This window comes from Escherichia sp. AM3 (genome assembly GCF_032029835.1).
Lineage (GTDB): Bacteria > Pseudomonadota > Gammaproteobacteria > Enterobacterales > Enterobacteriaceae > Escherichia > Escherichia coli.
The window spans coordinates 1-112,777 of record NZ_JAVUPQ010000006.1 but is presented as its reverse complement, the minus strand read 5'-3'; the positions used below and the strand labels follow the sequence as shown (position 1 = coordinate 112,777).

The 112,777-nt window shown below is 50.6% G+C and carries 121 protein-coding genes, 3 tRNA genes and 2 pseudogenes (1 of these 126 cut by a window edge); 77 read left to right on the top strand and 49 right to left on the bottom strand.

From position 1 onward, the window contains the following. The 9 genes from fliN to fliF all read right to left on the bottom strand — a co-directional run. Window positions 1–273, bottom strand: partial view of a flagellar motor switch protein FliN gene (gene fliN / locus RTW80_RS05015; protein ID WP_001282098.1) — the 5' portion only. 141 nt of this gene lie to the left of the window's left edge; 273 of the gene's 414 nt are visible here — the first part of the coding sequence; it begins with the start codon at window positions 271–273; its stop codon lies beyond the left edge, outside the window. Then, window positions 270–1,274 carry a flagellar motor switch protein FliM gene (gene fliM / locus RTW80_RS05010; RefSeq protein ID WP_063119343.1) on the bottom strand — a complete coding sequence of 335 codons (1,005 nt, stop codon included), beginning with the start codon at window positions 1,272–1,274 and terminating at the stop codon, window positions 270–272. The genes fliN and fliM overlap by 4 nt, the downstream gene beginning before the upstream one ends. Before the next feature lie 4 nt (window positions 1,275–1,278). After that, a complete protein-coding gene (gene fliL, locus RTW80_RS05005; RefSeq protein WP_000133108.1) occupies window positions 1,279–1,743 on the bottom strand; it encodes a flagellar basal body-associated protein FliL in 465 nt (154 codons plus the stop codon). A gap of 104 nt (window positions 1,744–1,847) precedes the next feature. Then, window positions 1,848–2,975, bottom strand: coding sequence for a flagellar hook-length control protein FliK (locus RTW80_RS05000; protein ID WP_000620129.1), 1,128 nt, complete (start codon window positions 2,973–2,975; stop codon window positions 1,848–1,850). Next, the gene (fliJ, locus tag RTW80_RS04995; protein ID WP_000807584.1) at window positions 2,972–3,415 is read right to left on the bottom strand and encodes a flagellar export protein FliJ; all 444 of its coding nucleotides are present in this window, start codon (window positions 3,413–3,415) and stop codon (window positions 2,972–2,974) included. The genes RTW80_RS05000 and fliJ overlap by 4 nt, the downstream gene beginning before the upstream one ends. Before the next feature lie 18 nt (window positions 3,416–3,433). Then, the gene (gene fliI, locus RTW80_RS04990) at window positions 3,434–4,807 is read right to left on the bottom strand and encodes a flagellar protein export ATPase FliI (RefSeq protein WP_032247651.1); all 1,374 of its coding nucleotides are present in this window, start codon (window positions 4,805–4,807) and stop codon (window positions 3,434–3,436) included. Beyond that, on the bottom strand, window positions 4,807–5,493 hold the full coding sequence (fliH, locus tag RTW80_RS04985) for a flagellar assembly protein FliH (RefSeq protein WP_001282658.1): 687 nt from the start codon (window positions 5,491–5,493) through the stop codon (window positions 4,807–4,809). Before fliH ends, fliI begins: the two co-directional genes overlap by 1 nt. Beyond that, window positions 5,486–6,481, bottom strand: a complete 996-nt coding sequence (fliG, locus tag RTW80_RS04980) for a flagellar motor switch protein FliG (protein ID WP_000067950.1) — start codon at window positions 6,479–6,481, stop codon at window positions 5,486–5,488. Before fliG ends, fliH begins: the two co-directional genes overlap by 8 nt. Next, entirely contained in the window at window positions 6,474–8,132 is a 1,659-nt protein-coding gene (gene fliF / locus RTW80_RS04975) for a flagellar basal-body MS-ring/collar protein FliF (protein WP_000994427.1), read from the bottom strand. Before fliF ends, fliG begins: the two co-directional genes overlap by 8 nt. Window positions 8,133–8,346: 214 nt before the next feature. Here fliF and fliE point away from each other — a divergent pair, with 214 nt between their 5' ends. The 4 genes from fliE (at window position 8,347) to RTW80_RS04955 (ending at window position 10,864) form a co-directional block, all read left to right on the top strand. Beyond that, the gene (gene fliE / locus RTW80_RS04970; RefSeq protein WP_001274295.1) at window positions 8,347–8,661 is read left to right on the top strand and encodes a flagellar hook-basal body complex protein FliE; all 315 of its coding nucleotides are present in this window, start codon (window positions 8,347–8,349) and stop codon (window positions 8,659–8,661) included. 343 nt (window positions 8,662–9,004) lie between these two features. After that, entirely contained in the window at window positions 9,005–9,337 is a 333-nt protein-coding gene (gene emrE, locus RTW80_RS04965; protein ID WP_001070440.1) for a multidrug efflux SMR transporter EmrE, read from the top strand. Between the two features lie 168 nt (window positions 9,338–9,505). After that, a complete protein-coding gene (gene ybcL / locus RTW80_RS04960) occupies window positions 9,506–10,057 on the top strand; it encodes a Raf kinase inhibitor-like protein YbcL (protein ID WP_001310919.1) in 552 nt (183 codons plus the stop codon). A gap of 9 nt (window positions 10,058–10,066) precedes the next feature. After that, the gene (locus tag RTW80_RS04955) at window positions 10,067–10,864 is read left to right on the top strand and encodes a helix-turn-helix transcriptional regulator (RefSeq protein WP_000879825.1); all 798 of its coding nucleotides are present in this window, start codon (window positions 10,067–10,069) and stop codon (window positions 10,862–10,864) included. A gap of 156 nt (window positions 10,865–11,020) precedes the next feature. On the opposite strand, the gene tnpA is transcribed toward RTW80_RS04955, so the two are convergent. Beyond that, window positions 11,021–11,545, bottom strand: a complete 525-nt coding sequence (gene tnpA / locus RTW80_RS04950) for an IS200/IS605 family transposase (RefSeq protein WP_001347174.1) — start codon at window positions 11,543–11,545, stop codon at window positions 11,021–11,023. Window positions 11,546–11,567: 22 nt separating this feature from the next. Between tnpA and RTW80_RS04945 the strand changes: the two are divergent. Beyond that, window positions 11,568–11,858: pseudogene (locus tag RTW80_RS04945) on the top strand (helix-turn-helix domain-containing protein); the annotation flags it as partial. Here the strand turns inward: RTW80_RS04945 and RTW80_RS04940 are convergent. From RTW80_RS04940 to yedE, 3 genes and pseudogenes are all read right to left on the bottom strand, one after another. Next, window positions 11,851–12,276 (bottom strand): annotated as a pseudogene (locus tag RTW80_RS04940) (SOS response-associated peptidase family protein); the annotation flags it as partial. The pseudogenes RTW80_RS04945 and RTW80_RS04940 overlap by 8 nt on opposite strands. A 108-nt stretch (window positions 12,277–12,384) precedes the next feature. Then, the gene (gene yedF, locus RTW80_RS04935) at window positions 12,385–12,618 is read right to left on the bottom strand and encodes a sulfurtransferase-like selenium metabolism protein YedF (protein WP_000790504.1); all 234 of its coding nucleotides are present in this window, start codon (window positions 12,616–12,618) and stop codon (window positions 12,385–12,387) included. Continuing rightward, window positions 12,615–13,820 carry a selenium metabolism membrane protein YedE/FdhT gene (gene yedE, locus RTW80_RS04930; RefSeq protein ID WP_000118890.1) on the bottom strand — a complete coding sequence of 402 codons (1,206 nt, stop codon included), beginning with the start codon at window positions 13,818–13,820 and terminating at the stop codon, window positions 12,615–12,617. Before yedE ends, yedF begins: the two co-directional genes overlap by 4 nt. 186 nt (window positions 13,821–14,006) lie before the next feature. Between yedE and yedD the strand changes: the two genes are divergently transcribed. Further along, entirely contained in the window at window positions 14,007–14,420 is a 414-nt protein-coding gene (gene yedD / locus RTW80_RS04925) for a lipoprotein YedD (RefSeq protein WP_001295642.1), read from the top strand. 33 nt (window positions 14,421–14,453) lie between these two features. On the opposite strand, the gene amyA is transcribed toward yedD, so the two are convergent. The 4 genes from amyA to fliD all read right to left on the bottom strand — a co-directional run bounded on the left by amyA (window position 14,454) and on the right by fliD (window position 18,225). Beyond that, on the bottom strand, window positions 14,454–15,941 hold the full coding sequence (amyA, locus tag RTW80_RS04920; protein ID WP_001245699.1) for an alpha-amylase: 1,488 nt from the start codon (window positions 15,939–15,941) through the stop codon (window positions 14,454–14,456). 77 nt (window positions 15,942–16,018) lie between these two features. Continuing rightward, entirely contained in the window at window positions 16,019–16,384 is a 366-nt protein-coding gene (gene fliT, locus RTW80_RS04915) for a flagella biosynthesis regulatory protein FliT (protein ID WP_032247646.1), read from the bottom strand. Next, window positions 16,384–16,794: a flagellar export chaperone FliS gene (fliS, locus tag RTW80_RS04910; protein WP_063119342.1), complete on the bottom strand. Its 411-nt coding sequence runs from the start codon at window positions 16,792–16,794 to the stop codon at window positions 16,384–16,386. The genes fliT and fliS overlap by 1 nt, the downstream gene beginning before the upstream one ends. Window positions 16,795–16,809: 15 nt before the next feature. After that, a complete protein-coding gene (gene fliD, locus RTW80_RS04905) occupies window positions 16,810–18,225 on the bottom strand; it encodes a flagellar filament capping protein FliD (RefSeq protein ID WP_000146830.1) in 1,416 nt (471 codons plus the stop codon). Window positions 18,226–18,472: 247 nt separating this feature from the next. On the opposite strand from fliD, the gene RTW80_RS04900 reads away from it, so the two are divergent. From RTW80_RS04900 to sdiA, 8 genes are all read left to right on the top strand, one after another. Beyond that, window positions 18,473–19,522, top strand: coding sequence for a FliC/FljB family flagellin (locus tag RTW80_RS04900; protein WP_033548498.1), 1,050 nt, complete (start codon window positions 18,473–18,475; stop codon window positions 19,520–19,522). 163 nt (window positions 19,523–19,685) lie between these two features. Next, window positions 19,686–20,405 (top strand): RNA polymerase sigma factor FliA, encoded by a 720-nt coding sequence (gene fliA, locus RTW80_RS04895; protein ID WP_001087467.1) that lies wholly within the window; start codon window positions 19,686–19,688, stop codon window positions 20,403–20,405. Between the two features lie 45 nt (window positions 20,406–20,450). Further along, window positions 20,451–21,002 carry a flagella biosynthesis regulatory protein FliZ gene (gene fliZ, locus RTW80_RS04890; protein WP_001741889.1) on the top strand — a complete coding sequence of 184 codons (552 nt, stop codon included), beginning with the start codon at window positions 20,451–20,453 and terminating at the stop codon, window positions 21,000–21,002. 87 nt (window positions 21,003–21,089) lie between these two features. After that, window positions 21,090–21,890, top strand: a complete 801-nt coding sequence (gene tcyJ / locus RTW80_RS04885) for a cystine ABC transporter substrate-binding protein (protein ID WP_012135898.1) — start codon at window positions 21,090–21,092, stop codon at window positions 21,888–21,890. A gap of 104 nt (window positions 21,891–21,994) precedes the next feature. Next, on the top strand, window positions 21,995–22,981 hold the full coding sequence (dcyD, locus tag RTW80_RS04880) for a D-cysteine desulfhydrase (protein ID WP_001565616.1): 987 nt from the start codon (window positions 21,995–21,997) through the stop codon (window positions 22,979–22,981). A gap of 14 nt (window positions 22,982–22,995) precedes the next feature. Beyond that, window positions 22,996–23,664, top strand: coding sequence for a cystine ABC transporter permease (gene tcyL, locus RTW80_RS04875; RefSeq protein WP_001158220.1), 669 nt, complete (start codon window positions 22,996–22,998; stop codon window positions 23,662–23,664). Further along, window positions 23,661–24,413: an L-cystine ABC transporter ATP-binding protein TcyN gene (gene tcyN / locus RTW80_RS04870; RefSeq protein WP_032247644.1), complete on the top strand. Its 753-nt coding sequence runs from the start codon at window positions 23,661–23,663 to the stop codon at window positions 24,411–24,413. The genes tcyL and tcyN overlap by 4 nt, the downstream gene beginning before the upstream one ends. 229 nt (window positions 24,414–24,642) lie before the next feature. Further along, window positions 24,643–25,365: a transcriptional regulator SdiA gene (gene sdiA, locus RTW80_RS04865; protein ID WP_001154273.1), complete on the top strand. Its 723-nt coding sequence runs from the start codon at window positions 24,643–24,645 to the stop codon at window positions 25,363–25,365. A gap of 67 nt (window positions 25,366–25,432) precedes the next feature. Here the strand turns inward: sdiA and yecF are convergent, their stop codons facing one another. The 3 genes from yecF to RTW80_RS04850 are packed head-to-tail and all read right to left on the bottom strand — an operon-like array spanning window position 25,433 to window position 25,974. Further along, complete coding sequence (gene yecF, locus RTW80_RS04860; RefSeq protein ID WP_000106473.1) at window positions 25,433–25,657, bottom strand: DUF2594 family protein YecF; 225 nt, start codon at window positions 25,655–25,657, stop codon at window positions 25,433–25,435. After that, window positions 25,644–25,820: a protein YecU gene (gene yecU / locus RTW80_RS04855; RefSeq protein WP_000590344.1), complete on the bottom strand. Its 177-nt coding sequence runs from the start codon at window positions 25,818–25,820 to the stop codon at window positions 25,644–25,646. The genes yecF and yecU overlap by 14 nt, the downstream gene beginning before the upstream one ends. A gap of 37 nt (window positions 25,821–25,857) precedes the next feature. Further along, entirely contained in the window at window positions 25,858–25,974 is a 117-nt protein-coding gene (locus tag RTW80_RS04850) for a hypothetical protein (protein ID WP_001302039.1), read from the bottom strand. Window positions 25,975–26,115: 141 nt separating this feature from the next. Between RTW80_RS04850 and uvrY the strand changes: the two genes are divergently transcribed. From uvrY to yecA, 7 genes are all read left to right on the top strand, one after another. Further along, a complete protein-coding gene (gene uvrY / locus RTW80_RS04845) occupies window positions 26,116–26,772 on the top strand; it encodes a UvrY/SirA/GacA family response regulator transcription factor (protein WP_000611328.1) in 657 nt (218 codons plus the stop codon). Then, window positions 26,769–28,601 carry an excinuclease ABC subunit UvrC gene (uvrC, locus tag RTW80_RS04840; protein ID WP_001283421.1) on the top strand — a complete coding sequence of 611 codons (1,833 nt, stop codon included), beginning with the start codon at window positions 26,769–26,771 and terminating at the stop codon, window positions 28,599–28,601. The genes uvrY and uvrC overlap by 4 nt, the downstream gene beginning before the upstream one ends. Before the next feature lie 56 nt (window positions 28,602–28,657). Next, complete coding sequence (pgsA, locus tag RTW80_RS04835) at window positions 28,658–29,206, top strand: CDP-diacylglycerol--glycerol-3-phosphate 3-phosphatidyltransferase (protein ID WP_001160187.1); 549 nt, start codon at window positions 28,658–28,660, stop codon at window positions 29,204–29,206. A gap of 151 nt (window positions 29,207–29,357) precedes the next feature. Continuing rightward, a tRNA-Gly gene (locus tag RTW80_RS04830) sits at window positions 29,358–29,433 on the top strand. A 54-nt stretch (window positions 29,434–29,487) separates the two neighbouring features. Beyond that, window positions 29,488–29,561: transfer RNA gene (locus RTW80_RS04825), tRNA-Cys, on the top strand. A 12-nt stretch (window positions 29,562–29,573) separates the two neighbouring features. Further along, window positions 29,574–29,660, top strand: a tRNA-Leu gene (locus tag RTW80_RS04820). Window positions 29,661–29,855: 195 nt separating this feature from the next. Further along, window positions 29,856–30,521, top strand: coding sequence for a UPF0149 family protein YecA (gene yecA, locus RTW80_RS04815; protein WP_000847902.1), 666 nt, complete (start codon window positions 29,856–29,858; stop codon window positions 30,519–30,521). A gap of 61 nt (window positions 30,522–30,582) precedes the next feature. Here yecA and tyrP read toward each other — a convergent pair whose 3' ends face one another. After that, window positions 30,583–31,794, bottom strand: coding sequence for a tyrosine transporter TyrP (gene tyrP, locus RTW80_RS04810; RefSeq protein ID WP_000797573.1), 1,212 nt, complete (start codon window positions 31,792–31,794; stop codon window positions 30,583–30,585). 190 nt (window positions 31,795–31,984) lie between these two features. Between tyrP and RTW80_RS04805 the strand changes: the two genes are divergently transcribed. Next, window positions 31,985–32,224 carry a YecH family metal-binding protein gene (locus tag RTW80_RS04805; protein ID WP_032247642.1) on the top strand — a complete coding sequence of 80 codons (240 nt, stop codon included), beginning with the start codon at window positions 31,985–31,987 and terminating at the stop codon, window positions 32,222–32,224. Between the two features lie 37 nt (window positions 32,225–32,261). Here RTW80_RS04805 and ftnA read toward each other — a convergent pair whose 3' ends face one another. Together ftnA and RTW80_RS04795 are read right to left on the bottom strand one after the other, a co-directional pair. Next, window positions 32,262–32,759 (bottom strand): non-heme ferritin, encoded by a 498-nt coding sequence (ftnA, locus tag RTW80_RS04800; protein ID WP_000917208.1) that lies wholly within the window; start codon window positions 32,757–32,759, stop codon window positions 32,262–32,264. Between the two features lie 170 nt (window positions 32,760–32,929). Then, the gene (locus tag RTW80_RS04795) at window positions 32,930–33,253 is read right to left on the bottom strand and encodes a YecR-like lipofamily protein (RefSeq protein ID WP_001237869.1); all 324 of its coding nucleotides are present in this window, start codon (window positions 33,251–33,253) and stop codon (window positions 32,930–32,932) included. A gap of 262 nt (window positions 33,254–33,515) precedes the next feature. Here RTW80_RS04795 and azuC point away from each other — a divergent pair, with 262 nt between their 5' ends. Together azuC and yecJ are read left to right on the top strand one after the other, a co-directional pair. After that, window positions 33,516–33,602, top strand: a complete 87-nt coding sequence (gene azuC / locus RTW80_RS04790) for a stress response protein AzuC (protein ID WP_010723106.1) — start codon at window positions 33,516–33,518, stop codon at window positions 33,600–33,602. Between the two features lie 114 nt (window positions 33,603–33,716). Continuing rightward, a complete protein-coding gene (gene yecJ, locus RTW80_RS04785) occupies window positions 33,717–33,968 on the top strand; it encodes a DUF2766 family protein YecJ (protein ID WP_000082127.1) in 252 nt (83 codons plus the stop codon). Between the two features lie 78 nt (window positions 33,969–34,046). Here the strand turns inward: yecJ and RTW80_RS04780 are convergent, their stop codons facing one another. Further along, window positions 34,047–34,550: a non-heme ferritin-like protein gene (locus tag RTW80_RS04780; protein ID WP_000179469.1), complete on the bottom strand. Its 504-nt coding sequence runs from the start codon at window positions 34,548–34,550 to the stop codon at window positions 34,047–34,049. A gap of 796 nt (window positions 34,551–35,346) precedes the next feature. On the opposite strand from RTW80_RS04780, the gene araF reads away from it, so the two are divergent. The 5 genes from araF to otsA all read left to right on the top strand — a co-directional run bounded on the left by araF (window position 35,347) and on the right by otsA (window position 41,287). Next, window positions 35,347–36,336 carry an arabinose ABC transporter substrate-binding protein AraF gene (gene araF, locus RTW80_RS04775; protein ID WP_000548675.1) on the top strand — a complete coding sequence of 330 codons (990 nt, stop codon included), beginning with the start codon at window positions 35,347–35,349 and terminating at the stop codon, window positions 36,334–36,336. Window positions 36,337–36,405: 69 nt separating this feature from the next. Next, complete coding sequence (gene araG / locus RTW80_RS04770) at window positions 36,406–37,920, top strand: arabinose ABC transporter ATP-binding protein AraG (RefSeq protein ID WP_001187819.1); 1,515 nt, start codon at window positions 36,406–36,408, stop codon at window positions 37,918–37,920. Between the two features lie 14 nt (window positions 37,921–37,934). Further along, window positions 37,935–38,921, top strand: coding sequence for an arabinose ABC transporter permease AraH (araH, locus tag RTW80_RS04765; protein WP_000100205.1), 987 nt, complete (start codon window positions 37,935–37,937; stop codon window positions 38,919–38,921). Window positions 38,922–39,087: 166 nt separating this feature from the next. Beyond that, window positions 39,088–39,888, top strand: a complete 801-nt coding sequence (gene otsB, locus RTW80_RS04760; protein WP_001295645.1) for a trehalose-phosphatase — start codon at window positions 39,088–39,090, stop codon at window positions 39,886–39,888. Beyond that, window positions 39,863–41,287, top strand: a complete 1,425-nt coding sequence (otsA, locus tag RTW80_RS04755) for an alpha,alpha-trehalose-phosphate synthase (RefSeq protein WP_001295646.1) — start codon at window positions 39,863–39,865, stop codon at window positions 41,285–41,287. Before otsB ends, otsA begins: the two co-directional genes overlap by 26 nt. Window positions 41,288–41,293: 6 nt before the next feature. Here the strand turns inward: otsA and uspC are convergent, their stop codons facing one another. Beyond that, window positions 41,294–41,722 carry a universal stress protein UspC gene (uspC, locus tag RTW80_RS04750; protein ID WP_000122426.1) on the bottom strand — a complete coding sequence of 143 codons (429 nt, stop codon included), beginning with the start codon at window positions 41,720–41,722 and terminating at the stop codon, window positions 41,294–41,296. A gap of 779 nt (window positions 41,723–42,501) precedes the next feature. Between uspC and flhD the strand changes: the two genes are divergently transcribed. The 15 genes from flhD to flhe all read left to right on the top strand — a co-directional run bounded on the left by flhD (window position 42,502) and on the right by flhe (window position 58,119). After that, window positions 42,502–42,852 (top strand): flagellar transcriptional regulator FlhD, encoded by a 351-nt coding sequence (gene flhD / locus RTW80_RS04745; protein WP_001295647.1) that lies wholly within the window; start codon window positions 42,502–42,504, stop codon window positions 42,850–42,852. 2 nt (window positions 42,853–42,854) lie between these two features. Next, a complete protein-coding gene (gene flhC, locus RTW80_RS04740; RefSeq protein ID WP_032247641.1) occupies window positions 42,855–43,433 on the top strand; it encodes a flagellar transcriptional regulator FlhC in 579 nt (192 codons plus the stop codon). A gap of 126 nt (window positions 43,434–43,559) precedes the next feature. Further along, window positions 43,560–44,447: a flagellar motor stator protein MotA gene (gene motA / locus RTW80_RS04735; RefSeq protein ID WP_032247640.1), complete on the top strand. Its 888-nt coding sequence runs from the start codon at window positions 43,560–43,562 to the stop codon at window positions 44,445–44,447. Beyond that, window positions 44,444–45,370: a flagellar motor protein MotB gene (gene motB / locus RTW80_RS04730; protein ID WP_000795630.1), complete on the top strand. Its 927-nt coding sequence runs from the start codon at window positions 44,444–44,446 to the stop codon at window positions 45,368–45,370. Before motA ends, motB begins: the two co-directional genes overlap by 4 nt. Before the next feature lie 4 nt (window positions 45,371–45,374). Beyond that, entirely contained in the window at window positions 45,375–47,339 is a 1,965-nt protein-coding gene (cheA, locus tag RTW80_RS04725) for a chemotaxis protein CheA (protein WP_001300654.1), read from the top strand. A gap of 20 nt (window positions 47,340–47,359) precedes the next feature. After that, on the top strand, window positions 47,360–47,863 hold the full coding sequence (gene cheW, locus RTW80_RS04720; RefSeq protein ID WP_000147302.1) for a chemotaxis protein CheW: 504 nt from the start codon (window positions 47,360–47,362) through the stop codon (window positions 47,861–47,863). Between the two features lie 144 nt (window positions 47,864–48,007). Beyond that, complete coding sequence (gene tar / locus RTW80_RS04715; protein WP_001297437.1) at window positions 48,008–49,669, top strand: methyl-accepting chemotaxis protein II; 1,662 nt, start codon at window positions 48,008–48,010, stop codon at window positions 49,667–49,669. Window positions 49,670–49,714: 45 nt separating this feature from the next. Further along, on the top strand, window positions 49,715–51,316 hold the full coding sequence (gene tap, locus RTW80_RS04710) for a methyl-accepting chemotaxis protein IV (protein ID WP_063119339.1): 1,602 nt from the start codon (window positions 49,715–49,717) through the stop codon (window positions 51,314–51,316). An 18-nt stretch (window positions 51,317–51,334) separates the two neighbouring features. After that, window positions 51,335–52,195 (top strand): protein-glutamate O-methyltransferase CheR, encoded by an 861-nt coding sequence (gene cheR, locus RTW80_RS04705; RefSeq protein WP_000204337.1) that lies wholly within the window; start codon window positions 51,335–51,337, stop codon window positions 52,193–52,195. 2 nt (window positions 52,196–52,197) lie between these two features. Then, the gene (cheB, locus tag RTW80_RS04700) at window positions 52,198–53,247 is read left to right on the top strand and encodes a protein-glutamate methylesterase/protein glutamine deamidase (protein WP_000036371.1); all 1,050 of its coding nucleotides are present in this window, start codon (window positions 52,198–52,200) and stop codon (window positions 53,245–53,247) included. Between the two features lie 14 nt (window positions 53,248–53,261). Further along, window positions 53,262–53,651 (top strand): chemotaxis response regulator CheY, encoded by a 390-nt coding sequence (gene cheY, locus RTW80_RS04695; RefSeq protein ID WP_000763867.1) that lies wholly within the window; start codon window positions 53,262–53,264, stop codon window positions 53,649–53,651. A gap of 10 nt (window positions 53,652–53,661) precedes the next feature. Then, the gene (cheZ, locus tag RTW80_RS04690; protein WP_000983609.1) at window positions 53,662–54,306 is read left to right on the top strand and encodes a protein phosphatase CheZ; all 645 of its coding nucleotides are present in this window, start codon (window positions 53,662–53,664) and stop codon (window positions 54,304–54,306) included. A 201-nt stretch (window positions 54,307–54,507) separates the two neighbouring features. After that, entirely contained in the window at window positions 54,508–55,656 is a 1,149-nt protein-coding gene (flhB, locus tag RTW80_RS04685) for a flagellar biosynthesis protein FlhB (protein WP_001278936.1), read from the top strand. Further along, window positions 55,649–57,727 (top strand): flagellar biosynthesis protein FlhA, encoded by a 2,079-nt coding sequence (gene flhA, locus RTW80_RS04680; protein WP_000066978.1) that lies wholly within the window; start codon window positions 55,649–55,651, stop codon window positions 57,725–57,727. Before flhB ends, flhA begins: the two co-directional genes overlap by 8 nt. After that, complete coding sequence (gene flhe, locus RTW80_RS04675; RefSeq protein WP_001259583.1) at window positions 57,727–58,119, top strand: flagellar protein FlhE; 393 nt, start codon at window positions 57,727–57,729, stop codon at window positions 58,117–58,119. The genes flhA and flhe overlap by 1 nt, the downstream gene beginning before the upstream one ends. A gap of 119 nt (window positions 58,120–58,238) precedes the next feature. On the opposite strand, the gene RTW80_RS04670 is transcribed toward flhe, so the two are convergent. Beyond that, window positions 58,239–58,727, bottom strand: a complete 489-nt coding sequence (locus RTW80_RS04670) for a lysozyme inhibitor LprI family protein (protein WP_001300831.1) — start codon at window positions 58,725–58,727, stop codon at window positions 58,239–58,241. A gap of 90 nt (window positions 58,728–58,817) precedes the next feature. Between RTW80_RS04670 and yecV the strand changes: the two genes are divergently transcribed. Then, window positions 58,818–58,862 (top strand): protein YecV, encoded by a 45-nt coding sequence (yecV, locus tag RTW80_RS04665; protein ID WP_211180499.1) that lies wholly within the window; start codon window positions 58,818–58,820, stop codon window positions 58,860–58,862. Window positions 58,863–58,903: 41 nt separating this feature from the next. Here yecV and argS read toward each other — a convergent pair whose 3' ends face one another. Further along, window positions 58,904–60,637, bottom strand: coding sequence for an arginine--tRNA ligase (gene argS, locus RTW80_RS04660; RefSeq protein ID WP_032247637.1), 1,734 nt, complete (start codon window positions 60,635–60,637; stop codon window positions 58,904–58,906). Window positions 60,638–60,852: 215 nt separating this feature from the next. On the opposite strand from argS, the gene RTW80_RS04655 reads away from it, so the two are divergent. From RTW80_RS04655 to torZ, 4 genes are all read left to right on the top strand, one after another. Beyond that, window positions 60,853–61,419, top strand: a complete 567-nt coding sequence (locus tag RTW80_RS04655; RefSeq protein WP_001295504.1) for a VOC family protein — start codon at window positions 60,853–60,855, stop codon at window positions 61,417–61,419. Between the two features lie 13 nt (window positions 61,420–61,432). Then, the gene (cutC, locus tag RTW80_RS04650) at window positions 61,433–62,179 is read left to right on the top strand and encodes a copper homeostasis protein CutC (RefSeq protein WP_312718532.1); all 747 of its coding nucleotides are present in this window, start codon (window positions 61,433–61,435) and stop codon (window positions 62,177–62,179) included. A 387-nt stretch (window positions 62,180–62,566) separates the two neighbouring features. Beyond that, a complete protein-coding gene (locus RTW80_RS04645) occupies window positions 62,567–63,667 on the top strand; it encodes a NapC/NirT family cytochrome c (protein ID WP_001214316.1) in 1,101 nt (366 codons plus the stop codon). A gap of 24 nt (window positions 63,668–63,691) precedes the next feature. Next, window positions 63,692–66,121 (top strand): trimethylamine N-oxide reductase TorZ, encoded by a 2,430-nt coding sequence (torZ, locus tag RTW80_RS04640; protein WP_032247554.1) that lies wholly within the window; start codon window positions 63,692–63,694, stop codon window positions 66,119–66,121. 164 nt (window positions 66,122–66,285) lie between these two features. Here the strand turns inward: torZ and cmoB are convergent, their stop codons facing one another. The 5 genes from cmoB to RTW80_RS04615 are packed head-to-tail and all read right to left on the bottom strand — an operon-like array spanning window position 66,286 to window position 69,867. Then, window positions 66,286–67,257, bottom strand: coding sequence for a tRNA 5-methoxyuridine(34)/uridine 5-oxyacetic acid(34) synthase CmoB (gene cmoB, locus RTW80_RS04635; RefSeq protein ID WP_000564726.1), 972 nt, complete (start codon window positions 67,255–67,257; stop codon window positions 66,286–66,288). Next, the gene (gene cmoA / locus RTW80_RS04630; protein ID WP_000019588.1) at window positions 67,254–67,997 is read right to left on the bottom strand and encodes a carboxy-S-adenosyl-L-methionine synthase CmoA; all 744 of its coding nucleotides are present in this window, start codon (window positions 67,995–67,997) and stop codon (window positions 67,254–67,256) included. Before cmoA ends, cmoB begins: the two co-directional genes overlap by 4 nt. Before the next feature lie 40 nt (window positions 67,998–68,037). After that, window positions 68,038–68,433, bottom strand: a complete 396-nt coding sequence (locus RTW80_RS04625) for an MAPEG family protein (RefSeq protein ID WP_000252980.1) — start codon at window positions 68,431–68,433, stop codon at window positions 68,038–68,040. 52 nt (window positions 68,434–68,485) lie between these two features. After that, complete coding sequence (locus RTW80_RS04620; protein ID WP_063119335.1) at window positions 68,486–69,304, bottom strand: DUF72 domain-containing protein; 819 nt, start codon at window positions 69,302–69,304, stop codon at window positions 68,486–68,488. After that, window positions 69,301–69,867, bottom strand: a complete 567-nt coding sequence (locus tag RTW80_RS04615; protein ID WP_000891621.1) for a hydrolase — start codon at window positions 69,865–69,867, stop codon at window positions 69,301–69,303. Before RTW80_RS04615 ends, RTW80_RS04620 begins: the two co-directional genes overlap by 4 nt. Window positions 69,868–70,176: 309 nt before the next feature. Between RTW80_RS04615 and aspS the strand changes: the two genes are divergently transcribed. The 4 genes from aspS (at window position 70,177) to ruvC (ending at window position 73,844) form a co-directional block, all read left to right on the top strand. Then, window positions 70,177–71,949, top strand: coding sequence for an aspartate--tRNA ligase (aspS, locus tag RTW80_RS04610; protein WP_001258678.1), 1,773 nt, complete (start codon window positions 70,177–70,179; stop codon window positions 71,947–71,949). Between the two features lie 117 nt (window positions 71,950–72,066). Then, window positions 72,067–72,519, top strand: a complete 453-nt coding sequence (nudB, locus tag RTW80_RS04605) for a dihydroneopterin triphosphate diphosphatase (RefSeq protein ID WP_001300367.1) — start codon at window positions 72,067–72,069, stop codon at window positions 72,517–72,519. A 28-nt stretch (window positions 72,520–72,547) separates the two neighbouring features. Further along, complete coding sequence (locus RTW80_RS04600) at window positions 72,548–73,288, top strand: YebC/PmpR family DNA-binding transcriptional regulator (protein ID WP_000907234.1); 741 nt, start codon at window positions 72,548–72,550, stop codon at window positions 73,286–73,288. Window positions 73,289–73,322: 34 nt separating this feature from the next. Further along, window positions 73,323–73,844 (top strand): crossover junction endodeoxyribonuclease RuvC, encoded by a 522-nt coding sequence (ruvC, locus tag RTW80_RS04595; RefSeq protein ID WP_001295503.1) that lies wholly within the window; start codon window positions 73,323–73,325, stop codon window positions 73,842–73,844. Between the two features lies 1 nt (window position 73,845). Here the strand turns inward: ruvC and RTW80_RS04590 are convergent, their stop codons facing one another. Further along, window positions 73,846–74,448 carry a YebB family permuted papain-like enzyme gene (locus RTW80_RS04590; RefSeq protein WP_063119334.1) on the bottom strand — a complete coding sequence of 201 codons (603 nt, stop codon included), beginning with the start codon at window positions 74,446–74,448 and terminating at the stop codon, window positions 73,846–73,848. A gap of 70 nt (window positions 74,449–74,518) precedes the next feature. Between RTW80_RS04590 and yobI the strand changes: the two genes are divergently transcribed. From yobI to ruvB, 3 genes are all read left to right on the top strand, one after another. Continuing rightward, complete coding sequence (gene yobI / locus RTW80_RS04585; protein ID WP_072094247.1) at window positions 74,519–74,584, top strand: stress response small protein YobI; 66 nt, start codon at window positions 74,519–74,521, stop codon at window positions 74,582–74,584. Window positions 74,585–74,722: 138 nt separating this feature from the next. Beyond that, the gene (gene ruvA, locus RTW80_RS04580) at window positions 74,723–75,334 is read left to right on the top strand and encodes a Holliday junction branch migration protein RuvA (RefSeq protein ID WP_000580327.1); all 612 of its coding nucleotides are present in this window, start codon (window positions 74,723–74,725) and stop codon (window positions 75,332–75,334) included. Window positions 75,335–75,342: 8 nt separating this feature from the next. After that, complete coding sequence (gene ruvB, locus RTW80_RS04575; RefSeq protein ID WP_000568519.1) at window positions 75,343–76,353, top strand: Holliday junction branch migration DNA helicase RuvB; 1,011 nt, start codon at window positions 75,343–75,345, stop codon at window positions 76,351–76,353. Between the two features lie 340 nt (window positions 76,354–76,693). On the opposite strand, the gene znuB is transcribed toward ruvB, so the two are convergent. Both znuB and znuC read right to left on the bottom strand, forming a co-directional pair. Then, a complete protein-coding gene (znuB, locus tag RTW80_RS04570; protein WP_000571480.1) occupies window positions 76,694–77,479 on the bottom strand; it encodes a zinc ABC transporter permease subunit ZnuB in 786 nt (261 codons plus the stop codon). Further along, the gene (gene znuC, locus RTW80_RS04565; RefSeq protein WP_000202990.1) at window positions 77,476–78,231 is read right to left on the bottom strand and encodes a zinc ABC transporter ATP-binding protein ZnuC; all 756 of its coding nucleotides are present in this window, start codon (window positions 78,229–78,231) and stop codon (window positions 77,476–77,478) included. Before znuC ends, znuB begins: the two co-directional genes overlap by 4 nt. A 78-nt stretch (window positions 78,232–78,309) precedes the next feature. Between znuC and znuA the strand changes: the two genes are divergently transcribed. The 3 genes from znuA (at window position 78,310) to lpxM (ending at window position 81,671) form a co-directional block, all read left to right on the top strand. Beyond that, window positions 78,310–79,242: a zinc ABC transporter substrate-binding protein ZnuA gene (gene znuA / locus RTW80_RS04560; RefSeq protein ID WP_001300644.1), complete on the top strand. Its 933-nt coding sequence runs from the start codon at window positions 78,310–78,312 to the stop codon at window positions 79,240–79,242. Between the two features lie 15 nt (window positions 79,243–79,257). Next, window positions 79,258–80,580 (top strand): murein DD-endopeptidase MepM, encoded by a 1,323-nt coding sequence (gene mepM, locus RTW80_RS04555; protein ID WP_001184045.1) that lies wholly within the window; start codon window positions 79,258–79,260, stop codon window positions 80,578–80,580. 119 nt (window positions 80,581–80,699) lie between these two features. Then, window positions 80,700–81,671, top strand: a complete 972-nt coding sequence (lpxM, locus tag RTW80_RS04550) for a lauroyl-Kdo(2)-lipid IV(A) myristoyltransferase (RefSeq protein WP_224465798.1) — start codon at window positions 80,700–80,702, stop codon at window positions 81,669–81,671. 130 nt (window positions 81,672–81,801) lie between these two features. Here the strand turns inward: lpxM and pyk are convergent, their stop codons facing one another. Together pyk and hexR are read right to left on the bottom strand one after the other, a co-directional pair. After that, window positions 81,802–83,244, bottom strand: coding sequence for a pyruvate kinase (gene pyk / locus RTW80_RS04545; protein ID WP_032247552.1), 1,443 nt, complete (start codon window positions 83,242–83,244; stop codon window positions 81,802–81,804). Between the two features lie 127 nt (window positions 83,245–83,371). After that, a complete protein-coding gene (gene hexR / locus RTW80_RS04540) occupies window positions 83,372–84,241 on the bottom strand; it encodes a DNA-binding transcriptional regulator HexR (protein ID WP_001056706.1) in 870 nt (289 codons plus the stop codon). Between the two features lie 337 nt (window positions 84,242–84,578). On the opposite strand from hexR, the gene zwf reads away from it, so the two are divergent. From zwf to kdgA, 3 genes are all read left to right on the top strand, one after another. After that, window positions 84,579–86,054, top strand: coding sequence for a glucose-6-phosphate dehydrogenase (gene zwf, locus RTW80_RS04535; protein WP_000301727.1), 1,476 nt, complete (start codon window positions 84,579–84,581; stop codon window positions 86,052–86,054). A 234-nt stretch (window positions 86,055–86,288) separates the two neighbouring features. Then, window positions 86,289–88,100, top strand: a complete 1,812-nt coding sequence (edd, locus tag RTW80_RS04530; RefSeq protein WP_001069486.1) for a phosphogluconate dehydratase — start codon at window positions 86,289–86,291, stop codon at window positions 88,098–88,100. 36 nt (window positions 88,101–88,136) lie between these two features. Beyond that, entirely contained in the window at window positions 88,137–88,778 is a 642-nt protein-coding gene (gene kdgA / locus RTW80_RS04525; RefSeq protein WP_000800512.1) for a bifunctional 4-hydroxy-2-oxoglutarate aldolase/2-dehydro-3-deoxy-phosphogluconate aldolase, read from the top strand. A 55-nt stretch (window positions 88,779–88,833) separates the two neighbouring features. Here kdgA and purT read toward each other — a convergent pair whose 3' ends face one another. Further along, a complete protein-coding gene (gene purT / locus RTW80_RS04520; RefSeq protein ID WP_032247551.1) occupies window positions 88,834–90,012 on the bottom strand; it encodes a formate-dependent phosphoribosylglycinamide formyltransferase in 1,179 nt (392 codons plus the stop codon). 133 nt (window positions 90,013–90,145) lie between these two features. On the opposite strand from purT, the gene yebG reads away from it, so the two are divergent. The 4 genes from yebG to ptrB all read left to right on the top strand — a co-directional run bounded on the left by yebG (window position 90,146) and on the right by ptrB (window position 94,114). Then, window positions 90,146–90,436 carry a DNA damage-inducible protein YebG gene (gene yebG / locus RTW80_RS04515; protein WP_000257738.1) on the top strand — a complete coding sequence of 97 codons (291 nt, stop codon included), beginning with the start codon at window positions 90,146–90,148 and terminating at the stop codon, window positions 90,434–90,436. A 66-nt stretch (window positions 90,437–90,502) separates the two neighbouring features. Further along, on the top strand, window positions 90,503–90,859 hold the full coding sequence (gene yebF, locus RTW80_RS04510; RefSeq protein WP_057109851.1) for a protein YebF: 357 nt from the start codon (window positions 90,503–90,505) through the stop codon (window positions 90,857–90,859). Window positions 90,860–91,185: 326 nt separating this feature from the next. Then, a complete protein-coding gene (locus tag RTW80_RS04505) occupies window positions 91,186–91,845 on the top strand; it encodes a tellurite resistance TerB family protein (protein WP_000024746.1) in 660 nt (219 codons plus the stop codon). Between the two features lie 208 nt (window positions 91,846–92,053). Next, on the top strand, window positions 92,054–94,114 hold the full coding sequence (gene ptrB / locus RTW80_RS04500; RefSeq protein WP_032247549.1) for an oligopeptidase B: 2,061 nt from the start codon (window positions 92,054–92,056) through the stop codon (window positions 94,112–94,114). On the opposite strand, the gene exoX is transcribed toward ptrB, so the two are convergent. The 3 genes from exoX to holE all read right to left on the bottom strand — a co-directional run bounded on the left by exoX (window position 94,111) and on the right by holE (window position 95,785). Further along, window positions 94,111–94,773, bottom strand: a complete 663-nt coding sequence (gene exoX / locus RTW80_RS04495) for an exodeoxyribonuclease X (protein WP_000944256.1) — start codon at window positions 94,771–94,773, stop codon at window positions 94,111–94,113. The genes ptrB and exoX overlap by 4 nt on opposite strands. Window positions 94,774–94,796: 23 nt before the next feature. Further along, entirely contained in the window at window positions 94,797–95,453 is a 657-nt protein-coding gene (gene yobB, locus RTW80_RS04490; RefSeq protein ID WP_000011660.1) for a carbon-nitrogen hydrolase family protein YobB, read from the bottom strand. A 101-nt stretch (window positions 95,454–95,554) separates the two neighbouring features. Then, a complete protein-coding gene (holE, locus tag RTW80_RS04485) occupies window positions 95,555–95,785 on the bottom strand; it encodes a DNA polymerase III subunit theta (protein ID WP_000916763.1) in 231 nt (76 codons plus the stop codon). A gap of 138 nt (window positions 95,786–95,923) precedes the next feature. Between holE and yobA the strand changes: the two genes are divergently transcribed. The 4 genes from yobA to pphA all read left to right on the top strand — a co-directional run bounded on the left by yobA (window position 95,924) and on the right by pphA (window position 98,580). Next, on the top strand, window positions 95,924–96,298 hold the full coding sequence (gene yobA / locus RTW80_RS04480; protein ID WP_000255065.1) for a CopC domain-containing protein YobA: 375 nt from the start codon (window positions 95,924–95,926) through the stop codon (window positions 96,296–96,298). Window positions 96,299–96,301: 3 nt separating this feature from the next. Continuing rightward, window positions 96,302–97,174 (top strand): copper homeostasis membrane protein CopD, encoded by an 873-nt coding sequence (gene copD / locus RTW80_RS04475; RefSeq protein ID WP_063119331.1) that lies wholly within the window; start codon window positions 96,302–96,304, stop codon window positions 97,172–97,174. Between the two features lie 12 nt (window positions 97,175–97,186). Next, the gene (locus RTW80_RS04470; protein ID WP_000976472.1) at window positions 97,187–97,528 is read left to right on the top strand and encodes a YebY family protein; all 342 of its coding nucleotides are present in this window, start codon (window positions 97,187–97,189) and stop codon (window positions 97,526–97,528) included. Between the two features lie 395 nt (window positions 97,529–97,923). Beyond that, window positions 97,924–98,580, top strand: a complete 657-nt coding sequence (gene pphA, locus RTW80_RS04465; protein WP_000812733.1) for a protein-serine/threonine phosphatase — start codon at window positions 97,924–97,926, stop codon at window positions 98,578–98,580. Here pphA and RTW80_RS04460 read toward each other — a convergent pair whose 3' ends face one another. The 5 genes from RTW80_RS04460 to yebS form a co-directional block, all read right to left on the bottom strand. Continuing rightward, window positions 98,581–98,772 (bottom strand): YebW family protein, encoded by a 192-nt coding sequence (locus RTW80_RS04460; protein WP_001338167.1) that lies wholly within the window; start codon window positions 98,770–98,772, stop codon window positions 98,581–98,583. A 104-nt stretch (window positions 98,773–98,876) separates the two neighbouring features. Next, window positions 98,877–99,113: a YebV family protein gene (locus tag RTW80_RS04455; RefSeq protein WP_001338166.1), complete on the bottom strand. Its 237-nt coding sequence runs from the start codon at window positions 99,111–99,113 to the stop codon at window positions 98,877–98,879. A 117-nt stretch (window positions 99,114–99,230) separates the two neighbouring features. Continuing rightward, the gene (rsmF, locus tag RTW80_RS04450) at window positions 99,231–100,670 is read right to left on the bottom strand and encodes a 16S rRNA (cytosine(1407)-C(5))-methyltransferase RsmF (RefSeq protein ID WP_001338165.1); all 1,440 of its coding nucleotides are present in this window, start codon (window positions 100,668–100,670) and stop codon (window positions 99,231–99,233) included. Between the two features lie 79 nt (window positions 100,671–100,749). After that, window positions 100,750–103,383, bottom strand: coding sequence for a lipid-binding membrane homeostasis protein YebT (yebT, locus tag RTW80_RS04445; protein ID WP_001297532.1), 2,634 nt, complete (start codon window positions 103,381–103,383; stop codon window positions 100,750–100,752). Beyond that, the gene (yebS, locus tag RTW80_RS04440; protein WP_001741872.1) at window positions 103,352–104,635 is read right to left on the bottom strand and encodes a membrane integrity lipid transport subunit YebS; all 1,284 of its coding nucleotides are present in this window, start codon (window positions 104,633–104,635) and stop codon (window positions 103,352–103,354) included. The genes yebT and yebS overlap by 32 nt, the downstream gene beginning before the upstream one ends. A 129-nt stretch (window positions 104,636–104,764) precedes the next feature. On the opposite strand from yebS, the gene msrC reads away from it, so the two are divergent. From msrC to htpX, 4 genes are all read left to right on the top strand, one after another. Continuing rightward, window positions 104,765–105,262: an L-methionine (R)-S-oxide reductase gene (gene msrC / locus RTW80_RS04435; protein ID WP_053294868.1), complete on the top strand. Its 498-nt coding sequence runs from the start codon at window positions 104,765–104,767 to the stop codon at window positions 105,260–105,262. A gap of 96 nt (window positions 105,263–105,358) precedes the next feature. Next, window positions 105,359–106,057 carry an RNA chaperone ProQ gene (gene proQ / locus RTW80_RS04430; RefSeq protein ID WP_000431370.1) on the top strand — a complete coding sequence of 233 codons (699 nt, stop codon included), beginning with the start codon at window positions 105,359–105,361 and terminating at the stop codon, window positions 106,055–106,057. Window positions 106,058–106,076: 19 nt separating this feature from the next. Next, entirely contained in the window at window positions 106,077–108,125 is a 2,049-nt protein-coding gene (prc, locus tag RTW80_RS04425; RefSeq protein WP_001055778.1) for a carboxy terminal-processing peptidase, read from the top strand. Between the two features lie 191 nt (window positions 108,126–108,316). Beyond that, window positions 108,317–109,198, top strand: a complete 882-nt coding sequence (htpX, locus tag RTW80_RS04420) for a protease HtpX (protein WP_000984517.1) — start codon at window positions 108,317–108,319, stop codon at window positions 109,196–109,198. Between the two features lie 45 nt (window positions 109,199–109,243). On the opposite strand, the gene RTW80_RS04415 is transcribed toward htpX, so the two are convergent. After that, window positions 109,244–110,617 (bottom strand): MFS transporter, encoded by a 1,374-nt coding sequence (locus tag RTW80_RS04415; protein WP_001127216.1) that lies wholly within the window; start codon window positions 110,615–110,617, stop codon window positions 109,244–109,246. Window positions 110,618–110,793: 176 nt separating this feature from the next. Between RTW80_RS04415 and kdgR the strand changes: the two genes are divergently transcribed. Beyond that, window positions 110,794–111,585 (top strand): DNA-binding transcriptional regulator KdgR, encoded by a 792-nt coding sequence (gene kdgR, locus RTW80_RS04410; protein ID WP_001262182.1) that lies wholly within the window; start codon window positions 110,794–110,796, stop codon window positions 111,583–111,585. A 142-nt stretch (window positions 111,586–111,727) separates the two neighbouring features. On the opposite strand, the gene RTW80_RS04405 is transcribed toward kdgR, so the two are convergent. Continuing rightward, window positions 111,728–111,967 (bottom strand): YobH family protein, encoded by a 240-nt coding sequence (locus RTW80_RS04405; protein WP_001211011.1) that lies wholly within the window; start codon window positions 111,965–111,967, stop codon window positions 111,728–111,730. A 158-nt stretch (window positions 111,968–112,125) separates the two neighbouring features. On the opposite strand from RTW80_RS04405, the gene mgrB reads away from it, so the two are divergent. Together mgrB and RTW80_RS04395 are read left to right on the top strand one after the other, a co-directional pair. Beyond that, entirely contained in the window at window positions 112,126–112,269 is a 144-nt protein-coding gene (mgrB, locus tag RTW80_RS04400; RefSeq protein WP_000714550.1) for a PhoP/PhoQ regulator MgrB, read from the top strand. Window positions 112,270–112,343: 74 nt separating this feature from the next. Further along, on the top strand, window positions 112,344–112,631 hold the full coding sequence (locus RTW80_RS04395; protein ID WP_001006866.1) for a YebO family protein: 288 nt from the start codon (window positions 112,344–112,346) through the stop codon (window positions 112,629–112,631). An 84-nt stretch (window positions 112,632–112,715) separates the two neighbouring features. Here the strand turns inward: RTW80_RS04395 and RTW80_RS31255 are convergent. Next, on the bottom strand, window positions 112,716–112,777 hold a 62-nt coding region (locus RTW80_RS31255), incomplete at its 5' end, for an IS1 family transposase (RefSeq protein ID WP_071528444.1).

Genomic DNA, 112,777 nt, shown 5'->3' with positions numbered 1-112,777 from the left:
ACCGTCCAGCGCCACGACGGACCCTTGCGTCAGACGCAACAGCTCTTTGATGGTCATCCGCGTACGGCCCAGCTCGACGGTCAGCTTGACCGGAATATCCATTATCAGGTCGATATCCTGCAACGTTCCGCTGACATCACCACCGCCAAATTGCTGGAACACCGCGTCGGCAGCGCTTTTGCTGCTGGTTGATTTTTGTTCGCTCAACGCTTCAGCCCACAGATCGTCCATTGCGCCGTTGTTGTCATCGGCCGGATTATTCATGTCACTCATTTGGGCTGTTCCTCGTTCAGAGAATTTAAAATCGGGTTAATCAAATGTTCTATCCGTAACGCATACTGACCGTTGAGAGTGCCGTACTGACTGGTCAGCACCGGGACGCCGTCAACATGGGCGATGATGCGATCGGGTTTTTCTATCGGCAGGACGTCGCCGGGTTTCAGTTTTAAAATCTGCGACAGGCGTAGCGAGATATCGGCAAAGTTGGCGACCAGCTCCAGCTGTGAATGCTGCACCTGGCGCACCAGGTTATCGCGCCAGTTCTGATCTTCATTACGCGAGTTTTCCAGCGGCGGGTTAACCAACAATTCCCGTAGCGGCTCGATCATGCTGAATGGCAGACAGATATTAAATTCGCCGGTCAGGTTGCCAATCTCCACATGGAACGGCGTGTTAACCACAATGTCGTTCGGCGAGGTGGTGATATTGGTAAATTTCACCTGCATTTCCGAACGCACGTACTCAACTTCCAGCGGATTAATCGCCTTCCAGGCGTCGCTATAGCCTTCAAGCGCCAGCTTTAACATGCGGTTGATGACGCGCTGTTCGGTATGGGTAAACTCGCGACCTTCCACTTTGGTCGGGAAGCGTCCATCGCCGCCAAACAGGTTATCCACGGCGATAAACACCAGACTCGGTGAAAACACCACCAGCCCTGAGCCGCGCAGCGGTTTCAGATGGATAAGGTTCAGGTTGGTCGGCACCGGCAGGTTGCGGGCAAATTCATGGTACGGCTGAATGCGGATGGCCCCGACGGTTATATCTGGGCTACGGCGCAGCAGGTTGAACAGCCCCATACGAAAATGGCGGGCAAAGCGCTCATTAATGATTTCCAGCGCCTGCAAACGTTCGCGCACAACCCGTCGTTGGGTATTCGGATCGTACGGACGAATGTCACTTTCGCCGCTAACACTGGCTGTCGGTTCGTCTTTGACTTCGCTGTCACCATTCAACAGCGCATCAATTTCAGCTTGAGAAAGAATACTATCGCCCATGTCGTTATCGCAGAATAAAAGCGGTATACAGCACGTCGGTGACATCCTGTTTCGGTTGCCCGGCAACAAGCGGGGTGGAAAGCGTGGTTTTAATCTCGGTAATCAGGTTTTTCTTGCCTTCTTCTGTCGCCAGTACGGCAGCATCCTGACGCGAAAACAGTAACAGCAAACGGCTACGGACTTCCGGCAAATACTCACTCAGCCGCGAGCGTGTAGCTTCATCTTTCAGGCGCAGGGTTATGCCGATATACAGCACGCGATCCGCATCGCCCAGATTGACCGTAAAGGTATCCAGCGCATAGAAGACCGGGGAGGGCACGACGCGTTGCTGCGCTTTGTCGTCAGCGGCAACCTGATGCGAATGCCAGTAGCTGTAACCTGCGCTGGCACAGGCCGCGAGGGTAATGAATACCAGAATCGGGATCCAAAGCGATCGCTTGCTTTTCTTGCTTATCGCGTAATCAGTCATGTGTTGCGGTCTTCCTGTGTCGCTACTGCTTATCGGCTAATTATCCTGCGTCTTGAGCGCAACAAAGCGGGGAAAAGACGCGGATTACGGTGCTACCTCTGACGTTAGGCGAAAATATCAACGCCGCTGTTGCCTGTTACGCGCCCTTGTAAAGAGACGGGAACCGGAAGCGTATCGTCTTCTTCCCCCGCCAGAGGTTCATGGTTTACTGTGCGTTGGCTTTGCTGTTGTTGGGAAGCGGCCTGCTGCTGACCACTAAAGCTTTCGCCACTGATGTTGCTTTGCCCTAACTGAATGCCACTTTCGGCCAGCTGCGTACGCAGTACCGGCAGCGCTGCTTCCAGGGCGGCGCGTACATGCTGATGCGGTGAAACCATCTGGATTTGCGCCTGGTTATCATCCACTTTGAGGGAGATTTGCACCTCACCTAAATCCTGCGGGTGCAGACGCAACTCTGCACTTTGTTGCCCCTGGCGGGTGAACAGCGAAATATGCTGGCTTAATGATTGTTGCCATTCGTGAGAACCCAGCGGTGCACTCAAAACAGGCGCGGCGACGGTGGGCAGTGGCTGTGTCTGGTGTGGAGTGATTAGCGGGCTGGCGGCAGCGGTCACCGGCGAAGGCGTGCTGATGATTTCCGCTTTACTCTGGGCTTCTGCTATCAGCGGTGTTAATGGCTGAGCTGGCGTGCCGGGGGCGTCATCAGGCTGTGCTGTTGTGAGTTGCGCAGAAGTCAGTTTTGTGAAGAGCGTTGGTTTCTCTGTCGGTAATACGGTTGACGGTGCATCAGTCACTTTGGGCGTATTGTCAAAACCCGGCAACATCGCAAAAAGGGCACTCAGGCTGGCGGTGACGTCTTCATTCAGATCATCCGCTTTTTCGTCTTTTGCCGTATTGTTGTCAGCCGCCGCAGCCAACGTTATCGTCTGAGCGGTGTTTAACGGTGTTGATGTGGATTGTTCGTCGTTGATGACAGGCGGTGTTTCATCCACAGGGATCAGTAAATCCGCTTGTTGCGCGTCGGAAACAATATCGCTGACCAGCGGCTCGCCTTTTGTCGTGGGCTTATCTGTTGCCACCAGCAACTGGGGAGTCGCTTTGTCGGTTGTTGCCTCGCCTGTTAATGCTTCGCTCAACAACGCGAGAAAATCTTGTGCAGCATCGCTGGCTTTGCCGCCAGACAATGTGGTGGTGTCAACGTCGGCGGTAATCAAGGGCGCTAAGCGAATCATTCAGGTTTCCTCATGGCGGCGCGCTGGGCGAACTCATCCATCTTTTTCTGATCGAGGCGGTTTTCTGCAAGCAGTGCCGCCGTGGATTGCCGTTCCTGCAGTGTCTGCCAGGCCTGCAAACGTTGTTTCTTTTCTCGCCAGCTGTTCAGGGCAATGTCAACTTTCTGCGTCCACTGATTAAGTTGCTGGCGATGCTGAGTAATGGCTTTTTCCAGCGTCTGGATAAACTGCTGATAGTTGATCCAGCGGTTGCTGGTCATCCCGGCACTCATATCGCTATTGAGGTTATTGCGATATTCATTCTGATAATCGATCAGCATTTTGAGCTGTTCTTCCGCCTGCTGACATCCGCGACGCATTTCACCCAGCAGGCGAGCGGCATCCTCTACCTCTTTTTCTGCCAGATCTTTCAGGGTCGCCAGCGCACCATGTTCCGCCATCTGCCGTTATCTCCTGGGTTATGACACTGTCGGGAAAATACGCTCCAGCCCCTGGAGAGACGCTTCCCAGTCCGCGCGTTCAAAAATGCCTTGTTGCAAATAGCCCTCCAGCTGCGGCCACAGGGCGATGGCTTTATCGAGCATCGGATCGCTGCCTTTGGCATACGCGCCGACGCTAACCAGATCGCGGTTACGCTGAAAACTCGACAACAGCTGTTTGAAGGTGCGCACTCGCGCGTAATGTTGCTCACTGATCAACGCCGTCATTGCGCGACTGATCGACGCTTCAATATCGATAGCCGGATAGTGCCCGGCTTCCGCCAGTCGGCGAGACAGCACAATGTGGCCGTCGAGGATGGCCCGCGCGGAGTCGGCAATGGGGTCCTGCTGGTCATCGCCTTCGGTGAGCACGGTATAAAACGCGGTAATCGAGCCGCCGCCGCTAATGCCATTTCCGGCACGCTCGACCAGTGCCGGTAATTTGGCAAACACCGACGGTGGATAACCTTTAGTGGCAGGTGGTTCGCCAATCGCCAGCGCAATCTCACGCTGGGCCATCGCGTAGCGGGTGAGGGAGTCCATAATCAGCAATACATGCTGACCACGATCGCGAAAATCTTCGGCAATTCGCGTGGCATAGGCGGCACCTTGCATTCGCAGAAGCGGAGAAACATCCGCCGGAGCGGCAATCACCACGGAGCGTGCACGCCCTTCGGCACCGAGGATATTCTCAATAAAATCTTTTACTTCGCGTCCGCGTTCACCAATCAAACCCACGACAATGACATCGGCGCGGGTGTAACGGGCCATCATCCCCAGCAGCACACTTTTACCAACGCCGGACCCGGCAAACAGCCCCATACGCTGCCCGCACCCGACGGTAAGCAGGGCATTGATTGGGCGCACGCCGGTGTCCAGCACATGTTCAATCGGTGTACGTTGCAATGGGTTAAATGGCGGGGTAATCAGCGCACCGGTTTCCGTCGTATCGGGGGAGGGGAGGCCATCGAGCGGTTTACCGCTGCCGTCCAGAACGCGACCTAATAACGCCGGACCGAGCGGCAACTGCTTGCCGCTTTGCAGCCCTTCAGCCGAAATGTTTTTGGCATAAACACGCGCGCCGGGCAGGACACCTTCCACTTCCTCCAGCGGCATTAAAAACAGCCGTTGACCGTTAAAGCCAACGACTTCGCTTTCTACTTCGTGCGTTTCGCTGCCGTTCTGGCGCTCAATCACACAGGTTGCGCCGAGCGGCAATTGTAATCCGGTGGCTTCCAGCACCAGCCCGGTAGCGCGAGTTAATCGCCCGTAGCGACGTACCGCAGGCAACTGCGCCATTTTAGCTTCGAAGTTATCCAGCGTGGTTAGCCAGCGAGTCAGGCGCGTGGTCATTACACCACTCCTGGTGCTGCCAGACGGCAGAGTTCTTGCCAGCGAGTGGCGACACTGGCGTCGAGATCGCCTTCATCGGCGGAGACTTTACAGCCGCCAGGATGGAGGGTGGGATCGCCCCGCAAGCGCCAGCCATGCAAACTTAAAGTTGCGCCGAGCATATCATCCACACGTTGCAGATCATCCGGGTGCACGCGCAGCTGCGGTTTGCCGCTGAACAACGGTTCTTGCTGCAACAACAGTTGGATCTGTTTGATCAGTGCCGAGTTATCCACCGTTGGCGTCTGACCGATCACCTGACGTGCTGCCTCCAGCGCCATCTGCATCAGGCGCGAAGCAATCACACTATCAAGCGCATCAAGGGTAGTTTGAAATTCGCTGACCAGTTGCTGCATCCGGGCATGAATTGGCGCTTGTTGAGCCTTCGCCTCTGCCAGACCTTGTTCCAGCCCCTGGGCCAGTCCTTCCTGATAGCCCTGTTCGTGACCTTGCTGGCGACCTTCGGCAATCCCCGCCTGATAACCCTGCTCGTGGGCCTGCATTTGCAGTTGCGCCAGTTGCTGCTCAAGGCTGGGTTCGGCCTCTTCAATGATGGTTTCTTCCGGCTCGACTATTGGCACAAACTCTGCCGGTGGTGGCGCAAGATCGTCCGGCATCCAGGTTTTCCACGGCAGATTATCAGACATAGGTATCCTCGCCGCTGCCAATCACCATCTCGCCGGTTTCGGCAAGACGGCGCACAATCAGCAGAATCGCTTTCTGTTCGTTTTCCACCTGCGACAGACGCACCGGACCACGGTTGGCGAGATCGTCGCGCAGAATATCGGCGGCACGTTGCGACATATTGCGCAGGAATTTCTCGCGCAGTGGCTGCTCGGCCCCTTTCAGCGCGATCAGCAACGATTCGGAATCCACTTCCTGCAACAGACGCTGAATGCTGCGATCGTCGACATCCACCAGATTCTCGAACAGGAACATCTCGTCGATAATTTTTTGCGCCAGTTCGCCGTCGAATTCACGCACGGCGGTAATAACGGCTTCTTCCTGCTGAGTTTTCATCAGGTTGATAATTTCGGCTGCCGTTCTCACGCCGCCCATTTTGCTGCGCTTGAGATTCTGACCGTCGAGCAAGCCATTCAGTACTTCGGTCAGTTCCGCCAGCGCGGCTGGCTGCACGCCGCCAAAGGTGGCGATACGCAACATCACGTCGTGGCGCAGACGTTCATCGAACAACGCCAGAATATCGGCGGCCTGGGCGCGCTTCAGATGCACCAGAATGGTGGCGATAATTTGCGGATGCTCATCGCGAATCAGATCGGCGGCACTCTGCGGCTCCATAAAGTTGAGCGTTTCAATACCGCTGGCGGTATCGCGAGTTTCGAGAATATCTTCCAGCAGGCTGGCGGCACGTTCCTCACCCAGAGCTTTGACCAATACCGAACGCAGATAATCGTTGGCGTTGATATTCAGTGCGGCAAACTGTTCAGCTTCTTGCTCAAACTCCGCCAGCACATCGGTTAGCTGCTTGTTGGAGATCTGCGTGACGTTCGCCATTGCAGCGCTCAGGGTTTGCACTTCGCGCTGGGAGAGGTGCTTGAACACCTCTGCCGCCCGGTCTTCGCCAATGGTCATCAGCAGGATGACGCTTTTATCGGTGCCTGTCAGGTTACTCATGATCGTTATTTATCCACTGGCGAATGACCAGCGCCACCACGCGCGGATCGTTATCAGACATTTCACGGATACGCTGGCTCATGACTTCTGCCCCCAGACGTTGGTTAGCGCGTCGTTGTTGGAGTTGTTCGTCTTTGCTCAGGCGGACTTCCACCGCATCTTCCACTTCCTCACGGGCCTGCGCCTGTTGCTGTACAGCTTTCATCGCCTCGGCGCGACGTGTTAACTGCGGGCGTACCGCTTTCCGCCACAGCAGCCACGCCACCAGCAGTACCAGCAACCAGCGACCGGCAGCCAGCAACTGATCGATAAACGCTTGCTGTTGCCAGAACGGCAGTTCTCCGCCGCTTTCGTCACTGCTATTGAACGGCGAGTTAACGACATTGAGCGAGTCGCCGCGTTTTTCAGAAAAGCCCATCGCCTCGCGGGTCAGATCTTCAATTTGCTTCATCTGTTCGTTGCTGAGAGGCAATGGTTTACCGTCTGGCAAGGTTTTGTAATTCACCACTACCGCGACTGACAGACGTTGCACATCGCCCACGTTCATTTTGGTATGACGAATGGTGCGATCGACTTCGTAGTTACTGGTTTCATTCCGCTGTGTGCTACGCGGCCCGCTATTGCTGGTGGTGCTCGCCTGCTGCTGGCGGTTATTTTGATTTGCCGGAGGCGTGCTGATTGGCGCGTTATTCGCAGGTGCCGGTTGATTCGACAACGCCCCCGGTACGCCGCCCGGATAACCGGAACCGCTTTGCTCGCTCTCATTAAGCTGGCGTGAACGAAGCGCCGCATGAGATTCATCACCGTTAGGGCGATACTGTTCTTCCGTTTGTTCTTTACTGGCGAAGTCCAGCTGCGCCGTGACCTGGGCGTGAATATTACCGTTACCAACAATAGGCGACAGGATTGCTTCAATACGCCGCTGAATACGGCCTTCGACATCGCTGGCATATTTCAACTGAGCATCATTAAGATCGCGCCCGCTGGTATTGGACTGGGTTAACAGATGTCCGCCCTGATCCACCAGCGTGACGTTTCCCGGCGGCAGACCAGCAACGGCGCTGGAAACCAGATGCACAATGGCGCTAATTTGCCCTTCATCGAGTGCGCGGCCGGGTAACAGATTTACCGTCACCGATGCAGAAGGGGATTTTTGTTCACGGACGAATAAAGACGGTTTCGGCATTGCCAGATGTACGCGCGCCCCTTTTACCGGGCCGATAGTTTCGATGGTACGAGAAAGCTCGCCTTCCAGCGCCCGCTGATAATTCACCTGTTCGCTGAACTGGCTGATACCAAACTTTTCCTGATCGAGTAGTTCGAAACCGACCGCGCCGCCTTTGGGCAAACCTTGTTGCGCCAGGCGCAGACGCAGCTCGTGAACTTTATCTGCCGGAACTTCAATAGCGCCGCTGGCTTCGCTGAAGCGGTAAGGAATATTCATTTGCGTCAGTTGGCTGACAATTGCGCCACCATCCTGATCGGAAAGATTGCTGAATAATGTGCGGTAGTCGGGGGCTTTCGCCCACAGGATCAGTGCGACCATGACCGCCACTGCCGCGGAACCGGCAACAATCAATGGAATTTTCGGATTCGCACGCAGGCGATTAAGCCACTCAAGAGATTTTGTCTGGGCTGCAGTCGCATTCATCGCGCACCTCGTGGCTGATTATGGACGGCGTTATTGGCAAAGTGGAACAAGACTCACTCCCGGGTCAGCAAACTCGAAAAATTGACGCTGCCATTATTTGTGCTTTCGTTTTTTTCTATCCGCCAATAAACCCGTTTTTTTGTTGCTATTTAGCGCCTTTGTCTTATTGACTTACTGGTAGGCTTTGCTACCAGAAATTATCCAGGAGACGAAAATGTCAGCGATACAGGGGATTGAAGGGGTTATCAGCCAGTTACAGGCTACGGCGATGAGTGCGCGTGCGCAGGATTCACTGCCGCAACCGACCATTAGTTTTGCCGGGCAGCTGCACGCCGCGCTCGATCGCATTAGCGATACACAAACAGCTGCCCGCACGCAGGCAGAAAAATTCACCCTCGGTGAACCCGGCGTGGCGTTAAACGATGTGATGACCGATATGCAAAAAGCCTCAGTTTCTATGCAAATGGGGATTCAGGTGCGTAATAAGCTGGTGGCGGCGTATCAGGAAGTGATGTCCATGCAGGTGTAGGTTTTGTAACCTGTTGACTATGCTTGTTTATTATATCCGATCCCACAGCGTGGGGCATGGATGGGGCAAACTCACTCAATTTCTGGTTTAAAATGGATACCTGATCCTGAAAGTTTTCTGCCATCCACGATCCGTAAACGCGATAACATGTTTTGTCTTCGCTTTGCTCCCAGGAAGAGTGAACTCATTCGTTAGCCTGGGGTTCCTTCTGATCATTATTGTTCCTGCCTTTATCTCTTGCCACGCCAGAGCCCCCTGGATACACATACACTAGGATGAAAACGGTGAGTTGTGTTCAAACTGTAGTACAATTCTCTCCAGTATGAACAGGAAAGAATATGCTATGAACCCTTATATTTATCTTGGTGGCGCAATACTTGCAGAGGTCATTGGTACAACCTTAATGAAGTTTTCAGAGGGGTTTACACGGTTATGGCCCTCTGTTGGCACAATTATTTGCTATTGTGCATCATTCTGGTTATTAGCTCAGACGCTGGCTTATATACCTACAGGGATTGCTTATGCTATCTGGTCAGGCGTCGGTATCGTTCTGATTAGTTTGCTTTCCTGGGGATTTTTTGGTCAACGACTGGACCTGCCAGCTATCATAGGCATGATGTTGATTTGTGCCGGTGTGTTAGTCATTAACTTGTTGTCACGAAGTGCACCGCATTAAAAAATAATTATCCTTGAGATAACAGGAATCTGATTTGTGCATATTATGGCTAATGTTCGGGGCACCTTTATAATTATGATTGCATTTGCGCGATCATTGCGCCTTTATGCATAATGAGATCAAGGCACATCAAATAAAATAACGATAGGTCACAACAATGAGGTTTTTATGAAAAAACTTATCGTTTCAAGTGTATTGGCATTCATAACATTTTCTGCGCAGGCCGCAGCATTTCAGGTCACTAGTAATGAAATAAAAACAGGAGAGCAACTTACAACGTCTCATGTATTTTCTGGATTTGGGTGTGAAGGTGGTAATACATCGCCCTCATTAACCTGGTCTGGTGCTCCTGAAGGCACCAAAAGCTTTGCCGTAACTGTGTATGATCCAGATGCTCCTACAGGCAGTGGATGGTGGCACTGGACTGTTGCTAATATTCCAGCAACTGTAACATATTTGCCTGCTGATGCAGGAAGACGTGATGGTACAAAACTTCCGACTGGTGCTGTTCAAGGCCGAAATGATTTTGGTTATGCAGGATTTGGTGGAGCATGTCCTCCCAAAGGAGATAAACCCCATCATTACCAGTTTAAAGTATGGGCTCTAAAAACTGATAAAATTCCTGTGGATTCTAATTCCAGCGGAGCGTTAGTTGGTTATATGCTTAATGCCAATAAAATTGCAACCGCTGAGATAACACCAGTTTATGAGATAAAGTAGGGTAAGAGTATGCTGGCAAAAGATAAGACTAACCTAAAGATTGAAGAAATACGGATGCATAAACATCATGAGATTCACAGGGTTAAGCCTCTTATGCCAGCTTTATGTCGTATCCGTCAGGGAAAAAAAGTTATCAATTGGGAGACGCATAGTCTAACTGTTGATAATAATCAGATAATATTATTTCCCTGTGGATATGAATTTTATATTGCGAATTATCCAGAAGCAGGTCTTTATCTTGCAGAAATGCTTTATTATCCCATTGATCTAATTGAAAAGTTTCAAAAATTTTATGCGATAACTGATCAAATTCGTAACACGACAGGTTTCTGCTTACCTCAGAACCCCGAGTTAATATATTGTTGGGAGCAACTAAAAACATCTATTTCCCGAGGCTTCTCAACGCAAATTCAGGAACACTTAGCAATGGGCGTTCTACTTTCATTAGGAGCACATCATGTTAATTGTTTACTTTTATCAGATAGTAAACAATCATTAATAAGTCGTTGTTATAACCTAATGCTATCCGAACCTGGAACAAAATGGACAGCAAACAAGGTAGCGAGATATCTCTACATTTCTGTTTCCACATTGCATCGCCGTCTGGCAAGCGAGGGAGTAAGTTTTCAAAGTATATTGGACGACGTGAGGTTAAATAATGCGTTGTCTGCTATACAAACGACAGTAAAACCCATCAGCGAGATTGCCAGGGAAAATGGTTACAAGTGTCCTTCTCGTTTTACTGAAAGGTTCCATAATCGTTTTAAGATAACACCAAGAGAGCTAAGAAAAGCGTCCAGAGAGTAAAAGTATTTTATGAAGGAGCAACAGCATCGATTTTTATTTTGGAAAATAAATACGGCATACTCAACCTATTGGAGTCTGAACAATCCGGTGACTTCTGCGCTAATCGGGGACGTTTCTAAGCACATATAATTGATACTATCTTCCTCCATCACAATTTCAGAAATGCACGTGTGATTTTTTTGCATCCGGCGTTTGGACTATGTGGAGCTCAAGAGTGGGAAAGTTACAAGAGGTTGAGGGGATAATTAAAGGGATGCTTATGACATTAGATATCCGGTTAGGTACGGATATCGTTGTTATTAAATCTAGTTGATACGTTAAGATGCAGCTACTGACAAAATAGCCAGGACTCCACAAAACGCCTTTGTCGTAATACCTGACTGCAATATCTGGTCGATCTCGTCGCAGTAACCTACTCGATACGCCTTTGAGGCTGTTTACCAGACTGGATATCGCCAGTTTGGGAGGATAGTTAATTAACAAATGGACGTGATCTGGTCCGCCATCCATTTCAACCCGTTCAGCTTCAAAATCAGCACATACATTTGAAAAGTAAGTGCGTAGTTTTTCTGTCGCGTCATGGTCAAAAATCTGACGTCGGTATTTAGTAACGAAGACTAGGTGAACATGCTTCAGGAAAACACAATGCCTTCCGCGTCGGATATCGGTTTCTTTTTTCATAGGCCAAAGTATGATTTGGCCCATGAAACGACTACAGGCATTCAAATTCCGGTTAAGACCAGGTGGTCAACAGGAGCGTGAAATGAGGCGCTTCGCAGGCGCATGTCGTTTCGTTTTCAATCGTGCTCTGGCGCTTCAGAATGAGAATCATGAGGCCGGTAATAAATACATCCCTTACGGGAAAATGGCTTCCTGGTTGGTTGAGTGGAAAAATGCCACTGAAACGCAATGGCTTAAAGATTCGCCCTCACAGCCATTGCAACAGTCACTGAAAGACCCTGAGCGGGCTTACAAAAACTTCTTCCGGCTTCGTCACCACGCTCAAACGGTGTGCTACCTATCGCGGCTATAAAAACAGCTTGTCCATCAGCACGATAGATAAAATAAGGCTGCTTTTTGTCGCCTTCTTTTTTCCACTCAAACCAGCCATCGGCAAAACAGATTGCCCGACCATGTTGCCAGAGCGGTTTAAACATGTGACTGGTTGCGGCAGTTTCTACGCGGGCGTTAATCAGCGGCGGTTTATCCCACCATCCGGGAGCATATCCCCAGAAAACCGGATCCAGATGAAGGTGTTCATCACGTTCACTGAGCAGAAGGACTTTGGTTCCCGGCGCGACGTTGTATCTGCCAATAGGTTCGGGATCGTAGGGAATATCGCGTTCAATATCTTCCGCGAGAAGCGCAAGGTAATCTTCACGCGTTTGGGATTGGGCAAAGCGTCCACACATAGAAACCTCCTGAGGTCACACTGAAAAGAATAGGAGAGGGGGCGGGTTAAATCTATGTGATAGAGAGGCAACGATATTCCCGCTGTGGGCCACAGCGGGAATGAGGGATTACTTCTGAATTAAATAACGAATGGTCGGCCCGTCTTGCTGAATATCCAGCACCGTATAGCCGTGATTACGCGCATCCAGTGGAATATTATTGATCGACTGCGGACAGTCGCTCACCACTTCCAGGATCTCCCCTTTTTTTAACTGCGGCATCGCCTCAAGGGTTGCGACTGCCGGATAAGGGCAGGGTTCACCCACCATATCAAGACGGTAATCAGGAACGATATTTTTCATGCGATCTCCTTAGCAGTCTGCGGTGCCGCACGGCGGAAGAAGCGTTTTTCCCAGCCAATAATCAACATTAGAGCAGCAAACAACAGCAAATATGTCACCAGCAGGCCGCCCATCGGGCCAAAGGTTTTCAGCAGGTTGATTTTGTCCCAGTCGGTGGCCAGCGCCGGAGCGAAATCATCCCAGTAGTACGCCAGAATCGTTGAGCCGATCACGTTGCCCAGACCGACCCACCAGTAGTGCACCTGGCCTTCTACCGCGCGGTACATCCAGCCGGTTTCGCAGCCGCCTGCCAGCACGATGCCAAAACCAAACAGTAAACCACCAATTACCGCGTTTGGTCCCGCCCACATGATTTTGGGTTCAACGCCTAACTGTACGTAACTGAAGATCCCGATGGCACTTACCGCCATACCGATAATGATTGCTTTCGCCATATGGGTACGTCCGGTGATCCACATGTCGCGGAACGCCGAAGTAAAGCAGATTTGCGCACGTTCAATCAGTAAACCAAAGCCGACGCCAAACAGCATTGCCAGCCCCAGTTTGGGCTGGTTCATCGCCGTCAGCAGCGCCCAGCCCAGCAGGCCGAAAAAGACCAGCATCCCGAGACGAAAACGACGCCGCGCCTGATCCGGTTTTTGCGTCAACGGTGAGGCAGCAGAAACTTTCTGCATTTTCACGGGAATACGGAAGATGGGCAGAAGGGTAAAGCGCGCGCCAAACCATGAACCAATGGCAGTGGCGATGGCAAAGAACCAGGCGTGCAGCGAGAACTGTGGAATTCCGGTAAAGAACGCCGCCAGGTTACAGCCCATTGCCAGACGTGCGCCAAAACCGGCGATAATACCGCCAATGATGGCCTGCATAATGCGGATACGGCTGCGCGGCATGCGCAGTTTGACATTGTTGGCCCACAGCGCTGCGGCAAAACAGCCGCCAAACATACCGAGGATCATCATTCCGTCGATGCGGGTTAATGGCGATCCTTCCAGATGGATAATTTTAAAATAACCCCACTCTTCAGCATGGACGCCGAACAACTGCAGGAGCTGACCGCCCCAACGGGTAAATTCACCTGTGACAGCCCAAAAGGTGCCAGTGATGCCAAAATAGTAAGTGGAGAGAATACCCGCCGCGATGACCGCGGGGATGGGCGCCCAGAATTTAATCAACCAGGCGTGTTTGAATTGCTGCCATGACATGAATGTAGCCTCTGAACTCAGAAGGTTTGAAACAAGAGTCGCGAATCATACACCATGCAAATTTATTTTCGGGGTAATAATTCACAAAAATAATGGTTAGATCAAATTTCTCTCTGAACCTGGAAAGGCTGGCGACATCAGGGCTTTAATGCCACAATCCTCTTTTCTTCTCATGCAGGACGAATGATGAAAAAACTCGCAATTGCAGGTGCGCTCATGTTGCTGGCGGGCTGTGCCGAAGTCGAAAACTATAACAATGTCGTGAAAACCCCCGCGCCGGACTGGCTGGCGGGCTACTGGCAGACCAAAGGGCCGCAACGTGCGTTGGTCAGTCCGGAAGCGATAGGCAGCCTCATTGTCACTAAAGAGGGCGATACCTTGGATTGCCGTCAGTGGCAGCGGGTGATTGCCGTGCCGGGTAAGTTGACATTGATGTCTGATGATCTCACTAACGTTACCGTAAAACGTGAGCTGTACGAGGTTGAGCGTGACGGTAACACCATTGAGTACGATGGTATGACGATGGAGCGTGTGGATCGCCCGACGGCAGAGTGTGCCGCCGCGCTGGATAAAGCGCCGTTACCGACGCCACTGCCGTAATGAAATCTCCCCGGCTTGCCGCCGGGGATGGATTTAAATCACCTCTTCGATAACCCACACGCTGACGCTGCCGCCGTTGCAAAAGAAGGTCGCTTCGCCGTTTTCGTCTGTCACTACGCTCTCTTGCCGGTTCCCCAGAAAATCACGCCAGGTTTTATTGCCGTAATTCTCTCCCAGATGAATGGTTTTTTCGCCATCATCTCCGTTCGACATGACCACCACGCAGCCGGGATATTCGTCGGTGCCACTGCGGCTAAAGGCAATGCAGTTCGGATGGTCGAAAAATAACGTCTGTACACCGTGGGCGAAACGCTGACGGGCGAGAATTAACTCATCAAGCTGTTCGATTATTGGCATATCTATCGGATAGGTTTGCCCGTCACCACCGACATCTTCGTAATGTGCACCGTAGAGGTCCGGATAGAACACCGAAGGAACGCCATTTTCCCGCAACAAAATTAAGGCATACGCCAGCGGTTTAAACCACGGTTCGACGGGGGCTTCGAGGGCTTGCAACGGTTGGGTGTCGTGGTTGGCAACGAGGGTTACGGCGTGAAAAGGATCGGCTTCCACCAGCGTCCCAGTGAAGATCTGCGTCATGTCGTAGTCGCGACCCATGCGCGATGCTTCATGGAATTTCATCTGCAGCGGCGCATCAAACAGCATGGTTTTGCCTTCCACCTGATCAATATACGTTTGCAGTTTATCGACTTCATGCGACCAGTATTCAGCCACAATAAACAACGGCTTTGGCGCAACTTCCTGTACGTGTTCGATCCACTCTTTATAAAACCATGCCGGAATATGTTTGACCGCATCAAGACGAAAGCCGTCGCATTGCGTTTGTTCCATCACCCAGCGCGCCCAGTATTTAATCTCTTCCGTCACGGCATGATTGCGAAAATCGATATTCTCCCCCATCAGATAATCGAAATTACCGAGTTCATCATCAACCTGATCGTTCCAGCCTTCTCCGGTATAGTCGTTAACAATTTTAAAAATGCCATCTTCATCAGGGTTTTCGATATGGTCGATACCGCTAAAACATTTGAAATCCCAGATAAACTGCGAGTATTGCCCGGCACGAGCGGGGAAGGTGTAACGCGTCCAGCCTTCACACTCAATGATTTCTTCGTCAATTTGCGTACGGTCATCAGCATTTACACGCTGCACGCGAATAGCTTCTTTTTCATCCGCGCCCATTTTGTGGTTGACTACCACGTCCAGCAGCACCGCAATGTCATTACGTTTCAGGGCGTCAATGGCGGCCAGCAGTTGTGCTTTATCACCATATTTAGTAGGGATGCTGCCTTTCTGATCAAACTCACCTAGATCAAATAAATCATAGGAGTCGTAGCCGACCGAATAGCCGCCCGATGCGCCTTTATAGGCGGGCGGCAACCAGACCATATTGATACCAATATCATTAAAACCGTCTGCGCGCTCGGCCAGTTCAGGCCAGAGCTTACCGCCTTCCGGGTAATACCAGTGAAAACATTGTAACAGCGTGGGATTACGCATTCTTCGACTCCATTCAAGGGGAATATTAGAAGCGTAGCCGTAATCGGATTATTCGCGAGCCATCGGCTCATTAAGATTCAAAAGAGGTTATCCTGCGGAGCCAGCACAAAGCCGCCCTGATCGCCATAGGCACTTAACACCGATTTTTGCACCGATGACTGACCGACCAGTTTCGCCAGTTCATCCATCCGAATCTGTAATAACTGTTTTACCTTGCTTTCGTTGTCGAGAATCAGGCGCAGCATCGGGCGGAGCTGCTCCTGCATCGTAGTGGACGGGGCAACCTCTTCAGTCAGGTGTGCGATCTCCTGCACCGCATTCACATACGCCATTTCGCTGGCGATGAGTTCGTCCCATTGTTCTTCCGTTGCCAGGCGTAACATGAGCTGGCTTTTTTCGACGAGTTGTTGCCAGGCGAAATACAAATGCGGTGTATTGTTCATCAGACTGGGTCCTGAATCAAAGAAGGGGAGAGTAAAGACTCTTTCCAGGCATCGGCAATATTGCGCATTAATGCTTCCACTTCTTCGACTGCGGAGACATCGTTACGTAAATTGGCTTGCAGCAAGCGCCTGACCATATAGCTATAAAGAGCAATCAAGTTTTGGGTTAATTCGTCTTTGCTCTCTTCATCAAGACTCACCCGCAGTCCGTTCTCAATGATGTTGATCGCTTTTGATAAAGAGACGCCTTTGCCTTGCTGATTGTTGTCTTGCATAAACAGGCGCGCTCTAACCAGTACGCTCAGCACTCCATCAAATAGCATGGTGACCAGCTGCTGTTGGCTGGCGCTCATTACGGCGCTTTCGACGCCAATTTGTGCATAGGCCTGGGTGCCTTTTGCCGCGTACATAGTCTCTCCTGAAGATTATTTCGAGTTGCTATTTGAGGTGTCGAACTGCTGTGTCAGATAGCTACTAGTGGAGTTCAGCGAGTTCATTAACACATCTAATTGGGTGAACTGGGCTTTATAGCGCGTCATTAAGGTATCGATACGTTCACTGGCTGCGTTGTACTGGTCGGTCAAATTATTCAGCGTTTTGCTGACGCCATCTTTTGCTGCCTGGATTATCCCGGTGGAAGAGAGCCAACTGGTCAGGTTGTTACTAATGCCGGTGGTTACCCCAGTACTTTTGCCGTCACCTATAAACATTTCACCGATACCAGCGGCATCATTTTTTAGCGCCGTTTGCAGTTTGTCGGTCGCGATTTCCAGCTTGCCGGTACTGGCATCGCTGGTAATGCCAATCTGTGCCAGCGTTTTATAGTTTGAACTGCTGTGAGTATTGGCGAGCAAGGTTTTAAGCTGAGTCTGGATGGTACGCAGTGTGGAGTCACCGAGTAATGCGCCATTACTGGAGTCCTGACTTTCAGCTCCGGCATCGACAGCGGTGTATTTGGTTAAGCTGCTGAATGTATCCTGCAATGTGTTATAGGCATCCACCCACGCTTTAACCGCATTTTCAGCTTTGGATGTGTCTTTACTGATGGTCAGTGTCTGATTACCGGTGGTGACGTCATTCAGGTTGAGGGTGATATCTTCCAGTGAGTCGCTGATAGTGTTACTGCTGTTTTCAATCTCAACGTTATTGACTGTCAGTTTGGCGTTTTGCGCGGTGACGCTTTCAATCATGCCATTGCTGCTATCACCCGGCGTTCCGTTGTAACCCATAAAACTTTCCAGGGCGCTGTCGCCGCTGACGCTAAGTTTCATAGCGTTATTGCTGCCCGTATCGTTAGCGGTGATGGACAGACGATATTCGCCGTTTCCCACATTGATGATACTGGCGCTGACACCAGCTTTGGCGTTGTTAATGGCATCGCGAATGCCGGAAAGTGACGAGTTACCCGCGCTGATATCAATCGTGACCGGATCTTTACCGCCGCCTTGTTGGATGGTCAGTACGCTATCGCTGGTGGCGATGGCGGCTTTACTGTCTTTTTGACTATTTTTTGTTGTCAGCGTCTGTGCCTGCGCCAGTTGGCTAACGCTAATGGTGTATTTCCCAGCAATCGCGCTGCCCGTGGTGGTGGCGCTGAAAGCCGATGAACTGCTGGTGGTTGAGGTGGCGGTAAATAAATCGGCTTTATTCAGTGCTGTGTTGGCTGTCTGGAAACTCTCTAGTGCACTTTTCAGCGTCCCGTAGGCGCTCAGTTTCGCGGTGTAAGAGCTTTGCTGTTTTGATATCGGCGTCAGGGTAGATTTTTCTGCCGCCTCCAGACTGTCAAGGATGCTGCTTAAGTCCAGCCCCGACCCAACCCCAAGCGTTGAAATACTAGCCATATAGTTTCCTTAATCATGCGACGTGTATAGAACGAATACCGGGGTTATCGGCGTAAGCGGGGTAAAGTTTACGATTTATTTTTTGCCTTAATGGCACGAACAGCAACGAGGAAGGGGAGTATTTCGACCGCTAGAAAAAAATTCTAAAGGTTGTGAGTGACCAGACGATAACAGGGTTGACGGCGACGAAGCCGAAGGGTGGAAGCCCAATACTTAAACCGTAGACTTGAAAACAGGAAAATGAATTATGGCACAAGTCATTAATACCAACAGCCTCTCGCTGATCACTCAGAACAACATCAACAAAAACCAGTCTGCGCTGTCGACTTCTATCGAGCGCCTCTCTTCTGGTCTGCGTATTAACAGCGCTAAAGATGACGCCGCGGGCCAGGCGATTGCTAACCGCTTTACTTCTAACATCAAAGGTCTGACTCAGGCCGCACGTAACGCCAACGACGGTATTTCTCTGGCGCAGACGGCTGAAGGCGCGCTGTCAGAGATTAACAACAACTTGCAGCGTATTCGTGAACTGACCGTTCAGGCCTCTACCGGCACGAACTCTGATTCCGACCTGTCTTCTATTCAGGACGAAATCAAATCCCGTCTTGATGAAATTGACCGTGTATCTGGTCAGACCCAGTTCAACGGTGTGAACGTGCTGTCGAAAAACGATTCGATGAAGATTCAGATTGGTGCCAATGATAACCAGACGATCAGCATTGGCTTGCAACAAATCGACAGTACCACTTTGAATCTGAAAGGATTTACCGTGTCCGGCATGGCGGATTTCAGCGCGGCGAAACTGACGGCTGCTAATGGTACAGCAATTGCTGCTGCGGATGTCAAGGATGCTGGGGGTAAACAAGTCAATTTACTGTCTTACACTGACACCGCGTCTAACAGTACTAAATATGCGGTCGTTGATTCTGCAACCGGTAAATACATGGAAGCCACTGTAGCCATTACCGGTACGGCGGCGGCGGTAACTGTTGGTGCAGCGGAAGTGGCGGGAGCCGCTACAGCCGATCCGTTAAAAGCACTGGATGCCGCAATCGCTAAAGTCGACAAATTCCGCTCCTCCCTCGGTGCCGTTCAAAACCGTCTGGATTCTGCGGTCACCAACCTGAACAACACCACCACCAACCTGTCTGAAGCGCAGTCCCGTATTCAGGACGCCGACTATGCGACCGAAGTGTCCAACATGTCGAAAGCGCAGATTATCCAGCAGGCGGGCAACTCCGTGCTGTCTAAAGCCAACCAGGTACCGCAGCAAGTTCTGTCTCTGTTACAAGGCTAATGGCCTTAACCTGCCTGACCCCGCTACCGGCGGGGTTTTTTCTGCCCGCAATTTACCGGTAACCCCCAAATAACCCCTCATTTCACCCACTAATCGTCCGATTAAAAACCCTGCAGAAACGGATAATCATGCCGATAACTCATATAACGCAGGGCTGTTTATCGTGAATTCACTCTATACCGCTGAAGGTGTAATGGATAAACACTCGCTGTGGCAGCGTTATGTCCCGCTGGTGCGTCACGAAGCATTGCGCCTGCAGGTTCGACTGCCCGCGAGCGTGGAACTTGACGATCTGCTACAGGCGGGCGGCATTGGGTTACTTAATGCCGTCGAACGCTATGACGCCCTACAAGGAACGGCATTTACAACTTACGCAGTGCAGCGTATCCGTGGCGCTATGCTGGATGAACTTCGCAGCCGTGACTGGGTGCCGCGCAGCGTGCGACGCAACGCGCGTGAAGTGGCACAGGCAATAGGGCAACTGGAGCAGGAACTTGGCCGCAACGCCACGGAAACTGAGGTTGCGGAACGTTTAGGGATCGATATTGCCGATTATCGCCAAATGTTGCTCGACACCAATAACAGCCAGCTCTTCTCCTACGATGAGTGGCGCGAAGAGCACGGCGATAGCATCGAACTGGTTACTGATGATCATCAGCGAGAAAACCCGCTACAACAACTGCTGGACAGTAATCTGCGCCAGCGGGTGATGGAAGCTATCGAAACGTTGCCGGAGCGCGAAAAACTGGTATTAACCCTCTATTACCAGGAAGAGCTGAATCTCAAAGAGATTGGCGCGGTGCTGGAGGTCGGGGAATCGCGGGTCAGTCAGTTACACAGCCAGGCCATTAAACGGTTACGCACTAAACTGGGTAAGTTATAACGTCAGTAAATGCCGCACTTTAATTTTGACTACCAGGAGTTCTTAATGATGGTGCAGCACCTGAAAAGACGGCCATTAAGCCGCTATCTTAAAGACTTTAAACACAGCCAGACTTATTGCGCGCATTGCCGTAAATTACTCGATCGCATTACCCTCGTTCGCGACGGCAAAATAGTGAATAAAATCGAGATTTCCCGCCTGGACGCGCTGCTTGATGAAAATGGCTGGCAAACGGAACAAAAATCATGGGCGGCATTGTGCCGATTTTGCGGTGATTTACATTGCAAAACGCAGAGTGATTTTTTCGATATTATCGGCTTTAAGCAATTTCTTTTTGAGCAAACTGAAATGAGCCCAGGTACGGTGCGTGAATATGTCGTTCGTTTGCGCCGTTTGGGGAATCATCTACACGAGCAAAATATTTCCCTCGATCAGCTGCAGGACGGTTTCCTTGATGAAATCCTCGCCCCGTGGCTGCCCACCACCAGCACCAACAATTACCGTATCGCATTACGGAAGTATCAACACTATCAGCGTCAAACGTGTACCGGACTTGTGCAGAAATCCTCCAGCCTGCCTGCTTCTGATATATATTAAATAAGAATAAGATGTAGCGGAGTTGTTTTTGTGTTTACAAACAATGGCTCTACACTGCAAACAGACATAACAACATTCGGGGTAAATATGAAATTAGCACATCTGGGACGTCAGGCATTGATGAGTGTGATGGCCGTAGCGCTGGTTGCGGGCATGAGCGTTAAAAGTTTTGCAGATGAAGGTCTGCTTAATAAAGTTAAAGAGCGCGGCACGCTGCTGGTAGGGCTGGAAGGCACTTATCCGCCGTTCAGTTTTCAGGGGGATGACGGCAAATTAACCGGTTTTGAAGTGGAATTTGCCCAACAGCTGGCAAAACATCTTGGCGTTGAGGCGTCACTAAAACCGACCAAATGGGACGGTATGCTGGCGTCGCTGGACTCTAAACGCATTGATGTGGTGATTAATCAGGTCACCATTTCTGACGAGCGCAAGAAAAAATACGATTTCTCTACCCCTTACACCATTTCCGGTATTCAGGCGCTGGTGAAAAAAGGTAACGAAGGCACCCTTAAAACGGCTGCTGATCTGAAAGGCAAAAAAGTGGGTGTCGGTCTGGGCACCAACTATGAAGAGTGGCTGCGGCAGAATGTTCAGGGCGTCGATGTGCGTACCTATGATGATGACCCGACCAAATATCAGGATCTGCGCGTAGGGCGTATCGATGCGATCCTCGTTGATCGTCTGGCGGCGCTGGATCTGGTGAAGAAAACCAACGATACGCTGGCAGTAACCGGTGAAGCATTCTCCCGTCAGGAGTCTGGCGTGGCGCTGCGTAAAGGAAATGAGGACCTGCTGAAAGCGGTGAATGATGCAATTGCGGAAATGCAAAAAGACGGCACTCTGCAAGCTCTTTCCGAAAAATGGTTTGGTGCTGATGTGACCAAATAATCAGCATAATGACAAAAAAGGGCGCTTTCACTAGCGCCTTTTTTATTTACGCGTTTTCAGCGTGCATAATAAGAAAATCACAACAACACACATCGGAGGCTGTTATGCCACTGCATAATTTAACCCGTTTTCCACGGTTGGAGTTTATCGGCGCGCCAACGCCGCTCGAATATCTGCCGCGCTTTTCTGATTATCTTGGACGGGAAATTTTCATCAAACGGGATGACGTCACCCCCATGGCAATGGGCGGCAATAAATTACGTAAGCTGGAATTTCTCGCAGCAGATGCTCTGCGCGAAGGTGCCGATACGCTGATTACTGCCGGCGCGATCCAGTCTAACCATGTGCGCCAGACTGCCGCAGTTGCGGCGAAACTCGGTCTGCACTGCGTGGCGCTGCTGGAAAATCCTATTGGCACAACCGCAGAAAACTATTTAACCAACGGCAATCGCTTGTTGCTGGATCTGTTCAATACCCAGATTGAAATGTGCGACGCACTGACCGATCCCAATGCCCAACTGGAAGAGCTGGCGACGCGAGTCGAAGCACAAGGCTTTCGTCCGTATGTCATTCCGGTTGGCGGTTCTAATGCTTTGGGCGCGCTGGGTTATGTGGAGAGTGCGCTGGAAATCGCGCAACAGTGTGAAGGGGCGGTTAATATTTCGTCGGTGGTAGTCGCATCGGGCAGTGCCGGAACTCACGCCGGACTGGCTGTTGGGCTGGAACACCTGCTGCCTGAAAGCGAACTGATTGGCGTGACCGTGTCGCGTTCCGTTGCCGATCAATTGCCGAAAGTGGTTAACCTACAACAGGCGATTGCGAAAGAACTGGAGCTGACCGCATCAGCGGAAATTTTACTCTGGGATGACTATTTTGCACCTGGCTACGGCGTGCCGAACGACGAAGGCATGGAAGCAGTGAAATTGCTGGCGCGGTTGGAAGGCATTCTGCTTGATCCTGTGTATACCGGAAAAGCGATGGCGGGTCTGATTGACGGTATCAGTCAGAAACGCTTCAAAGATGAAGGGCCGATTCTGTTTATTCATACCGGCGGCGCGCCTGCGCTGTTCGCCTATCATCCCCACGTTTAGCTCCGGGAACGCTCATGCAAGAAAGTATACAACTGGTTATTGATTCCTTGCCGTTCCTGCTGAAAGGGGCTGGGTATACGCTGCAACTCAGTATCGGCGGCATGTTTTTTGGCTTACTGCTCGGGTTTATTCTCGCGCTGATGCGCCTGTCGCCAATCTGGCCCGTGCGCTGGCTGGCGCGTTTTTATATCTCTATTTTTCGTGGTACGCCGCTCATCGCACAACTGTTTATGATCTATTACGGCCTGCCGCAGTTTGGTATCGAATTAGATCCCATTCCGTCAGCAATGATTGGTCTGTCGCTGAACACTGCCGCCTATGCTGCCGAAACGCTGCGCGCCGCCATTTCTTCTATTGATAAAGGTCAGTGGGAAGCAGCTGCCAGTATTGGTATGACGCCATGGCAGACTATGCGTCGCGCGATTTTGCCACAGGCGGCGCGGGTGGCGTTGCCGCCGCTGTCGAACAGCTTTATCAGTCTGGTAAAAGATACGTCGCTGGCCGCGACAATCCAGGTGCCGGAGCTGTTCCGTCAGGCGCAGTTGATTACCTCGCGTACGCTGGAGGTATTCACCATGTATCTGGCGGCTTCGCTCATCTACTGGATCATGGCGACTGTGTTATCGACGTTGCAGAACCATTTTGAGAATCAACTTAATCGCCAGGAGAGAGAACCAAAATGAGTGCCATTGAAGTTAAGAACCTGGTGAAAAAATTTCACGGTCAGACGGTGCTGCACGGTATCGACCTTGAGGTAAAGCCTGGCGAAGTGGTGGCAATTATCGGTCCGAGTGGTTCCGGCAAAACCACGTTGCTACGCAGCATAAATCTGCTGGAACAACCCGAAGCGGGAACGATCACCGTTGGCGATATCACTATTGATACTGCACGTTCATTAAGTCAGCAAAAATCGCTGATTCGCCAGTTGCGTCAGCACGTCGGGTTTGTCTTCCAGAACTTTAATTTGTTTCCGCATCGTACGGTGCTGGAAAACATTATTGAAGGGCCGGTGATCGTCAAAGGCGAACCGAAAGAAGAGGCCACGGCGCGCGCTCGCGAGCTGTTGGCGAAAGTTGGGCTGGCCGGTAAAGAAACCAGCTATCCACGTCGTTTGTCTGGCGGTCAACAGCAACGTGTTGCGATTGCACGTGCGCTGGCAATGCGTCCTGAGGTGATTTTGTTTGACGAGCCAACGTCGGCGCTGGATCCAGAGCTGGTGGGCGAAGTCCTGAACACCATCCGTCAGCTGGCGCAGGAAAAGCGCACGATGGTGATTGTGACGCACGAAATGAGCTTTGCCCGGGATGTTGCGGACCGGGCGATTTTTATGGACCAGGGGCGGATAGTCGAGCAGGGGGCAGCAAAAGCGTTATTTTCCGATCCCCAGCAGCCTCGCACCCGCCAGTTCCTCGAGAAGTTTCTGCTGCAATAATAAGAAAAAATCAGCCCCGACGATTCACCTGTCGGGGTGGGACGCCATTTCAAGCGTGATAAAACAGCTTAACAAATCAGCATAACTCATTAATAACATAAGAGAATGCGATGGCTTGCAAAAGTAATTCATTGCCTGAATAATATAAATTATATATAAATCTTATTTATGTGATAGTTTGAATTATCATTATAAATGATACTCACTCTCAGGGGCGTTGCGGTTTACTATGCAGGATACGGATTTTTTCAGCTGGCGTCGCACGATGCTGTTGCGTTTTCAGAGGATGGAGGCCGCAGAAGAGGTCTACCATGAAATAGAGCTTCAGGCTCAGCAGCTAGAGTACGATTACTATTCGTTATGTGTTCGCCACCCGGTACCATTCACGCGACCTAAAGTGGCTTTCTACACCAATTACCCTGAGGCGTGGGTTAGTTATTATCAGGCAAAAAACTTTCTCGCAATTGATCCGGTGCTGAACCCTGAAAACTTTAGTCAGGGCCATTTAATGTGGAATGATGACTTATTCAGCGAAGCACAGCCGTTATGGGAAGCCGCGCGCGCACATGGTTTACGCCGCGGTGTCACTCAGTATTTAATGCTGCCAAACCGGGCGCTGGGCTTTTTGTCCTTTTCCCGTAGCAGCGCGCGCGAAATACCCATTCTTAGTGATGAACTGCAATTAAAAATGCAGTTACTGGTGCGCGAAAGTCTGATGGCTCTGATGCGTTTAAATGATGAAATAGTGATGACGCCAGAGATGAATTTCAGCAAGCGCGAAAAAGAAATTTTGAAATGGACGGCGGAAGGGAAGACATCAGCAGAGATAGCGATGATTTTGTCAATCTCTGAGAATACGGTCAATTTCCATCAGAAAAACATGCAGAAAAAAATCAATGCACCGAATAAGACCCAGGTTGCCTGTTACGCGGCCGCTACTGGCTTAATTTGATCTCTTTTCTGTCCTGCGTGCCAGATGCAAAAACCGGCTGAAAGGCACGCTATCAGCCGGTTTTATATTACTGACGGTAGGCTTGTTTAATTTGCTTAACCGTTTTGGAAAATACTGCAGCCTGGGTTTCGTCTTCGATCAGCGCAAGCTGTTTTTCCATCTTTAACATCACGCGGCCCGCGTCAGCTTGTCCTATCGCCTGCAGCATCAGCGTCAGCATCGCTTTCAGGCAGGAGACTTCATTTGCCAGTTCTTGATTATTCTCGGCAGTAGAAAAATCAGGCGTACTCATTTATTTTCCTCGTCATGTTGCAATGAAAATTTGCGGTGAAAAATGTTAAGGCGGCGGAGTATACCATAAGCTTTGCTAAAAATAGCAGTGGTTGTTTTTTGAGCGTATCGTCAACGGTGCTATTAAATGCGTTAATATAATGACCAATAAATATTTTTATCATGAATGTTTTTTGCCCGTATTGTTCGGGTTAATTAATGTTACATATTCAGCGGGCTGATTTTCATTTTTGCTGAATAAAGGTAATTTTTGTCACATTTCGTCGCAGGGCTTACTGTGAAACGATCCGGTAAGCCGTTGGTGACGGGCGTGACCATAACTGTGGACAATCGAATTGACAAAAACGAGAGAAAAATCGAATACCCACCATTTTTAACGTTTCAAAGTTGCAATAAAAACCGCTAATATACGAATGACTAACTATCAGTAGCGTTATCCCTATTTCTGGAGATATTCCTTTGATCAACGTTCTACTTGTTGATGACCACGAACTGGTGCGCGCAGGGATACGACGCATTCTGGAAGATATAAAGGGTATAAAAGTCGTCGGTGAGGCATCGTGCGGTGAAGACGCCGTTAAGTGGTGTCGGGCAAATGCCGTTGACGTGGTGCTAATGGACATGAGTATGCCGGGCATTGGCGGTCTTGAGGCGACGCGTAAAATCGCGCGTTCCACAGCTGATGTCAAAATCATCATGCTTACCGTCCATACAGAAAACCCTTTACCAGCGAAAGTCATGCAGGCCGGTGCTGCGGGCTACCTCAGCAAAGGCGCGGCTCCGCAGGAAGTCGTGAGTGCGATTCGTTCTGTCTATTCAGGGCAGCGTTACATTGCTTCTGACATCGCTCAACAAATGGCGTTAAGCCAGATCGAACCAGAAAAAACAGAAAGCCCATTTGCCAGTTTGTCTGAACGTGAATTGCAGATTATGCTGATGATCACCAAGGGCCAGAAGGTCAATGAGATCTCAGAACAGCTCAATCTCAGTCCGAAAACGGTGAACAGCTACCGCTATCGTATGTTCAGTAAACTAAACATTCATGGCGATGTTGAGCTGACTCACCTGGCAATTCGCCATGGTCTGTGTAATGCGGAGACATTATCAAGTCAGTGAGTGATCAGTTTGACGCAAAAGCGTTTTTAAAAACCGTAACCAGCCAGCCAGGCGTTTATCGCATGTACGATGCTGGTGGTACGGTTATCTATGTCGGCAAAGCGAAAGACCTGAAAAAACGGCTTTCCAGCTATTTCCGTAGCAACCTCGCTTCGCGCAAAACCGAAGCGCTGGTCGCCCAGATCCAGCAAATTGATGTAACGGTTACTCATACAGAAACCGAAGCGCTGTTGCTGGAACACAACTACATCAAACTCTATCAGCCGCGTTACAACGTTTTGCTACGCGATGATAAATCTTATCCTTTTATCTTCCTGAGTGGCGATACCCACCCGCGTCTGGCGATGCATCGTGGTGCGAAGCATGCCAAAGGTGAATATTTCGGCCCGTTCCCGAATGGCTATGCCGTACGTGAAACACTGGCGCTACTGCAAAAGATTTTCCCCATTCGCCAGTGCGAAAATAGTGTTTATCGCAATCGCTCGCGTCCGTGTCTGCAATATCAGATAGGGCGCTGTCTGGGACCGTGCGTTGAAGGACTGGTGAGTGAAGAAGAATACGCTCAGCAGGTCGAGTATGTGCGCCTGTTTTTGTCTGGCAAAGATGATCAGGTGCTTACGCAACTCATTAGTCGTATGGAAACTGCCAGCCAGAATCTGGAGTTTGAAGAAGCGGCACGTATTCGCGACCAAATTCAGGCGGTGCGACGCGTCACCGAAAAACAATTCGTTTCCAATACCGGCGACGACCTCGACGTTATTGGTGTGGCGTTCGATGCGGGCATGGCTTGTGTCCACGTATTGTTCATTCGTCAGGGCAAAGTGCTCGGCAGCCGCAGCTATTTCCCGAAAGTGCCTGGCGGTACGGAACTGAGCGAGGTGGTAGAAACCTTCGTAGGTCAGTTCTATTTACAAGGCAGCCAGATGCGCACCTTACCGGGTGAGATCCTGCTCGATTTTAATCTTAGCGATAAAACGCTGCTCGCCGATTCCCTTTCAGAACTGGCGGGACGCAAGATTAATGTTCAAACCAAACCTCGCGGCGATCGGGCGCGTTATCTGAAACTCGCGCGCACCAATGCGGCGACGGCCTTAACCAGCAAACTTTCGCAGCAATCTACCGTTCACCAGCGGCTTACAGCACTTGCCAGTGTGTTGAAATTGCCGGAAGTGAAGCGGATGGAGTGCTTTGACATCAGCCATACCATGGGTGAACAAACCGTCGCTTCCTGTGTGGTGTTTGATGCTAACGGCCCGCTGCGTGCGGAGTATCGGCGCTATAACATTACTGGCATCACGCCGGGCGATGATTATGCGGCGATGAATCAGGTGCTGCGTCGGCGTTATGGTAAAGCCATCGACGACAGTAAGATCCCGGATGTGATACTTATCGACGGCGGCAAAGGCCAGCTTGCGCAGGCGAAAAATGTCTTCGCCGAACTGGATGTCTCATGGGATAAAAATCATCCGCTGCTACTTGGCGTTGCCAAAGGAGCAGATCGTAAGGCTGGGCTGGAAACGCTGTTCTTTGAGCCGGAAGGTGAGGGATTCAGTTTGCCGCCAGATTCTCCCGCGCTGCATGTTATCCAGCATATTCGCGATGAATCACATGATCACGCGATTGGCGGGCACCGTAAAAAACGGGCGAAGGTCAAAAATACCAGTTCCCTGGAAACCATTGAAGGCGTCGGGCCAAAACGCCGGCAAATGTTGTTGAAATATATGGGCGGTTTGCAAGGTTTACGTAACGCCAGCGTCGAGGAAATTGCAAAAGTGCCGGGTATTTCGCAAGGTCTGGCAGAAAAGATCTTCTGGTCGTTGAAACATTGATGTCTCTGTAGCAACATAGGGGTAATCTTACTGACAACAGATAGTTACCCGTCATTATGCAATTTAATATCCCTACGTTGCTTACACTGTTCCGTGTCATCCTTATCCCATTCTTTGTATTGGTCTTTTATCTGCCTGTCACCTGGTCGCCGTTTGCCGCCGCGCTCATTTTCTGCGTCGCGGCGGTGACTGACTGGTTCGATGGTTTTCTGGCACGCCGCTGGAACCAGAGTACCCGGTTTGGTGCTTTCCTTGACCCTGTCGCAGATAAAGTTCTCGTGGCTATCGCCATGGTGCTGGTAACCGAGCATTATCACAGCTGGTGGGTGACCTTACCGGCGGCAACGATGATCGCCCGTGAAATTATTATTTCTGCGCTACGCGAATGGATGGCGGAGTTGGGTAAACGCAGTAGCGTGGCTGTCTCCTGGATTGGGAAAGTGAAAACCACTGCCCAGATGGTGGCGTTGGCCTGGCTGCTGTGGCGTCCGAACATTTGGGTTGAGTACGCCGGTATTGCACTTTTCTTTGTGGCTGCGGTACTGACTCTGTGGTCAATGTTGCAATATTTGAGCGCTGCGCGTGCAGATTTGCTTGATCAGTGATCGTTTCGGCGTAATTTTCAGCAAACGATCAAAAGTGGTGAAAAATATCGTTGACTCATCGCGCCAGGTAAGTAGAATGCAACGCATCGAACGGCGGCACTGATTGCCAGACGATAATAAAATCAAGTGATTAACTGATTGCTTGATGAATGCGGGAATAGCTCAGTTGGTAGAGCACGACCTTGCCAAGGTCGGGGTCGCGAGTTCGAGTCTCGTTTCCCGCTCCAGTTTAAAAGACATCGGCGTCAAGCGGATGTCTGGCTGAAAGGCCTGAAGAATTTGGCGCGTTAACAAAGCGGTTATGTAGCGGATTGCAAATCCGTCTAGTCCGGTTCGACTCCGGAACGCGCCTCCACTTTCTTCCCGAGCCCGGATGGTGGAATCGGTAGACACAAGGGATTTAAAATCCCTCGGCGTTCGCGCTGTGCGGGTTCAAGTCCCGCTCCGGGTACCATGGGAAAGATAAGAATAAAATCAAAGCAATAAGCAGTGTCGTGAAACCACCTTCGGGTGGTTTTTTTGTGCCTGCAACTTGTCGTTACACCCTCCTTAATTTTTAATCACCAGCAAAGCCACTCAAAAAGTATCTCTGATACGGACCGGCATGTAAGATAGGTGCTGGCGAGTTGAGATCCACAAGGAAAAGCGTATGAAAACGGGACCGTTAAACGAAAGTGAGTTGGAATGGCTGGACGATATTCTGACCAAATACAACACTGACCACGCCATCCTTGATGTGGCGGAGCTGGACGGTTTATTGACGGCGGTGTTGAGTTCTCCGCAAGAGATTGAACCGGAACAGTGGCTGGTTGCCGTGTGGGGTGGGGCTGACTATGTGCCGCGCTGGGCGTCAGAGAAAGAGATGACGCGCTTTATGAACCTGGCTTTTCAACATATGGCCGATACCGCAGAGCGTCTGAACGAATTCCCGGAGCAGTTTGAGCCGTTATTCGGCTTGCGAGAAGTTGATGGCAGCGAGCTGACGATTGTTGAGGAGTGGTGCTTTGGCTATATGCGGGGCGTGGCACTTTCTGACTGGTCAACGTTGCCCGATTCGTTAAAACCAGCGCTGGAGGCGATTGCGCTGCACGGTACTGAGGAAAACTTCGAGCGGGTAGAGAAAATGTCGCCAGAAGCGTTTGAAGAGAGCGTAGATGCCATTCGACTGGCGGCGCTTGATCTACATGCGTACTGGATGGCGCATCCGCAGGAAAAAGCTGTTCAGCAACCGATCAAAGCAGAAGAGAAACCGGGGCGTAACGATCCTTGCCCGTGCGGTAGTGGTAAGAAATTTAAGCAGTGCTGCCTGCATTAAGAGGCCAAATTGGGTGTCAGCGTTAATTCTGGCACCCAATAAGGAATTTGAGGCTATCTAATCACCCCACTTCTGGTAACAACCCTGCCGCAATCAAAAATTGCACGCCAATCACAGCAATACCACAGAGAAACACCACCACCAGCGCCGGACGACCACCTTTGACCCGGTAACCCGCTTGAGGATTGTGCTTTCTGCTTTGCCAGGTCAACAGCGAAGGGATAATCAATGCCAGTACCGCCAGCGCCACACCGGCGTAACCCAGCGCCATCACAAATCCTCGTGGATAAAACAGTGCAAACGCCAACGGCGGCAGAAAGGTAATTGCACCAGTTTGCAACCGTCCACCAACGGTATTTGAACGCTGAAATAAATCAGCCAGATAATCAAATAAGCCTAACGCAACGCCGAGAAATGACGTGGCGAGGGCTAAATCAGCAAATAAATGCACTGCCAGCTCAACATGCGGAGAGGCCACCATTTCGCGTAACGCCTGTAACAGCCCGTTTAATCCAGCATGATTAGCCAGCAATCCCATAAAGGTTGTTGAATCAATGCTGCCAAGCGTTGCCACCTGCCAGAAAATATATGCCACCAGGGGGATCGCACTACCGGTTATAAACACCCAGCGTAGCTTACGAACGTTGCCATCCATATAGCTGACAATACTCGGCACGCTACCGTGAAAACCAAATGAGGTAAAAATCACCGGGATTGCTGACAGAGCCAGCCCCTGTTGCAACGGCAGGGTTAAAAGATTCACTTTGTGAATATGCGGTAGCAGCAATACCAGCATCACCACCAGAAAAATAATTTTGGCGCTGAACAGAAAACGGTTAAATAAATCGACCAGCGATGTTCCAACACAAACCACGCCACCGGCAACAAAAGTGAACAACAGCACGCCAGCGGTTGCCGACATTGAAATACCTGTCCAGTCGCTGATGCTGGAGGCCAACAATTCACCGGCACCGCTGATGTATGCCGCAGTCAGAGCATACATTAAGAACATCATACTGAAGCCCGTCAGCCATTGACCGTAGCGTCCCAGATAGCGTTTTGCCAGCGTGCCCAGACCGGTATCTGCCGGAACATGCTGGTACACCTCCAGCAGTAATAGCGCCGTGTAGCACATCAACGCCCAAAGCCCAATCAACAAGATTAACGTAACGCTAAAACCAACACCGGCCGCAGCCAGCGGCATTGCCAGCATGCCTGCGCCAATTGTGGTTCCCGCCACGATAAAAACACTTCCCAGGGTTCTGTTTTTCACGCTTTCTTCTGTCCTGACGATCTTTATGAGTGATATCTGCGGCGCAGGTTAAGGCATAACGGCTGCTTCGTCAAACCGACGTTACATATGGTGTAAATATAAATGTACAATAAAAAGCATTCAGTCCTGCGCTGGCGCAAAGTCTTCATAAGCGGCAATCGCTACGCTAGGCTTTTTTTGAGAAGGGACGATGGACTGTATTCACGGTCATGAAGTGTTAAATATGATGATTGAATCAGGCGAGCAATATACGCATGCCAGTCTGGAAGCTGCGATTAAAGCGCGTTTTGGTGAACAGGCACGTTTTCACACCTGCTCGGCAGAAGGGATGACAGCGGGAGAGCTGGTAGCGTTTCTGGCAGCAAAAGGCAAATTTATACCTTCGAAAGACGGTTTTTCGACCGATCAGAGTAAGATTTGCCGTCACTGATTTGAAACGGCGGCAGTAAACCTGCCGCCGGAGAGCATTAGTTTTGTGTGTCGAGGGTAGAGAGTTCTTTGTCGATAAAATACAGACCTTCGCCGCTTTTGCCTGCCAGGCTTAATTTATCAATAATCGATTTGAACAGTTTCTCTTCTTCATGCTGCTCAGAAACATACCACTGCAGGAAATTAAATGTTGGGTAGTCCTGATTGGTCATTGCAGCATGAGCCAGTTCGTTAATTTTCTGGGTGATTAATTGTTCGTGTTTATAGGTTTCCTGGAATAATTCATCAAGTGAGGAATATTCAGCAAACGGAGATTCAACGGTATTAATACGCGGTAAATTGCCGGTATCAGTCAGGTAATCAAACAGACGCTGCATATGCGTCATCTCTTCCTGGGCGTGACGGCGCAGGAACGCGGCAGCACCTTCGAAGGTATGATAGCTGCACCAGGCGCTCATTTGCTGATAAAGCAGTGAAGAGTACAGTTCCAGGTTCATCTGCTCATTAAGTTTTTCAATCATTTCTGGTTTCAGCATGATAGTGCTCCACAAAGGTTATATTTGTTGCTGTGGCGTCACTATAATTTGTTATTTTATTATTTGCAAAAGGTAAAATATAAACTTCAATTATTAAAAATACGAATGGGAATAAAACGCATTACCGCTATTTCTTTAATCAGCGAAGATCCCCTCGCTGATTAAAATATTTAGAGAAAGACAGGGAAGGCGGAATGATGGCACTGATATGACAAAGTGAATTCCGTATTCAAACATAAGGAACCCGCAAAAAGGCTACAGTTGCCTACTGGCTGACCAAAGGGGACCGCGTGGGTATAGCCTTCCTGCTGGCATGCGCGATCGGCGATCCCGCGACTGACATAACGATCGGTATGGGCATGCTGCAAAAAAGCCTGGTCATAAACCAACCGTACAATACCTGTTGCCGCGTCAACTTCGCTCACATGGGCCTGGCGAGTAACCGTACACCCCGCCAGCGTTATTAATGAAAGAGTCAGAATCAGAAGTCTCATGGTCCAGCCAGAAGAGTAAGAGAAAGCACTATTTTACGCGTTACAGCGCTGCGACAATGGCCGGAAAAGACGCCTGGCAGGCGCTATTTCTTGCCATCTGTAGGTGTCAGAAATAGGGGGGCTGTTTTTTGATTATCATTTTTATAACATTAAAGGGGTATTTATGTGATTTGTATCACATAAAGTTTGATTTTTGTGATGGTTGTCATATTATAAGCGCAAAGACAATAACACCTGTATAACAAATAGTCGGAGTGCCGCGATGAAACTGCGCAAAATCCTGAAAAGTATGTTCAATAACTATTGCAAGACGTTCAAAGACGTACCGCCAGGCAATATGTTCCGATAACAAAAAACCTGCTCCGGCAGGTTTTTTTGTGTCCTGATGACGGTGGATGTGACTATCGCTGAAGATGTGAAGCCGCTACTATAACGGCTTTCAAAATGCTATCAGGAGTTTACGATGTCCCAGCCGCTGAATGCCGATCAGGAACTGGTTTCTGATGTGGTTGCTTGCCAGTTGGTTATCAAACAAATTCTGGATGTTCTCGATGTAATCGCGCCCGTTGAAGTTCGTGAAAAAATGTCCAGTCAGCTGAAGAATATCGACTTTACTAACCATCCCGCCGCCGCAGACCCGGTCACCATGCGGGCAATCCAAAAAGCCATCGCGCTTATTGAACTCAAGTTTACCCCACAGGGTGAATCCCATTAAAAAAACCGCTGCTTCAAACAGATGAGGCAGCGGTTTCTCAAAACCTTCATCGGCGCAATGCATTAGCGCCGATGATGATCAATGCAGCTGGTGTGACACGACATTCAGAACATGTTGGTCGGTCTGCACAGGGCACATACCCGCAAGTTTCGCACTGCGCACTTCATCAAGAATGGTTTGCAGCAACAGACCATCATGCTGCTGTTCTTTTTCCAGATCGCGCAGGAAATTGACGGTTGAATCATCATTCAGTTCTTTCGCTTCATCGGCTAACTGTGCCAACGTACTAGAACGTTGCTCGTATTCTTCCATCGTTTTTTGGAACAGTTCTTCCAGAGAGTTCAGTTTTTCACCGGGAACATCAATGGCTTTAACGATGGGGGTAGCGCCGACACTCTTCATAAAGTTAAACATGCGCATCATTTGGGTCACATTACTCTGTGCCTGGGCGCGAAGGAAAGTGGCGGTGCCGTTCAGACTCTGTTCAGAACACCAGTTACTCAGGTGAAGGTAGAGATTGGATGCGTAAAACTCGCGGTTCATTTGAGAGTTGAGTTTGAGAAGCATTCCAGCGGTTGCCATACCTAATATCCTTATATCCAGAAGTGGAGAGGTGCAAGATAAATCAAAACACCATAATTACTGTTTGCAGAATAATTCCTTTCTGCCGGTCCGAAATGTGATCGTGGAGTCAATTCTGACGATGATCTGAAATAAGAATAACGTCTGAACGGGTATAAGAAAATGCTTAAATCATCAAGTTTATATATTTTTACATTTCATTGATGAAATCAATGTAACTGCAATGAATTTTAATGATAGTGCTTTTTGTATCTTGTTGATATTAATCAATGAATTTGAATTCATGATGAAGTGATGATTTTATAAAACGTTTTTTCATTTTTGCGAGATGGCTCTCATTATACGTGTTCTGTTAATTAATGAGCACAGTGATAATTAATGACGAAATGAATGACGTGCATTTTCCACATCTTTGAGTTGCGGTTATTACACCATTTCAAAAACTCAACGCCAGGTAATGCGGCCTATTGACTGGTTAAAAAGAAGACATCCCGCATGGGTACCAAAGACAACAAGGATTTCCAGGCTAATCTTATGGATTAATCTGCTGTGCATTCGACAATTTGTCTGACAAATTGGCTTTCCATTATGTCTTTTCCCGCTAAATTTATGCACGTTCTCACTGTAATTCTGCGATGTGATATTGCTCTCCTATGGAGAATTAATTTCTCGCTAAAACTATGTCAACACAGTCACTTATCTTTTAGTTAAAAGGTAATGCTTTGTTTTCCGATTAATTTAACGAATGTCATTCGTTTTTGCCCTACACAAAACGACACTAAAGCTGGAGAGAACCATGCACAAATTTACTAAAGCCCTGGCAGCCATTGGTCTGGCAGCCGTTATGTCACAATCCGCTATGGCGGAGAACCTGAAGCTCGGTTTTCTGGTGAAGCAACCGGAAGAGCCGTGGTTCCAGACCGAATGGAAGTTTGCCGATAAAGCCGGGAAGGATTTAGGGTTTGAGGTTATTAAGATTGCCGTGCCGGATGGCGAAAAAACATTGAACGCGATCGACAGCCTGGCTGCCAGTGGCGCAAAAGGTTTCGTTATTTGTACTCCGGACCCCAAACTCGGCTCTGCCATCGTCGCGAAAGCGCGTGGCTACGATATGAAAGTCATTGCCGTGGATGACCAGTTTGTTAACGCCAAAGGTAAGCCAATGGATACCGTTCCGCTGGTGATGATGGCGGCGACTAAAATTGGCGAACGTCAGGGCCAGGAACTGTATAAAGAGATGCAGAAACGTGGCTGGGATGTCAAAGAAAGCGCGGTGATGGCGATTACCGCCAACGAACTGGATACCGCCCGCCGCCGTACTACGGGATCTATGGATGCGCTGAAAGCGGCCGGATTCCCGGAAAAACAAATTTATCAGGTACCTACCAAATCTAACGACATCCCGGGGGCATTTGACGCTGCCAACTCAATGCTGGTTCAACATCCGGAAGTTAAACATTGGCTGATCGTCGGTATGAACGACAGCACCGTGCTGGGCGGCGTACGCGCGACGGAAGGTCAGGGCTTTAAAGCGGCCGATATCATCGGCATTGGCATTAACGGTGTGGATGCGGTGAGCGAACTGTCTAAAGCACAGGCAACCGGCTTCTACGGTTCCCTGCTGCCAAGCCCGGACGTACATGGCTATAAATCCAGCGAAATGCTTTACAACTGGGTAGCAAAAGACGTTGAACCGCCAAAATTTACCGAAGTTACCGACGTGGTACTGATCACGCGTGACAACTTTAAAGAAGAACTGGAGAAAAAAGGTTTAGGCGGTAAGTAATTTGCCGGAAAAATTCCCCTCTGCATGATGCAGAGGGGGTGTGAACGACCAGTGATTCACGGAGACGTTATGCAACAGTCTACCCCGTATCTCTCATTTCGCGGCATCGGTAAAACGTTTCCCGGCGTTAAGGCGCTGACGGATATTAGTTTTGACTGCTATGCCGGTCAGGTTCATGCGTTGATGGGTGAAAATGGCGCAGGAAAATCAACTCTCTTAAAAATCCTCAGCGGCAACTATGCGCCAACCACGGGTTCTGTAGTGATTAATGGGCAGGAAATGTCCTTTTCCGACACGACCGCAGCACTTAACGCGGGCGTGGCGATTATTTACCAGGAACTGCATCTCGTGCCGGAAATGACCGTCGCGGAAAACATCTATCTCGGCCAGCTGCCGCATAAAGGCGGCATTGTGAATCGCTCATTGCTGAATTATGAGGCGGGTTTACAACTTAAACATCTTGGTATGGATATTGACCCGGACACGCCGCTGAAATATCTCTCCATTGGTCAGTGGCAGATGGTTGAAATCGCCAAAGCGCTGGCGCGTAACGCCAAAATTATCGCCTTTGATGAGCCAACCAGCTCCCTCTCTGCCCGTGAAATCGACAATCTTTTCCGCGTTATTCGTGAACTGCGAAAAGAGGGGCGGGTAATCTTATACGTTTCTCACCGTATGGAAGAAATATTTGCCCTCAGCGATGCCATTACTGTCTTTAAAGATGGACGTTATGTCAAAACCTTTACCGATATGCAGCAGGTTGACCACGACGCGCTGGTGCAGGCGATGGTCGGGCGCGACATTGGCGATATCTACGGCTGGCAACCGCGTAGTTATGGCGAGGAGCGCCTACGTCTTGATGCTGTGAAAGCACCAGGCGTGCGTACGCCAATAAGTCTGGCGGTTCGCAGTGGTGAAATTGTTGGGCTGTTTGGTCTGGTAGGGGCGGGGCGTAGCGAATTAATGAAAGGCATGTTTGGCGGGACGCAAATCACCGCCGGTCAGGTTTATATCGACCAACAGCCGATCGATATTCGTAAACCGAGCCACGCCATTGCCGCAGGCATGATGCTCTGCCCGGAAGATCGCAAAGCGGAAGGCATTATTCCCGTGCACTCCGTTCGCGACAATATCAACATCAGTGCCAGACGTAAACATGTGCTCGGCGGTTGTGTAATCAACAACGGTTGGGAAGAAAACAATGCCGATCACCACATTCGTTCGCTCAACATCAAAACGCCGGGCGCGGAGCAACTGATCATGAATCTCTCAGGCGGAAATCAGCAAAAAGCCATTCTGGGCCGCTGGTTATCGGAAGAGATGAAGGTCATTTTGCTGGATGAACCTACGCGCGGCATTGATGTTGGCGCTAAGCACGAAATATATAACGTAATTTATGCGCTGGCGGCGCAGGGCGTGGCGGTGCTGTTTGCCTCCAGCGACTTACCTGAAGTCCTCGGCGTTGCCGACCGGATTGTGGTGATGCGGGAAGGTGAAATCGCCGGTGAATTGTTACACGAGCAGGCAGATGAGCGTCAGGCACTGAGCCTTGCGATGCCTAAAGTCAGCCAGGCTGTTGCCTGAGTAAGGAGAGTATGATGTCTTCTGTTTCTACATCGGGGTCTGGCGCACCTAAGTCGTCATTCAGCTTCGGGCGTATCTGGGATCAGTACGGCATGCTGGTGGTGTTTGCGGTGCTCTTTATCGCCTGTGCCATTTTTGTCCCAAATTTTGCCACCTTCATTAATATGAAAGGGTTGGGCCTGGCAATTTCCATGTCGGGGATGGTGGCTTGTGGCATGTTGTTCTGCCTCGCTTCCGGTGACTTTGACCTTTCTGTCGCCTCCGTAATTGCCTGTGCGGGTGTCACCACGGCGGTGGTTATTAACCTGACTGAAAGCCTGTGGATTGGCGTGGCAGCGGGGTTGTTGCTGGGCGTTCTCTGTGGCCTGGTCAATGGCTTTGTTATCGCCAAACTGAAAATAAATGCTCTGATCACGACATTGGCAACGATGCAGATTGTTCGAGGTCTGGCGTACATCATTTCAGACGGTAAAGCGGTCGGTATCGAAGATGAAAGCTTCTTTGCCCTTGGTTACGCCAACTGGTTCGGTCTGCCTGCGCCAATCTGGCTCACCGTCGCGTGTCTGATTATCTTTGGTTTGCTGCTGAATAAAACCACCTTTGGTCGTAACACCCTGGCGATTGGCGGGAACGAAGAGGCCGCGCGTCTGGCGGGTGTACCGGTTGTTCGCACCAAAATTATTATCTTTGTTCTCTCAGGCCTGGTATCAGCGATAGCCGGAATTATTCTGGCTTCACGTATGACCAGTGGGCAGCCAATGACGTCGATTGGTTATGAGCTGATTGTTATCTCCGCCTGCGTTTTAGGTGGCGTTTCTCTGAAAGGTGGCATCGGAAAAATCTCATATGTGGTGGCGGGTATCTTAATTTTAGGCACCGTGGAAAACGCCATGAACCTGCTTAATATTTCTCCTTTCGCGCAGTACGTGGTTCGCGGCTTAATCCTGCTGGCAGCGGTGATCTTCGACCGTTACAAGCAAAAAGCGAAACGCACTGTCTGATGCTTTTTTCTGCAACAATTTAGCGTTTTTTCCCACCATAGCCAACCGCCATAACGGTTGGCTGTTCTTCGTTGCAAATGGCGACCCCCGTCACACTGTCTATACTTACATGTCTGTAAAGCGCGTTCTGCGCAACACAATAAGAAAAGAGAAGGAGGAGAACCGGGTGACAGAACCGTTAACCGAAACCCCTGAACTATCCGCGAAATATGCCTGGTTTTTTGATCTTGATGGAACGCTGGCGGAAATCAAACCGCATCCCGATCAGGTCGTCGTGCCTGACAATATTCTGCAAGGACTACAGCTACTGGCAACCGCAAGTGATGGTGCATTGGCATTGATATCAGGGCGCTCAATGGTGGAGCTTGACGCACTGGCAAAACCTTATCGCTTCCCGTTAGCGGGCGTGCATGGGGCGGAGCGCCGTGACATCAATGGTAAAACACATATCGTTCATCTGCCGGATGCGATTGCGCGTGATATTAGCGTGCAACTGCATACAGTCATCGCTCAGTATCCCGGCGCGGAGCTGGAGGCGAAAGGGATGGCTTTTGCGCTGCATTATCGTCAGGCTCCGCAGCATGAAGACGCATTAATGACATTAGCGCAACGTATTACTCAGATCTGGCCACAAATGGCGTTACAGCAGGGAAAGTGTGTTGTCGAGATCAAACCGAGAGGTACCAGTAAAGGTGAGGCAATTGCAGCTTTTATGCAGGAAGCTCCCTTTATCGGGCGAACGCCCGTATTTCTGGGCGATGATTTAACCGATGAATCTGGCTTCGCAGTCGTTAACCGACTGGGCGGAATGTCAGTAAAAATTGGCACAGGTGCAACTCAGGCATCATGGCGACTGGCGGGTGTGCCGGATGTCTGGAGCTGGCTTGAAATGATAACCACCGCATTACAACAAAAAAGAGAAAATAACAGGAGTGATGACTATGAGTCGTTTAGTCGTAGTATCTAACCGGATTGCACCACCAGACGAGCACGCCGCCAGTGCCGGTGGCCTTGCCGTTGGCATACTGGGGGCACTGAAAGCCGCAGGCGGACTGTGGTTTGGCTGGAGTGGTGAAACAGGGAATGAGGATCAGCCGCTAAAAAAGGTGAAAAAAGGTAACATTACGTGGGCCTCTTTTAACCTCAGCGAACAGGACCTTGACGAATACTACAACCAATTCTCCAATGCCGTTCTCTGGCCCGCTTTTCATTATCGGCTCGATCTGGTGCAATTTCAGCGTCCTGCCTGGGACGGCTATCTACGCGTAAATGCGTTGCTGGCAGATAAATTACTGCCGCTGTTGCAAGACGATGACATTATCTGGATCCACGATTATCACCTGTTGCCATTTGCGCATGAATTACGCAAACGGGGAGTGAATAATCGCATTGGTTTCTTTCTGCATATTCCTTTCCCGACACCGGAAATCTTCAACGCGCTGCCGACATATGACACCTTGCTTGAACAGCTTTGTGATTATGATTTGCTGGGTTTCCAGACAGAAAACGATCGTCTGGCGTTCCTGGATTGTCTTTCTAACCTGACCCGCGTCACGACACGTAGCGCAAAAAGCCATACAGCCTGGGGCAAAGCATTTCGAACAGAAGTCTACCCGATCGGCATTGAACCGAAAGAAATAGCCAAACAGGCTGCCGGGCCACTGCCGCCAAAACTGGCGCAACTTAAAGCGGAACTGAAAAACGTACAAAATATCTTTTCTGTCGAACGGCTGGATTATTCCAAAGGTTTGCCAGAGCGTTTTCTCGCCTATGAAGCGTTGCTGGAAAAATATCCGCAGCATCATGGTAAAATTCGTTATACCCAGATTGCACCAACGTCGCGTGGTGATGTGCAAGCCTATCAGGATATTCGTCATCAGCTCGAAAATGAAGCTGGACGAATTAATGGTAAATACGGGCAATTAGGCTGGACGCCGCTTTATTATTTGAATCAGCATTTTGACCGTAAATTACTGATGAAAATATTCCGCTACTCTGACGTGGGCTTAGTGACGCCACTGCGTGACGGGATGAACCTGGTAGCAAAAGAGTATGTTGCTGCTCAGGACCCAGCCAATCCGGGCGTTCTTGTTCTTTCGCAATTTGCGGGAGCGGCAAACGAGTTAACGTCGGCGTTAATTGTTAACCCCTACGATCGTGACGAAGTTGCAGCTGCGCTGGATCGTGCATTGACTATGTCGCTGGCGGAACGTATTTCCCGTCATGCAGAAATGCTGGACGTTATCGTGAAAAACGATATTAACCACTGGCAGGAGTGCTTCATTAGCGACCTAAAGCAGATAGTTCCGCGAAGCGCGGAAAGCCAGCAGCGCGATAAAGTTGCTACCTTTCCAAAGCTTGCGTAGGAGCGGTTAATCTCCCGTAAGTGGAACTAACAGCACATCGACCTCACTTGAGGCAATAACTCTTTTCGCCGAGCAGGATGCTCGCGAAAAGAAACTGTGATTGTGATTACCGCAAATCACCAAATCGAAATGATGCTTGTGACATACTTCCAGAATATGTTCGCTTAACTCACCGTAGGCAATAAACGTCTTGTCAACGGGATACCCCGCATCCTGAATTAACTTATCAAGAAAGCTTTGCGTTTCTTCCTGCATCACGCTGCGTAAATCTTCAAGCATCGGCGCAGCTAATTGATTGTACATTTCCGGGTCGGAAGCGAGAGTAATTAAACTGATGTGTCCCTTTACTGGCCTGGCGATAGATACCGCTTTTGCCAGCAGTTGCTGACTTTCCGGTGTAACCGCAACAGCGACAAGAATATTGCTATAGCTCATAACCTGTTCCTTATTCTGTGAACTTCAGGTGACATTAAAGCTTTACTCCTAATGGAGAAACGACGCAATCCCAACTCGGTCAAACTGGTAAATATTAGTCTGATTATTAGTAAAGATAATTAATCAATCACTCCCGGTGATCATATAATTTCAAATGTAATTATAAGAAAATAGTGTACTGATTCTCCGCATTAAACAAGTGGTTAATATATGTAAAACATTTCATTAACATTAAGTTGATTGTTGCCTTTCTTTGTATTTAATTAGTTTGTTGTGCGGTAAGTGTCTGTTTAAAAATAGCTTATCTGGTATTGCATGAAAGTGATTATTTATAGCAGATGATTATTTACGGTGAGTTATTTTGACTGTGCGCAACATCCCATTTCGATTATTCCTGTTTCATTTTTGCTTGCTAGCGTAGCGAAAAACTTTTTAACAGATTGAAATACACCCAAAACAAAAGTATGACTTATACATTTATGTTAAGTAATTGAGTGTTTTGTGTGATCTGCATCACACATTATTGAAAATCGCAGCCCCCCTCCGTTGTATGTGCGTGTAGTGACGAGTACAGTTGCGTCGATTTAGGAAAAATCTTAGATAAGTGTAAAGACCCATTTCTATTTGTAAGGACATATTAAACCATAAAGGTGGTTCTGCTTATTGCAGCTTATCGCAACTATTCTAATGCTAATTATTTTTTACCGGGGCTTCCCGGCGACATCACGGGGTGCGGTGAAACCGCATAAAAATAAAGTTGGTTATTCTGGGTGGGAATAATGCATACCTCCGAGTTGCTGAAACACATTTATGACATCAACTTGTCATATTTACTACTTGCACAGCGTTTGATTGTTCAGGACAAAGCGTCCGCTATGTTTCGTCTCGGCATAAATGAAGAAATGGCGACAACGTTAGCGGCACTGACTCTTCCGCAAATGGTTAAGCTGGCAGAAACCAATCAACTGGTTTGTCACTTCCGTTTTGACAGCCACCAGACGATTACTCAGTTGACGCAAGATTCCCGCGTTGACGATCTCCAGCAAATTCATACCGGCATCATGCTCTCAACACGCTTGCTGAATGATGTTAATCAGCCTGAAGAAGCGCTGCGCAAGAAAAGGGCCTGATCATGAGTGAAAAAAGCATTGTTCAGGAAGCGCGGGATATTCAGCTGGCAATGGAATTGATCACCCTGGGCGCTCGTTTGCAGATGCTGGAAAGCGAAACACAGTTAAGTTGCGGACGCCTGATAAAACTTTATAAAGAACTGCGCGGAAGCCCACCGCCGAAAGGCATGCTGCCATTCTCAACCGACTGGTTTATGACCTGGGAACAAAACGTTCATGCTTCGATGTTCTGTAATGCATGGCAGTTTTTACTGAAAACCGGTTTGTGTAATGGCGTCGATGCGGTGATCAAAGCCTACCGTTTATACCTTGAACAGTGCCCACAAGCAGAAGAAGGACCACTGCTGGCATTAACCCGTGCCTGGACATTGGTGCGGTTTGTTGAAAGTGGATTACTGCAACTTTCCAGCTGCAACTGCTGCGGCGGCAATTTTATTACCCACGCTCACCAGCCTGTTGGCAGCTTTGCCTGCAGCTTATGTCAACCGCCATCCCGGGCAGTAAAAAGACGTAAACTTTCCCAGAATCCTGCCGATATTATCCCACAACTGCTGGATGAACAGAGAGTACAGGCTGTTTAACTGATACGGTGAGGCGCAACATTCCAGCAGCGGTAACGACGTACCGCTGCTTTTTTTTGCCCCAATCGCGCGTTAACGCCTGACGACTGAACATCCTGTCATGGTCAACAGTGGAAGGATGATGTCGTGCTTATCTTATTAGGTTACCTGGTTGTTCTCGGTACAGTTTTCGGCGGTTATTTGATGACCGGTGGAAGCCTTGGAGCACTCTATCAACCCGCTGAACTGGTGATTATTGCCGGTGCAGGGATTGGGTCGTTTATCGTCGGCAATAATGGCAAAGCGATTAAAGGCACGCTGAAGGCGCTGCCGTTGCTGTTTCGTCGCTCCAAATACACCAAAGCAATGTATATGGATCTGCTGGCTCTGCTTTATCGGTTGATGGCGAAATCGCGGCAGATGGGGATGTTTTCGCTGGAACGTGATATTGAAAATCCCCGTGAGAGCGAGATCTTCGCCAGCTACCCACGCATCCTCGCGGATAGCGTCATGCTTGATTTTATCGTCGATTATCTGCGCCTGATTATCAGCGGTCACATGAACACCTTCGAAATCGAAGCCCTGATGGATGAAGAGATTGAGACGCACGAAAGCGAGGCAGAAGTCCCGGCGAACAGTCTGGCGCTGGTCGGGGACTCACTTCCGGCGTTTGGTATTGTTGCGGCTGTAATGGGGGTCGTTCACGCGTTAGGTTCAGCCGATCGTCCTGCCGCCGAGCTGGGTGCGCTTATCGCACATGCGATGGTGGGGACTTTCCTCGGCATTTTATTGGCTTACGGATTTATTTCCCCATTAGCGACTGTTTTACGTCAGAAAAGCGCCGAAACCAGCAAAATGATGCAGTGCGTCAAAGTCACTCTGCTTTCTAATCTGAACGGTTACGCACCGCCTATCGCCGTTGAGTTTGGTCGCAAAACGCTCTATTCCAGCGAACGTCCGTCGTTTATTGAACTGGAAGAGCATGTGCGTGCGGTGAAAAATCCGCAACAACAGACGACAATCGAGGAAGCATGAAGAATCAAGCGCATCCGATTATTGTCGTCAAACGACGCAAAGCCAAAAGCCACGGGGCAGCACATGGATCGTGGAAGATTGCTTATGCCGACTTTATGACTGCGATGATGGCCTTTTTTCTGGTGATGTGGCTGATCTCCATCTCCAGCCCAAAAGAGCTGATTCAGATTGCGGAGTACTTCCGGACTCCACTGGCGACTGCGGTTACGGGCGGCGATCGCATTTCTAATAGTGAAAGCCCAATTCCCGGCGGTGGTGATGATTACACCCAAAGCCAGGGGGAAGTGAATAAGCAGCCGAACATCGAAGAGCTGAAAAAACGCATGGAGCAAAGTCGATTGCGGAAATTGCGGGGTGATCTCGACCAGTTGATAGAGTCCGATCCGAAACTGCGGGCGTTACGTCCCCATCTCAAAATCGATCTGGTCCAGGAAGGTCTACGTATTCAGATCATCGATAGCCAGAATCGCCCGATGTTTAGAACCGGCAGTGCCGATGTCGAACCCTATATGCGCGACATTCTGCGCGCCATTGCGCCTGTACTGAACGGTATTCCCAACCGTATTAGCCTTTCAGGTCATACCGATGATTTCCCCTACGCCAGCGGTGAGAAAGGATATAGCAACTGGGAGCTTTCTGCCGATCGGGCCAATGCATCCCGCCGCGAACTGATGGTCGGAGGGTTGGATAGCGGCAAAGTGTTACGTGTCGTCGGCATGGCGGCAACGATGCGCTTAAGCGATCGCGGACCTGATGATGCCGTCAACCGTCGCATCAGCCTGCTGGTACTGAACAAACAAGCCGAACAGGCCATTTTGCATGAAAACGCCGAAAGCCAGAATGAGCCAGTAAGCGCCCTGGAAAAACCTGAGGTTGCACCACAGGTCAGTGTTCCCACAATGCCATCAGCCGAACCGAGGTGACAGCGTGAGCATGGATATAAGCGATTTTTATCAGACATTTTTTGATGAAGCGGACGAACTGTTGGCTGACATGGAGCAGCATTTGCTGGTTTTGCAGCCGGAAGCGCCAGATGCCGAACAATTGAATGCCATCTTTCGGGCTGCCCACTCGATCAAAGGAGGGGCAGGAACTTTTGGCTTCAGCGTTTTGCAGGAAACCACGCATCTGATGGAAAACCTGCTCGATGAAGCCAGACGAGGTGAGATGCAACTCAACACCGACATTATCAATCTGTTTTTGGAAACGAAGGACATCATGCAAGAACAGCTCGACGCTTATAAACAGTCGCAAGAGCCGGATGCCGCCAGCTTCGATTATATCTGCCAGGCCTTGCGTCAACTGGCATTAGAAGCGAAAGGCGAAACGCCATCCGCAGTGACCCGATTAAGTGTGGTTGCCAAAAGTGAACCGCAAGATGAGCAGAGTCGCAGTCAGTCGCCGCGACGAATTATCCTTTCGCGCCTGAAGGCCGGGGAAGTCGACCTGCTGGAAGAAGAACTGGGACATCTGACAACGTTAACTGACGTGGTGAAAGGGGCGGATTCGCTCTCGGCAATATTACCGGGCGACATCGCCGAAGATGACATCACAGCGGTACTCTGTTTTGTGATTGAAGCCGATCAGATTACCTTTGAAACAGTAGAAGTCTCGCCAAAAATATCCACCCCACCAGTGCTTAAACTGGCAGCCGAACAAGCGCCAACCGGCCGCGTGGAGCGGGAAAAAACGACGCGCAGCAATGAATCCACCAGCATCCGTGTAGCGGTAGAAAAGGTTGATCAATTAATTAACCTCGTCGGCGAGCTGGTTATCACCCAGTCCATGCTTGCCCAGCGTTCCAGCGAACTGGACCCGGTTAATCATGGTGATTTGATAACCAGCATGGGGCAGTTACAACGTAACGCCCGTGATTTGCAGGAATCAGTGATGTCGATTCGCATGATGCCGATGGAATATGTTTTTAGTCGCTATCCCCGGCTGGTGCGTGATCTGGCGGGAAAACTCGGCAAGCAGGTAGAACTGACGCTGGTGGGCAGTTCTACTGAACTCGACAAAAGCCTGATAGAACGCATTATCGACCCGCTGACCCACCTGGTACGCAATAGCCTCGATCACGGTATTGAACTGCCAGAAAAACGGCTCGCCGCAGGTAAAAACAGCGTCGGAAATTTAATTCTGTCTGCCGAACATCAGGGCGGCAACATTTGCATTGAAGTGACCGACGATGGGGCGGGGCTAAACCGTGAGCGAATTCTGGCAAAAGCGGCCTCGCAAGGTTTGACTGTCAGCGAAAACATGAGCGACGACGAAGTCGCGATGCTGATATTTGCACCTGGCTTCTCCACGGCAGAGCAGGTCACCGACGTCTCCGGGCGCGGCGTCGGCATGGACGTCGTCAAACGTAATATCCAGGAGATGGGCGGTCATGTCGAAATCCAGTCGAAGCAGGGTACTGGCACTACGATCCGCATTTTACTGCCGCTGACGCTGGCCATCCTCGACGGCATGTCCGTACGCGTTGCGGATGAAGTTTTCATTCTGCCGCTGAATGCTGTTATGGAATCACTGCAACCCCGTGAAGCCGATCTCCATCCACTGGCCGGCGGCGAGCGGGTGCTGGAAGTGCGGGGTGAATATCTGCCCATCGTCGAACTGTGGAAAGTGTTCAACGTCGCGGGCGCGAAAACCGAAGCCACCCAGGGAATTGTGGTGATCTTACAAAGTGGCGGTCGCCGCTACGCCTTGCTGGTGGATCAATTAATTGGTCAACACCAGGTTGTGGTTAAAAACCTTGAAAGTAACTATCGCAAAGTCCCCGGCATTTCTGCTGCGACCATTCTTGGCGACGGCAGCGTGGCACTGATTGTTGATGTCTCCGCCTTGCAGGCGATAAACCGCGAACAACGTATGGCGAACACCGCCGCCTGAATGAGTAAAAAGGTAACAATATGACCGGTATGACGAATGTAACAAAGCTGGCCAGCGAGCCGTCAGGCCAGGAATTTCTGGTATTTACCCTTGGTGATGAAGAGTACGGTATTGATATCCTGAAAGTGCAGGAGATCCGTGGCTACGATCAGGTAACACGGATTGCGAACACGCCAGCGTTTATCAAAGGCGTCACGAATCTGCGCGGCGTTATTGTGCCGATTGTTGACTTACGAATTAAGTTCAGCCAGGTGGATGTGGACTATAACGACAACACGGTAGTTATCGTCCTGAATCTCGGACAGCGGGTGGTCGGCATCGTGGTTGACGGCGTCTCAGACGTGCTTTCATTGACGGCGGAGCAAATTCGTCCGGCACCGGAATTTGCCGTGACGCTTTCAACAGAATATCTCACTGGACTGGGCGCACTGGGCGACCGGATGTTGATTCTGGTGAACATCGAAAAACTGCTGAACAGCGAAGAGATGGCGCTGTTAGATAGCGCGGCGTCAGAAGTGGCGTAATTCTCCCGATTTCCTCAATTGAAATGAACCCGATGATCTGCGCATCGGGTTTTTTATTTCAATTTCGCGGCGGGTGGCATCAGCAATAAAGTTTCCCCCCTCCTTGCCGATAACGAGATCAACTTGTTTTCAGGAAGGTGCCTTATGATTAACCGTATCCGCGTAGTCACGCTGTTGGTAATGGTGCTGGGGGTATTCGCACTGTTACAGCTTATTTCCGGCAGTCTGTTTTTTTCTTCCCTTCACCATAGCCAGAAGAGCTTTGTGGTTTCCAATCAATTACGGGAACAGCAGGGCGAGCTGACGTCAACCTGGGATTTAATGCTGCAAACGCGCATTAACCTGAGTCGTTCAGCGGTACGGATGATGATGGATTCCTCCAATCAACAAAGTAACGCCAAAGTTGAATTGCTCGATAGCGCCAGGAAAACATTGGCGCAGGCAGCGACGCATTATAAAAAATTCAAAAGCATGGCACCGTTACCTGAAATGGTCGCTACCAGTCGTAATATTGATGAAAAATATAAAAACTATTACACAGCGTTAACTGAACTGATTGATTATCTAGATTATGGCAATACTGGAGCTTATTTCGCTCAGCCAACCCAGGGAATGCAAAATGCAATGGGCGAAGCGTTTGCTCAGTACGCCCTCAGCAGTGAAAAACTGTATCGCGATATCGTCACTGACAACGCAGATGATTACCGATTTGCCCAGTGGCAACTGGCGGTTATCGCGCTGGTGGTGGTATTGATTCTGCTGGTGGCGTGGTACGGCATTCGCCGTATGTTGCTTACTCCGCTGGCAAAAATTATTGCTCACATTCGCGAAATCGCCGGTGGTAACCTGGCGAATACCCTGACCATTGACGGGCGCAGTGAAATGGGCGACCTGGCGCAGAGCGTTTCACATATGCAACGCTCTTTGACTGACACCGTCACTCATGTCCGCGAAGGTTCAGATGCCATCTATGCCGGTACCCGTGAAATTGCGGCGGGCAACACCGATCTTTCCTCCCGTACTGAACAGCAGGCATCCGCGCTGGAAGAAACTGCCGCCAGCATGGAGCAGCTCACCGCGACAGTGAAGCAAAACGCCGATAACGCCCGCCAGGCCTCGCAACTGGCGCAAAGTGCCTCCGACACCGCCCAGCACGGCGGCAAAGTGGTGGATGGCGTAGTGAAAACGATGCATGAGATCGCCGATAGTTCGAAGAAAATTGCCGACATTATCAGCGTTATCGACGGTATTGCCTTCCAGACTAATATCCTCGCGCTGAATGCCGCGGTTGAAGCCGCGCGTGCGGGTGAACAGGGCCGTGGTTTTGCCGTGGTGGCGGGTGAAGTGCGTAATCTTGCCAGTCGCAGCGCCCAGGCGGCAAAAGAGATCAAAGCCCTCATTGAAGACTCCGTCTCACGCGTTGATACCGGTTCGGTGCTGGTCGAAAGCGCCGGGGAAACAATGAACAATATCGTCAATGCTGTCACTCGCGTGACTGACATTATGGGCGAGATTGCATCGGCATCGGATGAACAGAGCCGTGGCATCGATCAAGTCGCATTGGCGGTTTCGGAAATGGATCGCGTCACGCAACAGAACGCATCGCTGGTGCAGGAATCAGCTGCCGCCGCCGCTGCGCTGGAAGAACAGGCGAGTCGTTTAACGCAAGCGGTTTCCGCGTTCCGTCTGGCAGCCAGCCCACTCACCAATAAACCGCAAACACCATCCCGTCCTGCCAGTGAGCAACCACCGGCACAGCCACGACTGCGAATTGCTGAACAAGATCCAAACTGGGAAACATTTTGACGAGTATTTACTAACGCGGTCATTGCCGCCTGATGGGGAGCGTTGATGTTTAATCGTATTCGAATTTCGACCACGCTGTTTTTAATTTTGATTCTCTGCGGGATCTTGCAGATTGGCAGTAACGGCATGTCTTTTTGGGCATTTCGCGACGATTTGCAACGACTGAATCAGGTCGAGCAGAGCAATCAGCAACGTGCGGCATTAGCGCAAACTCGGGCGGTAATGTTACAGGCCAGTACCGCGCTGAACAAAGCGGGCACTCTGACGGCACTTAGCTATCCGGCGGATGACATTAAAACGTTGATGACGACGGCGCGCGCCAGTCTGACGCAATCCACCACGCTGTTTAAAAGTTTTATGGCGATGACTGCGGGCAACGAGCACGTCAGGGGATTGCAAAAAGAGACGGAGAAAAGTTTTGCCCGCTGGCACAACGATCTCGAACATCAGGCGACCTGGCTTGAAAGTAATCAACTTTCGGATTTCCTCACTGCGCCGGTGCAGGGATCACAGAATGCGTTTGACGTTAACTTTGAGGCCTGGCAGCTGGAGATCAACCATGTGCTGGAAGCCGCCAGTGCGCAAAGCCAGCGTAACTATCAGATTTCGGCACTGGTGTTTATCAGCATGATTATTGTTGCGGCGATCTACATCAGCAGTGCGCTGTGGTGGACGCGCAAGATGATTGTTCAACCACTGGCCATTATCGGTAGCCATTTTGACAGCATTGCTGCGGGTAATCTGGCGCGTCCGATTGCGGTATATGGTCGTAATGAGATCACCGCCATTTTTGCCAGTCTGAAGACCATGCAGCAGGCTTTGCGTGGGACGGTAAGTGATGTGCGTAAGGGAAGCCAGGAGATGCACATTGGTATCGCGGAGATTGTCGCAGGCAATAACGATCTCTCAAGTCGTACCGAACAGCAGGCGGCATCGCTGGCACAAACGGCCGCCAGTATGGAGCAATTAACCGCCACGGTAGGGCAAAACGCCGATAACGCACGACAGGCGTCGGAACTGGCAAAAAATGCCGCGACAACGGCGCAGGCGGGCGGTGTTCAGGTCAGTACCATGACTCACACCATGCAGGAGATCGCCACCAGCTCGCAAAAAATTGGCGACATTATCAGCGTTATCGACGGAATTGCTTTCCAGACCAATATTCTGGCCCTGAATGCGGCAGTGGAAGCGGCTCGCGCCGGAGAGCAGGGGCGTGGTTTTGCGGTAGTGGCAGGTGAAGTGCGCAATCTTGCCAGCCGTAGCGCGCAGGCAGCAAAAGAGATCAAAGGGCTGATCGAAGAGTCAGTCAATCGTGTCCAGCAGGGTTCGAAACTGGTGAATAACGCCGCCGCGACCATGATCGATATTGTCAGTTCGGTGACCCGCGTGAACGACATTATGGGAGAAATTGCCTCTGCGTCGGAAGAACAACAGCGGGGGATTGAGCAGGTTGCACAGGCTGTCAGCCAGATGGATCAGGTGACTCAGCAGAACGCCTCGCTGGTAGAAGAAGTGGCGGTGGCAACGGAACAACTGGCGAATCAGGCCGACCATCTTTCGTCGCGTGTGGCGGTATTTACCCTTGAAGAACATGAAGTAGCACGACATGAGTCGGTGCAGTTACAAATTGCGCCAGTGGTATCCTGAAGTGATTGAGAAGGCGCTATGACTTCATCTCTGCCCTGTGGGCAAACGTCTTTATTGTTACAGATGACCGAGCGCCTGGCGCTTTCCGACGCGCATTTTCGGCGGATAAGTCAATTGATCTATCAACGAGCCGGGATCGTTCTGGCTGACCATAAACGCGACATGGTTTACAACCGACTGGTTCGTCGTTTGCGTTCGCTGGGACTGACGGATTTCGGTCATTATCTGAACTTGCTGGAATCTAATCAGCACAGCGGTGAGTGGCAGGCGTTTATCAATTCGCTGACCACGAATCTGACGGCATTTTTCCGTGAGGCACATCATTTCCCTCTGCTCGCGGATCACGCACGTCGCCGTTCTGGCGAGTATCGCGTATGGAGCGCGGCGGCTTCGACCGGCGAAGAGCCGTACAGCATTGCGATGACGCTGGCTGACACATTGGGCACCGCGCCCGGACGCTGGAAAGTGTTTGCCAGTGATATCGACACCGAAGTGCTGGAAAAAGCCAGAAGCGGTATCTATCGCCATGAAGAGTTGAAAAACCTGACGCCGCAGCAACTGCAACGGTATTTCATGCGAGGGACGGGGCCGCATGAAGGGCTGGTACGCGTGCGTCAGGAGCTGGCGAACTATGTTGATTTTGCCCCGCTGAATCTACTGGCGAAACAGTACACCGTGCCGGGGCCGTTTGATGCGATCTTCTGTCGTAACGTCATGATCTACTTCGATCAAACTACCCAGCAGGAGATTTTGCGCCGCTTTGTTCCGCTCCTTAAACCCGACGGATTGCTGTTTGCGGGTCACTCTGAAAACTTTAGCCACCTTGAGCGCCGCTTCACGCTGCGTGGTCAGACGGTGTATGCGCTAAGTAAGGATTAACGATGAGCAAAATCAGGGTGTTATCTGTCGATGATTCGGCACTGATGCGCCAGATCATGACAGAAATCATCAACAGCCATAGCGACATGGAAATGGTGGCGACCGCGCCTGATCCGCTGGTCGCGCGTGACTTGATTAAGAAATTCAATCCCGATGTGCTGACGCTGGATGTTGAAATGCCGCGGATGGACGGACTGGATTTCCTCGAAAAATTAATGCGTTTGCGTCCAATGCCCGTTGTGATGGTTTCTTCCCTGACCGGCAAAGGGTCAGAAGTCACGCTGCGCGCGCTGGAGCTGGGGGCGATAGATTTTGTCACCAAACCGCAACTGGGTATTCGCGAAGGTATGCTGGCGTATAGCGAAATGATTGCTGAAAAGGTGCGTACGGCAGCAAAGGCGAGCCTTGCAGCACATAAGCCATTGTCGGCACCGACAACGCTGAAGGCGGGGCCGTTGTTGAGTTCTGAAAAACTGATTGCGATTGGTGCTTCAACGGGTGGAACTGAGGCAATTCGTCACGTACTGCAACCGTTGCCGCTTTCCAGCCCGGCACTGTTAATTACCCAGCATATGCCGCCCGGTTTCACCCGCTCTTTTGCCGACAGACTTAATAAGCTTTGCCAGATCGGGGTTAAAGAAGCCGAAGACGGAGAACGTGTCTTGCCGGGGCATGCCTATATTGCGCCGGGCGATCGGCATATGGAGCTGGCGCGTAGTGGCGCAAATTACCAAATCAAAATTCACGATGGCCCGGCGGTTAACCGTCATCGGCCTTCGGTAGATGTGTTGTTCCATTCTGTCGCCAAACAGGCGGGGCGTAATGCGGTTGGGGTGATCCTGACCGGTATGGGCAACGACGGCGCGGCGGGAATGTTGGCGATGCGTCAGGCGGGGGCATGGACCCTTGCGCAAAACGAAGCAAGTTGCGTGGTGTTCGGCATGCCGCGCGAGGCCATCAATATGGGTGGTGTTTGCGAAGTGGTCGATCTTAGCCAGGTAAGCCAGCAAATGCTGGCAAAAATTAGTGCCGGACAGGCGATACGTATTTAAATCAGGAGTGTGAAATGGCGGATAAAGAACTTAAATTTTTGGTTGTGGATGACTTTTCCACCATGCGACGCATAGTGCGTAACCTGCTGAAAGAGCTGGGATTCAATAATGTTGAGGAAGCGGAAGATGGCGTCGACGCTCTCAATAAGTTGCAGGCAGGCGGTTATGGATTTGTTATCTCCGACTGGAACATGCCCAATATGGATGGCCTGGAATTGCTGAAAACAATTCGTGCGGATGGCGCGATGTCGGCATTGCCAGTGTTAATGGTGACTGCAGAAGCGAAGAAAGAGAACATCATTGCTGCGGCGCAAGCGGGGGCCAGTGGCTATGTGGTGAAGCCATTTACCGCCGCGACGCTGGAGGAAAAACTCAACAAAATCTTTGAGAAACTGGGCATGTGAGGATGCGACTATGATGCAACCATCAATCAAACCTGCTGACGAGCATTCAGCTGGCGATATCATTGCGCGCATCGGCAGCCTGACGCGTATGCTGCGCGACAGTTTGCGGGAACTGGGGCTGGATCAGGCCATTGCCGAAGCGGCGGAAGCCATCCCCGATGCGCGCGATCGTTTGTACTATGTTGTGCAGATGACCGCCCAGGCTGCGGAGCGGGCGCTGAACAGTGTTGAGGCGTCACAACCGCATCAGGATCAAATGGAGAAATCAGCAAAAGCGTTAACCCAACGTTGGGATGACTGGTTTGCCGATCCGATTGACCTTGCCGACGCCCGTGAACTGGTAACAGATACACGACAATTTCTGGCAGATGTACCCGCGCATACCAGCTTTACTAACGCGCAACTGCTGGAAATCATGATGGCGCAGGATTTTCAGGATCTCACCGGGCAGGTCATTAAGCGGATGATGGATGTCATTCAGGAGATCGAACGCCAGTTGCTGATGGTGCTGTTGGAAAACATCCCGGAACAGGAGTCGCGTCCAAAACGTGAAAACCAGAGTTTGCTTAATGGACCTCAGGTCGATACCAGCAAAGCCGGTGTGGTAGCCAGTCAGGATCAGGTGGACGATTTGTTGGATAGTCTTGGATTTTGATTTGTATTGCCTGATGTGGCGTGACCACGTCATATCAGGCGGTCTGATAAGGCGATGACGCCGCATCCGACAAACGCACACTATGCTTGATGTGTGGCAGCAAAAGCCCTAAATCCCGCCTGTTTTGCCCCTTACTCAAACCATTGAACGCTTTGCGCTCTGGCATCATTCACGCTTAATACTCTTTCCAGGATTGGCGACGTGTCTGACGAGAGCGACGACAAAACAGAAGCCCCCACACCTCACCGACTAGAAAAAGCGCGGGAAGAGGGGCAAATCCCGCGTTCCCGTGAACTGACCTCACTGCTGATTTTGCTGGTGGGCGTTAGTGTTATCTGGTTTGGCGGTGTGTCGCTGGCCCGTCGATTGTCGGGCATGCTCTCCGCTGGGCTGCATTTTGATCACAGTATTATCAAAGACCCGAATCTGATCCTCGGGCAGATTATTCTGCTGATCAGAGAAGCCATGCTGGCGCTGCTGCCACTGATTAGCGGCGTGGTACTGGTGGCGCTCATTTCTCCGGTCATGCTGGGAGGGCTGGTATTTAGCGGCAAATCCTTGCAGCCGAAGTTTTCCAAACTCAACCCGCTACCGGGCATTAAACGGATGTTCTCGGCTCAGACTGGCGCGGAGTTGCTTAAAGCAATTTTGAAAACCATCCTGGTTGGCAGCGTGACGGGGTTTTTTCTCTGGCATCACTGGCCGCAGATGATGCGCTTAATGGCCGAGTCTCCGATTACCGCCATGGGTAATGCGATGGATTTGGTAGGGCTATGCGCACTGCTGGTGGTGCTTGGTGTCATTCCAATGGTGGGATTTGACGTCTTTTTCCAAATCTTCAGCCACCTGAAAAAGCTGCGAATGTCGCGGCAGGATATTCGTGATGAGTTCAAACAAAGCGAAGGCGACCCCCATGTTAAAGGACGGATCCGTCAGATGCAGCGAGCTGCCGCACGGCGTCGGATGATGGCCGATGTGCCGAAAGCGGATGTCATTGTCAATAACCCGACCCACTATTCGGTAGCGTTGCAGTATGACGAAAACAAAATGAGCGCACCGAAAGTGGTCGCTAAAGGTGCAGGGCTGGTCGCGCTGCGCATTCGTGAAATTGGCGCTGAAAATAACGTCCCGACGCTTGAAGCGCCGCCGCTGGCGCGAGCGCTGTATCGACATGCGGAGATTGGTCAACAAATCCCGGGTCAACTGTACGCCGCGGTGGCGGAAGTGCTGGCCTGGGTCTGGCAACTGAAACGCTGGCGTCTGGCTGGTGGACAGCGCCCTGTACAACCTACTCATCTTCCGGTGCCGGAAGCCCTGGATTTTATTAACGAGAAACCGACCCATGAGTAATCTGGCCGCGATGCTGCGCCTGCCCGCAAACCTGAAATCGACACAATGGCAGATCCTTGCCGGACCGATTTTGATCCTGTTGATCTTGTCGATGATGGTGCTGCCACTGCCCGCATTCATACTCGACCTGTTGTTTACCTTCAATATTGCCTTGTCGATCATGGTGTTGCTGGTGGCGATGTTTACCCAGCGCACGCTTGAGTTTGCTGCGTTTCCGACCATTCTGTTGTTTACCACGCTGTTGCGTCTGGCACTTAACGTGGCTTCAACCCGTATCATTTTAATGGAAGGGCATACCGGCGCGGCGGCGGCAGGGAAGGTGGTCGAAGCGTTCGGTCACTTCCTCGTTGGTGGCAATTTCGCTATCGGTATCGTGGTGTTTGTCATTCTCGTGATCATCAACTTTATGGTCATTACCAAAGGTGCCGGGCGTATCGCAGAAGTGGGTGCGCGCTTTGTTCTCGATGGTATGCCGGGTAAGCAGATGGCGATTGACGCCGACCTTAACGCCGGATTGATTGGTGAAGATGAGGCGAAAAAACGCCGCTCCGAAGTGACTCAGGAAGCCGATTTTTACGGCTCAATGGACGGGGCAAGTAAGTTTGTTCGCGGCGATGCCATCGCCGGGATCCTCATCATGGTCATTAACGTTGTCGGCGGGTTGCTGGTCGGCGTGCTGCAACATGGCATGAGCATGGGACACGCGGCGGAAAGTTATACGCTATTGACCATTGGCGACGGTCTGGTGGCACAAATTCCGGCGCTGGTGATTTCTACCGCCGCGGGGGTCATCGTTACGCGTGTCAGCACCGATCAGGATGTTGGCGAGCAGATGGTGAATCAGCTTTTCAGTAACCCAAGCGTTATGTTGTTAAGCGCCGCCGTGCTCGGTTTACTCGGCCTGGTGCCTGGAATGCCGAACCTGGTATTTTTGCTGTTCACTGCCGGATTGCTCGGGCTGGCCTGGTGGATACGCGGACGCGAACAAAAAGCGCCTGCCGAACCCAAACCGGTAAAAATGGCAGAGAATAATACCGTTGTCGAAGCGACGTGGAACGATGTACAACTGGAAGATTCTCTGGGAATGGAAGTGGGTTATCGACTGATCCCGATGGTCGATTTCCAGCAGGATGGTGAGTTGTTGGGCCGTATACGCAGTATCCGCAAGAAATTTGCCCAGGAGATGGGATTTCTGCCGCCAGTGGTGCACATTCGCGACAATATGGATCTGCAACCTGCCCGCTATCGCATTTTGATGAAAGGCGTGGAGATTGGCAGTGGTGATGCTTATCCGGGGCGCTGGCTGGCGATTAACCCTGGAATCGCTGCCGGGACGTTACCTGGTGAGGCGACCGTCGATCCGGCATTTGGCCTGAATGCTATCTGGATTGAAAGTGCGCTAAAAGAACAGGCGCAGATTCAGGGGTACACAGTGGTTGAGGCCAGCACGGTGGTAGCAACGCATCTTAACCACCTCATTAGCCAGCATGCCGCAGAGCTGTTTGGTCGTCAGGAGGCGCAACAGCTGTTGGATCGCGTCGCCCAGGAGATGCCAAAGCTGACGGAAGATCTCGTTCCTGGCGTCGTCACGCTCACCACACTGCATAAAGTGCTGCAAAATCTCCTCGATGAAAAAGTACCGATTCGCGATATGCGCACCATTCTCGAAACGCTGGCGGAACATGCGCCCATCCAAAGCGATCCACATGAATTAACCGCCGTCGTGCGCGTGGCGTTGGGACGGGCGATTACCCAGCAGTGGTTTCCTGGCAAAGATGAAGTCCATGTTATTGGCCTCGATACACCGCTGGAACGTTTGTTACTACAGGCGCTGCAGGGCGGGGGAGGACTGGAGCCAGGGCTGGCGGATCGTTTACTGGCGCAAACTCAGGAAGCGCTATCCCGTCAGGAGATGCTGGGTGCGCCGCCAGTATTGTTGGTGAACCACGCGCTGCGACCATTATTGTCTCGCTTCCTGCGCCGCAGCTTGCCGCAGTTAGTGGTCCTGTCGAATCTGGAACTGTCTGATAACCGACATATCCGCATGACGGCGACAATTGGCGGCAAATAATGAGAACCTTATTAGCAATATTATTGTTTCCGCTGCTGGTGCAAGCCGCCGGGGAGGGGATGTGGCAGGCAAGTAGTGTAGGAATTACGCTAAATCATCGCGGTGAGTCGATGTCGTCTGCGCCTCTTTCTACGCGACAACCTGCTTCAGGATTGATGACGCTGGTAGCGTGGCGTTATCAGCTTATCGGCCCGACACCTTCAGGACTGCGGGTTCGCTTGTGTTCGCAATCTCGTTGTGTCGAATTAGAGGGGCAGAGCGGAACCACCGTGGCCTTTTCCGGTATAGCGGCAGCAGAACCGTTGCGCTTTATCTGGGAAGTGCCTGGCGGTGGGCGGTTAATTCCGCCGCTGAAAGTACAACGTAATGAAGTGATTGTGAATTATCGCTGAAGGACAAAAAAATTACGCGCTCGCGAGTATGTTTAATAACTCAGTGAAAAAGGCTCGATGTTTTGTTGCAATTATTTATCAGGAATAGCTTGCAACAAAACATGCCAAAAATATGTGAATTATCCTCTTGTCAAAGGGCTTGGATAAAAATCTTCAGAGTTACGGTATAGCTGCAACTGGCGAGTTCGCGTATTGGTCTGTATGATCATACATGAGAGCCATTCTGATTCAGAATAAGGGTCACTTAAATCCTGAACGTCCTCATTTGAAAGGATTAATTCACATTCTTTGTCCCTAAAATCCAGCCAGGCTCGCTGTGATTTTTTAAGCAAGTTAAGTTGTTCGGTATCAGGTTTTTTTACACCTGTGCGTGGCACTTGTTCTATATAACGATAAGCTTCACCATAGGCTTTATTTAATTGCGCATCGACGAGATTGTATTCTTGTCGCAGGCATGATTTGATCACGTTAATGTCACTATCATCATCTGAATTTTTTTGCCAACAATCTTTGATGGCTGAAATGTCATGGTCGTTTACTATAAGCGTATCTTCTGCGTAAACCTGGCAAGAGATAATGCCTAATGTTAATACAAGAAATTTAAACACTGCGGTATTCCTTAAATTCAACCGTTATCGTTTCCCTGGGGCCGAATATTACGCTTCTGACTTCTTACCCAACAGTGAGAAAACGATGGCATGTCCATTTTCAGAATACATTTAGATGGCAATAAAAAAGCCTGATCAGGTAACCCTGATCAGGCTTCACTCTCACGAAAAATCGATTACATACGCTCTACAGTCTCAATACCCAGCGTATCCAGACCCAGCTTCAGCGTCTTCGCCGTCAGTTGTGCCAGTTTCAGACGGCTGTTACGCACTTCTTCGTTTTCTGCGCTGAGGATCGGGCAGTGCTCGTAGAAGCCAGAGAACAGACCGGCCAGATCGTACAGGTAAGCACACATCACATGCGGCGTACCTTCACGGGCAACCACGGTGAGGGTTTCTTCAAACTGCAGCAGGCGAGCTGCCAGTTGCGCTTCACGATCTTCATGGATGATTACCGGAGCTGCAGCCAGTTGCTCTTCGTCAATTTCTGCTTTACGGAACACGGACAATACACGCGTGTATGCATACTGCATGTATGGCGCGGTATTACCCTCAAACGCCAGCATGTTGTCCCAGTCGAAGATGTAGTCCGTGGTGCGGTTTTTGGAGAGATCCGCATATTTCACCGCACCAATACCAACCGCGTTAGCCAGTTTTTCCAGCTCGTCGGCTGGCATATCCGGGTTCTTTTCTGCCACCAGACGGCGTGCACGTTCCAGGGCTTCATCCAGCAGATCGGCCAGTTTCACTGTACCACCCGCGCGGGTTTTGAACGGTTTGCCGTCTTTACCCAGCATCATGCCGAACATGTGGTGTTCCAGCGGTACGGATTCCGGTACATAGCCTGCTTTACGGACGATCGCCCATGCCTGCATCAGGTGTTGATGCTGACGGGAGTCGATGTAATACAGCACGCGATCGGCATGCAGTGTTTCATAACGATATTTCGCACAGGCGATATCAGTGGTGGTGTAGAGATAGCCGCCATCTTTCTTCTGAATGATCACGCCCATCGGTTCGCCTTCCTTGTTTTTAAACTCATCAAGGAATACAACGGTCGCCCCTTCGCTTTCTACTGCCAGACCTTTGGCTTTGAGATCCGCCACAATTCCTGGCAGCATTGGGTTGTAGAGGCTTTCGCCCATCACGTCATCACGGGTCAGCGTCACGTTGAGACGATCGTAAGTGATCTGGTTCTGCGTCATGGTGATGTCGACCAGTTTGCGCCACATCTCGCGGAAATATTCGTCACCGCTTTGCAGTTTTACCACGTAGTTACGTGCACGCTCGGCAAACTCTTCATCTTCGTCGTAATGCTTTTTCGCATCGCGGTAGAAACCTTCAAGGTCAGCCAGCTCCATTTCACCGGCGTTTTCCTGCTGCTGCTTTTCCAGCCATGCAATCAGCATACCGAACTGAGTGCCCCAGTCGCCGACGTGGTTTGCGCGAATCACTTTGTGACCGAGGAACTCCAGAGTACGCACTGCTGCGTCACCAATAATGGTAGAGCGCAGGTGACCGACGTGCATCTCTTTCGCCACGTTTGGCGCAGAGTAGTCAACCACAATGGTCTGTTTTTCTGGCGTAGCAACACCGAGACGATCGGACGCCAGCGCCTGCTGAACATGTTCAGCCAGGAATGCCGGATCAAGGAAAATGTTGATAAAGCCTGGACCGGCGATCTCAACTTTGCTGGCGATACCGTTAAGATCCAGATGAGTCAGCACCTGCTCTGCTAATTGTCGCGGTGCCATACCCAGTTTTTTAGCAACTGCCATCATGCCGTTAGCCTGATAGTCGCCGAACTGAACTTTTGCTGACTGACGAACCTGCGGTTCGCAATCCGCAGGCGCGCCTGCCGCAATCATGGCCTGACGGACTTTTTCTGAGAGAAGAGCCTGAATATTCACCGGAATACCTTACATTGATGAAGCGAGCAAAAATTGCCCGCACCAGTTAAAGAAATTAGGGCGGGAGTATACTGCAAATGGCTGTTTTCGTCAGCAACGTGCGCGTGGCGTATTGCCGTTTTCACTATTGCATCAGAAGCGGCGTGAAATCAGCGGTTGGTTGGCACAGGGCAACAGGGTAAATTAACGCTTTTACTGAAAGACGAAGAGTGATTATGGCGAACTGGCAATCTATCGACGAGCTGCAGGATATTGCATCGGATTTACCGCGATTTACCCACGCATTAGATGAACTTTCCCGCCGTCTGGGGTTGAATATCACTCCGCTGACTGCCGATCACATTTCTTTGCGTTGCCATCAAAACGCCACTGCTGAACGCTGGCGTCGCGGGTTTGAACAGTGTGGCGAGCTTTTGTCAGAAAATATGATCAATGGCAGACCGATTTGTCTGTTTAAATTGCATGAACCGGTACAGGTTGCGCACTGGCAGTTTTCTATTGTGGAGCTACCGTGGCCCGGGGAAAAACGTTACCCACACGAAGGTTGGGAACATATTGAAATCGTTCTGCCGGGTGATCCAGAAACGCTGAATGCCCGTGCGCTGGCATTGCTTTCTGATGAAGGACTCAGCCTACCGGGGATCTCAGTGAAAACCAGTTCGCCAAAAGGTGAGCATGAGCGATTACCGAATCCGACGCTGGCGGTCACCGATGGCAAAACAACTATTAAGTTTCATCCGTGGTCCATTGAAGAGATCGTTGCCAGCGAGCAGTCGGCGTAATTAAGGAGTAAAAATGCCATTACTGGAAATTTGCTGTTACAGCATGGAATGTGCACTAACGGCGCAGCAAAACGGCGCAGACAGAGTTGAATTATGCGCAGCCCCAAAAGAGGGGGGCTTAACGCCGTCGTTGGGTGTACTGAAATCCGTGCGCCAGCGGGTGACGATCCCTGTGCATCCGATAATTCGCCCACGCGGTGGTGATTTTTGCTACAGCGACGGTGAGTTTGCCGCCATTCTTGAGGATGTGCGCACGGTCCGCGAATTAGGTTTTCCTGGACTGGTGACGGGCGTTCTCGATGTTGACGGGAATGTCGATATGCCACGAATGGAAAAAATAATGGCTGCTGCCGGTCCGCTGGCAGTGACTTTTCATCGCGCCTTTGATATGTGCGCTAACCCTCTAAATACACTCAATAATCTTGCGGAATTGGGCATTGCCCGGGTGCTGACATCAGGGCAAAAATCAGACGCACTGCAAGGTTTATCAAAAATTATGGAACTTATTGCCCATCGTGATGCTCCAATCATTATGGCCGGAGCAGGAGTCCGTGCAGAAAACCTGCACCACTTCCTCGATGCCGGAGTGCTGGAAGTCCATAGCTCCGCGGGAGTGTGGCAAGCCTCACCGATGCGTTATCGTAATCAAGGATTGTCTATGTCATCAGATGCACACGCGGACGAGTATTCGCGTTATGTCGTAGACGGGGCGGCGGTTGCTGAAATGAAAGGAATCATTGAACGCCATCAGGCCAAATGATTTTTACCGTTGCATCATGTCGCCCAATATGATGCTTGCTCGTACCAGGCCCCTGCAATTTCAACAGGGGCCTTTTTTTATCCCTGAGCAGTATAAAAAACGAACGATAACCGTGATCTGTTGAGCGGGTGACAGTGCGCATAGCGTTGTGCTAAAAATATTTTTTATATTCACATTGATTATGGGATTTAAATTGCTAAAACTGATAAATATATATTCTAAATAGCAACTGGGTTATTCCTTAGCAATTAATGATTACATTGTAATAAATCATATTCTTTATCGATTATTTCAGGCAGTGTTGTGCCGAGTTATGCAAGCGGTTAATTCGTTGTGTATTTAATTATACAATGATTTCGGTATTCTGGAATTTATTTAGAGGAATCTATGCGAGGGAAAAAACGCATTGGGTTATTGTTTTTGCTGATAGCGGTTGTGGTTGGTGGCGGCGGGTTATTGCTGGCGCAAAAAGCCTTACATAAAACGTCGGATACAGCATTTTGCCTTTCCTGCCACTCGATGAGTAAACCTTTTGAGGAATATCAGGGAACTGTCCACTTTTCGAACCAGAAAGGGATACGTGCGGAATGTGCCGATTGCCATATTCCAAAGTCAGGGATGGATTATTTATTTGCTAAATTAAAAGCATCTAAAGATATTTATCATGAATTTGTTAGCGGCAAAATAGACAGTGACGATAAGTTCGAAACTCATCGCCAGGAAATGGCCGAAACAGTATGGAAAGAATTAAAAGCAACTGACTCTGCAACGTGCCGTAGTTGCCATTCTTTTGATGCCATGGATATTGCCTCGCAAAGTGAATCTGCGCAGAAAATGCATAACAAAGCACAAAAGGGCGGCGAAACCTGTATCGATTGTCATAAAGGCATTGCCCATTTTCCGCCAGAAATAAAAATGGATGACAACGCGGCGCATGAGCTGGAAAGTCAGACCGCTACTTCAGTGACTAATGGCGCACATATTTATCCTTTCAAAACTTCTCGCATAGGCGAGCTGGCTACCGTGAATCCTGGTACCGATCTCACCGTCGTTGATGCCAGTGGCAAACAGCCGATCGTTCTGTTGCAGGGTTATCAAATGCAGGGCAGTGAAAACACGCTCTACCTGGCGGCAGGTCAACGGCTGGCGCTAGCCACATTAAGTGAAGAAGGTATCAAGGCGCTCACGGTAAACGGGGAATGGCAGGCTGACGAATACGGCAATCAATGGCGTCAGGCGTCTTTACAGGGTGCGCTTACCGATCCCGCATTAGCGGACCGTAAACCGCTATGGCAATACGCTGAAAAACTTGACGATACCTATTGCGCTGGTTGTCATGCCCCTATTGCCGCCGACCATTACACCGTCAATGCGTGGCCGTCCATTGCCAAAGGAATGGGGGCACGAACCAGCATGAGCGAAAACGAACTGGACATTTTAACGCGGTATTTCCAGTACAACGCCAAAGATATTACCGAGAAACAGTGATCCTCGTTGATCAGGGAGGAAGTTATGACATTAACAAGACGTGAATTTATTAAACACAGCGGTATTGCCGCTGGAGCGCTGGTGGTGACATCGGCAGCACCGCTACCCGCATGGGCAGAAGAGAAGGGCGGTAAAATCCTCACCGCGGGACGCTGGGGAGCGATGAACGTAGAAGTGAAGGACGGCAAGATTGTTTCTTCGACAGGCGCGCTGGCGAAAACCATACCGAACTCCTTACAGTCTACGGCGGCGGATCAGGTACACACCACGGCGCGTATTCAGCATCCGATGGTGAGAAAAAGCTATCTCGATAATCCACTGCAACCGGCGAAAGGTCGAGGCGAAGATACCTATGTACAGGTGAGCTGGGAACAAGCATTAAAACTGATTCATGAGCAACACGATCGTATTCGTAAAGCTAACGGACCATCGGCCATTTTTGCCGGATCTTACGGCTGGCGCTCTTCTGGCGTGTTGCATAAAGCGCAAACCTTACTGCAACGTTATATGAACCTCGCGGGCAGTTATTCCGGGCATAGCGGCGATTATTCAACCGGGGCAGCACAGGTGATCATGCCGCATGTGGTCGGTTCTGTAGAGGTGTATGAACAGCAGACCTCCTGGCCGCTGATTCTGGAAAACAGCCAGGTTGTGGTGCTGTGGGGGATGAACCCGCTGAATACCTTAAAAATTGCCTGGAGCAGTACCGATGAGCAAGGGCTGGAATACTTCCATCAGCTGAAAAAATCTGGCAAACCAGTGATTGCCATTGATCCTATCCGCTCCGAAACCATTGAGTTCTTTGGCGATAATGCCACCTGGATCGCGCCGAATATGGGCACCGACGTGGCACTGATGTTAGGGATTGCGCATACCCTGATGACACAAGGCAAACACGATAAAGTGTTCCTTGAAAAATACACCACCGGGTATCCGCAGTTTGAAGAATATCTGACAGGTAAGAGCGATAATACTCCGAAGAGCGCGGCCTGGGCGGCGGAAATTACTGGCGTACCGGAAGCGCAGATAGTCAAACTCGCTGAACTGATGGCGGCGAATCGCACAATGCTGATGGCAGGCTGGGGAATTCAGCGCCAGCAATATGGTGAACAGAAACACTGGATGCTGGTGACGCTGGCGGCGATGTTAGGGCAGATTGGTACACCGGGCGGCGGTTTTGGTTTCTCTTATCATTACTCCAATGGTGGCAACCCGACACGTGTTGGCGGCGTGCTGCCGGAAATGTCTGCGGCGATTGCCGGACAGGCCAGCGAGGCCGCTGATGATGGCGGAATGACGGCGATTCCTGTTGCCCGTATCGTCGATGCGCTGGAAAATCCTGGCGGCAAATATCAGCATAACGGTAAAGAGCAAACGTATCCGAATATCAAAATGATCTGGTGGGCGGGTGGCGGTAACTTTACCCATCACCAGGATACTAATCGTCTGATTAAAGCATGGCAGAAACCGGAGATGATCGTCGTTTCTGAATGCTACTGGACCGCAGCTGCTAAACATGCAGATATCGTATTACCGATCACCACATCGTTTGAGCGCAATGACTTGACGATGACCGGTGATTACAGCAACCAGCATATTGTGCCGATGAAGCAGGCTGTCGCTCCGCAATTTGAAGCGCGAAACGATTTTGATGTGTTTGCCGATCTTGCGGAATTACTGAAACCTGGCGGAAAAGAGATCTATACCGAAGGTAAAGATGAAATGGCGTGGCTGAAATTTTTCTATGATGCCGCTCAGAAAGGTGCCCGTGCGCAACGCGTGACTATGCCGATGTTTAATGCCTTCTGGCAGCAAAATAAACTGATCGAAATGCGCCGCAGCGAGAAGAACGAACAGTACGTTCGTTATGGTGATTTCCGCGCCGATCCGGTGAAAAATGCGCTGGGTACGCCAAGCGGCAAAATTGAGATTTACTCCAAAACGCTGGAAAAATTTGGCTATAAGGATTGCCCGGCACACCCAACCTGGCTTGCGCCTGATGAGTGGAAGGGTACCGCCGACGAGAAGCAGTTGCAGCTTCTGACCGCACATCCGGCACACCGTTTACATAGTCAGCTTAACTATGCGGAACTGCGTAAAAAATATGCGGTTGCAGATCGTGAACCAATCACTATTCACACCGAAGATGCTGCTCGCTTTGGTATTGCGAATGGTGATCTGGTGCGTGTGTGGAACAAACGTGGTCAGATTCTGACAGGCGCGGTGGTGACTGACGGGATCAAAAAAGGCGTGGTATGCGTGCATGAAGGTGCATGGCCAGATCTGGAAAATGGCTTGTGTAAAAACGGCAGTGCGAACGTGTTAACGGCGGATATCCCCAGCTCGCAGCTGGCAAATGCCTGTGCCGGTAACTCTGCGCTGGTGTATATCGAAAAATATACGGGCAATGCGCCGAAGTTAACGGCGTTTGATCAGCCAGCTATTCAGGCATAAGAAGTGAATAGCGCCCGGAAACGGGCGCTGAGGTTATGCAAACGTAAAGCTGCCTGATGCGCTATGCTTATCAGGCCTACATAGTCCCTGCAATATATTGAATTAGCAAGGTTTTGTAGGCCGGATAAGGCGTTCACGCCGCATCCGGCAGTAATACCAGACCTTTACGGCTTGCGCGCAATCAGCACCGCACGTTTAGGTGCCGGATAACCTTCAACTGTCTTACTCGGATCATGTGGGTCGAGGAAATCGGCCAGCGATTCAGTAACCATCCATTCGGTGCGTCGTTGCTCTTCTGTAGTGGTAACGCTCACATCTGCAATGCGGATATCTACAAAACCACACTTCTTCAGCCAGTTTTTCAGCGCCAGCGCGGAAGGGATGAAATAGACATTACGCATTTGCGCGTAACGATCGCCTGGTACCAGCACCGTGTTCTCATCACCATCAATAACCAGCGTTTCCAGCACCAGTTCACCTTCATTGACCAGTTGATCTTTCAACTGCCAGAGATGCTCCAGCGGTGAACGGCGATGGTAAAGCACGCCCATCGAAAAGACGGTATCAAAGGCTTTCAGTGCCGGAAGTTGTTCAATACCTAACGGTAACAAATGCGCGCGCTGATCATTACCCAGTAGTTTACGCACCGCTTCAAACTGGCACAGAAAAAGTTGCGTAGGGTCGATCCCCACCGCGAGGTGCGCGCCTGCGCCAATCATGCGCCACATGTGATAACCGCTGCCGCAGCCGACATCCAGAATGGTGCGTCCGGTTAAATCAGAAAGATGGGGCAGAACACGATCCCATTTCCAGTCGGAACGCCATTCGGTATCGATGTTGACGCCATACAGTGAGAACGGCCCTTTGCGCCACGGCATCAGGTTGCGCATCAGCGTTTCAATGCGTTTAATTTGCCCTGCGCTCAGTGGCTCTTCGCTTTCTGCCGTAACGCTATGCAATAAATCAAGACGATACGGTTTAATTTCAGGTAGAAACTCCACCGCATTTGACCACTGCTTAAACAACCCGTGCTGCTGCTCGCGCTGCCAGTTAGCAATCTGCGCGGGCAGCGTTTCGAGCCAGTGTGAAAGATGATTTTTGGCAATCAGAGAATAAAAGTTACCAAAGTCGATCATGCAGCGTCCTCTGCTTTTAATGCCACCAGTGAACCAAAGTTAAAGCACTGGAACCACAGCTCACTATGCTCAAAACCGGCTTTATGCAGGCGTGCTTTATGGGTTTCCACGGAATCGGTCAGCATCACGTTTTCCAGCATGCTGCGCTTCTGGCTGATCTCCAGTTCGCTGTAACCGTTGGCACGTTTAAAGTCGTGGTGCATGTTGAACAACAGTTCACCAACTTTGGCATCTTCGAAACTGAATTTTTCCGAAAGCACCAGCGCGCCGCCCGGGTTCAGTCCTTGATAAATTTTATCCAGTAATGCCTGGCGCTCGGAAGGTTCCAGGAATTGCAGGGTAAAATTCAGCACCACCATCGATGCGTTTTCAATGGCGATATCGCGAATATCACCTTCAATGACGTCTACTGGCGTAGGGGCTTTATAGGCGTCAATATGACGACGGCAGCGTTCAATCATCGCCGGGGAGTTGTCGATGGCAATAATTTTGCAATTATCATGATGAATGTTGCGACGCACCGAGAGCGTCGCCGCGCCCAGAGAACAACCCAGATCGTAAACCTGCGTACCAGGTTGAACGAAGCGCTCGGCTAACATACCAATCATGGAAATAATATTGGAATAGCCGGGTACGGAACGCTGGATCATATCCGGGAAGACTTCAGCTACCCGTTCATCAAAGGTCCAGTCGCCCAGTCTGGCGATAGGGGCAGAAAATAGCGTGTCGCGGTGAGACATAACGTAAAAATCCGGGAAAAAGAAAGTGGCGTATTGTGCGCTAACGCAGGGAGAAAACCAACTCCCAGGGCATATACCAAAGATTCGCCAGCACCATCAGCAACAGCGCACACCAGGTGGCGCTCATGCCGGAACGTCGCCAGCGGAACAGACGGTGATGAAAACCGTAATAATGCATCAGACGACCAGCAAGCAAAACGATGCCGCAAATATGCACCATCCAAGTTTCTGCGCCATTCATTTCCATAAACAGCATCAGCACAATCGCGATGGGAATATATTCCACCGCGTTACCATGAATGCGAATAGCGCTTTGCAGTTCGCTAAAACCGCCGTCGCCATAGGCAACGCGGTACTGCATTCGCAGGCGAACGACATCAAAAGAGAACTTCATTAATAACAACGCACTTAAAACGGCATACAGCGCGCTTACCATACAAACTCCCTTTAAAATGGCCGATGGCACCTGTCTATGATAGGTGGCAAATTCAGAAAAGAGAAGATTGCTGTGGAATAGCCGGAACTGCTCCGATCTCTGGAAGCGTTTTACGTAAGTCTTCCCACAGGGTATGTATCAGTTCCGGTGCCTGGGCAATGTCTGGCGTATGTAAAAAAAGATAAGGCGTAGTGGTCTGATGCCACTGCGCTAATTTTTGTAACCAGACCTGAAATAATTCCCGGTTTTGCGTCATATCATCACTACCGATAAAACGGATCAGCGGATTTGTCGCCGTCAGTACAGCATGTACCGGAACTTTAGGTTTTTTTCGTTGAGCGTCGCGAATAGCTTCACTGTGTGGACGTGCTGCATGAACCGGGCGGCTGTCTAAAATCACCCGATTAACGCCGCGCTGATGTAAACCGCGATTAAGCGTTTGTTCCTCTTCTCCTTTGGCGAAAAACTGTGGATGGCGGACTTCCACGCCATAATTAAATTCGCCAGGAAGAGAATCGAGAAAATGCCAAAGCGCAGGCAGCTCCCGTGGGCCGAATGTGGCAGGCAGTTGCAGCCAGTATTGCCCAATGCGCGGAGCCAACGGTGACATGCGGGTCAAAAATTCAGTCACTAAATCATCGCAATGCCGTAATGCTGCCTGATGCGAAATGGTCGCCGGAAACTTAAAACAGAAGCGGAAGTCATCTGTGGTCTGCTCACGCCAGCGCAGGACAACCTCGGGTTTCGGCAGGGCGTAAAGCGTGGTGTTGCCCTCCACGCAGTTAAAGTGGCGGGCATACTCTTCAAGGCTGGTGATCCCCAACCGCACCCATTTAGGATGCGACCATTGCGGTAGACCGATGTAAATCATAACGCGTTGAGGATCTCTTCCACGCTACGCACACGGGCGATGCGCGGGTAGATATGGTTGATACTGTTATTGTGCTGCTCGGCGCTGGCGGCACTACAGGCGTCTTCGGCAATCACCAGATTAAAGCCAAGTTCCCAGGCATTGCGGGCGGTGGATTCAACACCGATATTGGTCGAGATCCCACATAACACTATTGTATCGATACCTCGGCGGCGTAATTGCAACTCCAGATCCGTACCGTAAAACGCACCCCATTGACGTTTGATGATTTCGATATCGCTGTCGGTTGCACCTAATGCAGCAGGATGTTGCCACCAATTTTCGGGCAACACTTTAGCCGGTGAGGGCGCATCGACCGGCTGTTTTAATGCTTCAGCGTAATCGGCAGACCAGCCAACGCGCACCAGAAACACGGGCTGACCGCTGGCGCGAAATTTCGCCGCCAGCTTCCCGGCGCGATTAACTACCTCATCGGCAGTATGTGGACCACCGGCAAAAGGTAAGATGCCTTCTTGTAAATCGATCACCACCAGCGCAGTGGTTTTAGCATTAAGTTCAAGCATAATGACTCCTGAAAAAACAAAATCGTGCCTCACACCTTAATGCGATTAGCCGATGGCGGAACGACAAATTTTGTTAATTTTTATGAGTTCGGGCAACACCTTTATAGCAAACTGGCGTAGAGTCTGATTTCAGGCCCGATATAAAGTGGTAACGAGGCGTTCCAGCGCGGGCCAGGCTCTTACGGTGCGGCAGAATTTCCAGTATAATAGCCGCCTTTTTTCATTCAGTTGTGACATACAGCTAACGCTGCGACTTGGTCACCTGCGCAGCAGGGGGCATCCGCCGGCAGCTAAGTTAAGGGATATCTCATGCGTACAGAATATTGTGGACAGCTCCGTTTGTCCCACGTGGGGCAGCAGGTGACTCTGTGTGGTTGGGTCAACCGTCGTCGTGATCTTGGTAGCCTGATCTTCATCGATATGCGCGACCGCGAAGGTATCGTGCAGGTATTTTTCGATCCGGATCGTGCGGACGCGTTAAAGCTGGCCTCTGAACTGCGTAATGAGTTCTGCATTCAGGTCACGGGCACCGTACGTGCGCGTGACGAAAAAAATATTAACCGCGATATGGCGACCGGCGAAATCGAAGTGCTGGCGTCCTCGCTGACTATCATCAACCGCGCAGATGTTCTGCCGCTTGACTCTAACCACGTCAACACCGAAGAAGCGCGTCTGAAATACCGCTACCTCGACCTGCGTCGTCCGGAAATGGCTCAGCGCCTGAAAACCCGCGCTAAAATCACCAGCCTGGTGCGCCGTTTTATGGATGACCACGGCTTCCTCGACATCGAAACTCCGATGCTGACCAAAGCCACGCCGGAAGGCGCGCGTGACTACCTGGTGCCTTCTCGTGTGCACAAAGGTAAATTCTACGCACTGCCGCAATCCCCGCAGTTGTTCAAACAGCTGCTGATGATGTCCGGTTTTGACCGTTACTATCAGATCGTTAAATGCTTCCGTGACGAAGACCTGCGTGCTGACCGTCAGCCTGAATTTACTCAGATCGATGTGGAAACTTCTTTCATGACCGCGCCGCAAGTGCGTGAAGTGATGGAAGCGCTGGTGCGTCATCTGTGGCTGGAAGTGAAGGGTGTGGATCTGGGCGATTTCCCGGTAATGACCTTTGCGGAAGCAGAACGCCGTTATGGTTCTGATAAACCGGATCTGCGTAACCCGATGGAACTGACTGACGTTGCTGATCTGCTGAAATCTGTTGAGTTTGCTGTATTTGCAGGTCCGGCGAACGATCCGAAAGGTCGCGTAGCGGCTCTGCGCGTTCCGGGCGGCGCATCGCTGACCCGTAAGCAGATCGACGAATACGGTAACTTCGTTAAAATCTACGGCGCGAAAGGTCTGGCTTACATCAAAGTTAACGAACGCGCGAAAGGTCTGGAAGGTATCAACAGCCCGGTAGCGAAGTTCCTTAATGCAGAAATCATCGAAGACATCCTGGATCGTACTGCCGCGCAAGATGGCGATATGATTTTCTTCGGTGCCGACAACAAGAAAATTGTTGCCGACGCGATGGGTGCACTGCGCCTGAAAGTGGGTAAAGACCTTGGTCTGACCGACGAAAGCAAATGGGCACCGCTGTGGGTTATCGACTTCCCGATGTTTGAAGACGACGGTGAAGGCGGCCTGACGGCAATGCACCATCCGTTCACCTCACCGAAAGATATGACGGCTGCAGAACTGAAAGCTGCACCGGAAAATGCGGTGGCGAACGCTTACGATATGGTCATCAATGGTTACGAAGTGGGCGGTGGTTCAGTACGTATCCATAATGGTGATATGCAGCAGACGGTGTTTGGTATTCTGGGTATCAACGAAGAGGAACAGCGCGAGAAATTCGGCTTCCTGCTCGACGCTCTGAAATACGGTACTCCGCCGCACGCAGGTCTGGCATTCGGTCTTGACCGTCTGACCATGCTGCTGACCGGCACCGACAATATCCGTGACGTTATCGCCTTCCCGAAAACCACGGCGGCAGCGTGTCTGATGACTGAAGCACCGAGCTTTGCTAACCCGACTGCACTGGCTGAGCTGAGCATTCAGGTTGTGAAGAAGGCTGAGAATAACTGATATGACTCAAATACACGAAATCATTCGCGTTGCATCGAGGCGGCAACTGAGTGAACTCCCATGAGCATAGATAACTATGTGAATGGGATGAGCGAAGGCAGTCAACGAAGAGGCAGCGTGAAGGATAAAGTGTATAAGCGTCCCGTTTCGATCTTAGTGGTCATCTACGCACAAGATACGAAACGGGTGCTGATGTTGCAGCGGCGTGACGATCCCGATTTCTGGCAGTCGGTAACCGGCAGCGTGGAAGAGGGTGAAACCGCGCCGCAAGCTGCCATGCGCGAAGTAAAGGAAGAGGTCACCATTGATGTTGTCGCTGAACAACTGACCTTAATTGACTGTCAGCGCACGGTAGAGTTTGAAATTTTTTCACATTTACGTCATCGCTATGCGCCGGGCGTGACGCGTAATACGGAATCATGGTTCTGTCTTGCGCTTCCGCACGAGCGGCAGATCGTTTTCACTGAACATCTGGCTTACAAGTGGCTTGATGCGCCTGCTGCGGCGGCGCTCACTAAGTCCTGGAGCAACCGGCAGGCGATTGAACAGTTTGTAATTAACGCTGCCTGAACAGGCAGGGCTATCTGGAGATATTTTTATGGCAGGTCATAGTAAATGGGCCAACACCAGACATCGTAAAGCTGCGCAGGATGCTAAGCGCGGTAAAATCTTCACTAAAATCATTCGTGAGCTGGTAACCGCGGCTAAGCTGGGCGGTGGCGATCCGGACGCTAACCCGCGTCTGCGTGCAGCAATTGATAAAGCACTGTCTAACAACATGACCCGCGACACACTGAACCGCGCAATTGCACGTGGTGTGGGCGGTGATGATGATGCAAACATGGAAACCATCATCTACGAAGGTTACGGTCCTGGCGGCACGGCAATCATGATTGAATGTCTGTCTGACAACCGCAACCGTACCGTTGCTGAAGTGCGTCATGCATTCAGCAAATGTGGCGGTAACCTCGGTACTGATGGTTCCGTAGCTTATCTGTTCAGCAAAAAAGGCGTGATCTCCTTCGAGAAAGGCGATGAAGACACCATCATGGAAGCAGCACTGGAAGCAGGTGCTGAAGACGTTGTGACCTATGATGACGGCGCGATTGATGTCTACACTGCATGGGAAGAAATGGGTAAAGTGCGCGACGCTCTGGAAGCGGCAGGTCTGAAAGCAGACAGCGCGGAAGTTTCCATGATCCCGTCTACCAAAGCTGATATGGATGCAGAAACCGCACCGAAACTGATGCGTCTGATCGATATGCTGGAAGATTGCGACGACGTGCAGGAAGTTTACCATAACGGTGAAATCTCTGATGAGGTCGCAGCGACTCTCTGATGAGGCCTGCTAAACAGCAAAACGGAGACGCGTGATGGCTATTATTCTCGGCATTGATCCGGGTTCGCGCGTGACCGGCTACGGCGTCATCCGCCAGGTAGGTAGGCAACTGTCCTACCTGGGTAGCGGATGCATACGCACCAAAGTGGATGATTTACCGTCTCGTCTGAAACTCATCTATGCGGGCGTGACGGAAATCATCACCCAGTTCCAGCCTGATTATTTCGCCATTGAACAAGTCTTTATGGCAAAGAACGCTGACTCAGCCCTGAAACTGGGCCAGGCGCGCGGCGTGGCGATTGTGGCGGCGGTGAATCAGGAGTTGCCGGTATTTGAATATGCTGCACGTCAGGTGAAGCAAACGGTTGTGGGTATTGGTAGCGCCGAAAAAAGCCAGGTGCAGCATATGGTCCGCACCTTGCTGAAACTGCCCGCTAATCCACAGGCGGATGCCGCTGATGCGTTGGCGATTGCCATCACCCACTGCCACGTTAGTCAGAATGCGATGCAGATGAGCGAATCGCGGCTGAACCTGGCGAGAGGGCGACTGCGTTAAGTTATACCGCCTCGGTCAGTTCCGGCTGAGGCGTTTCCACTCCCTCCGCATGAATCAACACCAAACCCGGATGATGCCACAAACTGGCTGGCGTAACGGTTTTACGCTCCCACGGAATAGAACCCAGGAACCAGAATTTCCAGAAAGTGAGTTTTGCATTCGGATTGCTATTTAACAATTCTCCAAACGTCTCTATTTCACCCACCGGAATACATAGCGCCTCTTTATAAATATCAAAGACAAATTTTGAACAGAACTGGCGCGAAGATTCGTATTTAAAACCGGTGTGGTAAAGTTTGCGTAGCCGGGAGGGAACCTGTTCAACAATTCGTTGTTTTTGTTGTTCTGTCAGCCCAGCGTCTAATCGCTTTATAGCATAGCGTTGATTAGCAGAGCGTTTAATAAAAAGGGATAGCGTAGTGATGGTTGAGAGGGGAACCCGGCTTTCTGCAACCAGGAAGTCTTCACCGTTATGACCGATAATGATCCCGACGTGATTACTCCAACAATTTGATGCAGCTGATATTTGACCAAATAAGGCAGCACCTATACATGTAAAGGCGATATCTCCAATTTCATATTCAGCAGGGTAATTAATATTCACGTTGTCATTCCATTGAAATAGATACGAATATACGTAATAGCATAAAAAATTTATTTTTTCAGGAGGCGCAATGTATATTTTTATTACGCATTTTTTCACTGAATATGTAATATTAAAATATTTGCTTCCAAAATAACCTGTAGAATAAATTATACTGTGCCATTTTTCAGATCATCGAGACACCTCGCAAGTTTTCTTCATCCTTCGCTGGATATCTATCCAGCATTTTTTTATCATACAGCATTATCTTTGATTCATTACGCAGGAGCGTCATGTGATAGGCAGACTCAGAGGCATCATCATTGAAAAACAACCCCCGCTGGTGTTAATTGAAGTGGGCGGCGTAGGCTATGAAGTGCATATGCCGATGACCTGTTTTTATGAACTCCCTGAAGCGGGACAGGAAGCGATCGTTTTCACCCACTTTGTGGTGCGTGAAGACGCGCAGCTGCTGTACGGTTTTAACAATAAACAAGAGCGCACGTTGTTCAAAGAGTTGATCAAAACCAACGGCGTCGGCCCGAAGTTGGCGCTGGCGATCCTCTCCGGAATGTCAGCGCAGCAGTTCGTTAATGCCGTTGAGCGTGAAGAAGTGGGGGCGCTGGTGAAACTGCCGGGTATTGGCAAAAAAACCGCCGAACGCTTGATTGTTGAAATGAAAGACCGATTTAAAGGTCTGCATGGCGATCTCTTTACGCCAGCCGCCGATCTGGTGCTCACGTCGCCTGCCAGCCCGGCAACCAACGATGCTGAACAGGAAGCGGTTGCTGCGCTGGTGGCGCTGGGCTATAAACCACAAGAAGCCAGCCGCATGGTGAGCAAAATCGCTCGGCCTGACGCCAGCAGTGAAACATTAATTCGCGAAGCCCTACGCGCCGCGTTATGAGGTAAAGGATGATTGAAGCAGACCGTCTGATTTCTGCCGGTACCACTTTGCCGGAAGATGTAGCAGATCGCGCCATTCGCCCTAAATTACTGGAAGAGTATGTTGGTCAGCCGCAGGTTCGTTCACAGATGGAGATTTTCATCAAAGCAGCGAAACTGCGCGGCGATGCCCTCGATCATTTGTTGATTTTTGGTCCTCCGGGGTTGGGTAAAACTACGCTTGCCAACATTGTCGCCAATGAAATGGGCGTTAATTTACGCACGACTTCTGGTCCGGTGCTGGAAAAGGCGGGCGATTTGGCTGCGATGCTCACTAACCTTGAACCGCATGACGTGCTGTTTATTGATGAGATCCACCGTTTATCGCCAGTTGTTGAAGAAGTGCTGTACCCGGCAATGGAAGACTACCAACTGGATATCATGATTGGTGAAGGTCCGGCGGCACGCTCCATTAAAATTGATTTGCCGCCGTTTACCCTGATTGGTGCAACCACGCGCGCAGGTTCGCTGACATCACCGTTGCGCGACCGTTTTGGGATTGTGCAACGTCTGGAGTTTTATCAGGTGCCGGATCTGCAATATATCGTCAGTCGCAGCGCACGCTTTATGGGGCTTGAGATGAGTGATGACGGGGCGCTGGAAGTTGCTCGTCGCGCTCGCGGTACGCCGCGCATTGCCAACCGTCTGCTGCGTCGAGTGCGTGATTTCGCCGAAGTGAAGCACGATGGCACCATCTCGGCAGATATCGCTGCTCAGGCGTTGGATATGTTGAATGTCGATGCTGAAGGTTTCGATTATATGGACCGCAAGTTATTGCTGGCGGTAATCGATAAGTTCTTTGGTGGGCCGGTAGGTCTGGATAACCTTGCGGCAGCCATTGGCGAAGAACGTGAAACCATTGAGGATGTGCTGGAACCTTATTTGATTCAGCAAGGCTTTTTGCAGCGTACACCGCGTGGGCGTATGGCGACGACGCGGGCGTGGAATCACTTTGGCATAACGCCGCCAGAAATGCCGTAAGTCGGATTGGTCGCTCGCACCGCATCCGAAATTGGCAGTGTGCCTGATGCGACGCTATTCGCGTCTTATCCGGCCTACCAGAGATAGCGAACCGTAGCTCGGATAAGGCGCTCGCGACGCATCCGACATTGGCAGTGTGCCTGATGCGACGCTATTCGCGTCTTATCCGGCCTACGAGAGATAGCGAACCGTAGGTCAGATAAGGCGCTCGCACCGCATCCGACATTGGCAGTGTGCCTGATGCGACGCTGTTCGCGTCTTATCAGGCCAGCCAGAGATAGCGAACCGTAGGTCGGATAAGGCGCTCGCGCCGCATCCGACAAATGTGTTCAGCGATAGATTAGCTGGCCTGCTTTTTCATCATACTGAGAATAAATAACAGTGCCGCACATAGCACCACCGACGGACCCGCCGGCGTATCGTAAACCGCGGAAAAGGTTAAACCGCCAGTCACTGCCACCATCCCCACCAAAACAGCGACACCAGCCATCTGTTCCGGCGTGCGGGCAAAGCGACGCGCAGTAGCAGCAGGAATAATCAGCAACGAAGTAATAATCAACGCACCGACAAATTTCATCGCTACACCAATCGTCAATGCCGTCACCAGCATCAACAACAATTTCACTCGCTGTAATTTCACACCATCAACAAACGCCAGATCCGGGCTTATCGTCATTGACAGCAAATTGCGCCATTGCCAGAACAAAATAGCCACCACGATGACCACGCCAATCGCAATAGAGATGAGATCTTCTGGCGTCACTGCCAGCAAATCACCGAACAGGTAAGCCATCAAATCAACACGAATATTAGACATCAGACTCACGACCACCAGGCCCAGCGACAGGGCACTGTGCGCCATAATCCCTAATAACGTGTCGATCGCCAGCTGTGGACGCTTCTCCAGCCATACCAGACCGCCCGCCAGCAGCAGCGTAACGGCAATCACCGCATAGAATGGATTCACGTCCAGCAACAAACCAAACGCGACGCCAAGTAATGAGGCATGAGCCAGCGTATCACCGAAATAAGACATACGACGCCAGACTACAAACGAACCCAGCGGACCCGCGGCACAGGCGAGCATGATCCCGGCTAACCAACCGGGAAATAATAATTCAATCATGAGCGATCATTTCCCCGACGCAAAACAATTCGTCCCTGTAAATCGTGACGATGGTTATGATGATGGCGATAGATACCCAGTTGTTCAGCACCACGAGGACCAAACATTGAAATAAACTCCGGATGCAGGGAAACAACTTCCGGTGTGCCGGAACAACAAATGTGGTGATTCAGGCACAGCACTTCATCGGTTTTTGCCATCACCAGATGCAGATCGTGAGAAACCATTAAAACGCCACAATCCAGTTCACGACGCAGTTGGTCAATAAGGTCATATAACGCCACCTGGCCATTTACATCCACGCCTTGAGTGGGTTCATCCAGCACTAATAATTGCGGGCGATTTAACAATGCTCGCGCTAACAGTACACGCTGCGTTTCGCCACCAGAGAGCTTTTGCATCGGTGCGTTAATCAGGTGCCCGGCATGAACACGTTTCAGTGCAGGCAAAATATCTTCTTTATGTGTACCAGGGCGTAAGCGTAAAAAACGGTTTACGGTCAGTGGCAACGTGGTGTCGAGATACAGCTTCTGCGGTACATAGCCGATGCGCAGTTTTCCGTTGCGCTTGATAACCCCTTCATCGGGTGTTACCAGCCCGAGCACTACCCGTACCAGTGTCGACTTACCTGCGCCATTTGGCCCAAGTAAAGTCAAAATTTTTCCAGGTTTAAGTTCCAGCGACACATCAGAGAGGACGCGGCGTTGGCCAAAAGAAACCGAGACATTTTCCAGGGAAACCAGACTTGTCATGTTAATTTTAGTCTTGCAGTAGTCATGAAATGTTATAATATCACACTTCTCATATTCATTACGATGATTGGTCGCATTATGTTACATAAAAAAACGCTTCTTTTCGCAGCATTATCCGCCGCTCTCTGGGGAGGTGCAACACAGGCCGCAGATGCCGCCGTTGTCGCTTCGCTTAAACCCGTTGGGTTCATCGCTTCTGCCATTGCTGATGGGGTAACAGAAACAGAGGTTTTACTTCCTGACGGCGCTTCAGAACATGATTATTCACTGCGCCCATCGGATGTAAAACGCTTACAGAACGCGGACTTAGTCGTTTGGGTTGGCCCGGAGATGGAAGCGTTTATGCAAAAACCGGTAAGCAAATTACCAGGAGCGAAGCAGGTAACGATTGCGCAGCTTGAAGATGTGAAACCGCTACTGATGAAAAGTATTCACGGCGATGATGATGATCACGACCACGCGGAAAAAAGTGACGAAGATCACCATCACGGCGATTTCAACATGCATCTTTGGCTTTCCCCAGAGATAGCGCGGGCTACAGCGGTTGCAATCCATGGAAAATTAGTGGAACTTATGCCGCAAAGTCGAGCCAAACTTGACGCCAACCTGAAGGATTTTGAGGCACAATTAGCCTCAACCGAAACGCAGGTTGGTAACGAGCTCGCGCCGCTCAAGGGGAAAGGTTATTTCGTTTTTCACGATGCTTACGGCTATTTCGAAAAACAGTTTGGACTGACACCGCTTGGTCATTTTACCGTTAACCCTGAGATTCAACCTGGCGCGCAGCGTTTACATGAAATAAGAACACAGTTGGTTGAGCAAAAAGCAACCTGCGTTTTTGCTGAGCCACAGTTCAGGCCAGCGGTCGTTGAGAGCGTCGCACGAGGGACATCCGTTCGTATGGGAACGTTGGATCCCCTGGGGACGAATATCAAACTGGGTAAAACAAGCTATTCAGAATTCCTGAGTCAATTAGCCAACCAGTATGCGAGCTGCCTGAAAGGAGATTAATGAGGAAGTGATTACGTGCAACAGATAGCCCGCTCTGTCGCCCTGGCGTTTAATAATTTACCGCGACCACACCGCGTTATGTTGGGGTCGCTCACCGTTCTTACTCTGGCCGTCGCTGTCTGGCGGCCTTATGTTTATCACCGTGATGCCACGCCAATTGTCAAAACCATTGAGCTGGAACAGAACGAAATTCGTTCGCTCTTACCTGAAGCCAGTGAGCCGATTGATCAAGCTGCACAAGAAGATGAAGCCATTCCCCAGGACGAACTGGATGACAAAATCGCCGGTGAAGCGGGCGTGCATGAATATGTTGTTTCCACTGGCGATACGCTAAGCAGCATTCTCAATCAGTATGGTATTGATATGGGTGATATCACCCAACTGGCTGCGGCCGACAAAGAATTGCGTAACCTGAAAATCGGTCAACAACTCTCCTGGACATTAACCGCGGACGGCGAACTGCAGCGCCTCACCTGGGAAGTGTCTCGTCGTGAAACCCGAACCTATGACCGTACTGCCGCTAACGGTTTTAAAATGACCAGCGAAATGCAGCAAGGAGAGTGGGTTAACAATCTGCTGAAAGGTACCGTCGGGGGAAGCTTTGTTGCCAGCGCCAGAAACGCCGGTTTAACCAGCGCCGAAGTGAGCGCAGTGATTAAAGCCATGCAGTGGCAAATGGATTTCCGCAAACTGAAAAAAGGCGATGAATTTGCGGTGTTAATGTCTCGAGAAATGCTTGATGGTAAACGTGAGCAAAGCCAGCTGCTGGGCGTACGTTTGCGTTCAGAAGGTAAAGATTATTACGCTATCCGCGCTGAAGATGGCAAATTCTACGATCGTAACGGTACTGGTCTGGCGAAAGGATTCTTGCGATTCCCGACGGCGAAACAGTTCCGTATCTCGTCTAACTTTAACCCGCGTCGTACTAATCCGGTGACCGGTCGCGTTGCACCACACAGAGGTGTTGATTTCGCCATGCCGCAGGGTACGCCAGTGCTTTCAGTGGGTGACGGTGAAGTGGTGGTTGCCAAACGCAGTGGCGCAGCAGGTTATTATGTGGCTATTCGTCATGGTCGCAGCTACACCACGCGTTATATGCACTTGCGCAAGATTCTGGTGAAACCGGGACAGAAGGTGAAACGTGGCGACCGTATCGCGCTTTCCGGTAATACCGGACGTTCAACCGGGCCGCATCTGCACTATGAAGTATGGATAAACCAGCAGGCCGTAAACCCGCTGACGGCAAAACTGCCGCGTACCGAAGGGCTGACCGGCTCCGATCGTCGCGAATTCCTGGCGCAGGCCAAAGAGATTGTGCCGCAGCTACGGTTTGATTAATTAACATCCATTCGCAGCCGGTACGCAGTCAGTACCGGCTTTTTTTATTTGGTGCGGGGCAAGTTGCGCCGCTACACTATCACCAGATTGATTTTTGCCTTATCCGAAACTGGAAAAGCATGGAAACGAAAAAAAATAATAGCGAATACATTCCTGAGTTTGATAAATCCTTTTGCCACCCGCGCTACTGGGGAGCATGGCTGGGCGTAGCAGCGATGGCGGGTATCGCTTTAACGCCGCCAAAGTTCCGTGATCCCATTCTGGCACGGCTGGGACGTTTTGCCGGACGACTGGGAAAAAGCTCACGCCGTCGTGCGTTAATCAATCTGTCGCTCTGCTTTCCAGAACGTAGTGAAGCTGAACGCGAAGCGATTGTTGATGAGATGTTTGCCACCGCGCCGCAAGCGATGGCAATGATGGCTGAGTTGGCAATACGCGGGCCGGAGAAAATTCAGCCGCGCGTTGACTGGCAAGGGCTGGAGATCATCGAAGAGATGCGGCGTAATAACGAGAAAGTTATCTTTCTGGTGCCGCACGGTTGGGCCGTCGATATTCCTGCCATGCTGATGGCCTCGCAAGGGCAGAAAATGGCAGCGATGTTCCATAATCAGGGCAACCCGGTTTTTGATTATGTCTGGAACACGGTGCGTCGTCGCTTTGGCGGTCGTCTGCATGCGAGAAATGACGGTATTAAACCATTCATCCAGTCGGTACGTCAGGGGTACTGGGGATATTATTTACCCGATCAGGATCATGGCCCAGAGCACAGCGAATTTGTGGATTTCTTTGCCACCTATAAAGCGACGTTGCCCGCGATTGGTCGTTTGATGAAAGTGTGCCGTGCGCGCGTTGTACCGCTGTTTCCGATTTATGATGGCAAGACGCATCGTCTGACGATTCAGGTGCGCCCACCGATGGATGATCTGTTAGAGGCGGATGATCATACGATTGCGCGGCGGATGAATGAAGAAGTCGAGATTTTTGTTGGTCCGCGACCAGAACAATACACCTGGATACTAAAATTGCTGAAAACTCGCAAACCGGGCGAAATCCAGCCGTATAAGCGCAAAGATCTTTATCCCATCAAATAAAAAAGCCTCTCGCGAGGAGAGGCCTTCGCCTGATGATAAGTTCAAGTTTGCTTCAGAATATTCGAAATCTGTTGAACTATCATTGAACTGTAGGCCGGATGTGGCGTTTTCGCCGCATCCGGCAACGTACTTACTCTACCGTTAAAATACGCGTGGTATTAGTAGAACCCACGGTACTCATCACGTCGCCCTGGGTGACAATCACCAGGTCACCAGACATCAAGTAACCTTTATCGCGCAGCAGATTAACCGCTTCGCTGGCAGCTGCTACGCCGTCATTAGCGCTATCAAAGTGCACCGGCGTAACGCCACGATAGAGAGCAGTCAGGTTCAGCGTACGTTCATGGCGCGACATGGCGAAAATTGGCAGACCAGAGCTGATACGGGAGGTCATCAGCGCGGTACGACCCGATTCGGTCATGGTGATGATCGCCGTAACGCCTTTCAGGTGGTTAGCTGCGTACATTGCTGACATGGCAATAGCTTCTTCCACATTGTCGAACTGAACGTCCAGACGGTGTTTAGAAACGTTGATGCTCGGGATTTTTTCCGCACCCAGGCAAACGCGCGCCATGGCTGCAACGGTTTCTGACGGATACTGCCCAGCGGCAGTTTCTGCAGACAGCATCACAGCGTCAGTACCATCCAGAACGGCGTTTGCTACGTCCATGACTTCTGCACGCGTCGGCATCGGGTTAGTAATCATTGACTCCATCATCTGGGTCGCCGTGATTACCGCTCGGTTTAGCTGACGCGCACGACGGATCAACGCTTTCTGAATGCCGACCAGTTCCGGGTCGCCAATTTCCACACCGAGGTCGCCACGTGCAACCATTACCACGTCAGAGGCGAGGATGATTTCATCCATTGCATCCTGGCTGCAAACGGCTTCCGCACGTTCAACCTTGGCAACAATTTTCGCATCACATCCTGCATCGCGTGCCAGGCGACGGGCATAGTTCAGATCTTCGCCACAGCGTGGGAAGGAGACAGCCAGGTAATCTACGCCAATCAACGCCGCAGTCTTAATGTCTGCTTTGTCTTTTTCGGTCAGCGCTTCAGCCGACAAACCGCCGCCAAGTTTGTTGATACCTTTATTGTTGGAGAGGGGACCACCGACGGTGACTTCGGTGAACACTTTCATGCCCTGAACTTCCAGTACTTTTAACTGGACGCGACCATCGTCCAGCAGCAGGATGTCACCAGGCACGACGTCAGCAGGCAGGCCTTTGTAGTCGATACCGACTTTTTCTTTGTCGCCTTCACCTTTACCCAGGTTGGCGTCGAGCAGGAATTTATCCCCAATATTGAGGAAAACTTTGCCTTCTTTAAAGGTGGATACACGGATTTTGGGCCCCTGGAGGTCACCCAGAATAGCCACATGACGCCCCAGTTTTGCGGCAATCTCACGAACTTTATCCGCGCGCATTTTGTGATCTTCAGGCGAGCCGTGAGAAAAGTTCATACGTACAACGTTGGCACCCGCCGCGATAACTTTTTCAAGATTATTATCGCGATCTGTTGCTGGGCCTAACGTGGTAACGATTTTTGTTCTGCGAAGCCTTCTGGACATGTAATACTCCGTTGACTGAAACAACCAGGTGTTGCTTGAACATGAAATCCGAATGAAATAACGCCGCGATGGCGATAAATTAATCTCATTCGGATGTCGTATAAGATTAGGACAGTGACAGTCGTTTTTAGCGATCGTCACTTAAATTAAGTAACTGCTTATCAAAACGCGATTCCTTCAGCGCTTCTTTGACCCGCTTCAAGTTATCTCTGAATTTTGCACCGCGTCGCAAAGTAAATCCTGTCGCCAGCACATCTATCACGGTCAGCTGTGCAAGTCGAGAAACCATGGGCATATAAATGTCAGTATCTTCCGGTACGTCGAGGGTAATTGCCAGCGTTGCTTCCCGGGCGAGCGGGGTACCCGCAGAGGTGAGGGCAATCACCATGGCGTCGTTTTCGCGTGCCAGCTGCGCCAGCTCGACCAGATTTTTTGTTCTTCCAGTGTGAGAAATCAGCACCACCACGTCTCCGTCGCTACAATTCATACAACTCATGCGTTGCAGCACGATATCATCGGAGTACACCACCGGAACATTAAAACGAAAGAACTTATTCATCGCATCGTGGGCAACGGCGGCTGAAGAGCCTAATCCGAAAAAGGCGATTTTTTTTGCCTGAGTGAGCAAGTCGACGGCGCGGTTGATGGCAGATTTATCCAGTGAATGACGGACATGATCAAGCGTTGCCATTGCGGACTCAAATATTTTCCCTGTGTATGATTCAACGCTGTCATCTTCATTGACATTGCGATTAACATAGGGAGTGCCATTCGCCAGACTCTGTGCCAGATGAAGTTTAAAATCAGGAAAACCGCGCGTGTCCATGCTGCGACAGAAACGATTCACCGTCGGTTCGCTAACATTGGCTTCCAGTGCCATAGCAGCAATACTCGAATGGATCGCGTTATCGGGCGAAGCCAGAATGACCTCGGCAACTTTGCGCTCTGATTTGCTCAAATGTTCCAGCTGAGACTGGATTTTTTCCAGCATATTCATGATGTAAAGAGACTCACGGGTAATGACGATTTCCGCACTGAAAGAAATCGAAATGCAGTTTTGTCAGATATTACGCCTGTGTGCCGTGTTAATGACAAAAGCAGATAAAAAAGTTGTTATTTTTTTTCATAACATGATCAGTGTCAGATTTTTACCCAATGGAAAACGATGATTTTTTTATCAGTTTTGCCGCACTTTGCGCGCTTTTCCCGTAATCGCACGGGTGGATAAGCGTTTACAGTTTTCGCAAGCTCGTAAAAGCAGTACAGTGCACCGTAAGAAAATTACAAGTATACCCTGGCTTAAGTACCGGGTTAGTTAACTTAAGGAGAATGACATGGCGGTAACGCAAACAGCCCAGGCCTGTGACCTGGTCATTTTCGGCGCGAAAGGCGACCTTGCGCGTCGTAAATTGCTGCCTTCCCTGTATCAACTGGAAAAAGCCGGTCAGCTCAACCCGGACACCCGGATTATCGGCGTAGGGCGTGCTGACTGGGATAAAGCGGCATATACCAAAGTTGTCCGCGAGGCGCTCGAAACTTTCATGAAAGAAACCATTGATGAAGGTTTATGGGACACCCTGAGTGCACGTCTGGATTTTTGTAATCTCGATGTCAATGACACTGCTGCATTCAGCCGTCTCGGCGCGATGCTGGATCAAAAAAATCGTATCACCATTAACTACTTTGCCATGCCGCCCAGCACTTTTGGCGCAATTTGCAAAGGGCTTGGCGAGGCAAAACTGAATGCTAAACCGGCACGCGTAGTCATGGAGAAACCGCTGGGGACGTCGCTGGCGACCTCGCAGGAAATCAATGATCAGGTTGGCGAATACTTCGAGGAGTGCCAGGTTTACCGTATCGACCACTATCTTGGTAAAGAAACGGTGCTGAACCTGTTGGCGCTGCGTTTTGCTAACTCCCTGTTTGTGAATAACTGGGACAATCGCACCATTGATCATGTTGAGATTACCGTGGCAGAAGAAGTGGGGATCGAAGGGCGCTGGGGCTATTTTGATAAAGCCGGTCAGATGCGCGACATGATCCAGAACCACCTGCTGCAAATTCTTTGCATGATTGCGATGTCTCCGCCGTCTGACCTGAGCGCAGACAGCATCCGCGATGAAAAAGTGAAAGTACTGAAGTCTCTGCGCCGCATCGACCGCTCCAACGTACGCGAAAAAACCGTACGCGGGCAATATACTGCGGGCTTCGCCCAGGGCAAAAAAGTGCCGGGATATCTGGAAGAAGAGGGCGCGAACAAGAGCAGCAATACAGAAACTTTCGTGGCGATCCGCGTCGACATTGATAACTGGCGCTGGGCCGGTGTGCCATTCTACCTGCGTACTGGTAAACGTCTGCCGACCAAATGTTCTGAAGTCGTGGTCTATTTCAAAACACCTGAACTGAATCTGTTTAAAGAATCGTGGCAGGATCTGCCGCAGAATAAACTGACTATCCGTCTGCAACCTGATGAAGGCGTGGATATCCAGGTACTGAATAAAGTTCCTGGCCTTGACCACAAACATAACCTGCAAATCACCAAGCTGGATCTGAGCTATTCAGAAACCTTTAATCAGACGCATCTGGCGGATGCCTATGAACGTTTGCTGCTGGAAACCATGCGTGGTATTCAGGCACTGTTTGTACGTCGCGACGAAGTGGAAGAAGCCTGGAAATGGGTAGACTCCATTACTGAGGCGTGGGCGATGGACAATGATGCGCCGAAACCGTATCAGGCCGGAACCTGGGGACCCGTTGCCTCGGTGGCGATGATTACCCGTGATGGTCGTTCCTGGAATGAGTTTGAGTAATATCTGCGCTTATCCTTTATGGTTATTTTACCGGTAACATGATCTTGCGCAGATTGTAGAACAATTTTTACACTTTCAGGCCTCGTGCGGATTCACCCACGAGGCTTTTTTTATTACACTGACTGAAACGTTTTTGCCCTATGAGCTCCGGTTACAGGCGTTTCACTCATAAATCCTCTGAATGAAACGCGTTGTGAATCATCCTGCTCTGACAACTCAATTTCAGGAGCCTTTATGAATCCACAAATGTTACGCGTAACAAATCGAATCATTGAACGTTCGCGCGAGACTCGCTCTGCTTATCTCGCCCGGATAGAACAAGCGAAAACGTCGACCGTTCATCGTTCGCAGTTGGCATGCGGTAACCTGGCACACGGTTTCGCTGCCTGCCAGCCAGAAGACAAAGCCTCTTTGAAAAGCATGTTGCGTAACAATATCGCCATCATCACCTCCTATAACGACATGCTCTCCGCGCACCAGCCTTATGAACACTATCCAGAAATCATTCGTAAAGCCCTGCATGAAGCGAATGCGGTTGGTCAGGTTGCGGGCGGTGTTCCGGCGATGTGTGATGGTGTCACCCAGGGGCAGGATGGAATGGAATTGTCGCTGCTAAGCCGCGAAGTGATAGCGATGTCTGCGGCGGTCGGGCTGTCCCATAACATGTTTGATGGTGCTCTGTTCCTCGGGGTGTGCGACAAGATTGTCCCGGGTCTGACGATGGCAGCCCTGTCGTTTGGTCATTTGCCTGCGGTGTTTGTACCGTCTGGACCGATGGCAAGCGGTTTGCCAAATAAAGAAAAAGTGCGTATTCGCCAGCTTTATGCCGAAGGTAAAGTGGACCGCATGGCCCTACTGGAGTCAGAAGCCGCGTCTTATCATGCGCCGGGAACATGTACTTTCTACGGTACTGCCAACACCAACCAGATGGTGGTGGAGTTTATGGGGATGCAGTTGCCAGGCTCTTCTTTTGTTCATCCGGACTCTCCGCTGCGCGATGCTTTGACCGCTGCCGCTGCGCGTCAGGTTACACGCATGACCGGTAATGGTAATGAATGGATGCCGATCGGTAAGATGATCGATGAGAAAGTGGTGGTGAACGGTATTGTTGCACTGCTGGCGACCGGTGGTTCCACTAACCACACCATGCACCTGGTGGCGATGGCGCGCGCGGCCGGTATTCAGATTAACTGGGATGACTTCTCTGACCTTTCTGATGTTGTACCGCTGATGGCACGTCTCTACCCGAACGGTCCGGCCGATATTAACCACTTCCAGGCGGCAGGTGGCGTACCGGTTCTGGTGCGTGAACTGCTCAAAGCAGGTCTGCTGCATGAAGATGTCAATACGGTGGCAGGCTTTGGTCTGTCTCGTTATACGCTTGAACCATGGCTGAATAATGGTGAACTGGACTGGCGGGAAGGGGCGGAAAAATCACTCGACGGCAATGTGATCGCTTCCTTCGAACAACCTTTCTCTCATCATGGTGGGACAAAAGTGTTAAGCGGTAACCTGGGCCGTGCGGTTATGAAAACCTCTGCCGTGCCGGTTGAGAACCAGGTGATTGAAGCGCCAGCGGTTGTTTTTGAAAGCCAGCATGACGTTATGCCGGCCTTTGAAGCGGGTTTGCTGGACCGCGATTGTGTCGTTGTTGTCCGTCATCAGGGGCCAAAAGCGAACGGAATGCCAGAATTACATAAACTCATGCCGCCACTTGGTGTATTATTGGACCGGTGTTTCAAAATTGCGTTAGTTACCGATGGACGACTCTCCGGCGCTTCAGGTAAAGTGCCGTCAGCTATCCACGTAACACCAGAAGCCTACGATGGCGGGCTGCTGGCAAAAGTGCGCGACGGGGACATCATTCGTGTGAATGGACAGACAGGCGAACTGACGCTGCTGGTAGACGAAGCGGAACTGGCTGCTCGCGAACCGCACATTCCTGACCTGAGCGCGTCACGCGTGGGAACAGGACGTGAATTATTCAGCGCCTTGCGTGAAAAACTGTCCGGTGCCGAACAGGGCGCAACCTGTATCACTTTTTAAGACGACAAATTTGTAATCAGGCGAGAGAAAACTCTGATGAAAAACTGGAAAACAAGTGCAGAATCAATCCTGACCACCGGCCCGGTTGTACCGGTTATCGTGGTAAAAAAACTGGAACACGCGGTGCCGATGGCAAAAGCGTTGGTTGCTGGTGGGGTGCGCGTTCTGGAAGTGACTCTGCGTACCGAGTGTGCAGTTGACGCTATCCGTGCTATCGCCAAAGAAGTGCCTGAAGCGATTGTGGGTGCCGGTACGGTGCTGAATCCACAGCAGCTGGCAGAAGTCACTGAAGCGGGTGCACAGTTCGCAATTAGCCCGGGTCTGACCGAGCCGCTGCTGAAAGCTGCTACCGAAGGGACTATTCCTCTGATTCCGGGGATCAGCACTGTTTCCGAACTGATGCTGGGTATGGACTACGGTTTGAAAGAGTTCAAATTCTTCCCGGCTGAAGCTAACGGCGGCGTGAAAGCCCTGCAGGCGATCGCGGGTCCGTTCTCCCAGGTCCGTTTCTGCCCAACGGGTGGTATTTCTCCGGCTAACTACCGTGACTACCTGGCGCTGAAAAGCGTGCTGTGCATCGGTGGTTCCTGGCTGGTTCCGGCAGATGCGCTGGAAGCGGGCGATTACGACCGCATTACTAAGCTGGCGCGTGAAGCTGTAGAAGGCGCTAAGCTGTAAAAGTCAAAATGCCCGATCGAGGATCGGGCATTTTTGTAGCGTTTTTTTGCCGGGTTTAACCCTGTACTTTTACCTGTCCGGCGGCGTGCTTCGCGCGTTCAATGGCGTCAACAACACTCTCAGCGGTCGCCAGCGCAACACCCAGACGACGGCTGCCATCAATTTCCGGCTTACCAAATAAACGAATCTGCAAATCTGCGCCTACGGCATTCTGCACATTATCAAACGTGACATTCTGACTGGTCAGTTGTGGCAGAATAACGGCAGAAGCTGCAGGACCATACTGACGGATCCCGCCAACCGGAAGTCCGAGGAAGGCACGTACATGCAGGGCAAACTCTGAGAGATCTTGAGAAATTAACGTCACCATCCCGGTATCATGTGGACGAGGGGAGACCTCACTGAAAATCACCTCATCACCACAGACAAATAGCTCGACACCAAACAACCCATAACCGCCCAGTGCCAGCACCACTTTACGGGCAATCTCCTGCGCACGTTCAAGGGCAAGCGGGCTCATTTGCTGTGGTTGCCAGGATTCACGGTAGTCGCCATCTTCCTGGCGATGACCTACTGGTGCACAGAAATGGACGCCATCCACCGCGTTGACGGTTAGCAGGGTAATTTCGAAGTCAAACTTAACGACGCCTTCAACAATTACGCGGCCCGCTCCGGCGCGACCGCCTTGCTGAGCGTATTCCCATGCCTGAGCAAGTTGCTCTGCAGAGCGAATAAACGTCTGCCCCTTGCCGGAAGAGCTCATCACCGGTTTTACAATGCAGGGATAGCCAATGGCGGCAATCGCCTCGCGGAAAAGGCTTTCGCTATCGGCAAAACGATAAGTGGAAGTGGGCAGCTGCAGCTCTTCTGCCGCCAGGCGACGGATACCCTCGCGATTCATCGTTAATTTCGTTGCGCGAGCGCAGGGGACAACATTCAGTCCTTCCTCTTCAAGTTGGATCAGCATATCGGTGGCAATAGCTTCGATCTCCGGCACGATATAATGTGGTTTTTCCAGTTCAACCACACGGCGTAATGCATCACCATCAAGCATATTAATGACATGGGAGCGATGCGCGACATGCATGGCTGGTGCGTCGGAATAGCGATCGACGGCAATCACCTCTACGCCGAGACGCTGACACTCGATTGCCACTTCTTTACCCAGTTCACCGGAGCCTAATAACATCACGCGAGTTGCTGCCGGACGCAGCGCAGTGCCTAATAACGTCATAACGAATATCCCCTGATTAATTCCGCGCGCAGTATAAACGAAAACGTTTGCGTGTGTCTTTATTGCTGATGTTGATTTCTCAACCGAAAAGAAATATACTGTATAAAATCACAGTTATTATGAGAGGCTGCAAATGGCGGTTGAAGTTAAATACGTAGTCATTCGTGAGGGCGAAGAGAAAATGTCGTTTACCAGCAAAAAGGAAGCCGATGCTTATGACAAAATGCTTGATACGGCGGATCTGCTTGACACCTGGCTGACAAATTCTCCAGTGCAAATGGAAGACGAGCAACGTGAAGCCCTTTCGCTATGGCTGGCAGAACAAAAAGATGTGCTGAGCACCATTCTGAAAACCGGCAAATTACCGTCCCCACAGGTCGTCGGTGCTGAATCCGAAGAGGAAGATGCCTCACACGCGGCCTGAAGCAACTTGCGCTCCTGACAATTTGTACCATGCTTTCTCCTGAATCATTGTGCTATGGAGAAAAACATGAAAAAAAGAGGGGCGTTTTTAGGGCTGTTGTTGGTTTCTGCCTGCGCATCAGTTTTCGCTGCCAATAATGAAATCAGCAAGTCGGTCACTTTCCCAAAGTGTGAAGGTCTGGATGCTGCCGGAATTGCCGCGAGCGTAAAACGTGATTATCAACAAAATCGCGTGGCGCGTTGGGCAGATGATCAAAAAATTGTCGGTCAGGCCGATCCCGTGGCTTGGGTCAGTTTGCAGGACATTCAGGGTAAAGATGATAAATGGTCAGTACCGCTAACCGTGCGTGGTAAAAGTGCCGATATTCATTACCAGGTCAGCGTGGACTGCAAAGCGGGAATGGCGGAATATCAGCGGCGTTAATGGCTTCTGATAATTCGATTGACCGTTGGCGGATGCGGCGCGAGTGCCTTGTCCGCCCCAGAACGCACCACAATCGTAGGCCTGAGAAGACGCAACAGCGTCGCATCGGGCAATCAGCATCAAACAATGCCACTCAAAACGACAAACTACTTTCACCTAAAATACCCTTATCACCTGATATACAGTAAATACCTTACCTGGCGCGAATTTCTTTGAATAACGGCCTACCGCCCCGCTTATTTGCGCATCTTTTGTCTCGATATACATTTTCTGACATCCTCATCCGCTATGCTACAGGCACTAAAAATGGTTATTGAGGAGCAAATATGGCTAACTGGTTAAATCAACTGCAATCCCTGCTTGGGCAAAGCAGTTCTTCTACCTCCTCGTCTGCGGATCAGGGATTGGGCAAACTGTTAGTGCCAGGCGCATTAGGCGGACTGGCTGGGCTGCTGGTCGCAAATAAATCAGCACGTAAACTTCTTACGAAATATGGCACCAACGCGTTACTGGTTGGCGGCGGAGCGGTAGCGGGTACGGTGCTGTGGAATAAATACAAAGATAAAATTCGCGCGGCGCATCAGGACGAACCGCAGTTTGGCGCGCAAAGTACGCCGCTGGATGAGCGTACAGAACGTTTGATCCTTGCGCTGGTCTTTGCCGCTAAAAGTGATGGTCATATTGATGCCAAAGAACGTGCGGCAATCGACCAGCAATTGCGTGAAGCCGGCGTGGAAGAGCAGGGGCGTGTACTCATTGAGCAGGCAATCGAACAACCGCTGGATCCACAACGCCTGGCTACCGGGGTCCGCAATGAAGAAGAGGCGCTGGAAATCTATTTCCTGAGTTGCGCGGCTATTGATATTGACCATTTTATGGAACGCAGTTACCTGAATGCACTGGGTGACGCGCTGAAAATCCCCCAGGATGTTCGTGAAGGCATTGAACGCGATCTCGAACAGCAAAAACGCACTTTGGCGGAATAATCCCGCTCTCTGGATAGCCTGAAGTTGACTATTTCGGGCTATCCAGAACCGCACAGCCATTTGAACAGGCTGATTTTCTCTGTCTGCATAACATTCGATATTCGCGCCATTACCTGTCATCATCTAAGCAATGACTGCCCTGTTTCGCTTGCATCCCCGGTGAGTTTTGCCACCCTTATAAGATGTTTCAACCAGAAAGAACAATAACATGCTACCAAAAGCCGCCCGCATTCCCCACGCCATGACGCTTCATGGCGATACGCGCATCGATAATTACTACTGGCTGCGGGACGATACGCGTTCTCAGCCGGAAGTCCTGGACTACCTGCAACAAGAAAATAGTTACGGTCATCGGGTGATGGCCTCACAACAAGCCTTGCAGGATCGCATCTTAAAGGAAATCATCGACCGCATTCCGCAAAGAGAAGTTTCTGCGCCCTACATCAAAAATGGCTACCGCTATCGGCATATTTATGAACCAGGCTGTGAATATGCTATCTACCAGCGTCAATCGGCGTTCAGTGAAGAGTGGGACGAGTGGGAAATATTGCTCGATGCCAACAAGCGCGCGGCTCATAGTGAGTTTTATTCGATGGGCGGAATGGCGATTACGCCCGATAACACCATTATGGCGCTGGCAGAAGATTTTCTTTCCCGACGCCAGTACGGCATTCGTTTTCGTAATCTGGAAACAGGTAACTGGTACCCGGAACTGCTGGATAACGTTGAACCCAGCTTTGTCTGGGCAAATGACTCCTGGACTTTCTACTATGTTCGCAAGCATCCAGTGACGCTGCTGCCTTATCAGGTCTGGCGTCACGCTATCGGTACTCCAGCATCGCAAGATAAACTGATCTACGAAGAAAAAGACGATACCTATTACGTCAGCCTGCATAAAACGACGTCGAAGCACTATGTAGTCATTCATTTGGCCAGCGCCACCACCAGTGAAGTTCGCCTGCTGGACGCGGAAATGGCCGATGCCGAGCCGTTTGTTTTTCTGCCGCGCCGCAAAGATCACGAATACAGCCTTGATCACTACCAGCATCGGTTTTATCTGCGTTCCAACCGCAACGGCAAAAACTTTGGCTTATACCGTACCCGTATGCGTGATGAGCAACAGTGGGAAGAGTTAATTCCGCCACGCGAAAACATCATGCTGGAAGGGTTTACGCTGTTTACCGACTGGCTGGTGGTTGAAGAGCGTCAGCGCGGGTTAACCAGTTTGTGCCAAATTAACCGCAAGACCCGGGAAGTCATTGGTATTGCCTTTGATGATCCGGCCTATGTGACCTGGATTGCCTACAATCCAGAATCTGAAACCGCGCGATTGCGTTATGGTTATTCTTCCATGACCACACCAGACACTTTGTTTGAACTGGATATGGATACCGGTGAGCGTCGTGTATTAAAACAAACGGAAGTTCCTGGTTTTGATGCGGCGAATTACCGCAGTGAACACCTGTGGATAGTCGCCCGTGATGGCGTCGAAGTTCCGGTTTCGCTGGTCTATCATCGCAAACATTTTCGCAAAGGACACAACCCGCTGCTGGTGTATGGCTATGGTTCTTACGGCGCAAGTATTGATGCCGATTTCAGTTTTAGCCGCTTGAGTTTGTTAGATCGTGGCTTTGTCTACGCCATTGTCCATGTTCGCGGCGGTGGTGAGCTGGGGCAACAATGGTACGAAGACGGAAAATTTCTGAAGAAGAAAAATACGTTTAATGATTATCTTGATGCCTGCGATGCATTGTTAAAACTGGGCTATGGCTCTCCTTCGCTTTGTTATGCGATGGGCGGGAGTGCGGGGGGCATGTTGATGGGCGTTGCGATTAATGCACGCCCTGAATTATTCCACGGCGTTATCGCCCAGGTACCGTTTGTTGATGTTGTAACAACAATGCTTGATGAATCAATTCCTCTTACCACTGGTGAGTTTGAAGAGTGGGGGAATCCGCAGGATCCGCAATATTACGAGTATATGAAAAGCTACAGCCCATATGACAACGTCACCGCACAGGCTTATCCGCATTTACTGGTAACGACCGGTTTGCACGATTCTCAGGTGCAATATTGGGAACCGGCAAAATGGGTCGCTAAATTGCGCGAGCTGAAAACCGATGACCATCTTTTATTGCTCTGTACCGACATGGACTCAGGCCATGGCGGTAAATCTGGTCGCTTTAAATCGTACGAAGGCGTAGCGATGGAATATGCTTTTCTGGTCGCGCTGGCGCAGGGAACATTACCCGCTACGCCTGCGGATTAAGTATTTTCCAGATAATGTTTCAGTGTTAAACGCAGCTCCGGGCTCATGCTGTCCAGGTTATTAAATAACCAGCGCAGATAGCCCGGATCGCGTTCGGCAACGTCGGAAACCGCTTTGCCACGGTATTTGCCAAAGGTGAAGGTCGTCATCAACGACGGACGTCCGGTGATATCGGCCATCTGTTCTGCCGTCCAGCCGGAGGTGTTCATAATATCGATAAGCAACGCGGCGGTGATATAACAGTCATACAACGCGCGGTGATGATGCAGGCCCGGCGGCGTCTGCACATTGAGCTTGCGTGTTTTATATAACGCCATATTGCTGTACTTGATCCCTGGCCACAAACGACGGGCCAGTTTCATAGTGCAAATCCACTCACCGGGCATCTCAGGCAGTACGCGGCGGTCAAAGCTGGCGTTATGCGCGACATACCATTCACTACCGTAATAGTGTGGGATCACATCTTCAATCCACGGTTTATCGGCGACCATGGCTTCGGTGATGCGATGAATCGCCATCGCTTGTGGACTAATAGGACGATCGGGGCGCACCAGGTGGCTCATGGGGTTGACGATTTTTCCGTCAATGACATCAACAGAGGCAATCTCAACGATCCCTCCCTGCAAACCGCAGGTTTCTGTATCGATAATGCGCAACATGGCATGCTCCAGGCCGAAAAAGCCTAGCGTAATGGAATGATATCGCCTTGCCAACCCTGTGATGAACGCTGACCGACTAACAATAATGAACCACGATCGGCGCGAACGATGAGACGACCATGTTCATCCCATAGTGCACTGTTACCACGGGCATTTGCCATCAGCACGGCAATGGAGTACTGATGTGAAAAAAATTGTAAGCGGCGGGTAGATGCCAGTAGGTCGGGTTCCCCCAGACATTGCCCTGTCGTAAACAGTGAACAGGTCGGGTCCATATCCATACCTTGCGGTTGTTCATCTACCACCGTGATGGTTCTGGAACGACGGCCCAGACATGCACCATGACTCTGATGGTAGATCCCCGGCGTTTTTCGCCACGGTGCGAACACCGCAATTCCACGAATAAAGCGATCGTTATATTCAACGGGAAGGCCGGCTATGATGGTCATTCGCCAGGTCGTTGCGGCATAACAAAGCGGGTCTAACAGTGAGAGATCGGGTGGGGCAGGAAGGGCACGTCGCGAATAATCACACCCCAGTAAAGAAAGCGATGGAAAAACTAACAGCTGACATTGTTGCCTGGCGGCGGCCCTCACAAACTCCAGATGATGAGCTACCTGTTCGGTGAGTGAGGTTTTACGAGGCTCATATTGCGCTGCTGCAACTTTCCAGAACGACATAATGACTTCCTTTTCAAAATGACTACAAATTATGGGTGCGGTTTAGAAAATACTCATAATTTAGCAGGCGTTATGTAAGAAAGTGTAACTCTGTATAAGTTTTATTTAAGTTTGGGCTCGTAAGGTAAACGTGACAGATTGACCGAAGCCAAACGGTGGGCAATAAGCCGCTCGCGAAACCAGCTGCGCAAATGTTCAGGCTGTTCACGTTCAACCGCTTCAGCGATCACCGGCATATTGTAGCGTTCTTTAAATGCCACCCCGGCCGCCGCCAAATCGACATTCACTTTATCCATTTCTGTTTGATCCAGTTTAGCCAGATTCTTCAGCATTCTTAATCTCCTCATCATTCGCGGGCAAAAGTTACTAAGAGTGAGCCTGGATGGCAAGCCGGAATTGATGATCCTCGACTCAGACATTAGACAAGGTTATGCTCTGTAAAAAAGTTATTACAAAAAGGAATAGATAATATGGTTTCAACTGCACGCTCCCTTCGCTACGCGCTGGCAATCCTGACCACTTCGTTGGTGACACCTTCCGTCTGGGCACATGCGCATTTAACGCATCAGTATCCTGCGGCAAACGCGCAAGTGACAGCTGCCCCGCAGGCAATCACTTTAAACTTCTCGGAAGGTGTTGAAACAGGATTCAGCGGTGCAAAAATCACGGGGCCAAAAAACGAAAATATTAAAACATTACCGGCGAAGCGAAATGAGCAGGACCAAAAGCAACTGATTGTTCCACTGGCCGATTCGCTGAAACCCGGAACCTACACCGTTGACTGGCATGTTGTTTCGGTGGACGGGCATAAAACGAAAGGACACTACACCTTTAGCGTGAAATAAATCATGCTGGCGTTTACCTGGATCGCGCTGCGATTTATCCATTTCACCTCGCTGATGCTGGTTTTTGGCTTCGCAATGTACGGTGCCTGGCTGGCCCCCTTAACGATTCGTCGCTTGCTGGCGAAGCGTTTTCTGCGTTTACAACAGCACGCTGCCGTCTGGAGTTTGATCAGTGCCACTGCAATGCTCGCCGTTCAGGGCGGGTTGATGGGAACGGGATGGACAGATGTATTTTCGCCAAACATTTGGCAGGCTGTTTTGCAAACGCAGTTTGGTGGCGTCTGGTTATGGCAAATTGTTCTCGCCCTCGTAACGTTGATCGTCGCCCTTATGCAACCGCGGAATATGCCACGTTTGCTGTTTATGCTCACTACCGGGCAATTTATTCTGCTGGCGGGAGTGGGGCATGCGACGCTGAATGAAGGGGTAACGGCGAAAATCCATCAGACTAATCACGCGATTCACCTGATTTGTGCGGCGGCGTGGTTTGGGGGATTACTGCCGGTGCTCTGGTGTATGCAACTCATCAAAGGCCGTTGGCGACACCAGGCTATTCAGGCGCTGATGCGTTTTTCCTGGTGCGGGCATTTTGCGGTGATCGGCGTACTGGCAAGCGGCGTGCTTAATGCATTGTTGATTACCGGATTTCCCCCCACACTTACGACTTACTGGGGCCAACTCTTATTGCTCAAAGCTATCCTGGTGATGATTATGGTGGTCATCGCGCTGGCTAATCGTTATGTTCTTGTACCGCGCATGAGGCAGGATGAAGATCGTGCGGCACCCTGGTTTGTGTGGATGACTAAACTCGAATGGGCGATAGGTGCGGTAGTGCTGGTGATCATCAGCCTGCTTGCGACTCTCGAACCTTTTTGATGGATTACGAAAATGATGAAAAAAAGTATTCTGGCGTTTCTGTTACTCACCAGTTCTGCAGCGGCGCTGGCGGCACCGCAGGTGATTACCGTCAGCCGTTTTGAAGTGGGTAAAGACAAATGGGCGTTTAATCGCGAAGAGGTGATGCTGACTTGCCGACCGGGTAATGCTTTGTATGTCATCAACCCAAGTACCCTCGTGCAGTATCCTTTAAACGATATCGCACAAAAGGAAGTTGCCAGTGGGAAGACTAAAGCCCAACCCATTTCGGTGATTCAGATTGATGATCCTAACAATCCCGGCGAAAAAATGAGTCTGGCACCGTTTATAGAACGAGCTGAAAAACTCTGTTAATTACCTAAAATAGCCTTTTGATTTCCAATAAAAAAACCGCCTCAGTTCTTTCACCAGAACGGGCGGTTTTTAACATTTAAGCTGATGACCACCGCGCTTTTTATTGACCATTTTGCACGCAAACTGGAAAACCTGGCGTCGTCATCTATTCTTAAAGGGCAAGGCAACTAAGCCTGCATTAATGCCAACTTTTAGCGCACGGCTCTCTCCCAAGAGCCATTTCCCTGGACCGAATACAGGAATCGTGTTCGGTCTCTTTTTATCTGTTAAAAGCCAGAAGCATTTCCTTCGCTGACTTTATAGTCAACCATAACACACACTCTACTGTCTGAGTCCAGCGTTTTTTAACATTCTTGTTAAGATTATGTGATCTTTAGCGCGGGAGGAAAATATTGATGAAACAGCCTGCGCCCGTTTATCAGAGAATTGCGGGTCATCAATGGCGACATATCTGGCTTTCTGGCGATATACACGGTTGTCTTGAGCAGTTGCGCCGCAAATTATGGCATTGTCGTTTTGATCCGTGGCGAGATTTACTTATCTCAGTGGGAGACGTTATCGATCGTGGGCCGCAAAGTTTACGTTGTCTGCAGTTACTGGAACAACATTGGGTTCGTGCGGTAAGAGGCAATCATGAACAGATGGCGATGGATGCGCTGGCATCCCAGCAGATGTCTTTGTGGTTGATGAATGGCGGCGACTGGTTTATTGCGCTGGCAGATAATCAACAGAAACAAGCGAAAACGGCGCTGGAAAAATGTCAGCATTTGCCCTTTATTCTTGAAGTACACAGCCGCACCGGCAAACATGTTATTGCTCATGCCGATTATCCAGATGATGTTTATGAATGGCAAAAGGACGTTGATTTGCATCAGGTCTTGTGGAGCCGCTCACGATTAGGTGAACGCCCAAAAGGGCAGGGAATTACAGGTGCTGATCATTTCTGGTTTGGTCATACACCGTTGCGACATCGCGTGGATATTGGCAACCTGCATTATATTGATACCGGTGCTGTCTTTGGGGGCGAACTGACTCTTGTGCAATTGCAATAATTAAAAATCACCGTACTCCTGCGCAGGTCGCCAGAAACCATCTATAAAATCCTCAATCGGAAAACAACCGCCCTGGCGGATCCGTTGATCGCTCATAGAATGAAGACACTGCTGTTCCGTGTTGTAGACATCCACAACAATATCTTCACAACCGCCATCCAGGTAGCAAACAAAAAGTACCAGCGCGAACATTTCATCCCCGAAGTGTGGTGCCGTACCGTTAAGTTTAGGAGAGATTTTACAACGGGGGAATAACCAGGACAAATAACCCGCCATGCCGACGGGTTCTTTTTGGATCAGGCAAGACGCATAATCCAGGCATCAGATTGTTGATCGTAACGGGTACGGTAAAGGATAGAGTGTTCGCCATTTAGCAGGGCAGGGATACTGGTTTCAGCATCCCAGGCATCCAGTTGCATACATAAATCGGGGTCAGATTTACAAGGAATGGTTAACGTTCGATCACCCGGCGATTCACCGTGTAATTCGCCGTCGTCGATTTCAAAAGCGCCTATGCGCACACTGGTTTTCATCTTCGTGCTCTCCATTTAGCTGCCGATTGTGGTACGACCAGTCCGATCGCACCATTTTTCAGCCTAGTTGAGGCCGCCGAATGTGCCAGTCAAAAAGTGCGCTTTTTTTGTGCGCTGTCATGCGTTACTGGTAAAAAGTTTCCCGTCCCGCACCAGTTCACGCGGGTAGCTGTTTTTCAGTCGCGAACCAATCCGTTTGGCTAAACCAATCGGCTGATGCTGGAAAGTAACCAACACGTCATCCGCCACTGGCGCGGCTTGCGGGTAAACATCGCGCCCGCGATACCACTCCTCCGCTTCCTGCGGTGTCAGTTCAAAAGCGTTCACATTGTCGGGGGTGGCAAGGGCAATAACTGCTTCATGCTGCCAGCGATAACCTTTGTTGTGCGTTTCGGCAAGTTTAATCCCCAAGCGAGAAAATCGGACTTTACCGATCAGGGCTTCAATGCCCACCGGGAACAACCACAGTTCTTTGTCACGCTGCCAGAGGCGCAGGTTTTCATCCCAGTTTAAGCCAACACCTGCAGCCGCCTGACGAATTTGTCCAGCTTCGCGATCTTTCACCGGGCTGAACGGAAAATTACCGACTTTGTATTTGGGGGCGGGTAAGGCGGGAATGGCCTGAGTTTTACGCAGACGAGCAACGAAGAAGCCTTCGCAGTCGTAAATTTGTGGGAAAACATGCAAAAAGCCTTCTTCGGTCAGCGCTTTGTTTGCAGCAGGGAAGAGCTCGCCAAGTGGTAAAAACTCTACTGCGTCAGGGTAAGTCTCTTTCAGCCACATGCAAACGGCTTCGTTTTCTTCCCTGTTTAAGGTACAGGTCGAGTAAACCAGCGTACCACCAGGACGTAATGCATGAAAGGCGCTGTCGATAAGCTCCCGTTGTGTAGCTGCGATTTCCTGATTGCTTTCTGGTGACCAGTTTTTTAGCGCATCGGGATCTTTACGCACCACGCCTTCGCCAGAGCAGGGAGCGTCCAGCAAAATGGCATCGAACATTTCTGGCACTGCCACACCAAACACGCGGCCATCAAAATGTGTGAGCGCAACATTACTGATGCCACAGCGGCTGATATTGGCATGTAACACTTTTACCCGACTGGCGGAAAACTCATTGGCAAGGATTGCCCCTTCGTTATTCATCCGTGCGGCAATTTGCGTCGTTTTGGAGCCTGGCGCAGCAGCGACATCCATCACCCGCTGTGGTGCATTACCGTCAGCAAACAAGGCGGCGACGGGCAACATTGAACTGGCTTCCTGAATATAAAACAGGCCGCTTAAATGCTCGGCGGTACTACCCAATGGCAATGCATCTTCATTGTCGCGTTCAATCCAGAAACCTTCTTCACACCACGGAATTGGCGTAAGCGTCCAGCCATAAGGAGCGGTTAATTGCAGGAAATCAGCAACGGAGATTTTCAGCGTATTAACGCGAATGCTGCGGCGCAACGGGCGCTGACAGGCGGCAAGAAAATCATCAAAAGAGAGCGTCGAAGGCATCGCTTCGCGCATTTGCGTCAGAAAGGCGTCCGGGAAATAAACGGTGTGTTGGGCCACGAGCATATACCACTGGCAAAAAAACAGGCGCGCAGTTTAGCATAAACGCTCCGGCGCAGGCACGCCGGAGCAGTGGGCATTATTTGGGAAGCGCAGTACCCCATTCACGCCACTCTTTCGGTTCACTTTCCTGCAACAGGAAGTGCTTGCCTTCCTGGGCTTTCGGTGCCAGTGGCGTCCCCGGAGGCGTGGCGAAGGCGATGCCGCCACGGATAAACTGGTTAAAGGTGCCGGTTTTCACTACGCCGCCCGTCAGACCAAAGTCCAGACTGTAACCCGATGCCAACCAGAAGACGGAATTGTTACGCACCAGGTGTTGATAGCGTTTACTGATGCGCATCGCAATCATCACGCGATCTGACAATGTCCCCAGCGTCATTCCTGTAACCGTACCGACTTCCAGACCACGGAACAGCACAGGCGTACCGATGCCTAACGAACCGGCTTCCGGCGCTTCAACAATAATGCTTAAGCCATCCAGGTAACGCGAATCAGTAATGGTGGCCTCTTGTAATTCAAAGTCGCGGCGAGGATTGCCCCGGCCTGGTTCGACGTTGATATACGGCTGGAGGATAGTATCAAGATGCTCAACGCCAGCTGCCGAAATTTGCGGTGTGACCACTGAGAAGCGCGTACCACCGCGAGCAAAGGTCTGGACATATTCCGGATAGAGCACCGCCTTTGCCTGTACTTCATTGCGCGCGGTAATCAGATCCAGCGTCTGGATTTGCCCGATATCAATACCGAGATAGCGAATTGGCATCCCGACCGCCAGTTTTCCGGCATCGAAAGCGTGAAGCGTAATCTGCCCACCAACCGCACGGGCCGCTGTTTCGGAAGCATACAGAATTCGTTTGTCGCCTTTACGCTGACTGGCGCTGGCACCGCTGAGGTTATCGAAGCTAATGGCTCCCTTTAATGCTCTGGAGAGCGGGGATGCCTGTACGGTCAGGCCACTACCATTCAGCTGAACTTTCGCCCCGCCTTCTGCCCAGAACACGCTATTGCTGGTCAGAAGGTTGCGATACTCCGGCTTAATATGCAGATCGATATCAAACGCGTTAGCTCGCGGACGGACGGTAATAACTTCACCAACTTCAAATTTACGGTAGAGCACTACCGATCCTGCCTGCACATCCGGCAGCGTCTCTGCACTCAAACTCACGGTTGTGGTGGGTAAATCGCTAAGGCTGTTCTCCAGCGCTTTTTCCAGATTGGCATACAGTGGATAGCTGGCTTTCATCTCGCCTTTATCGCCCGGCAGAATACGTATCCCGCCGTTAATCCATTCTGAGGCGCTGGCACCGAGAAACTCAACGCCATCCAGCCCCACCTTCACGTCGACACGGCTGTTGACGACAAATTTGCTATCGCCTTTTACCAGTTCTCGATGCTGAGGCTCGATGGCGACGGTAAAGGTGACGCCTTTGCTGGTGAGTTTACGATCGATAACCTGGCCTACCTGCACGCCGTGAAGAATGAGCGGCTGACCCGCATCAATACCGTAACTTTCCGGTGCGGTCAGGGTCAGCGTCAGAACATCAGGTTCATGCAGCAGTGCTTTTTCGCCTGGCACAACAACGAACTCTTTGCGTGGCTCGCCATCGCCGGGTACCAACTCGAAGGTTTTGCCAGTCAGCAAGGCGCTGAGATTGGCATCGCTAAGGGATAATTTCGGGTTGCGTAATTCGATGCGGGTATTTTCCCGTAACAGCGTAACGACGCTGGGATCAACGGTCATTTCTCCGGTGACTTTACCACCAGGATTTAAATCCAGTTTAGTCAGCTGTCCGACTTCCAGCCCCTGATACATTAACGGCGTCGAGTCGGCGGTTAATCCTGCCCCACTCGGCAGTTCCAGTTTTATTATTACGCCACGCTGGCTGTGGGCCAGATCTTCATACAGACCAAAGGTATCTTCCGCCTCGGCAGGTTTCGACTCTTCTGGTGAATCGAAGGCAATCGCACCGTTAACCAGTGCCGCCAGACTTTCCAGTTTCACCTTCGCGCCACTGATACTGACGTTGGCATCAACGCCGGAAACGTTCCAGAAACGGCTACCTTTTTTCACCAGGTCGGTAAAACGCCGCTCGATCAGGACATCAATCACCACGCCTTGCTTGTTGGGATTGATGGCATAGTCGTAGACTTTTCCCACCGGGATCTTGCGGAAATAGACCAATGAACCGCTGTTCAGCGAACCGAGATCGGGGGCTTGCAGGTGGATCATCAGATCGCCATTGTCCAGCCGATATTTCGGTTGGGTATCGAGTGCGACAAAGTGATCCTGCTCTTTACCTTTACCCGGCATCATGCCGATATAGTTACCACCGACGAGGGCGTCCAGCCCGGAGACACCTGCCAACGATGCTTTTGGCGTCACCAGCCAGAACTGAGTCTCTTCGCGCAGCGCATCTTTCATATCGGACTTGATGCTGACCTTGACTTCAATCTTACGAAGATCGTCGCTGAGGCTGATATCCTGCACTGTTCCGACTTCAACGCCCTGATAACGAACAGGCGTACGGCCCGGAACAATACCATCCGCCGACATAAAGTCGATGGTGACGGTATTACCCCGGTCCTGATAACTGTCCCAAATCAGCCAACCGGCAATCATTAGCGCGATGAAAGGCAGCAGCCAGAAAGGTGAGATACGGCGTTTATTTTTAATCTGCGCTTCAGTCGTCGAAGCGGGCGTTTCCTGACTCATGTGCATCCCAAAGTAAGCGGCTGTCCAGCCATTCCACAGCAAGAATAGTCAAAATTACCGCTGCGCCGAAATAAAACGCAGCCGGTCCCATAGTAAAAGCGAGGATCTGATCGCGATTAATCAGCGACATGGTTAAAGATATGACAAACAGGTCGAGCATCGACCAGCGACCAATCCAGGTCACCATCCGCAGTAACAGAATGCGTGTGCGTAAACCTTGCTGGCATTTAAAATGAATGCTCAACAGTAAAGTGAACATGACGATCACTTTAGTAAACGGTACCAGAATACTGGCGATAAACACGATTCCCGCAACCGCAATGTTGCTACTTGCCAGCGACATAATTCCGGAAAGAATTGTATCTTCCTGCCGTCCTCCGTTCAGATAAATGATAGAAATAGGCAACAGGTTGGCAGGTAACAACAAAACGATTGACGCTAACAGCGCCGCCCAGCATTTTTGCAAACTATGACGGCGACGCACGCGTAGCGGGATATGGCAACGCGGGCAGCGACCACGCTGATCAGGATAGCCGGTAAAATGGCACCCAAGACAGACACGGAGTTTCTCGTCCCTACGCGTAGCGGGGCGCTGCGGATAAAATCGCTCCCACAGCTCCTCGACATTAAGATGTGACAACGTCACCGTCGTTAAAATCACCAACGCCACAAAAGAGAACAAGCCCACACCCGCCTGGATATGGGCATAATCCTGTACCTTTATAGAAGCAACGCCAATGCCGACCAGGTAGATATCCAGCATTACCCACTCTTTAAGTCGCTCAAGCATCAGCAGTACCGGGCGTAGATTCATTCCCAGTCGGTTACCAAACCATAAATAAGCTATGGAGGTCACCAGAATGAGGGGGGCACCGATAACGCAGAAAAAGACCATCGACCCCGTTATCGCATCGCCCTGTTTGGTCATTTGCCAGATGCCTTGCATAACGTTGGCGTCAATACGAATGCCTAACAGCCAGATATGCAACAGCGGTTCGCCCCAGGCAAACGGCATCAGCAACAGCATGGTGAAAGCCATTGCCGCCAGGCGCGTTAGCGACCAGTCGCGCCCGTCGCGAATTTTTGCCTGACAGCGCGGACAATAGGCACTCTGATGAGAATTTATCTCGGGCAGGCTAAACAGCATGTCACATTGCGGGCAACGTTGGTAATCACCACGCGGCAGTTCCTCGCCGATTGACCTCACTGTTATCTTTTTTGTCGGCGTAATTTGTGGTGTGTTAAGAGCCATGACGTGCCAAATGTAATAAGAATTAACATTAATATTAACCCATGATTGGAATGATCTTGAGCATTAACGCATTTAATGCTTATTTTAATAGGCTGGCAGTTCCAGGTAAGACAACCAAGTGATTATATAATGAACAAAACAGAATTTTACGCGGATTTAAATCGCGACTTTAACGCGCTGATGGCGGGAGAAACCAGTTTTCTGGCAATGCTTGCGAACACCAGTGCGTTGTTATACGAGCGTCTCACTGACGTAAACTGGGCAGGTTTTTATTTGCTTGAGGACGATACACTGGTACTCGGACCATTTCAGGGCAAAATTGCCTGTGTCCGGATACCCGTCGGGCGCGGGGTGTGCGGCACTGCGGTTGCCCGCAATCAAGTGCAGCGTATCGAGGATGTTCACGCGTTTGACGGGCATATTGCCTGTGATGCGGCGAGTAATTCTGAAATTGTTCTGCCGCTGGTGGTGAAAAATCAGATTATTGGTGTTCTTGACATCGATAGTACCGTCTTCGGTCGCTTTACAGACGAGGACGAGCAAGGCTTACGTCAGCTTGTGGCACAGCTTGAAAAAGTGCTTGCAACGACGGATTACAAAAAATTCTTTGCGAGCGTCGCAGGATAATCAACGGATAACGTAGCATTTACTGGTAGCGTCATTATAATGACGCCTGTTCATGCCTGCGCTTGTTGGCTACGTCCGTTGTAATCAGGAAATTTCATGGAAAATCAACCTAAGTTGAATAGCAGTAAAGAAGTAATCGCGTTTCTGGCCGAACGTTTTCCCCACTGTTTCAGTGCGGAAGGTGAAGCGCGTCCGCTGAAAATCGGTATTTTTCAGGATTTGGTCGATCGTGTTGCCGGGGAAATGAACCTGAGCAAAACGCAATTACGATCCGCTTTACGTCTCTACACTTCGAGCTGGCGTTATCTTTACGGTGTTAAACCCGGCGCAACGCGTGTCGATCTTGACGGCAACCCATGCGGTGAGCTGGACGAGCAACATGTAGAGCATGCTCGCAAGCAGCTTGAAGAAGCGAAAGCGCGTGTTCAGGCACAGCGTGCTGAACAGCAAGCGAAAAAACGCGAAGCTGCCGCAGCTGCTGGTGAGAAAGAAGACGCACCGCGCCGCGAACGCAAGCCACGTCCGACCACGCCACGCCGCAAAGAAGGCGCTGAACGTAAACCTCGTGCGCAAAAGCCGGTAGAGAAAGCGCCAAAAACAGTAAAAGCACCTCGCGAAGAACAGCACACCCCGGTTTCTGACATTTCAGCTCTGACTGTCGGACAAGCCCTGAAGGTGAAAGCGGGTCAAAACGCGATGGATGCCACCGTATTAGAAATCACCAAAGACGGCGTCCGCGTCCAGCTGAATTCGGGTATGTCTTTGATTGTGCGCGCAGAACACCTGGTGTTCTGAAACGGAGGCCGGGCCAGGCATGAACATGTTTTTTAGGCTTACCGCGTTAGCTGGCCTGCTTGCAATAGCAGGCCAGACCTTCGCTGTAGAAGATATCACGCGTGCTGATCAAATTCCGGTATTAAAGGAAGAGACGCAGCATGCGACGGTAAGTGAGCGCGTAACGTCGCGCTTCACCCGTTCTCATTATCGCCAGTTCGACCTCGATCAGGCATTTTCGGCCAAAATCTTTGACCGCTACCTGAATCTGCTCGATTACAGCCACAACGTGCTGCTGGCAAGCGATGTTGAACAGTTCGCGAAAAAGAAAACCGAGTTAGGCGATGAACTGCGTTCAGGCAAACTCGACGTTTTCTACGATCTCTACAATCTGGCGCAAAAGCGCCGTTTTGAGCGTTACCAGTACGCTTTGTCGGTACTGGAAAAGCCGATGGATTTCACCGGCAACGACACTTATAACCTTGACCGCAGCAAAGCGCCCTGGCCGAAAAACGAGGCTGAGTTGAACGCGCTGTGGGACAGTAAAGTCAAATTCGACGAGTTAAGCCTGAAGCTGGCAGGAAAAACGGATAAAGAAATTCGTGAAACCCTGACACGCCGCTACAAATTTGCCATTCGTCGTCTGGCGCAAACCAACAGCGAAGATGTTTTCTCGCTGGCAATGACGGCGTTTGCGCGTGAAATCGACCCGCATACCAACTATCTTTCCCCGCGTAATACCGAACAGTTCAACACTGAAATGAGTTTGTCGCTGGAAGGTATTGGCGCAGTGCTGCAAATGGATGATGACTACACCGTTATCAATTCGATGGTGGCAGGTGGTCCGGCAGCGAAGAGTAAAGCTATCAGCGTTGGTGACAAAATTGTCGGTGTTGGTCAAACAGGCAAGCCGATGGTTGACGTGATTGGCTGGCGTCTTGATGATGTGGTTGCCTTAATTAAAGGGCCGAAGGGCAGTAAAGTTCGTCTGGAAATTTTACCTGCTGGTAAAGGGACCAAGACCCGCACTGTAACATTGACCCGTGAACGTATTCGTCTCGAAGACCGCGCGGTTAAAATGTCGGTGAAGACCGTCGGTAAAGAGAAAGTCGGCGTGCTGGATATTCCGGGCTTCTATGTGGGTTTGACAGACGATGTCAAAGTTCAACTGCAGAAACTGGAAAAACAGAATGTCAGCAGTGTGATCATCGACCTGCGTAGCAATGGCGGTGGGGCGTTGACCGAAGCGGTATCGCTCTCAGGTCTGTTTATTCCTGCGGGTCCCATTGTTCAGGTCCGCGATAACAACGGCAAGGTTCGTGAAGACAGCGATACCGACGGGCAGGTGTTCTATAAAGGCCCGCTGGTGGTACTGGTTGACCGTTTCAGTGCTTCGGCTTCAGAAATCTTTGCCGCGGCAATGCAGGATTACGGTCGTGCGCTGGTTGTGGGTGAACCGACGTTTGGTAAAGGCACCGTTCAGCAATACCGTTCATTGAACCGTATTTACGATCAGATGTTACGTCCTGAATGGCCAGCGCTGGGTTCTGTGCAGTACACGATCCAGAAATTCTATCGCGTTAACGGCGGCAGTACGCAACGTAAAGGCGTAACGCCAGACATCATCATGCCGACGGGTAATGAAGAAACGGAAACGGGTGAGAAATTCGAAGATAACGCGCTGCCGTGGGATAGCATCGATGCCGCGACTTATGTGAAATCAGGAGATTTAACTGCCTTTGAACCGGAGCTGCTGAAGGAACATAATGCGCGTATCGCGAAAGATCCTGAGTTCCAGAACATCATGAAGGATATCGCGCGCTTCAACGCTATGAAGGACAAGCGCAATATCGTTTCTCTGAACTACGCTGTGCGTGAGAAAGAGAATAATGAAGATGATGCGACGCGTCTGGCGCGTTTGAACGAACGCTTTAAACGCGAAGGTAAACCGGAGTTGAAGAAGCTGGATGATCTACCGAAAGATTACCAGGAGCCGGATCCTTATCTGGATGAGACGGTGAATATCGCACTCGATCTGGCGAAGCTTGAAAAAGCCAGACCCGCGGAACAACCCGCTCCCGTCAAGTAATATCAATCAGGCACAAGAAATTGTGCCTGATTTTTTAACAGCGGCAAGATGCCGTAAATCAGATGCTACAAAATGTAAAGTTGTGTCTTTCTGGTGACTTACGCACTATCCAGACTTGAAAATAGTCGCGTAACCCATACGATGTGGGTATCGCATATTGCGTTTTGTTAAACTGAGGTAAAAAGAAAATTATGATGCGAATCGCGCTCTTCCTGCTAACGAACCTGGCCGTAATGGTCGTTTTCGGGCTGGTACTGAGCCTGACAGGGATACAGTCGAGCAGCGTTCAGGGGCTGATGATCATGGCCTTGCTGTTCGGTTTTGGTGGTTCCTTCGTTTCGCTTCTGATGTCCAAATGGATGGCATTACGATCTGTTGGCGGGGAAGTGATCGAGCAACCGCGTAACGAAAGGGAACGTTGGCTGGTCAATACTGTAGCAACCCAGGCTCGTCAGGCGGGGATCGCTATGCCGCAAGTGGCTATCTACCATGCGCCGGACATCAACGCTTTTGCAACCGGTGCGCGCCGTGATGCCTCTCTGGTTGCTGTCAGCACCGGTTTGCTGCAGAACATGAGCCCGGATGAAGCCGAGGCGGTAATTGCTCACGAAATCAGCCACATCGCCAATGGTGATATGGTTACCATGACGCTGATTCAGGGCGTGGTGAACACCTTCGTTATCTTTATTTCCCGTATTCTGGCGCAGCTTGCCGCGGGTTTTATGGGCGGAAATCGTGATGAAGGTGAAGAGAGCAACGGCAACCCGCTGATCTACTTTGCGGTTGCAACGGTTCTGGAACTGGTGTTTGGTATTCTGGCGAGCATTATCACCATGTGGTTCTCGCGTCATCGTGAATTCCATGCTGATGCCGGTTCGGCAAAACTGGTTGGTCGCGAGAAAATGATTGCCGCGCTGCAGCGCCTGAAAACCAGCTATGAACCGCAAGAAGCAACCAGCATGATGGCTTTCTGCATTAACGGTAAGTCGAAATCGCTCAGTGAGTTGTTCATGACTCACCCGCCGCTGGATAAACGAATTGAAGCTCTGCGTACGGGTGAATACCTGAAGTAATATGAAGTAAATACTAAAAAGCGCGTCCTGATCGACGCGCTTTTTTTATGCCCTGGATCGTGGCTGAGTGATACGTAAACCACTCACACAGGCAGCAATCACTGCCAGAATAGCCGCAGCCATCAGCGAAACGTGCGTACCATTATCACCGAACTGATTTAGCATCAGCGCCACCAGCGCCGCGCCACTACTCTGACCCAGTAGACGAGCCGTTCCTAACATGCCACTGGCCCCACCGCTACGTTCGCGCGGAGCGGAGGTAATAATGGTGTGGTTATTGGGTGACTGGAATAAGCCAAATCCAGCGCCACATAAGATCATCGGCCAGATAATATTGATATCCGCAGGTGACGCGGGCAGCAGAACCAGGGAAAAAAGCCCCGCAGCCATGATGAACAACCCTAAAGCACCCAGCAATCCTGCATGTACGCGTTCAATCAAATAGCCTGCCAGCGGAGCCATCACCATCGTTGCTAACGGCCACGGTGTCAGAAGTAAACCTGTTTCGACTTCACTACGCCCGAGCACGGTTTGCAGGTAAAAGGGCAGGGAAACCATTGCCAGCATTTGTGCGCAGAAAGAGCAAACAGATGTGCAAATAGAAAGTGAAAACAGCGGGATACGCAGTAAATCCACCGGTAGCAGCGGTACGGGAAGAGAAAGCTGGCGGCGAATAAAGAAAATACCAACAACAACCATTACCACCAGTTCCGCAGCAATTAACGTTAGCGATTGCCCCTGAGCGAAACCACTCAACGCAGTGATAAGCAGGCCGAAGGTTAACGCGTTCATCACGGCGCTGGGCAGGTCGAAACGGGGTTTACTGGCGCGAGAACCATTGGGTGGCAGAAAACGCATCGCCAGAAGCAGGGCGATAATACCTAACGGTACGTTGATTAAAAATAACCATTTCCAGGATGCGATGGAGAGGATTGCTGCAGCAATTGTCGGCCCGGCAGCAGAAGAGACGGCAACAATAAACGAGTTTATGCCCATCCCTCTCCCCAGAAAACGTTGTGGATAGATCAGGCGGATAAGTGCGGTATTAACGCTCATCAACGCTGCACCGCCGAAACCTTGTATGACACGCGCAAGGGTGAGCATTTGCAGCGAATCAGAAAGGGCGCAGAACAGTGAAGACAACAGAAAAACGACCAGACCGCATTTATAAATACGTCGATAGCCAAACATATCGCCCAGAAACGAAAACGAGAGCAGGGAGATGACAATGGCGATTTGATAGGCGTTCACTACCCAGATGGAACTGGCTGGCGTGGCATGAAGGTCCGTGGCGATTGTTGGCAGGGCGACGTTGGCGATTGCGCCGTCAAGGACAGCCATCGAAATACCAATCACAATGGTTAATATCGCACCGTATCGCTGGGGCAATGGCAGGCCGTCGGCCTGAACTTTTGGCATAGGAATTTTATATCTTTGGTGAATAATCAACAGGGGTATGATTCTAGCACTGATATTCACGGTGGATGTCGCAGAATTGTAACTAACCGGCAAAAGATGGATTGCGACCACCCTGGTGCGAAATTATAATAAAAAACAGTTCTGATTTTTATAAAACACTCGCAATGAGGTGATAAATGGCTAACGCAGATCTGGATAAACAGCCTGATTCTGTATCTTCCGTGCTAAAAGTTTTTGGCATTTTGCAGGCGCTGGGTGAAGAGCGCGAAATAGGGATAACCGAGCTGTCGCAGCGCGTCATGATGTCAAAAAGCACCGTTTATCGCTTTTTACAGACCATGAAAACCTTAGGTTATGTGGCGCAGGAAGGGGAGTCGGAGAAATATTCCCTGACCCTGAAATTGTTTGAACTGGGCGCTCGCGCGTTACAAAACGTCGATTTAATTCGTAGCGCAGATATCCAGATGCGTGAGATCTCCCGTCTGACCAAAGAAACTATCCACCTCGGCGCACTGGACGAAGACAGTATTGTTTACATTCACAAAATTGACTCTATGTACAATTTGCGCATGTATTCACGGATTGGGCGTCGTAATCCGCTGTACAGCACCGCGATTGGTAAGGTACTGCTGGCATGGCGCGATCGCGATGAAGTGAAGCAAATTCTTGAGGGCGTGGAGTATAAACGCAGTACCGAGCGGACCATCACCAGTACAGAAGCGTTATTACCCGTTCTGGACCAGGTGCGCGAGCAGGGGTATGGCGAAGATAACGAAGAGCAGGAAGAAGGGCTGCGATGCATTGCGGTACCGGTATTTGATCGCTTTGGCGTGGTCATTGCCGGTTTGAGCATCTCCTTCCCGACGTTGCGTTTCTCTGAAGAGCGTTTACAGGAATATGTCGCAATGTTGCATACCGCAGCGCGCAAAATTTCTGCCCAAATGGGTTATCACGACTATCCGTTCTGATGAGAGTAAGAACCTGTCGGAATATCAAACAGACAGGTTCTTTATTTAGCATGAGAAAAATAAAGTTGAAGGTGCGTTATATTAAACGCGCTTGCTATAAGAATATTTTACTAATGAGTGAGAATCTGGTTATTTATTACCCTTAACCATTATCGACCACGATATTGCTTTTACGTAACAGTGGGCAATCTGTTATCCCCAAGAAACCACTTTTAGTGTGCAAGTATTGTACCGTGCTGGTGCCTCTGGCAGTCAGATAGGTACATTGCAAACCTAATCCTGCGGCATTCTCTTTGCTTCCAATCAAAACGCCATATCCGCTGAGTAATAATCCTATCCATACCAGTGCTATCAGCATAACTGTGCGAATGATGAATCGCATTACAACCTCTTCTCTTTTTATGTTCGCTTAATCGTAGCGGCAATATGCGCTGAAGCAAGCTACTCATTCCGAAAAAGCACGAATATCGACATAGTTAGGCGCTGTTTAACTAACGCATGCTAGTTTAATGACATAAGGTAGGTGAAGCGGAGATTGGAGTGAAAAAGTTTCGATGGGTCGTTCTGGTTGTCGTGGTGTTGGCTTGCTTGCTGCTTTGGGCGCAGGTATTCAACATGATGTGCGATCAGGATGTACAATTTTTCAGCGGAATTTGTGCCATTAACCAGTTTATCCCGTGGTGATATCATTTTTTCAGCACTAGATTTTCTTCCTCTCCAGCAGTGGTAGAATAGCGCCTCTACTCAGAGGTGGTGAAATGAACGAAGTTGTAAATTCAGGCGTGATGAACATTGCGTCTTTGGTTGTATCGGTGGTGGTTCTTCTTATCGGGCTCATCTTGTGGTTTTTTATCAATCGTGCCAGTTCTCGGACTAACGAACAGATTGAACTGCTTGAGGCGTTGCTGGATCAGCAAAAACGTCAAAATGCACTGTTACGTCGTTTGTGCGAAGCAAACGAACCTGAGAAAGCAGATAAAAAGACCGTTGAGAGTCAAAAATCGGTTGAAGACGAAGATATTATTCGTCTGGTCGCCGAACGATAATCCTTCCTCAATCTTGAGTAACCCCGTCGTTGAAGGGTTACTCAATTCATCCTGATTATACGCACTGCCGGTAATGACTCCAACTTATTGATAGTGTTTTATGTTCAGATAATGCCCGATGACTTTGTCATGCAGCTCCACCGATT

What these genes read in the sequence shown, in the direction of transcription:
- fliM (WP_063119343.1), bottom strand. Translation starts at nt 1,274, where the DNA reads ATGGGCGATAGTATTCTTTCTCAAGCTGAAATTGATGCGCTGTTGAAT.
- fliL (WP_000133108.1), bottom strand. Translation starts at nt 1,743, where the DNA reads ATGACTGATTACGCGATAAGCAAGAAAAGCAAGCGATCGCTTTGGATC.
- RTW80_RS05000 (WP_000620129.1), bottom strand. Translation starts at nt 2,975, where the DNA reads ATGATTCGCTTAGCGCCCTTGATTACCGCCGACGTTGACACCACCACA.
- fliJ (WP_000807584.1), bottom strand. Translation starts at nt 3,415, where the DNA reads ATGGCGGAACATGGTGCGCTGGCGACCCTGAAAGATCTGGCAGAAAAA.
- fliI (WP_032247651.1), bottom strand. Translation starts at nt 4,807, where the DNA reads ATGACCACGCGCCTGACTCGCTGGCTAACCACGCTGGATAACTTCGAA.
- fliH (WP_001282658.1), bottom strand. Translation starts at nt 5,493, where the DNA reads ATGTCTGATAATCTGCCGTGGAAAACCTGGATGCCGGACGATCTTGCG.
- fliG (WP_000067950.1), bottom strand. Translation starts at nt 6,481, where the DNA reads ATGAGTAACCTGACAGGCACCGATAAAAGCGTCATCCTGCTGATGACC.
- fliF (WP_000994427.1), bottom strand. Translation starts at nt 8,132, where the DNA reads ATGAATGCGACTGCAGCCCAGACAAAATCTCTTGAGTGGCTTAATCGC.
- fliE (WP_001274295.1), top strand. Translation starts at nt 8,347, where the DNA reads ATGTCAGCGATACAGGGGATTGAAGGGGTTATCAGCCAGTTACAGGCT.
- emrE (WP_001070440.1), top strand. Translation starts at nt 9,005, where the DNA reads ATGAACCCTTATATTTATCTTGGTGGCGCAATACTTGCAGAGGTCATT.
- ybcL (WP_001310919.1), top strand. Translation starts at nt 9,506, where the DNA reads ATGAAAAAACTTATCGTTTCAAGTGTATTGGCATTCATAACATTTTCT.
- RTW80_RS04955 (WP_000879825.1), top strand. Translation starts at nt 10,067, where the DNA reads ATGCTGGCAAAAGATAAGACTAACCTAAAGATTGAAGAAATACGGATG.
- tnpA (WP_001347174.1), bottom strand. Translation starts at nt 11,545, where the DNA reads ATGAAAAAAGAAACCGATATCCGACGCGGAAGGCATTGTGTTTTCCTG.
- yedF (WP_000790504.1), bottom strand. Translation starts at nt 12,618, where the DNA reads ATGAAAAATATCGTTCCTGATTACCGTCTTGATATGGTGGGTGAACCC.
- yedE (WP_000118890.1), bottom strand. Translation starts at nt 13,820, where the DNA reads ATGTCATGGCAGCAATTCAAACACGCCTGGTTGATTAAATTCTGGGCG.
- yedD (WP_001295642.1), top strand. Translation starts at nt 14,007, where the DNA reads ATGAAAAAACTCGCAATTGCAGGTGCGCTCATGTTGCTGGCGGGCTGT.
- amyA (WP_001245699.1), bottom strand. Translation starts at nt 15,941, where the DNA reads ATGCGTAATCCCACGCTGTTACAATGTTTTCACTGGTATTACCCGGAA.
- fliT (WP_032247646.1), bottom strand. Translation starts at nt 16,384, where the DNA reads ATGAACAATACACCGCATTTGTATTTCGCCTGGCAACAACTCGTCGAA.
- fliS (WP_063119342.1), bottom strand. Translation starts at nt 16,794, where the DNA reads ATGTACGCGGCAAAAGGCACCCAGGCCTATGCACAAATTGGCGTCGAA.
- fliD (WP_000146830.1), bottom strand. Translation starts at nt 18,225, where the DNA reads ATGGCTAGTATTTCAACGCTTGGGGTTGGGTCGGGGCTGGACTTAAGC.
- RTW80_RS04900 (WP_033548498.1), top strand. Translation starts at nt 18,473, where the DNA reads ATGGCACAAGTCATTAATACCAACAGCCTCTCGCTGATCACTCAGAAC.
- fliZ (WP_001741889.1), top strand. Translation starts at nt 20,451, where the DNA reads ATGATGGTGCAGCACCTGAAAAGACGGCCATTAAGCCGCTATCTTAAA.
- tcyJ (WP_012135898.1), top strand. Translation starts at nt 21,090, where the DNA reads ATGAAATTAGCACATCTGGGACGTCAGGCATTGATGAGTGTGATGGCC.
- dcyD (WP_001565616.1), top strand. Translation starts at nt 21,995, where the DNA reads ATGCCACTGCATAATTTAACCCGTTTTCCACGGTTGGAGTTTATCGGC.
- tcyL (WP_001158220.1), top strand. Translation starts at nt 22,996, where the DNA reads ATGCAAGAAAGTATACAACTGGTTATTGATTCCTTGCCGTTCCTGCTG.
- tcyN (WP_032247644.1), top strand. Translation starts at nt 23,661, where the DNA reads ATGAGTGCCATTGAAGTTAAGAACCTGGTGAAAAAATTTCACGGTCAG.
- sdiA (WP_001154273.1), top strand. Translation starts at nt 24,643, where the DNA reads ATGCAGGATACGGATTTTTTCAGCTGGCGTCGCACGATGCTGTTGCGT.
- yecF (WP_000106473.1), bottom strand. Translation starts at nt 25,657, where the DNA reads ATGAGTACGCCTGATTTTTCTACTGCCGAGAATAATCAAGAACTGGCA.
- yecU (WP_000590344.1), bottom strand. Translation starts at nt 25,820, where the DNA reads ATGATAAAAATATTTATTGGTCATTATATTAACGCATTTAATAGCACC.
- RTW80_RS04850 (WP_001302039.1), bottom strand. Translation starts at nt 25,974, where the DNA reads ATGGTCACGCCCGTCACCAACGGCTTACCGGATCGTTTCACAGTAAGC.
- pgsA (WP_001160187.1), top strand. Translation starts at nt 28,658, where the DNA reads ATGCAATTTAATATCCCTACGTTGCTTACACTGTTCCGTGTCATCCTT.
- yecA (WP_000847902.1), top strand. Translation starts at nt 29,856, where the DNA reads ATGAAAACGGGACCGTTAAACGAAAGTGAGTTGGAATGGCTGGACGAT.
- RTW80_RS04805 (WP_032247642.1), top strand. Translation starts at nt 31,985, where the DNA reads ATGGACTGTATTCACGGTCATGAAGTGTTAAATATGATGATTGAATCA.
- ftnA (WP_000917208.1), bottom strand. Translation starts at nt 32,759, where the DNA reads ATGCTGAAACCAGAAATGATTGAAAAACTTAATGAGCAGATGAACCTG.
- RTW80_RS04795 (WP_001237869.1), bottom strand. Translation starts at nt 33,253, where the DNA reads ATGAGACTTCTGATTCTGACTCTTTCATTAATAACGCTGGCGGGGTGT.
- azuC (WP_010723106.1), top strand. Translation starts at nt 33,516, where the DNA reads ATGAAACTGCGCAAAATCCTGAAAAGTATGTTCAATAACTATTGCAAG.
- yecJ (WP_000082127.1), top strand. Translation starts at nt 33,717, where the DNA reads ATGTCCCAGCCGCTGAATGCCGATCAGGAACTGGTTTCTGATGTGGTT.
- RTW80_RS04780 (WP_000179469.1), bottom strand. Translation starts at nt 34,550, where the DNA reads ATGGCAACCGCTGGAATGCTTCTCAAACTCAACTCTCAAATGAACCGC.
- araF (WP_000548675.1), top strand. Translation starts at nt 35,347, where the DNA reads ATGCACAAATTTACTAAAGCCCTGGCAGCCATTGGTCTGGCAGCCGTT.
- araG (WP_001187819.1), top strand. Translation starts at nt 36,406, where the DNA reads ATGCAACAGTCTACCCCGTATCTCTCATTTCGCGGCATCGGTAAAACG.
- araH (WP_000100205.1), top strand. Translation starts at nt 37,935, where the DNA reads ATGTCTTCTGTTTCTACATCGGGGTCTGGCGCACCTAAGTCGTCATTC.
- otsA (WP_001295646.1), top strand. Translation starts at nt 39,863, where the DNA reads ATGAGTCGTTTAGTCGTAGTATCTAACCGGATTGCACCACCAGACGAG.
- uspC (WP_000122426.1), bottom strand. Translation starts at nt 41,722, where the DNA reads ATGAGCTATAGCAATATTCTTGTCGCTGTTGCGGTTACACCGGAAAGT.
- flhD (WP_001295647.1), top strand. Translation starts at nt 42,502, where the DNA reads ATGCATACCTCCGAGTTGCTGAAACACATTTATGACATCAACTTGTCA.
- flhC (WP_032247641.1), top strand. Translation starts at nt 42,855, where the DNA reads ATGAGTGAAAAAAGCATTGTTCAGGAAGCGCGGGATATTCAGCTGGCA.
- motB (WP_000795630.1), top strand. Translation starts at nt 44,444, where the DNA reads ATGAAGAATCAAGCGCATCCGATTATTGTCGTCAAACGACGCAAAGCC.
- cheW (WP_000147302.1), top strand. Translation starts at nt 47,360, where the DNA reads ATGACCGGTATGACGAATGTAACAAAGCTGGCCAGCGAGCCGTCAGGC.
- tar (WP_001297437.1), top strand. Translation starts at nt 48,008, where the DNA reads ATGATTAACCGTATCCGCGTAGTCACGCTGTTGGTAATGGTGCTGGGG.
- tap (WP_063119339.1), top strand. Translation starts at nt 49,715, where the DNA reads ATGTTTAATCGTATTCGAATTTCGACCACGCTGTTTTTAATTTTGATT.
- cheR (WP_000204337.1), top strand. Translation starts at nt 51,335, where the DNA reads ATGACTTCATCTCTGCCCTGTGGGCAAACGTCTTTATTGTTACAGATG.
- cheB (WP_000036371.1), top strand. Translation starts at nt 52,198, where the DNA reads ATGAGCAAAATCAGGGTGTTATCTGTCGATGATTCGGCACTGATGCGC.
- cheY (WP_000763867.1), top strand. Translation starts at nt 53,262, where the DNA reads ATGGCGGATAAAGAACTTAAATTTTTGGTTGTGGATGACTTTTCCACC.
- cheZ (WP_000983609.1), top strand. Translation starts at nt 53,662, where the DNA reads ATGATGCAACCATCAATCAAACCTGCTGACGAGCATTCAGCTGGCGAT.
- flhA (WP_000066978.1), top strand. Translation starts at nt 55,649, where the DNA reads ATGAGTAATCTGGCCGCGATGCTGCGCCTGCCCGCAAACCTGAAATCG.
- flhe (WP_001259583.1), top strand. Translation starts at nt 57,727, where the DNA reads ATGAGAACCTTATTAGCAATATTATTGTTTCCGCTGCTGGTGCAAGCC.
- RTW80_RS04655 (WP_001295504.1), top strand. Translation starts at nt 60,853, where the DNA reads ATGGCGAACTGGCAATCTATCGACGAGCTGCAGGATATTGCATCGGAT.
- cutC (WP_312718532.1), top strand. Translation starts at nt 61,433, where the DNA reads ATGCCATTACTGGAAATTTGCTGTTACAGCATGGAATGTGCACTAACG.
- RTW80_RS04645 (WP_001214316.1), top strand. Translation starts at nt 62,567, where the DNA reads ATGCGAGGGAAAAAACGCATTGGGTTATTGTTTTTGCTGATAGCGGTT.
- torZ (WP_032247554.1), top strand. Translation starts at nt 63,692, where the DNA reads ATGACATTAACAAGACGTGAATTTATTAAACACAGCGGTATTGCCGCT.
- cmoB (WP_000564726.1), bottom strand. Translation starts at nt 67,257, where the DNA reads ATGATCGACTTTGGTAACTTTTATTCTCTGATTGCCAAAAATCATCTT.
- cmoA (WP_000019588.1), bottom strand. Translation starts at nt 67,997, where the DNA reads ATGTCTCACCGCGACACGCTATTTTCTGCCCCTATCGCCAGACTGGGC.
- RTW80_RS04625 (WP_000252980.1), bottom strand. Translation starts at nt 68,433, where the DNA reads ATGGTAAGCGCGCTGTATGCCGTTTTAAGTGCGTTGTTATTAATGAAG.
- RTW80_RS04620 (WP_063119335.1), bottom strand. Translation starts at nt 69,304, where the DNA reads ATGATTTACATCGGTCTACCGCAATGGTCGCATCCTAAATGGGTGCGG.
- RTW80_RS04615 (WP_000891621.1), bottom strand. Translation starts at nt 69,867, where the DNA reads ATGCTTGAACTTAATGCTAAAACCACTGCGCTGGTGGTGATCGATTTA.
- aspS (WP_001258678.1), top strand. Translation starts at nt 70,177, where the DNA reads ATGCGTACAGAATATTGTGGACAGCTCCGTTTGTCCCACGTGGGGCAG.
- RTW80_RS04600 (WP_000907234.1), top strand. Translation starts at nt 72,548, where the DNA reads ATGGCAGGTCATAGTAAATGGGCCAACACCAGACATCGTAAAGCTGCG.
- ruvC (WP_001295503.1), top strand. Translation starts at nt 73,323, where the DNA reads ATGGCTATTATTCTCGGCATTGATCCGGGTTCGCGCGTGACCGGCTAC.
- ruvB (WP_000568519.1), top strand. Translation starts at nt 75,343, where the DNA reads ATGATTGAAGCAGACCGTCTGATTTCTGCCGGTACCACTTTGCCGGAA.
- znuB (WP_000571480.1), bottom strand. Translation starts at nt 77,479, where the DNA reads ATGATTGAATTATTATTTCCCGGTTGGTTAGCCGGGATCATGCTCGCC.
- znuC (WP_000202990.1), bottom strand. Translation starts at nt 78,231, where the DNA reads ATGACAAGTCTGGTTTCCCTGGAAAATGTCTCGGTTTCTTTTGGCCAA.
- znuA (WP_001300644.1), top strand. Translation starts at nt 78,310, where the DNA reads ATGTTACATAAAAAAACGCTTCTTTTCGCAGCATTATCCGCCGCTCTC.
- lpxM (WP_224465798.1), top strand. Translation starts at nt 80,700, where the DNA reads ATGGAAACGAAAAAAAATAATAGCGAATACATTCCTGAGTTTGATAAA.
- pyk (WP_032247552.1), bottom strand. Translation starts at nt 83,244, where the DNA reads ATGTCCAGAAGGCTTCGCAGAACAAAAATCGTTACCACGTTAGGCCCA.
- hexR (WP_001056706.1), bottom strand. Translation starts at nt 84,241, where the DNA reads ATGAATATGCTGGAAAAAATCCAGTCTCAGCTGGAACATTTGAGCAAA.
- zwf (WP_000301727.1), top strand. Translation starts at nt 84,579, where the DNA reads ATGGCGGTAACGCAAACAGCCCAGGCCTGTGACCTGGTCATTTTCGGC.
- edd (WP_001069486.1), top strand. Translation starts at nt 86,289, where the DNA reads ATGAATCCACAAATGTTACGCGTAACAAATCGAATCATTGAACGTTCG.
- kdgA (WP_000800512.1), top strand. Translation starts at nt 88,137, where the DNA reads ATGAAAAACTGGAAAACAAGTGCAGAATCAATCCTGACCACCGGCCCG.
- purT (WP_032247551.1), bottom strand. Translation starts at nt 90,012, where the DNA reads ATGACGTTATTAGGCACTGCGCTGCGTCCGGCAGCAACTCGCGTGATG.
- yebG (WP_000257738.1), top strand. Translation starts at nt 90,146, where the DNA reads ATGGCGGTTGAAGTTAAATACGTAGTCATTCGTGAGGGCGAAGAGAAA.
- yebF (WP_057109851.1), top strand. Translation starts at nt 90,503, where the DNA reads ATGAAAAAAAGAGGGGCGTTTTTAGGGCTGTTGTTGGTTTCTGCCTGC.
- RTW80_RS04505 (WP_000024746.1), top strand. Translation starts at nt 91,186, where the DNA reads ATGGCTAACTGGTTAAATCAACTGCAATCCCTGCTTGGGCAAAGCAGT.
- ptrB (WP_032247549.1), top strand. Translation starts at nt 92,054, where the DNA reads ATGCTACCAAAAGCCGCCCGCATTCCCCACGCCATGACGCTTCATGGC.
- exoX (WP_000944256.1), bottom strand. Translation starts at nt 94,773, where the DNA reads ATGTTGCGCATTATCGATACAGAAACCTGCGGTTTGCAGGGAGGGATC.
- yobB (WP_000011660.1), bottom strand. Translation starts at nt 95,453, where the DNA reads ATGTCGTTCTGGAAAGTTGCAGCAGCGCAATATGAGCCTCGTAAAACC.
- holE (WP_000916763.1), bottom strand. Translation starts at nt 95,785, where the DNA reads ATGCTGAAGAATCTGGCTAAACTGGATCAAACAGAAATGGATAAAGTG.
- yobA (WP_000255065.1), top strand. Translation starts at nt 95,924, where the DNA reads ATGGTTTCAACTGCACGCTCCCTTCGCTACGCGCTGGCAATCCTGACC.
- copD (WP_063119331.1), top strand. Translation starts at nt 96,302, where the DNA reads ATGCTGGCGTTTACCTGGATCGCGCTGCGATTTATCCATTTCACCTCG.
- RTW80_RS04470 (WP_000976472.1), top strand. Translation starts at nt 97,187, where the DNA reads ATGATGAAAAAAAGTATTCTGGCGTTTCTGTTACTCACCAGTTCTGCA.
- pphA (WP_000812733.1), top strand. Translation starts at nt 97,924, where the DNA reads ATGAAACAGCCTGCGCCCGTTTATCAGAGAATTGCGGGTCATCAATGG.
- RTW80_RS04460 (WP_001338167.1), bottom strand. Translation starts at nt 98,772, where the DNA reads ATGTTCGCGCTGGTACTTTTTGTTTGCTACCTGGATGGCGGTTGTGAA.
- RTW80_RS04455 (WP_001338166.1), bottom strand. Translation starts at nt 99,113, where the DNA reads ATGAAAACCAGTGTGCGCATAGGCGCTTTTGAAATCGACGACGGCGAA.
- yebT (WP_001297532.1), bottom strand. Translation starts at nt 103,383, where the DNA reads ATGAGTCAGGAAACGCCCGCTTCGACGACTGAAGCGCAGATTAAAAAT.
- yebS (WP_001741872.1), bottom strand. Translation starts at nt 104,635, where the DNA reads ATGGCTCTTAACACACCACAAATTACGCCGACAAAAAAGATAACAGTG.
- msrC (WP_053294868.1), top strand. Translation starts at nt 104,765, where the DNA reads ATGAACAAAACAGAATTTTACGCGGATTTAAATCGCGACTTTAACGCG.
- proQ (WP_000431370.1), top strand. Translation starts at nt 105,359, where the DNA reads ATGGAAAATCAACCTAAGTTGAATAGCAGTAAAGAAGTAATCGCGTTT.
- prc (WP_001055778.1), top strand. Translation starts at nt 106,077, where the DNA reads ATGAACATGTTTTTTAGGCTTACCGCGTTAGCTGGCCTGCTTGCAATA.
- htpX (WP_000984517.1), top strand. Translation starts at nt 108,317, where the DNA reads ATGATGCGAATCGCGCTCTTCCTGCTAACGAACCTGGCCGTAATGGTC.
- RTW80_RS04415 (WP_001127216.1), bottom strand. Translation starts at nt 110,617, where the DNA reads ATGCCAAAAGTTCAGGCCGACGGCCTGCCATTGCCCCAGCGATACGGT.
- kdgR (WP_001262182.1), top strand. Translation starts at nt 110,794, where the DNA reads ATGGCTAACGCAGATCTGGATAAACAGCCTGATTCTGTATCTTCCGTG.
- RTW80_RS04405 (WP_001211011.1), bottom strand. Translation starts at nt 111,967, where the DNA reads ATGCGATTCATCATTCGCACAGTTATGCTGATAGCACTGGTATGGATA.
- RTW80_RS04395 (WP_001006866.1), top strand. Translation starts at nt 112,344, where the DNA reads ATGAACGAAGTTGTAAATTCAGGCGTGATGAACATTGCGTCTTTGGTT.